The sequence below is a fragment of the Paenibacillus sp. SRL342 genome (assembly GCF_984798905.1).
This window is the reverse complement of the sequence record NZ_OZ481790.1, coordinates 4,496,692-4,612,034: the sequence shown is the minus strand read 5'-3', so window position 1 is coordinate 4,612,034 and position 115,343 is coordinate 4,496,692. Positions and strand designations below refer to the sequence as shown.

Annotated in this window: 122 protein-coding genes, 1 riboswitch and 1 other annotated feature (1 of these 124 running past the window's edge); of the genes, 113 read left to right on the top strand and 9 right to left on the bottom strand. The window is 46.4% G+C overall.

Features of this window, described 5'->3' with window-relative positions; translation table 11 throughout:
• The 4 genes from spoIVB to AC4E8D_RS20275 form a co-directional block, all read left to right on the top strand.
• A protein-coding gene (gene spoIVB / locus AC4E8D_RS20290) for a SpoIVB peptidase (protein ID WP_310341167.1) crosses the window boundary here: on the top strand, positions 1–1,269 show its 3' portion. The gene continues 60 nt to the left of window position 1, outside the view; only the last 1,269 of its 1,329 coding nucleotides appear in the window; its start codon lies off the left edge, out of view; the stop codon is at positions 1,267–1,269.
• A gap of 195 nt (positions 1,270–1,464) precedes the next feature.
• A complete protein-coding gene (spo0A, locus tag AC4E8D_RS20285) occupies positions 1,465–2,274 on the top strand; it encodes a sporulation transcription factor Spo0A (RefSeq protein ID WP_490205158.1) in 810 nt (269 codons plus the stop codon).
• A gap of 664 nt (positions 2,275–2,938) precedes the next feature.
• Positions 2,939–3,148: a CBS domain-containing protein gene (locus tag AC4E8D_RS20280; protein WP_490205157.1), complete on the top strand. Its 210-nt coding sequence runs from the start codon at positions 2,939–2,941 to the stop codon at positions 3,146–3,148.
• Positions 3,149–3,174: 26 nt separating this feature from the next.
• Positions 3,175–3,651, top strand: coding sequence for a GGDEF domain-containing protein (locus tag AC4E8D_RS20275; RefSeq protein WP_490205156.1), 477 nt, complete (start codon positions 3,175–3,177; stop codon positions 3,649–3,651).
• A 185-nt stretch (positions 3,652–3,836) separates the two neighbouring features.
• Here AC4E8D_RS20275 and AC4E8D_RS20270 read toward each other — a convergent pair whose 3' ends face one another.
• The gene (locus AC4E8D_RS20270) at positions 3,837–4,649 is read right to left on the bottom strand and encodes a FlxA-like family protein (RefSeq protein ID WP_490205155.1); all 813 of its coding nucleotides are present in this window, start codon (positions 4,647–4,649) and stop codon (positions 3,837–3,839) included.
• 127 nt (positions 4,650–4,776) lie between these two features.
• Here AC4E8D_RS20270 and AC4E8D_RS20265 point away from each other — a divergent pair, with 127 nt between their 5' ends.
• The 5 genes from AC4E8D_RS20265 to AC4E8D_RS20245 all read left to right on the top strand — a co-directional run bounded on the left by AC4E8D_RS20265 (position 4,777) and on the right by AC4E8D_RS20245 (position 10,240).
• Positions 4,777–5,028, top strand: a complete 252-nt coding sequence (locus AC4E8D_RS20265; RefSeq protein WP_490205154.1) for a hypothetical protein — start codon at positions 4,777–4,779, stop codon at positions 5,026–5,028.
• 174 nt (positions 5,029–5,202) lie between these two features.
• Positions 5,203–7,176 (top strand): AraC family transcriptional regulator, encoded by a 1,974-nt coding sequence (locus AC4E8D_RS20260; protein WP_490205153.1) that lies wholly within the window; start codon positions 5,203–5,205, stop codon positions 7,174–7,176.
• 157 nt (positions 7,177–7,333) lie between these two features.
• Positions 7,334–8,371 carry an NAD(P)/FAD-dependent oxidoreductase gene (locus tag AC4E8D_RS20255; protein ID WP_017687612.1) on the top strand — a complete coding sequence of 346 codons (1,038 nt, stop codon included), beginning with the start codon at positions 7,334–7,336 and terminating at the stop codon, positions 8,369–8,371.
• 207 nt (positions 8,372–8,578) lie between these two features.
• Positions 8,579–9,229, top strand: a complete 651-nt coding sequence (locus AC4E8D_RS20250; RefSeq protein WP_339177605.1) for a hypothetical protein — start codon at positions 8,579–8,581, stop codon at positions 9,227–9,229.
• Positions 9,230–9,763: 534 nt separating this feature from the next.
• Positions 9,764–10,240, top strand: coding sequence for a hypothetical protein (locus AC4E8D_RS20245; RefSeq protein ID WP_017687614.1), 477 nt, complete (start codon positions 9,764–9,766; stop codon positions 10,238–10,240).
• Positions 10,241–10,357: 117 nt separating this feature from the next.
• On the opposite strand, the gene AC4E8D_RS20240 is transcribed toward AC4E8D_RS20245, so the two are convergent.
• Positions 10,358–10,957 carry a thymidine kinase gene (locus tag AC4E8D_RS20240; protein ID WP_062835251.1) on the bottom strand — a complete coding sequence of 200 codons (600 nt, stop codon included), beginning with the start codon at positions 10,955–10,957 and terminating at the stop codon, positions 10,358–10,360.
• Between the two features lie 176 nt (positions 10,958–11,133).
• Here AC4E8D_RS20240 and AC4E8D_RS20235 point away from each other — a divergent pair, with 176 nt between their 5' ends.
• A complete protein-coding gene (locus AC4E8D_RS20235; RefSeq protein ID WP_133385409.1) occupies positions 11,134–11,346 on the top strand; it encodes a hypothetical protein in 213 nt (70 codons plus the stop codon).
• Positions 11,347–11,354: 8 nt separating this feature from the next.
• Here the strand turns inward: AC4E8D_RS20235 and AC4E8D_RS20230 are convergent, their stop codons facing one another.
• Complete coding sequence (locus AC4E8D_RS20230; protein WP_036607883.1) at positions 11,355–11,702, bottom strand: potassium channel family protein; 348 nt, start codon at positions 11,700–11,702, stop codon at positions 11,355–11,357.
• Between the two features lie 63 nt (positions 11,703–11,765).
• Positions 11,766–12,083 carry a DUF2627 domain-containing protein gene (locus tag AC4E8D_RS20225; RefSeq protein WP_278294295.1) on the bottom strand — a complete coding sequence of 106 codons (318 nt, stop codon included), beginning with the start codon at positions 12,081–12,083 and terminating at the stop codon, positions 11,766–11,768.
• A 224-nt stretch (positions 12,084–12,307) separates the two neighbouring features.
• On the opposite strand from AC4E8D_RS20225, the gene lpdA reads away from it, so the two are divergent.
• From lpdA to lipB, 5 genes are all read left to right on the top strand, one after another.
• Positions 12,308–13,732, top strand: a complete 1,425-nt coding sequence (gene lpdA / locus AC4E8D_RS20220) for a dihydrolipoyl dehydrogenase (RefSeq protein WP_490205152.1) — start codon at positions 12,308–12,310, stop codon at positions 13,730–13,732.
• A 139-nt stretch (positions 13,733–13,871) separates the two neighbouring features.
• Entirely contained in the window at positions 13,872–14,900 is a 1,029-nt protein-coding gene (locus AC4E8D_RS20215; protein WP_017687620.1) for a thiamine pyrophosphate-dependent dehydrogenase E1 component subunit alpha, read from the top strand.
• Between the two features lie 2 nt (positions 14,901–14,902).
• A complete protein-coding gene (locus tag AC4E8D_RS20210; RefSeq protein WP_490205151.1) occupies positions 14,903–15,889 on the top strand; it encodes an alpha-ketoacid dehydrogenase subunit beta in 987 nt (328 codons plus the stop codon).
• Positions 15,890–15,936: 47 nt separating this feature from the next.
• Positions 15,937–17,388, top strand: a complete 1,452-nt coding sequence (locus AC4E8D_RS20205; RefSeq protein WP_221822099.1) for a dihydrolipoamide acetyltransferase family protein — start codon at positions 15,937–15,939, stop codon at positions 17,386–17,388.
• 111 nt (positions 17,389–17,499) lie between these two features.
• A complete protein-coding gene (gene lipB / locus AC4E8D_RS20200; protein WP_221822097.1) occupies positions 17,500–18,207 on the top strand; it encodes a lipoyl(octanoyl) transferase LipB in 708 nt (235 codons plus the stop codon).
• A 28-nt stretch (positions 18,208–18,235) separates the two neighbouring features.
• On the opposite strand, the gene prli42 is transcribed toward lipB, so the two are convergent.
• Positions 18,236–18,337, bottom strand: coding sequence for a stressosome-associated protein Prli42 (gene prli42, locus AC4E8D_RS20195; RefSeq protein ID WP_017687624.1), 102 nt, complete (start codon positions 18,335–18,337; stop codon positions 18,236–18,238).
• Positions 18,338–18,603: 266 nt separating this feature from the next.
• On the opposite strand from prli42, the gene AC4E8D_RS20190 reads away from it, so the two are divergent.
• On the top strand, positions 18,604–19,737 hold the full coding sequence (locus tag AC4E8D_RS20190; RefSeq protein ID WP_221822095.1) for a M20/M25/M40 family metallo-hydrolase: 1,134 nt from the start codon (positions 18,604–18,606) through the stop codon (positions 19,735–19,737).
• Between the two features lie 161 nt (positions 19,738–19,898).
• Here the strand turns inward: AC4E8D_RS20190 and AC4E8D_RS20185 are convergent, their stop codons facing one another.
• A complete protein-coding gene (locus AC4E8D_RS20185; RefSeq protein ID WP_091028853.1) occupies positions 19,899–20,033 on the bottom strand; it encodes a Z-ring formation inhibitor MciZ in 135 nt (44 codons plus the stop codon).
• Between the two features lie 310 nt (positions 20,034–20,343).
• Between AC4E8D_RS20185 and AC4E8D_RS20180 the strand changes: the two genes are divergently transcribed.
• From AC4E8D_RS20180 to AC4E8D_RS20000, 37 genes are all read left to right on the top strand, one after another.
• On the top strand, positions 20,344–20,937 hold the full coding sequence (locus AC4E8D_RS20180; protein ID WP_221822092.1) for an NUDIX domain-containing protein: 594 nt from the start codon (positions 20,344–20,346) through the stop codon (positions 20,935–20,937).
• Positions 20,938–20,939: 2 nt separating this feature from the next.
• Entirely contained in the window at positions 20,940–22,160 is a 1,221-nt protein-coding gene (locus tag AC4E8D_RS20175; protein WP_221822090.1) for an endonuclease Q family protein, read from the top strand.
• A 153-nt stretch (positions 22,161–22,313) separates the two neighbouring features.
• Positions 22,314–22,943 carry a stage II sporulation protein M gene (gene spoIIM / locus AC4E8D_RS20170; RefSeq protein ID WP_017687629.1) on the top strand — a complete coding sequence of 210 codons (630 nt, stop codon included), beginning with the start codon at positions 22,314–22,316 and terminating at the stop codon, positions 22,941–22,943.
• Positions 22,944–23,050: 107 nt separating this feature from the next.
• Complete coding sequence (fur, locus tag AC4E8D_RS20165; RefSeq protein WP_036607866.1) at positions 23,051–23,518, top strand: ferric iron uptake transcriptional regulator; 468 nt, start codon at positions 23,051–23,053, stop codon at positions 23,516–23,518.
• Between the two features lie 158 nt (positions 23,519–23,676).
• A complete protein-coding gene (locus AC4E8D_RS20160) occupies positions 23,677–23,919 on the top strand; it encodes a DUF4227 family protein (RefSeq protein ID WP_076215836.1) in 243 nt (80 codons plus the stop codon).
• Positions 23,920–23,994: 75 nt separating this feature from the next.
• On the top strand, positions 23,995–24,885 hold the full coding sequence (locus AC4E8D_RS20155; RefSeq protein ID WP_105599514.1) for a tyrosine recombinase: 891 nt from the start codon (positions 23,995–23,997) through the stop codon (positions 24,883–24,885).
• Between the two features lie 129 nt (positions 24,886–25,014).
• Positions 25,015–25,839 (top strand): purine-nucleoside phosphorylase, encoded by an 825-nt coding sequence (locus AC4E8D_RS20150; protein ID WP_221822088.1) that lies wholly within the window; start codon positions 25,015–25,017, stop codon positions 25,837–25,839.
• A gap of 302 nt (positions 25,840–26,141) precedes the next feature.
• The gene (locus AC4E8D_RS20145; RefSeq protein ID WP_490206497.1) at positions 26,142–27,263 is read left to right on the top strand and encodes a D-alanyl-D-alanine carboxypeptidase family protein; all 1,122 of its coding nucleotides are present in this window, start codon (positions 26,142–26,144) and stop codon (positions 27,261–27,263) included.
• Between the two features lie 144 nt (positions 27,264–27,407).
• Entirely contained in the window at positions 27,408–27,761 is a 354-nt protein-coding gene (gene spoIIAA, locus AC4E8D_RS20140; protein ID WP_017687636.1) for an anti-sigma F factor antagonist, read from the top strand.
• Positions 27,758–28,213 carry an anti-sigma F factor gene (gene spoIIAB, locus AC4E8D_RS20135; RefSeq protein WP_036672324.1) on the top strand — a complete coding sequence of 152 codons (456 nt, stop codon included), beginning with the start codon at positions 27,758–27,760 and terminating at the stop codon, positions 28,211–28,213. Before spoIIAA ends, spoIIAB begins: the two co-directional genes overlap by 4 nt.
• A gap of 14 nt (positions 28,214–28,227) precedes the next feature.
• Positions 28,228–28,983, top strand: coding sequence for an RNA polymerase sporulation sigma factor SigF (sigF, locus tag AC4E8D_RS20130; protein ID WP_036607856.1), 756 nt, complete (start codon positions 28,228–28,230; stop codon positions 28,981–28,983).
• Positions 28,984–29,399: 416 nt separating this feature from the next.
• The gene (locus tag AC4E8D_RS20125) at positions 29,400–30,056 is read left to right on the top strand and encodes a stage V sporulation protein AA (RefSeq protein ID WP_490205150.1); all 657 of its coding nucleotides are present in this window, start codon (positions 29,400–29,402) and stop codon (positions 30,054–30,056) included.
• The gene (locus AC4E8D_RS20120) at positions 30,037–30,465 is read left to right on the top strand and encodes a stage V sporulation protein AB (RefSeq protein ID WP_026080996.1); all 429 of its coding nucleotides are present in this window, start codon (positions 30,037–30,039) and stop codon (positions 30,463–30,465) included. The genes AC4E8D_RS20125 and AC4E8D_RS20120 overlap by 20 nt, the downstream gene beginning before the upstream one ends.
• A 24-nt stretch (positions 30,466–30,489) precedes the next feature.
• Positions 30,490–32,157, top strand: a complete 1,668-nt coding sequence (locus AC4E8D_RS20115) for a spore germination protein (RefSeq protein WP_490205149.1) — start codon at positions 30,490–30,492, stop codon at positions 32,155–32,157.
• 103 nt (positions 32,158–32,260) lie between these two features.
• Positions 32,261–33,592, top strand: coding sequence for a diaminopimelate decarboxylase (gene lysA, locus AC4E8D_RS20110; protein ID WP_221822083.1), 1,332 nt, complete (start codon positions 32,261–32,263; stop codon positions 33,590–33,592).
• A gap of 207 nt (positions 33,593–33,799) precedes the next feature.
• The gene (locus AC4E8D_RS20105; RefSeq protein ID WP_017687646.1) at positions 33,800–34,231 is read left to right on the top strand and encodes a peptidylprolyl isomerase; all 432 of its coding nucleotides are present in this window, start codon (positions 33,800–33,802) and stop codon (positions 34,229–34,231) included.
• Positions 34,232–34,362: 131 nt separating this feature from the next.
• Positions 34,363–35,652: a hypothetical protein gene (locus AC4E8D_RS20100; protein WP_490205148.1), complete on the top strand. Its 1,290-nt coding sequence runs from the start codon at positions 34,363–34,365 to the stop codon at positions 35,650–35,652.
• Between the two features lie 108 nt (positions 35,653–35,760).
• A protein-coding gene (locus tag AC4E8D_RS20095) for an IS3 family transposase (RefSeq protein WP_339306276.1) occupies positions 35,761–37,118 on the top strand; the annotation gives its coding sequence in 2 pieces (ribosomal slippage) (positions 35,761–36,214 and positions 36,214–37,118; 1,359 coding nt in all).
• Between the two features lie 151 nt (positions 37,119–37,269).
• Positions 37,270–37,438, top strand: a riboswitch (FMN riboswitch).
• A gap of 322 nt (positions 37,439–37,760) precedes the next feature.
• Positions 37,761–38,864, top strand: a complete 1,104-nt coding sequence (gene ribD, locus AC4E8D_RS20090; protein WP_036607842.1) for a bifunctional diaminohydroxyphosphoribosylaminopyrimidine deaminase/5-amino-6-(5-phosphoribosylamino)uracil reductase RibD — start codon at positions 37,761–37,763, stop codon at positions 38,862–38,864.
• A 61-nt stretch (positions 38,865–38,925) separates the two neighbouring features.
• A complete protein-coding gene (ribE, locus tag AC4E8D_RS20085) occupies positions 38,926–39,594 on the top strand; it encodes a riboflavin synthase (RefSeq protein WP_221822079.1) in 669 nt (222 codons plus the stop codon).
• A 32-nt stretch (positions 39,595–39,626) separates the two neighbouring features.
• Positions 39,627–40,859, top strand: coding sequence for a bifunctional 3,4-dihydroxy-2-butanone-4-phosphate synthase/GTP cyclohydrolase II (locus AC4E8D_RS20080; RefSeq protein ID WP_076215865.1), 1,233 nt, complete (start codon positions 39,627–39,629; stop codon positions 40,857–40,859).
• 101 nt (positions 40,860–40,960) lie between these two features.
• A complete protein-coding gene (ribH, locus tag AC4E8D_RS20075) occupies positions 40,961–41,428 on the top strand; it encodes a 6,7-dimethyl-8-ribityllumazine synthase (protein WP_076215868.1) in 468 nt (155 codons plus the stop codon).
• A 104-nt stretch (positions 41,429–41,532) separates the two neighbouring features.
• Positions 41,533–42,336: a segregation and condensation protein A gene (locus tag AC4E8D_RS20070; protein ID WP_221822078.1), complete on the top strand. Its 804-nt coding sequence runs from the start codon at positions 41,533–41,535 to the stop codon at positions 42,334–42,336.
• A complete protein-coding gene (gene scpB / locus AC4E8D_RS20065; protein ID WP_221822076.1) occupies positions 42,305–42,961 on the top strand; it encodes an SMC-Scp complex subunit ScpB in 657 nt (218 codons plus the stop codon). The genes AC4E8D_RS20070 and scpB overlap by 32 nt, the downstream gene beginning before the upstream one ends.
• 378 nt (positions 42,962–43,339) lie before the next feature.
• Positions 43,340–44,065 carry a DUF2953 domain-containing protein gene (locus AC4E8D_RS20060; RefSeq protein ID WP_221822075.1) on the top strand — a complete coding sequence of 242 codons (726 nt, stop codon included), beginning with the start codon at positions 43,340–43,342 and terminating at the stop codon, positions 44,063–44,065.
• A 225-nt stretch (positions 44,066–44,290) separates the two neighbouring features.
• On the top strand, positions 44,291–44,767 hold the full coding sequence (ytfJ, locus tag AC4E8D_RS20055) for a GerW family sporulation protein (RefSeq protein WP_221822074.1): 477 nt from the start codon (positions 44,291–44,293) through the stop codon (positions 44,765–44,767).
• Between the two features lie 130 nt (positions 44,768–44,897).
• Positions 44,898–46,097, top strand: a complete 1,200-nt coding sequence (locus AC4E8D_RS20050; protein WP_221822073.1) for a D-alanyl-D-alanine carboxypeptidase family protein — start codon at positions 44,898–44,900, stop codon at positions 46,095–46,097.
• Between the two features lie 31 nt (positions 46,098–46,128).
• Complete coding sequence (locus AC4E8D_RS20045; RefSeq protein ID WP_036672256.1) at positions 46,129–46,755, top strand: nucleoside recognition domain-containing protein; 627 nt, start codon at positions 46,129–46,131, stop codon at positions 46,753–46,755.
• Positions 46,756–46,761: 6 nt separating this feature from the next.
• Positions 46,762–47,295, top strand: a complete 534-nt coding sequence (locus tag AC4E8D_RS20040; protein ID WP_017687658.1) for a spore maturation protein — start codon at positions 46,762–46,764, stop codon at positions 47,293–47,295.
• A gap of 63 nt (positions 47,296–47,358) precedes the next feature.
• Positions 47,359–48,177 carry a S1 family peptidase gene (locus AC4E8D_RS20035; protein ID WP_221822072.1) on the top strand — a complete coding sequence of 273 codons (819 nt, stop codon included), beginning with the start codon at positions 47,359–47,361 and terminating at the stop codon, positions 48,175–48,177.
• 196 nt (positions 48,178–48,373) lie between these two features.
• Positions 48,374–49,123 carry a pseudouridine synthase gene (locus AC4E8D_RS20030; protein WP_036607741.1) on the top strand — a complete coding sequence of 250 codons (750 nt, stop codon included), beginning with the start codon at positions 48,374–48,376 and terminating at the stop codon, positions 49,121–49,123.
• A 134-nt stretch (positions 49,124–49,257) separates the two neighbouring features.
• Positions 49,258–49,785 carry a redoxin family protein gene (locus tag AC4E8D_RS20025; RefSeq protein ID WP_221822071.1) on the top strand — a complete coding sequence of 176 codons (528 nt, stop codon included), beginning with the start codon at positions 49,258–49,260 and terminating at the stop codon, positions 49,783–49,785.
• 14 nt (positions 49,786–49,799) lie between these two features.
• Positions 49,800–51,473: a cytochrome c biogenesis protein ResB gene (gene resB, locus AC4E8D_RS20020; protein ID WP_490205147.1), complete on the top strand. Its 1,674-nt coding sequence runs from the start codon at positions 49,800–49,802 to the stop codon at positions 51,471–51,473.
• On the top strand, positions 51,470–52,732 hold the full coding sequence (gene ccsA, locus AC4E8D_RS20015) for a cytochrome c biogenesis protein CcsA (RefSeq protein ID WP_017687663.1): 1,263 nt from the start codon (positions 51,470–51,472) through the stop codon (positions 52,730–52,732). Before resB ends, ccsA begins: the two co-directional genes overlap by 4 nt.
• Before the next feature lie 139 nt (positions 52,733–52,871).
• Entirely contained in the window at positions 52,872–53,588 is a 717-nt protein-coding gene (locus AC4E8D_RS20010; protein WP_017687664.1) for a response regulator transcription factor, read from the top strand.
• A gap of 55 nt (positions 53,589–53,643) precedes the next feature.
• A complete protein-coding gene (locus tag AC4E8D_RS20005) occupies positions 53,644–55,041 on the top strand; it encodes a HAMP domain-containing histidine kinase (protein WP_017687665.1) in 1,398 nt (465 codons plus the stop codon).
• 194 nt (positions 55,042–55,235) lie between these two features.
• A complete protein-coding gene (locus tag AC4E8D_RS20000) occupies positions 55,236–59,702 on the top strand; it encodes a BclA C-terminal domain-containing protein (RefSeq protein ID WP_490205146.1) in 4,467 nt (1,488 codons plus the stop codon).
• Positions 59,703–60,017: 315 nt separating this feature from the next.
• On the opposite strand, the gene serA is transcribed toward AC4E8D_RS20000, so the two are convergent.
• The gene (gene serA, locus AC4E8D_RS19995) at positions 60,018–61,613 is read right to left on the bottom strand and encodes a phosphoglycerate dehydrogenase (protein WP_047843574.1); all 1,596 of its coding nucleotides are present in this window, start codon (positions 61,611–61,613) and stop codon (positions 60,018–60,020) included.
• 199 nt (positions 61,614–61,812) lie between these two features.
• Positions 61,813–62,043 (bottom strand) — a binding site (T-box leader).
• A 336-nt stretch (positions 62,044–62,379) separates the two neighbouring features.
• Here serA and AC4E8D_RS19990 point away from each other — a divergent pair.
• Genes AC4E8D_RS19990 through AC4E8D_RS19980 form a run of 3 tightly spaced genes read left to right on the top strand, consistent with a single transcriptional unit; the run spans position 62,380 to position 64,249 of the window.
• Positions 62,380–62,973, top strand: a complete 594-nt coding sequence (locus AC4E8D_RS19990; RefSeq protein WP_036607728.1) for a CPBP family intramembrane glutamic endopeptidase — start codon at positions 62,380–62,382, stop codon at positions 62,971–62,973.
• The gene (locus AC4E8D_RS19985; protein ID WP_221820294.1) at positions 62,970–63,422 is read left to right on the top strand and encodes a hypothetical protein; all 453 of its coding nucleotides are present in this window, start codon (positions 62,970–62,972) and stop codon (positions 63,420–63,422) included. The genes AC4E8D_RS19990 and AC4E8D_RS19985 overlap by 4 nt, the downstream gene beginning before the upstream one ends.
• 53 nt (positions 63,423–63,475) lie before the next feature.
• Positions 63,476–64,249 carry a metallophosphoesterase gene (locus AC4E8D_RS19980; RefSeq protein ID WP_490205145.1) on the top strand — a complete coding sequence of 258 codons (774 nt, stop codon included), beginning with the start codon at positions 63,476–63,478 and terminating at the stop codon, positions 64,247–64,249.
• A 45-nt stretch (positions 64,250–64,294) separates the two neighbouring features.
• Here AC4E8D_RS19980 and AC4E8D_RS19975 read toward each other — a convergent pair whose 3' ends face one another.
• A complete protein-coding gene (locus AC4E8D_RS19975) occupies positions 64,295–65,191 on the bottom strand; it encodes a polysaccharide deacetylase family protein (protein WP_490205144.1) in 897 nt (298 codons plus the stop codon).
• A 94-nt stretch (positions 65,192–65,285) separates the two neighbouring features.
• Here AC4E8D_RS19975 and AC4E8D_RS19970 point away from each other — a divergent pair, with 94 nt between their 5' ends.
• From AC4E8D_RS19970 to AC4E8D_RS19700, 55 genes are all read left to right on the top strand, one after another.
• Positions 65,286–65,639, top strand: a complete 354-nt coding sequence (locus tag AC4E8D_RS19970) for a hypothetical protein (protein ID WP_221820297.1) — start codon at positions 65,286–65,288, stop codon at positions 65,637–65,639.
• A gap of 187 nt (positions 65,640–65,826) precedes the next feature.
• On the top strand, positions 65,827–66,441 hold the full coding sequence (locus AC4E8D_RS19965; protein ID WP_339177534.1) for a genetic competence negative regulator: 615 nt from the start codon (positions 65,827–65,829) through the stop codon (positions 66,439–66,441).
• A 43-nt stretch (positions 66,442–66,484) separates the two neighbouring features.
• Complete coding sequence (gene prsW / locus AC4E8D_RS19960) at positions 66,485–67,180, top strand: glutamic-type intramembrane protease PrsW (protein ID WP_237174690.1); 696 nt, start codon at positions 66,485–66,487, stop codon at positions 67,178–67,180.
• A gap of 114 nt (positions 67,181–67,294) precedes the next feature.
• On the top strand, positions 67,295–67,465 hold the full coding sequence (locus tag AC4E8D_RS19955) for a hypothetical protein (protein ID WP_165980215.1): 171 nt from the start codon (positions 67,295–67,297) through the stop codon (positions 67,463–67,465).
• A gap of 121 nt (positions 67,466–67,586) precedes the next feature.
• Entirely contained in the window at positions 67,587–68,933 is a 1,347-nt protein-coding gene (gene ypeB, locus AC4E8D_RS19950) for a germination protein YpeB (protein WP_490205143.1), read from the top strand.
• Positions 68,934–69,081: 148 nt separating this feature from the next.
• On the top strand, positions 69,082–69,735 hold the full coding sequence (locus tag AC4E8D_RS19945; RefSeq protein WP_076209903.1) for a flagellar brake protein: 654 nt from the start codon (positions 69,082–69,084) through the stop codon (positions 69,733–69,735).
• Positions 69,736–69,798: 63 nt separating this feature from the next.
• Positions 69,799–70,023, top strand: a complete 225-nt coding sequence (locus AC4E8D_RS19940) for a hypothetical protein (RefSeq protein WP_490205142.1) — start codon at positions 69,799–69,801, stop codon at positions 70,021–70,023.
• Between the two features lie 103 nt (positions 70,024–70,126).
• The gene (gene cmk, locus AC4E8D_RS19935) at positions 70,127–70,831 is read left to right on the top strand and encodes a (d)CMP kinase (RefSeq protein WP_405117909.1); all 705 of its coding nucleotides are present in this window, start codon (positions 70,127–70,129) and stop codon (positions 70,829–70,831) included.
• On the top strand, positions 70,828–71,415 hold the full coding sequence (locus AC4E8D_RS19930; protein WP_076209906.1) for a lysophospholipid acyltransferase family protein: 588 nt from the start codon (positions 70,828–70,830) through the stop codon (positions 71,413–71,415). The genes cmk and AC4E8D_RS19930 overlap by 4 nt, the downstream gene beginning before the upstream one ends.
• A gap of 142 nt (positions 71,416–71,557) precedes the next feature.
• On the top strand, positions 71,558–72,772 hold the full coding sequence (gene rpsA / locus AC4E8D_RS19925; protein ID WP_036607712.1) for a 30S ribosomal protein S1: 1,215 nt from the start codon (positions 71,558–71,560) through the stop codon (positions 72,770–72,772).
• A 185-nt stretch (positions 72,773–72,957) separates the two neighbouring features.
• A complete protein-coding gene (der, locus tag AC4E8D_RS19920; RefSeq protein ID WP_076209907.1) occupies positions 72,958–74,280 on the top strand; it encodes a ribosome biogenesis GTPase Der in 1,323 nt (440 codons plus the stop codon).
• A gap of 11 nt (positions 74,281–74,291) precedes the next feature.
• Positions 74,292–74,915 (top strand): glycerol-3-phosphate 1-O-acyltransferase PlsY, encoded by a 624-nt coding sequence (gene plsY, locus AC4E8D_RS19915; protein WP_221820302.1) that lies wholly within the window; start codon positions 74,292–74,294, stop codon positions 74,913–74,915.
• Positions 74,908–75,948 carry an NAD(P)H-dependent glycerol-3-phosphate dehydrogenase gene (locus AC4E8D_RS19910; protein WP_221820303.1) on the top strand — a complete coding sequence of 347 codons (1,041 nt, stop codon included), beginning with the start codon at positions 74,908–74,910 and terminating at the stop codon, positions 75,946–75,948. Before plsY ends, AC4E8D_RS19910 begins: the two co-directional genes overlap by 8 nt.
• Positions 75,949–76,051: 103 nt before the next feature.
• Positions 76,052–76,327 carry a stage VI sporulation protein F gene (locus tag AC4E8D_RS19905; RefSeq protein WP_145322508.1) on the top strand — a complete coding sequence of 92 codons (276 nt, stop codon included), beginning with the start codon at positions 76,052–76,054 and terminating at the stop codon, positions 76,325–76,327.
• Positions 76,328–76,500: 173 nt separating this feature from the next.
• The gene (locus AC4E8D_RS19900) at positions 76,501–76,680 is read left to right on the top strand and encodes a DUF2768 family protein (RefSeq protein WP_017687688.1); all 180 of its coding nucleotides are present in this window, start codon (positions 76,501–76,503) and stop codon (positions 76,678–76,680) included.
• A gap of 83 nt (positions 76,681–76,763) precedes the next feature.
• Complete coding sequence (locus tag AC4E8D_RS19895) at positions 76,764–77,381, top strand: hypothetical protein (RefSeq protein ID WP_221820304.1); 618 nt, start codon at positions 76,764–76,766, stop codon at positions 77,379–77,381.
• Between the two features lie 17 nt (positions 77,382–77,398).
• Positions 77,399–77,749, top strand: a complete 351-nt coding sequence (locus tag AC4E8D_RS19890) for a 2Fe-2S iron-sulfur cluster-binding protein (protein WP_017687690.1) — start codon at positions 77,399–77,401, stop codon at positions 77,747–77,749.
• 46 nt (positions 77,750–77,795) lie between these two features.
• Entirely contained in the window at positions 77,796–78,575 is a 780-nt protein-coding gene (locus AC4E8D_RS19885) for a DUF3939 domain-containing protein (RefSeq protein WP_221820305.1), read from the top strand.
• A 453-nt stretch (positions 78,576–79,028) separates the two neighbouring features.
• Positions 79,029–80,507 carry a stage IV sporulation protein A gene (gene spoIVA, locus AC4E8D_RS19880; RefSeq protein WP_036607700.1) on the top strand — a complete coding sequence of 493 codons (1,479 nt, stop codon included), beginning with the start codon at positions 79,029–79,031 and terminating at the stop codon, positions 80,505–80,507.
• A 217-nt stretch (positions 80,508–80,724) separates the two neighbouring features.
• On the top strand, positions 80,725–81,822 hold the full coding sequence (locus tag AC4E8D_RS19875; RefSeq protein WP_490205141.1) for a sugar ABC transporter substrate-binding protein: 1,098 nt from the start codon (positions 80,725–80,727) through the stop codon (positions 81,820–81,822).
• A 114-nt stretch (positions 81,823–81,936) separates the two neighbouring features.
• Positions 81,937–83,454 (top strand): sugar ABC transporter ATP-binding protein, encoded by a 1,518-nt coding sequence (locus AC4E8D_RS19870; RefSeq protein ID WP_221820308.1) that lies wholly within the window; start codon positions 81,937–81,939, stop codon positions 83,452–83,454.
• Complete coding sequence (locus AC4E8D_RS19865) at positions 83,451–84,437, top strand: ABC transporter permease (RefSeq protein ID WP_017687695.1); 987 nt, start codon at positions 83,451–83,453, stop codon at positions 84,435–84,437. The genes AC4E8D_RS19870 and AC4E8D_RS19865 overlap by 4 nt, the downstream gene beginning before the upstream one ends.
• A gap of 217 nt (positions 84,438–84,654) precedes the next feature.
• Positions 84,655–84,927, top strand: coding sequence for an HU family DNA-binding protein (locus AC4E8D_RS19860; RefSeq protein ID WP_024630670.1), 273 nt, complete (start codon positions 84,655–84,657; stop codon positions 84,925–84,927).
• Between the two features lie 169 nt (positions 84,928–85,096).
• Positions 85,097–85,318 (top strand): trp RNA-binding attenuation protein MtrB, encoded by a 222-nt coding sequence (gene mtrB, locus AC4E8D_RS19855; protein WP_017687697.1) that lies wholly within the window; start codon positions 85,097–85,099, stop codon positions 85,316–85,318.
• A 121-nt stretch (positions 85,319–85,439) separates the two neighbouring features.
• Positions 85,440–85,991, top strand: coding sequence for a hypothetical protein (locus AC4E8D_RS19850; RefSeq protein ID WP_076209915.1), 552 nt, complete (start codon positions 85,440–85,442; stop codon positions 85,989–85,991).
• A 101-nt stretch (positions 85,992–86,092) separates the two neighbouring features.
• Positions 86,093–86,956 (top strand): heptaprenyl diphosphate synthase component 1, encoded by an 864-nt coding sequence (locus AC4E8D_RS19845; protein WP_221820310.1) that lies wholly within the window; start codon positions 86,093–86,095, stop codon positions 86,954–86,956.
• A gap of 15 nt (positions 86,957–86,971) precedes the next feature.
• Entirely contained in the window at positions 86,972–87,700 is a 729-nt protein-coding gene (locus tag AC4E8D_RS19840) for a demethylmenaquinone methyltransferase (protein WP_017687700.1), read from the top strand.
• Positions 87,693–88,559, top strand: coding sequence for a UbiA-like polyprenyltransferase (locus AC4E8D_RS19835; protein WP_449003578.1), 867 nt, complete (start codon positions 87,693–87,695; stop codon positions 88,557–88,559). The genes AC4E8D_RS19840 and AC4E8D_RS19835 overlap by 8 nt, the downstream gene beginning before the upstream one ends.
• Entirely contained in the window at positions 88,560–89,180 is a 621-nt protein-coding gene (locus tag AC4E8D_RS19830) for a UbiX family flavin prenyltransferase (protein ID WP_221820317.1), read from the top strand.
• A gap of 343 nt (positions 89,181–89,523) precedes the next feature.
• Complete coding sequence (locus AC4E8D_RS19825; protein WP_017687703.1) at positions 89,524–90,498, top strand: polyprenyl synthetase family protein; 975 nt, start codon at positions 89,524–89,526, stop codon at positions 90,496–90,498.
• A gap of 154 nt (positions 90,499–90,652) precedes the next feature.
• Complete coding sequence (gene ndk / locus AC4E8D_RS19820; protein WP_017687704.1) at positions 90,653–91,096, top strand: nucleoside-diphosphate kinase; 444 nt, start codon at positions 90,653–90,655, stop codon at positions 91,094–91,096.
• Positions 91,097–91,121: 25 nt separating this feature from the next.
• A complete protein-coding gene (locus AC4E8D_RS19815) occupies positions 91,122–91,916 on the top strand; it encodes a CheR family methyltransferase (RefSeq protein WP_047843560.1) in 795 nt (264 codons plus the stop codon).
• 178 nt (positions 91,917–92,094) lie between these two features.
• Entirely contained in the window at positions 92,095–93,264 is a 1,170-nt protein-coding gene (aroC, locus tag AC4E8D_RS19810; protein ID WP_221820319.1) for a chorismate synthase, read from the top strand.
• Position 93,265: 1 nt separating this feature from the next.
• Positions 93,266–94,360, top strand: a complete 1,095-nt coding sequence (gene aroB / locus AC4E8D_RS19805) for a 3-dehydroquinate synthase (RefSeq protein WP_490205140.1) — start codon at positions 93,266–93,268, stop codon at positions 94,358–94,360.
• A gap of 5 nt (positions 94,361–94,365) precedes the next feature.
• Complete coding sequence (gene aroH, locus AC4E8D_RS19800) at positions 94,366–94,743, top strand: chorismate mutase (RefSeq protein ID WP_036607677.1); 378 nt, start codon at positions 94,366–94,368, stop codon at positions 94,741–94,743.
• Positions 94,744–95,474: 731 nt separating this feature from the next.
• Positions 95,475–97,043 carry an anthranilate synthase component I gene (trpE, locus tag AC4E8D_RS19795; protein WP_449003579.1) on the top strand — a complete coding sequence of 523 codons (1,569 nt, stop codon included), beginning with the start codon at positions 95,475–95,477 and terminating at the stop codon, positions 97,041–97,043.
• Positions 97,044–97,111: 68 nt separating this feature from the next.
• Positions 97,112–98,152 carry an anthranilate phosphoribosyltransferase gene (gene trpD / locus AC4E8D_RS19790; protein ID WP_091034830.1) on the top strand — a complete coding sequence of 347 codons (1,041 nt, stop codon included), beginning with the start codon at positions 97,112–97,114 and terminating at the stop codon, positions 98,150–98,152.
• Positions 98,142–98,930 (top strand): indole-3-glycerol phosphate synthase TrpC, encoded by a 789-nt coding sequence (gene trpC / locus AC4E8D_RS19785; protein ID WP_490205139.1) that lies wholly within the window; start codon positions 98,142–98,144, stop codon positions 98,928–98,930. Before trpD ends, trpC begins: the two co-directional genes overlap by 11 nt.
• Positions 98,931–98,965: 35 nt before the next feature.
• On the top strand, positions 98,966–99,667 hold the full coding sequence (locus tag AC4E8D_RS19780) for a phosphoribosylanthranilate isomerase (RefSeq protein ID WP_449003580.1): 702 nt from the start codon (positions 98,966–98,968) through the stop codon (positions 99,665–99,667).
• Positions 99,664–100,863, top strand: a complete 1,200-nt coding sequence (gene trpB, locus AC4E8D_RS19775) for a tryptophan synthase subunit beta (RefSeq protein ID WP_405117901.1) — start codon at positions 99,664–99,666, stop codon at positions 100,861–100,863. Before AC4E8D_RS19780 ends, trpB begins: the two co-directional genes overlap by 4 nt.
• The gene (trpA, locus tag AC4E8D_RS19770; RefSeq protein WP_047843555.1) at positions 100,860–101,666 is read left to right on the top strand and encodes a tryptophan synthase subunit alpha; all 807 of its coding nucleotides are present in this window, start codon (positions 100,860–100,862) and stop codon (positions 101,664–101,666) included. Before trpB ends, trpA begins: the two co-directional genes overlap by 4 nt.
• Before the next feature lie 86 nt (positions 101,667–101,752).
• Positions 101,753–102,853, top strand: a complete 1,101-nt coding sequence (gene hisC / locus AC4E8D_RS19765; protein WP_221820327.1) for a histidinol-phosphate transaminase — start codon at positions 101,753–101,755, stop codon at positions 102,851–102,853.
• 26 nt (positions 102,854–102,879) lie between these two features.
• A complete protein-coding gene (locus AC4E8D_RS19760; RefSeq protein ID WP_017687717.1) occupies positions 102,880–103,974 on the top strand; it encodes a prephenate dehydrogenase in 1,095 nt (364 codons plus the stop codon).
• Between the two features lie 726 nt (positions 103,975–104,700).
• A complete protein-coding gene (locus tag AC4E8D_RS19755) occupies positions 104,701–105,294 on the top strand; it encodes an RNA polymerase sigma factor (protein ID WP_036607662.1) in 594 nt (197 codons plus the stop codon).
• On the top strand, positions 105,291–105,926 hold the full coding sequence (locus AC4E8D_RS19750; RefSeq protein ID WP_076209924.1) for an anti-sigma factor family protein: 636 nt from the start codon (positions 105,291–105,293) through the stop codon (positions 105,924–105,926). Before AC4E8D_RS19755 ends, AC4E8D_RS19750 begins: the two co-directional genes overlap by 4 nt.
• Before the next feature lie 43 nt (positions 105,927–105,969).
• Positions 105,970–106,569, top strand: a complete 600-nt coding sequence (locus AC4E8D_RS19745; protein WP_221820330.1) for a histidine phosphatase family protein — start codon at positions 105,970–105,972, stop codon at positions 106,567–106,569.
• 232 nt (positions 106,570–106,801) lie between these two features.
• Positions 106,802–107,920, top strand: a complete 1,119-nt coding sequence (locus AC4E8D_RS19740) for a hypothetical protein (protein ID WP_221820332.1) — start codon at positions 106,802–106,804, stop codon at positions 107,918–107,920.
• A gap of 44 nt (positions 107,921–107,964) precedes the next feature.
• Positions 107,965–108,471, top strand: coding sequence for a gamma carbonic anhydrase family protein (locus tag AC4E8D_RS19735; protein WP_091028957.1), 507 nt, complete (start codon positions 107,965–107,967; stop codon positions 108,469–108,471).
• Between the two features lie 23 nt (positions 108,472–108,494).
• Entirely contained in the window at positions 108,495–108,674 is a 180-nt protein-coding gene (locus AC4E8D_RS19730) for an IDEAL domain-containing protein (protein ID WP_017687723.1), read from the top strand.
• 167 nt (positions 108,675–108,841) lie between these two features.
• Positions 108,842–109,249, top strand: a complete 408-nt coding sequence (locus tag AC4E8D_RS19725) for a DUF2487 family protein (RefSeq protein WP_490205138.1) — start codon at positions 108,842–108,844, stop codon at positions 109,247–109,249.
• Between the two features lie 192 nt (positions 109,250–109,441).
• Positions 109,442–109,984, top strand: a complete 543-nt coding sequence (locus tag AC4E8D_RS19720) for a QcrA and Rieske domain-containing protein (protein ID WP_017687725.1) — start codon at positions 109,442–109,444, stop codon at positions 109,982–109,984.
• 15 nt (positions 109,985–109,999) lie between these two features.
• Positions 110,000–110,671, top strand: a complete 672-nt coding sequence (gene qcrB, locus AC4E8D_RS19715; RefSeq protein ID WP_017687726.1) for a menaquinol-cytochrome c reductase cytochrome b subunit — start codon at positions 110,000–110,002, stop codon at positions 110,669–110,671.
• Between the two features lie 21 nt (positions 110,672–110,692).
• Positions 110,693–111,577, top strand: coding sequence for a menaquinol-cytochrome c reductase cytochrome b/c subunit (locus AC4E8D_RS19710; protein ID WP_405117832.1), 885 nt, complete (start codon positions 110,693–110,695; stop codon positions 111,575–111,577).
• Positions 111,578–111,688: 111 nt separating this feature from the next.
• The gene (locus AC4E8D_RS19705) at positions 111,689–112,315 is read left to right on the top strand and encodes a DUF1405 domain-containing protein (RefSeq protein ID WP_221820336.1); all 627 of its coding nucleotides are present in this window, start codon (positions 111,689–111,691) and stop codon (positions 112,313–112,315) included.
• 66 nt (positions 112,316–112,381) lie between these two features.
• The gene (locus tag AC4E8D_RS19700; protein ID WP_405117831.1) at positions 112,382–113,251 is read left to right on the top strand and encodes a sporulation protein YpjB; all 870 of its coding nucleotides are present in this window, start codon (positions 112,382–112,384) and stop codon (positions 113,249–113,251) included.
• Between the two features lie 108 nt (positions 113,252–113,359).
• On the opposite strand, the gene AC4E8D_RS19695 is transcribed toward AC4E8D_RS19700, so the two are convergent.
• Positions 113,360–114,229, bottom strand: a complete 870-nt coding sequence (locus AC4E8D_RS19695) for a YitT family protein (protein ID WP_221820340.1) — start codon at positions 114,227–114,229, stop codon at positions 113,360–113,362.
• Positions 114,230–114,400: 171 nt separating this feature from the next.
• Here AC4E8D_RS19695 and AC4E8D_RS19690 point away from each other — a divergent pair, with 171 nt between their 5' ends.
• Together AC4E8D_RS19690 and AC4E8D_RS19685 are read left to right on the top strand one after the other, a co-directional pair.
• Positions 114,401–114,730: a nucleotide pyrophosphohydrolase gene (locus AC4E8D_RS19690; protein WP_017687732.1), complete on the top strand. Its 330-nt coding sequence runs from the start codon at positions 114,401–114,403 to the stop codon at positions 114,728–114,730.
• A gap of 50 nt (positions 114,731–114,780) precedes the next feature.
• Entirely contained in the window at positions 114,781–115,305 is a 525-nt protein-coding gene (locus AC4E8D_RS19685) for a tetratricopeptide repeat protein (protein ID WP_091028965.1), read from the top strand.
• The last annotated feature ends 38 nt before the right edge of the window (positions 115,306–115,343 follow it).

The following is a 115,343-nucleotide window of genomic DNA, read 5'->3' as shown; positions in this document are numbered from 1 at the left end:
ATTAGCCAGGCCATTCAACCTGTGCAAAGTTATGCTTCACTGCCGGATGAATTGCAGGTGTTTGCTGGCAGGCAAGCGGATGTCCGGCTCGCTGTACCTGCTGCTTCAAGCGCCGTTGTAGATCGTCCTGATATCGTTGGTTTGGATGATCAGGCAGCGATGCATGTTACCAGGCAACAACCTTTGCATCTTCACCCTCAACAGACGGGACATGCCAAATTAACGTTGAAGTTGTGGGGTAAAATTCCGGTCAAAACAGTCCATGTGAATGTGATACCGGATTTGCGTGTTGTACCCGGGGGTCAAACGATTGGCGTCAAAGTTAAATCGGCAGGCATTCTGGTGGTAGGTCATCATCTGGTCCATTCTGGGCAGGATGAGCGTGTATCGCCAGGAGAAACGGCAGGCATTAAGCTCGGAGATCTGATTACGCATATGGATGGTAAACGCCTTGATGGCGTGGCAGGTGTCTCTGAAGCCGTTGAACTTGCAGGTAAAAGTAAAAAAGGTATTGATGTTGTGTTAAAACGTGGTAAGGAAACGGTGAAGACACGATTAACTCCGGCGTATGACTCCGAGGATCAAGCGTGGAGGCTTGGGTTGTACATTCGTGATTCTGCAGCCGGTGTTGGCACACTTACCTTCTATGCTCCAGATCAGGGCGTATACGGCGCACTGGGCCATGTGATTACAGACATGAACACACAAACATCTATTGTTGTGGGTAGTGGTCAGATTGTTCAGTCCAATGTGACGTCCATTTCTAAAAGTGAGACCGGTGATCCCGGTGAAAAACGTGCTCATTTCCTCAAGGAAAGCAAAATTTTGGGCAATATTGAACGTAATACGGCTTTTGGCATCTTTGGTAAAATGTCCGTAAATCCTGAGCACAGTCTGTATTCGAAAGGTATTCCCGTCGCTTTTTCTCATGAAGTCAAAGAAGGACCGGCTGAAATACTGACCGTGGTTGACGGTCAACAAGTTGAACGCTTCTCCATTGACATTGTTCATGTGGCAGATCAAACCGAACCAGCAACAAAAGGTCTGGTGCTTCGAATCACGGACCCGAAACTGCTGGATAAGACCGGAGGTATCGTTCAAGGGATGAGTGGCAGCCCCATTGTACAAAATGGTAAGTTGATCGGTGCAGTTACTCATGTATTCGTGAATGATCCGAAATCGGGTTACGGTTGCTTCATTGAATGGATGTTACAAGATGCTGGCGTTATGATGAAGAAGGAAAACGATAAGAACCTCAAGGCTGGCTAAACAGCCCTGAGGTTCTTTTTTGTCGAAAGCAAACATAATATATCGGATAATGAAATAAATTATTTATTATATAGGATCAAGAAAAAAAAATAAAGAAAAATAATTTTCGACAGGAGGAATTTAACTGGCTGTGTCGAAAATTAAACGTGTAAGGAAATGTACGAAACGATGTTTAATTTAAAGGAGGATACCGTTTTGCAAAAAATTGAGGTATTGCTGGCCGATGATAATCGTGAATTTACGAATTTGCTTGCCGAATATATATCTGAGCAGGAAGATATGGAAGTAACCGGTATTGCATACAATGGAGAAGAAGTACTGCAATTGCTGGAGCAAACTCGGGATGTGCCGGATGTATTGATTCTGGATATTATCATGCCTCACCTGGACGGACTGGGTGTGCTTGAGCGCTTGCGCGACCTGAACCTGTCTCCACATCCTAAAGTCATTATGCTTACGGCATTCGGACAAGAGAATATCACACAGCGTGCCGTGCAACTCGGAGCTTCTTATTATATTCTTAAGCCGTTTGACATGGAAGTGCTTGCGAATCGTGTGCGTCAACTGGTGGGAACACAGACGGCGATGTCCACAAGTAGCGGATCATCCATGTTCATGAAATCATCCAATGTTGTGCCAATGGGCAAACACAAAAATCTGGATGCAAATATTACGTCCATCATACATGAAATCGGCGTTCCTGCGCATATTAAAGGATATCAGTATTTGCGCGAAGCCATTACGATGGTGTATAACAATATCGAAATTTTGGGAGCCATCACCAAAACACTGTATCCGGCGATTGCCGAAAAATTCAAAACCACGCCGTCCCGCGTCGAACGTGCCATCCGTCATGCCATTGAAGTGGCATGGACTCGCGGTAACATCGACAGCATCAGCCACTTGTTTGGTTACACGATCAATATCAGCAAGTCGAAACCAACAAATAGCGAGTTCATCGCGATGGTTGCTGACAAGCTGAGAATTGAGCATAAGGTAAGCTGAAAGGGTCAGGAGTAGTGAGTTGGCAAGTATAGTTTGGTTTCATTACATGTTCTAGCCAAATGAATTTTGGCGGCCTATATCTGAACTCGTTCATTTCATAGCGATAAACTTCTGTAATATATTCCAACGAATACCGTCAATTATTGGATTCAAGATATCCAGTAATTGACGGTATTTTTGCATAACGAAATAACACAGAACATGATGATGAAACTTAGTTTTGCATGATTGTTTCTGAACTTTGAGATCAAGCATTAAAGTAAGCTCCCTATAGCAAAATTCAGAAAAGGAAAAATTTCATAAACTTTTACCCTCAGTTAACGCTTTTTCAAGTAGAAAGTGGTACGATGTGACCATTGACAAAGACCTACATATATATTTAAAAAGTTGGATTAGATGCTACGAACAGAGGAGTAGAATAGTATGTTTACGCAAATAGGCCAGATTGCTGAACCAATTCCTGTAGTACAATCTGATACAAAATGTGATATCGTCTATCATCTTTTCAAGTCCAATCCTAGTCTGGAAGGTATAGCTGTTATGGGAGAGCAGGGTGTGTCATTAATGATGCGGCCCCAATTCTTTCAGCAGATAGGCACCCAGTACGGCTATAATCTGTATATGGGACGTCCTGTAGAACTGGTGATGAACACGCAGGCTGGTCGTGGATTATTCGGAACAGATTACAGATGTCAGTGTTCTAGCCATGGACCGAGATGAAGGGGAGATATATGATCTTGTGTTGGTCACGTCAGGGGAAAGTTTCTTTGGAGCTGTGAGTATTCGACGTTTGCTACTCGCTGTTGCTGATGTACGGGCTGAAATGGCGATTTTTATGAACCCGCTGATGGTCTTCCAGGTAATCATATCATAGATGAAAGGCTGTCTCAGGCTCTTCAGATGGACCATTTTAGCGTATTGTACGTTGAGCTCGATCAATTCAAATCCTACAATGATAGCTACGGCTTCAAAATGGGGGATCAGCTTATTCAGGCGACAGCTAACTTGCTTCGCAAGTTATTTGTTCCCCCTGAAGCTTTTCTTGGACATATTGGTGGGGATGATTTTATTACGATCCTGAATCACCATGATTACAAACATATTAGTGAGGAAGTCATCTCAGATTTTGAGGAAATGAAAAAGACGTTTTATAACGAACATGATTGGCATCATCAATATGTTCTGGGGGAAGGACGTTCCGGGCTAAATCGGCCCATTCCTCTTGTGTCGGTATCCATCGCCGTTGTAACCAATAACAAGCGAAAATATGAAAACATAGATCAGATTATTGATGAGGCCACACGCATCAAAAAAGGTTGTAAAGCGATTGCTGGCAGTATCATTTGTGCAAATGATACAACTGGTACTCCGTGTTAAAGATAAGAAATACTCATAGTAACTACAGCTACAAACGTTAAAGATACAAGAAAAACCGCTATTTATCAGGAGTTAGTCACCTGTAATAGCGGTTTATCTATTATGTGATGCGAGTCGATTGTTTTGTTGCGAAAACACGTCAACCTCATTATGTATACATATAAGTATGTTTGAACAAAGGGTACTCAGATTCGAATATCGACGGATGGATATGAAGCAGCAGGAGATGCAAAAGCCGTAGTTTGTGGACCATTTCCTGATTCCTGATCTGTGGTTCCGCCATCTGATGGGTGCTCCTTACTTCCCGTTTTCTTTCCGTCATTAATCTCCTGATCTTCTTCTCCAGATGTTGCAGAGATAGGTGGTTGTACTCCCTTTTTAGGTGCGGGCTGATGGATCTCTTCCAGCAGTTCCCCAATCTTCTGATTGACCTTATTTAACTGGGAGTTGATGTCCTGAACAACCTCTCGCTTTGCCTGAAAGACGGTGCGTTCTGAATTTTCCAGCATCATTGATTTGCCAAGATCGAGATCATTTGCGGGAGGATTGATCTCCAGAACAAGTCGGTCGAAGCGGGTTTCTCCTTCGGTGGTCTGAATGGAGCCCTGCATGCGATCCCGCAAACCGACCAACTTACCCAATTGATCATAAGTCTGACTATGCTTGATCAGGTGATCGAGTGAAGGGGCTTGTGCCTCGTCGGTTGGTTTGGGTTGTTGCTGTTGAGTCTTTTCGGGCTGTCTTAATTTGTTCTTTTCTTGCAATTCTTCAGCTTTAATTTGGGCAATCTGGCTGTCGATCTGGGATATGGAGCTTGTTAAGGATTTAATTCGCTGAGCTTTGGTTTTGGTATCCAACTCGTCATTGGTTTTTACACCTTGCATTTCTTCATTGAGCCGAATCTTCTGCTGCATGAGTCCCTGAATTTCTTTATCCCGATTGGAGACTTGATTCCCGGGAGTGAAACTGCTTTTGGTTGCAGATGAGATTGAATTCATATCCTCTGTTCTCCTTCTCCGCTTTATCATGGTTCTATTTACATATATCGGATGTTAAGAGAAGGATTTGAAGATCAATTGCTTCGTTAGAATGGATTCATTTATGTAGGCCTATTTCGGTGAAGCGTTGAATAAAGAAAAAGAATCTGAGACATGGTTAGCAGATTATGACGCCAGAATTGCAGATGCCAAGAAACGGGTCAGTATGGTTATCGATCCAGAAGCAGAAGTGTCGGTCATGCAGTTCTATGATAATTTGACGCTGAAAGATTTGAACTCCAAACTGGTCTGGAGTTCACTGGATGCCGTTAAGATCAAACAGAGGAATTGGCCGCGTGGTTTACGGAGATCTCTGAACCAAAATAAGAGTAACAAGTAATTGTCGAGATGAAATTCAATTCCACTCTAAATTTCAGTTGATAATGAAAATTATTATCATTTATAATAAAGGTATATTAGGAACCTCTGCTACGCATATGTTATCGGATGTGTGGCAGAATGATGACCTTGTAAGGCCTTTGTTCCGGGTGAGGCTGGGATTGGAGAGTATTCAATGCAATTAGATGAACAGATGAAATGCTGGAATCATGCCGCTATTAAGGTTCTGGATATACGCCGAATCGTTATGGAGGCAGGGGCACAACTGAGTTCCTACACACTTCCGGCCAATGGTTTTATATATACAATACGAGGATCGGCTGTGCTTAAGTTGAATGGACAAACATACAAGGCAGAGCGGTTCTACATGCTTCATGGGGCCAAAGGATCTTCACTGGATATCCAAACCAACGAAGATTTCGAATATATCCTACTCTATTACAGAGCATTCCTTGCCTTCCCCAGTTATCGTAAAAAGTGGTTATTGGCAAAGCCGGAAGTTGCACCGTTCTCTTTGCAATATGGATTTACGCCAAGTAGTCCGCTGGGGTTGTTACGTTACCTTGATGAGCTTGAGGGTGCATGGATTCACTCTGGCAGTCTGGATCTGCTTCATACAAAAAGTTTATTTTACCAATTCATTCATGAAATGATGGTTCAGTTGGCAGATCAGGAGATCAAAACAGAGTTTGCTGACCCGGTGAAACAAACACTTCGTTATATACAGAAGCACTTTAGAGAACAGGTCACGCTTGATTTCCTTGCTGAACAATTCAACTACAGCTCCCGACATTTATCTATGCAATTCAAACGACAGACGGGTTACAGTCCCATTGATTATTTAATTCAGACTCGAATCGCCAAGGCTCGGAATTTGCTTGTACGATCTGATGCAACGCTGAGTGAAATTGCAGCAGAAGTGGGTTATTCGGATGTGTACTATTTTAGTCGTATCTTCAAAAAACATGTGGGGATCTCTCCGATTCAGTATCAACAAAAGATAAGAGAAGAAGCGAGAGCAGAGGATCGTCCATTGGTAATCTCTGAATCGTCCATTGGCCGAAGATGGAAGTCGGGATATATTGATTATGAGAATCATTATCAATATATAGACGGAGGGTCTACACCAATGAAAAGAAGAAAAACAAGTTCCAGTATGATTATGGTTGCATTATTGAGCATAACGATGCTCCTCGCAGCCTGCTCTTCAGGTACAGCGACAACACCAGCAGCTGGCGAAGGAACGGGTGCCAGTTCCAATAACAGCAGTACGGCAGTATCATCAGACACAGGAAGCCAGACGAACAAAGACAATGAAACACGCACGGTCTCGACGGTTAAGGGTGACGTAGTTGTTCCAGCGAATCCAAAACGGGTTGTTGTATTGTATCTCCAGGGGGATGTCGTCGCACTTGGAGTTAAGCCAATCGCTACCTCAGATGTATATGACGGAGCTGCATACAAGAGTGAGCTAGAGGGTGTAAATGCATTGGGTACCTGGTTTGAACCGAATCCTGAAGCTGTCATTGATCTTGATCCGGATCTGATCATTGTTCCTTCAGAAGAGACGTATACGTTATTAAAAGATATTGCACCTACGGTATATATTCCGTATGAGAAATTGACTACAGAAGAGAGACTTCATGATATAGCAAGTATCTTTGGCAAAGAGCAGGAAGCCGAGACGTTAATCACCAATCTCAATAACAAAGTTGAAGAGAGTAAGAAAACTCTTGCAGATGCAGGCATACTGGACAAAACAATCTCCATTGTGGAGGGCGGTTTGAAAGGTATGGTTATTGTAGAGAGCAAACAATTTGGCCGTGGATCTCAGGCGGTATATGAGTACTTGGGAATGAAAGCACCTGAAGTCGTACAGAAAAAAATCGACGTGGTTTCGGACGCGGCAGGCTCCACGATCTCCATGGAAGTCCTTCCTGAATATATCGGAGACTATGTGTTTCGCTCGGTATATGAAGGGGCAGATAATTTGACGGATAATCCAATATGGAGCAGTATCCCTGCCATCAAGGAAGGTCGTCTGATTGAGATTGATTTCGATTTCTTCTATTATTCGGATATCTATTCAATTAATAAACAACTTGATTTTGTCGTTGAAAAGCTGTTGGCGGCTCCAAGAGCGCAATAGTAAAGAGAATGTGTTCATAGAATTTTTGTACAAGAAATGTTTGTTTTTTAGCCATTGTATTTTGATAAGATTACCATTACACTAGGATTTAAGTGATAATGAGAATCGATATCAAATACTCGATGTTCTGGATCGAATTAACGGAGGTATTTTTAATATGAATCAGCAGTTGGAACTTTATGATGTAACCATTATCGGCGGTGGCCCTGCGGGCATGTACTCTGCCTTTTATAGCGGCATGCGGGATATGAAGACCAAGTTGATTGAGGCACGTGACAGATTGGGCGGTCGCATGCTCTTTTATCCGGAGAAAATGATCTGGGATGTCGGGGGTGTGACGCCAATTCTGTGTGAAGATCTGATCAAACAATTGGAAGAACAGGCAAGAACTTTTGAGCCAACCCTCGTATTTGAACAACAGATCGAAGGATTCGAGCGTCAACCTGATGGCACAATTCTGTTAACTTCTGCAACAGGTGAGCAACACTGGACACGGACCGTCATTATGGCAATCGGATATGGCATATATAAAATGGCCAAGTTGGAGCTTGAAGGTGCAGACCGTTACGAAGTTAGCAATCTGCACTATACCGTGCAGGAACTGGAGCCATTCCGTGGTAAACGTGTGCTGATTTCAGGTGGAGGCGACTCTGCTGTGGACTGGGCGAATGAACTGGAAGCCCTGGCAGAGCAAGTTACGGTTGTGCATCGTCGTGACCGTTTTGGCGGGTTGGAGCGTAATGTACTGCGTATGAGAGAATCCTCTGTAGATGTCCGTACACCTTACGCGGTAGAGACACTACATAGTATGAGTGGTGATGTGATTGAACAGGTGACCATCTCACACGTGGACACAGGTGAAACTGAACTGCTTGAAGTCGATGCTGTCATTGTAAACCACGGCATGAAGAGTGACTTTGGTCCAATCCGGGATTGGGGACTTGATCTTGGCGAATGGCATGTCACTACAACGGAGAGATTACAAACCAATATTCCTGGTGTTTTTGCCGCAGGTGATTTTGTAGATTATGGTAGCAAACTGTACCTGATTGCGGGTACTTTCACTGATGCAGCCCTAGCGGTAAACAGTGCGAAGCTTTACATGGACCCTGAAGCGGAGAAAGTGGCTTATGTTTCTTCCCATAACAGCCGCTTTAAGGAGAAAAATAAAGCTCTTGGTGTTGTAGAAGAATAAATGTATACATTTGGATACGAGTAAGATGACTTCGGGTTAATCCCGAAGTCATCTTTTTTTGCATAAAATGGGTAATAAGAAGGCATAATTTCAACAGATACAATGGTTGCCGAATTGAATATACACTACCAAATGTCTATAATAAGCCTGAGAAACTGTAGAATAACAACAAGTTATTGATAACTAGATCAGAGTGGAGTGCAGCGTATGAAAAAGGGATCACAGCCACAACGAGGTTTCGCCTTCATCCAGCGATGGTTCAAACGATCTGATAAAAAAAAGATCAAATGGTCTGAAATATATCTCGCACTTGCTGGTGCCCTTCATCGCTTGTTGGTTGAAGGGCGGCGTGAACGTTCAGCATCCAAACGGCTTCATCAGGACTTGCCAATTAACGTGTTGGGCGAAATGAAGCTAGAGCCAGGGGATATTGTGTACACGCCAAGCTCGGAATCGACATATTATGCCGGGCATATGGGCATTATCGGTCTCGACGGCAAGGTGTATCATGTGCACCCTTATGGGCCTGTTTTTGCTGATTCATTAGAGTGGTATCTCACGCGGTTTTATGAAGGAGATCGTTTCATTGTATTCCGCTCCAGATTGAATGAGGCAGGAATGAAAGCAGCCGGGTGGGTACATGACCATTACAAGCAGGTAAAATTCTACCGTTTGCAGACCAATCTGCGCAGTATTGAGCGTAATTACTGCTCCAAGTTTATATATCAGGCCTATCAGTTCACATCGGGACTGGATCTGTGGAGTCGCAAATTTACCCGAATGAATCAGGGTTATATCTATCCATTTCGAATAGAGCGCTCATCAGAGCTGGACGTTCTGGGAACTTTTTATAAATAAGGCTGGAACCGACTAAAATACTGTTCTTCCGAAAATAAGGAGAGCAGGTTCTGTCGGTTTTTTTTATACGTGTAGAGATTAAAAACAGGAAAAACGCTCAAAACGTCGAATAGATTATGAGATAGGCACGCACAACTTGGAATCGTATACATAAAAAAAGGCGAGATAATTTTTAGCCCACAGCAAAAAAATGACTACGAAGTAGACGAACAAGAAAGAGTGAAGCGAGATGAAATGGCCGGGCTTCTTACAACGATTCCGACCGAACAAAAACGTGGTTAAGCTATCGGACTATATCCCAAAAAAGGAAAGGAGGCACTACTGTTCCATATGCAAGAAAAACGTTAAATCGGTCGTGCATTATGCGGCACCACAGGGAAATGTTTCAGGTGTATGCAGTTCTTGTAAGTCTTTGGCGGATGAACGTGGAATGTTTCCCATTTAATAAGAAGAGATGCGCTCAGGAAATAAGAATTTTTTGATTTATGCGCGTTTTTGTAGTACATTAGCAAATGTATTCGAAGGAGGATTCTAATGTACTCAGGTAGACAAGACGATACTTTATACATCATGACCTACACCTTAAACAGCGGTATCAAGGGTACGGTTCCACTGTCTAATAAGCAGATTATTGAGTGGCTGGATTGCTACAGAAATGAGAAGCGCTTCGTGACCGAAATCGGCAAGGAGTTTTTTGGATTGAATGCAGGATTGGTAGCAGACTTCAAGGTTCAAAATCATTTATCGGATTATCAGCAGACCATTATGCCTACACAGCAGCAGGATAACCTGGAACGCTTGTCCAGTGCTTATAAATCAACCGAGTTATTAATGAAGATTGATTGTAAATGTGGCACGGCTTATGTGACGGAATCCCCATACAAGCGCACAAAATGGTACTGTACAAAGTGTAAAGAGATTGTATTTTTGGATGCCAAAAAAGGAATGGTGGAAACGTCGCGTGGTGACGCTTACTACATGACCAACAAATATTTTGTTTCCCGGGACTAGCGGGAAGTGACTCTGGAAGCATCGCTGCGAAGCGGTGCTTTTTTGTGCGAATGTTTGCTCTATAACAAAAAAAGCCCCAAGGGGCCTTTTTGGAAGATATCTAAGATCTTTTAGGAATTACGATGAGCATTCAACTTTGTGAGGAGGAATGAAGCAGCAACGACAGCGTGGCTCGTAAGCTTCTGAATCGCCAATCATGACAACCGGACCCAAGGTAACGGGCTCCCCATTGACGATACGTTGCGTAAAGGCTGCATCCGGGCTGCCACATACCGCACAGAAAGCCGAGAGTTTCTCAATGTCATCTGCCATGGCAAGCAAACCGCCGACATATCCAAATTCCTTACCACGGTAATCCATATTAAGTCCGTCCACAATGACATGTTTGCCACAATACGCTAACTCCGAGACAAGTTCCATAATGGCACTGCTGAAAAATTGTACTTCATCAAATGCAACAACATCAGCATCTATGGTTTGGTTCAAGATCATTTCTACGGATTCCGGGGTTAATTGCCGGGGAATGGAATGGGCAGGGAGTCGATAACCAATTCGGCTTACGATCTCGTCCTGGGCAAACCGATCATCCTCGGCTGGTTTGTAGGCCACAACCTTTTTACGGCCAAATTGTATTAATTTCTGACAACGGCGAATGAGTTCACCGGATTTTTCACTGAACATGGGTCCAGTAATTACGGTAATACGTCCTGTTTGCACGGTGCTGCTACTCCTCTCACATACGGGATTCAACAAAAAAAGCGACCTTTACAGAGTACCACAAAATCTTTGGAAAGAGCCAGAACTAATCTGCGCAGCTTTGTGTTACTATATGGATTGTTAAGGTATTGGTTACGGCAGCTAATTAACAGGAGTTGTGAAAAGAGGTGTTTAGTATGAGTGAAGCATTAACATCCCTGCAAGCGCAATATGAAAGCCTGAAAGAACAGGGATCTTTGGATGAAGCGGCGCAGGCATTATTTGCAGAACTGTTCGCAGAAGCGGAGAGACTGCAGGCAAGTAACCTTACCTTGCGTAGAACGATCTTGAAGTCTTCTTCCAAAGAATCACGTATGTCTACCAAACTGCGGGATGCATTATACGAATGACCCGGAGATTACTCCGGGTCCTCTTCTGTCTTTAATTTACGAGGGAATAGAATACCTGCTGTAATTCTGGCAATCATGGCAAAGGTGAGCCCAATGCCTGCAAACATGTAGATTACGGTAAAGGCTTTGCTGAATCCGGTGGTTGGCACAAATTCAGGATGGCCCACCGTAGTCAGAGTAACCGCACAGAAGTATAACGCATCGATCCAGTGCAGACCTTCAACACGAGTGTAAAATAAAGTGCCTGACAGCAACGTTGCTGCCGTTAACGCGAACAAAGCCAGAAACTTGGGGTCTTTGAACGCATGGAAAATGCCTTTGAGCAATCGTTGTAACGTGATTAGAAATGATACCATGATGATCCATCCTGTCTATGTAAAGTAGGCGGTGTGTTGTATAAACACACAAAAAGCCCGGACTCATGGAGTCCTTCCGGGCGTCTCTGCTTTTTCGGGTACATTTTTGGACCGGAAACGGGGACCTACATAATTGCGCTTGCGGTCACGGAACAGGATCCAACCTCCCAGAAAACTCATACCTGCGGCAAAAAGGACAAGTCCACCGCCAAAGGAAAGCCACTGGAACCCTGGTGAAATCAGTTCGTTCCCGTGCTCGGCATAATATAGGAACAGGGCATCTTTCATCATCAGAAAACCCTTCATTGCCATTAAACCGGGGATGACCAGAACAACAATTGCCAAAAATCGCGCAAAGACCAATCTTGTATTCATGAGCATTATACCCTTTCTGCCAAAGTCGACATTAAATAAAGGTTACGCTTACAGATCATACCTGATTCCATCATAGCTTGGAATGCATAGGCTGTCCATGTGTGATTGCTTCAAACTTTGAGTTGACCGCTCAAGGAGAGTACAATGGCATATAGAGGGTATAAGCCAAACCATGATTCAAGCCATCATAAATTATATTGAAATTTGATTCATAGAGGAGAGCATGAGAGATGCCAATTACATGTGATGTTGCCATTCTTGGAGGAGGGACCGGTGGATATGTAGCCGCGATCCGGGCTGCACAGCTGGGAAAACAGGTCGTTATCATTGAGAAGGACAAGCTTGGCGGTACCTGTCTGCATCGTGGCTGTATTCCGAGTAAAGCTTTGTTGAAAAGTGCCGAAGTATACGCCGAAATCCAGGAGAGCGAGACGTATGGTATCGAGACAGCTGGAGCTACACTTGTATTTCCCAAAGTACAGGCGCGCAAGGATGCAATTGTCGAACAGCTCCATCAGGGCGTTCAGTATTTGATGAAAAAAAATAAAATCCAGGTTGTACACGCGAAAGGTCGCGTCATCGGACCATCCATCTTCTCACCGCAGAGCGGAGCAGTCGCTGTGGAGTTTGAAGATGGCGAGATGGATACGGTTGTTCCGACCAATCTCATTATTGCCACTGGTTCACGTCCTCGTGTGTTGCCGGGCCTGGAACCGGACGGAAAATTCATAATGAGCAGCGACGAAGCCCTGCGTATGGATGAACTTCCTGCATCTCTCATTATTGTCGGTGGGGGTGTGATTGGACTGGAGTGGGCATCCATGCTGAATGACTTTGGCGTAGATATCACAGTCGTAGAAGCAGCTGCTCACGTGTTGCCTGCCGAGGATGAGGATGTTGCCAGAGAAATGCAGCGATTGCTCGGCAAACGAGGTGTTCGTTTCCTGACAGGTGCCACCGTTCTAACCGAAACATATAACGCGGATCAAGAGGGCATCCAGATTGATGTGCAGCTTGGTGAAGATAAGCAGGAAACGCTGAGAGCGGAGAAAATGCTCGTGTCGGTTGGACGTCAGGCTAATGTCGAAAATATCGGACTCGAAAATACAGATATCAAACTGGAGCGTGGGTTCATCGCTGTGAACAAACAGTTACAGACCGGTGAAGGTCACATCTACGCCATTGGTGACTGCATCGGCGGTTTGCAGCTTGCACATGCCGCAAGTCATGAAGGCATTCTCGCTGTTGATCATCTGGCGGGCGAAACGGTACATGCCGTAGAATCCCACCGTATCCCGCGCTGTGTGTACACACGTCCGGAAGCAGCCAGCATCGGATTCACCGAGCGTGAAGTCAAAGAACGTGGCTATGACATTAAAACAGGGAAGTTCCCATTTTCGGCCATTGGCAAATCGCTTATTCACGGAAGTCGGGATGGATTCGTGAAGGTGATTGCAGATGCCAAGACGAATGATATATTGGGGGTACATATGATTGGCACCCATGTGACGGAATTAATCGCTGAAGCCTCACTGGCTCAGATGCTTGATGCCACACCTTGGGAAGTCGGACAAACCATCCATCCGCACCCTTCTCTGTCGGAAATCATGGGTGAAGCCATGCTGGCGGTCGATGGAAAGGCCATTGGGATGTAAGCCAAACAAGCTTATGAGAAAGGTCCTTTCCTTTTTTGGGTAAAAGGGATTATAATAAGGTTAAGCCAAGTCTTAGTACCAGGTTATAAGATCGGGTAGTAAGTATGGCACAGGCTCTGATTAAAAGGAGGTACCTCATATGAGTTCACAAGGTACTGCAGACGCGGTCCACCGGCATCAACAGCTGGGACTTAGCGATGGTGAAGTATTGGATATGTACAAATACATGCTGCTCGCGCGCAAGTTTGACGAGCGTTGCTTGCTCTTGCAACGGGCTGGCAAAATTAACTTTCACGTATCCGGTGTAGGTCAGGAAGCTGCGCAAGTAGGCGCTGCATTTGGTCTGGATCGGGATCACGATTATTATTTACCTTATTACCGCGATTACGGCTTTGTACTGGCGGTAGGCATGACTCCGCGTGAGTTGATGTTGTCTGCTTTTGCGAAGGCAGAAGATCCGAATAGTGGCGGTCGGCAAATGCCGGGTCACTTCGGTCACAAAAAGCTGCGGATTGTGACGGGTTCCAGCCCGGTTACAACACAGGTTCCGCACGCTGTTGGATTTGCGCTTGCTGCCAAAATGAAGAAGCAAGAATTTGTTTCTTTTGTTACGTTTGGCGAAGGATCAAGCAATCAGGGTGACTTCCACGAGGGCGCCAACTTTGCAGGTGTGCATAAATTGCCTGTCATTATTATGTGTGAGAACAATCAATATGCAATTTCGGTACCGATTCACAAACAGTTGAGCGGCAAAATATCTGATCGAGCACAAGGATACGGGTTCCCCGGACTGCGTGTAGATGGTAACGATGCATTAGAAGTATATGCTGCAGTGAAGGAAGCGCGTCGCCGTGCCATAGCCGGGGAAGGCCCGACACTGATTGAAGCGATGATGTATCGGTTGTCACCTCATTCCACCTCCGATAATGATCTGGCTTACCGGACCAAAGAGGAAGTTGAGGAGAACTGGAAGAAAGATGGCGTTCCTCGCATGAAGAACTACTTGATCGATTGCGGCATCTGGGACGAAGCCCGGGATGCGGACCTGGCTTCCCAGCTTGCGCTGGAAATGAAAGAAGCAACTGAATATGCAGACAACGCGCCATATCCTAAACCTGAGGACACTCTTACGCACGTTTATGCGGACAGCGAAGAAGGGGGACGGTAAGTATGGCAGTGATGGAATATATTGATGCAATCCGTCTCGCGATGAAAGAAGAGATGGAACGGGATGAGAATGTTTTTATCCTTGGTGAAGACGTAGGTCTCAAAGGCGGTGTGTTTACCACTACTAAAGGGCTGCAAGATCAGTTTGGCGAAATGCGAGTGATGGACACACCATTGTCTGAATCCGCTATTGCAGGGGTTGCCATTGGTGCAGCAATGTATGGCATGAAGCCGATTGCCGAGATGCAATATTCGGACTTCATGCTGCCGGCAACCAACCAGATCATTAGTGAAGCGGCCAAGATCCGCTATCGTTCCAACAATGACTGGAGCTGTCCGATTGTTATACGCGCGCCGATTGGTGGCGGAATCTTCGGTGGGTTGTATCACTCCCAATGTCCGGAGTCGATTTTCTTTGGAACACCTGGTCTGAAAATTATAGCTCCCTACTCGGCATACGATGCTAAGGGACTGCTCAAGGCCGCTATTCGCGACCCGGACCCGGTACTCTTTTTTGAAAATAAAAAATGCTACAAACTTATCAAGGAAGATGTGCCTGAAGATGATTACATCGTTCCGATTGGTAAAGCCAACGTACTTCGTGAGGGTGCGGATATTACGGTGATCGGTTACAGTCAGCCGCTGCATTTTGTCATGCAGGCTGCTGAGGAGCTGGAGCGTGAAGAAGGCATTACCGCACACGTTCTGGATCTTCGCACATTGCAACCGTTGGATCGAGAAGCGATTATTGCTTCTGCTCGTCTGACAGGTAAGGTGCTGATCATTCACGAAGATAACAAAACCGGTGGTGTAGGTGCCGAAGTTGCCGCGATTATTAGTGAGGAATGTCTATTTGAACTGGATGCACCGATTCAGCGTCTCTGCGGACCTGACGTTCCGGCCATGCCAATTAGCCCAACATTGGAGAAATTCTACATGCTGAGCAAGGACAAAGCCAAAGCAGCAATGCGTACACTTGCCGAGTTTTAATTTCGTTTTTTGGATCGTTTAAAAGTAAAGTTTGGAGTGATAATCAAATGGCTGAACGTATGAAATGGATCGAGGTCATTATGCCGCAATTGGCGGAATCGCTGGTCTCGGCTACCATAGGCAAATGGTTGAAAAAACCGGGCGACCGTGTGGAACAGTACGAGCCGATCTGTGAAGTAATCACTGATAAAGTTAATGCCGAGATTCCATCCACTGTGGATGGAATTATGGGTGACCTTTTGGTGGAAGAGGGCACAACGATTGCTGTTGGTGAAGCAATCTGCCGCATGCAGGTCGCAGCTTCTGACGAAGAAGCGGCTGAGCAAGTAACACAAGTATCGCAGCAACAGGAGCAAGTGCAGCAACATACGAGCCACACTCCTGTTGCCGCCTCAAATACAGCAGCACATGACCCCAACCAGCCGATGCGCAATCGGTATTCCCCGGCAGTGCAATCCTTGGCAGCAGAGCATGGCTTGAACTTGCAAAGCATCCAAGGCACTGGGGCCGGTGGTCGTATTACCCGCAAAGATGTGCTGGCATTTGTTGCACAGGGAGGTAACGCGGCTGGAACGTCTGCGTCTGCACAAGCATCATCTGCAGCAGTACAGCATACACCTTCTGGTGTGCCGTCTGCTTCTCCATTCAGCGGAGTGAATCGTGGAAATGGAGAAATGGGTTTAACCGCTGGAGAAGCGATCTCAGCGTCCGATGCAGGTGTTCCTGTGAGACATTCAGGCATTCATCTAACCGAAAGTCCGAAAATTCCACAGATCGAAGTAGAGGGTGGTGGCCAAGGAAGATCGGAGTATTTCATCGATGTTACCCCTGTGCGTAATGCCATTGCCCGGAATATGCGTCAAAGCGTATCGGAAATCCCGCATGCATGGACAATGATCGAAGTGGACGTAACAAACCTTGTGATGCTGCGCAATAAACTCAAGGATGAGTTCAAGCGTAAGGAAGGTATCAACCTGACATACCTGTCCTTCATGATGAAGGGAGTCGTTAATGCGATCAAAGACTTCCCAATCATGAACTCGGTATGGGCAGTGGACAAAATTATCGTCAAACGGGACATTAACTTGTCCATGGCGGTAGGAACCGAAGACTCCGTACTTACACCCGTAATCAAACATGCCGATCAGCGAAATATCGCAGGTCTGGCCCGTGAAGTGGATGAGCTGGCTCGCAAAACGCGTGAGGGTACGTTGAAGCTGGACCATATGCAAGGTGGTACGTTCACGGTGAACAACACAGGTTCATTTGGTTCGATCCTGTCCCAGCCAATTATTAACTACCCGCAGGCAGCGATTCTTACATTCGAGTCGATTGTCAAGAAACCTGTGGTTATTAATGATATGATCGCTGTTCGCTCGATGGCTAACCTGTGTCTGTCGCTGGATCACCGAATCCTGGATGGTGTAATTAGCGGACGTTTCTTGCAACGTGTCAAAGAAAACCTTGAAGGATATACCATGGAGACCAAGGTGTATTAAGTAAATAGTTGTCGGGGAAGTGTATGTGCCGGAGGCCGTGCACTTTTCCTGCTGTCTACGGACAGGTGCTCAATTGTACACTGAACCTGAAGCAGAAGGGTGTGGGGAATCATGAGCAAGCCGCTGGATGTTGCATACATACCAATGCTTGATTATGAAGAGGCTTGGAACCGCCAGAAAGCGATTGTGCAGCGATTGGACGAGGGCGAGGGAGCGGAGCAGATGCTGCTTTTACAACACCCGCCTACGTATACGATCGGCTCACAAAATCATCCGGAGCATCTGCTTCTCAGTCCGGAAGAGTTGCGTGAGCAAGGGATTTCCTTGTTTCAAATTGACCGCGGCGGTGATATTACTTATCATGGCCCGGGCCAGTTGGTAGGTTACCCGTTATTGATTCTTGGTCGGGATGAAGACCTGGATCTGCACGGCTATTTACGGAAACTTGAGCAGGTACTTATGGATTATCTCGCAGACCAGGGCATTGAAGCTGGACGCAAAGAAGGTTACACGGGTGTGTGGATTGGCGATATGAAGATTGCTGCAATTGGCATCAAGTTTAATCGTTGCAAACACCGCCGCGGTTTTGTAACCAGTCACGGGTTTGCTTTTAACATCAGCTCAGGCATTCAACATGCAGGTTTTCAGGGGATTGTTCCTTGTGGGATAGAGCAGTATGGCGTTACCTCACTGGAGGATATAACGGGTAAGTCCTATACAGTGGAGCAGGTTGCGCAGGAAATTGTTCCGTACTTTAATCGTATTTTTCCATATAAAATTAATTGGGTCACGGAAAAAGAAGCCCTTCAACGTCTGTAAACAGTTCGTCAAAAGGCTTCAGGGGGTGCTATCCGAACAGCAACGGTTCGAGAGCTATGAAAAGGGTGGACCCGATCATGGCGATCAGCATGAGATAGATGATGATTTTGAACCATTTCTTTTTTTGCATGATGAGAGAACTCCTTTCAACATAAAGTGTGTGTTCAAAAAGACTGGTTTTCAGTACCAAGAAGATGGGATGAAGCTAGAAATGGAGTAGCGGAGCGTAGGGAAAACTACGTGAGCAACGGACATTTCGGCTGAATTCCATATTCGATGCTGATGATGCCGCCAGGCATCCTTCGTAATCAAAAGCGGACTTTTTGAACAACCTCATAAAGTAAACAAGCCATAGTAATTGTATTGTACCGTATCTACGAGAGGGAGGAAAGTCCTATGATTAAACAACAACGTGTTATCGATCAGTTCATGGAACTGGTGCAGATTGATAGTGAAACGAAAAATGAACAGAACATCTCGAAGGTGTTAAAAGAACAGTTTGCAGAGCTTGGTCTTCATGTCTATGAGGATGATACCATGGAGCAAACCGGACATGGCGCAGGAAACCTCGTCATTACCTGGGAAGCCGAAGGAACTGAAGGGGTTGCACCGATCTTTTTCACATGTCATATGGACACCGTGACGCCGGGACAGGGAATCAAGCCTGAACTGGGTGAAGATGGCTGGATCAGCAGCGATGGAACAACGATCCTGGGAGCAGATGACAAAGCAGGGATTGCGGCATTGTTTGAAGCGATTCGTGTGATCCAGGAAAACAACATTCCACATGGTAAAATTCAATTTGTCATTACGGTCGGCGAAGAGTCTGGCCTGGTGGGCGCACGTGCAATGAATCCGAAGGATATCGATGCCGAGTTCGGTTATGCGCTGGATTCTAATGGAGCTGTAGGCACGATCTGTGTTGCTGCACCAGCCAGAGCTGAAATTCAAATGAGCATCTATGGTAAGTCTGCCCATGCGGGCGTGAACCCGGAAGACGGGATCAGCGCCATTCAGGTTGCAGCCAAAGCGATTGCTGCGATGACACTGGGCAGAATTGATGATGAGACGACAGCGAACATCGGTAAATTCCAGGGTGGATCAGCACTCAACGTGGTATGTGACTTTGTACAGCTTGAAGCGGAGGCTCGCAGTATTGTGCAGGAGAAAGTTGAATTGCAGGTTGCACAGATGCGTGACGCGTTGGAAACAACATGTCGCAAATACGGTGCAACAGCTGAATTCAGAAGTGAGATCCTTTACCCTGCATTTGGTTTCCATGATGAACACGAAGTTGTACAGCTTGCGCAGCGTGCCATCCGCAGTATTGGGCTGGAGACAAGTACGTTTGCTTCCGGTGGTGGCAGTGATGCCAATATCTTTAACGGATTCGACATTCCAACAGTGAATCTGGCGGTAGGGTATGAGGATATCCATACAACCAAAGAACGTATTCGTGCCGAAGACATTGTGAAGTTATCCCAAGTGGTAGTGGCTATTATTCAGGAAACGGCAGCTGACAAGAAATAATATACAGCACATGTTACCTCACATGTTGTTAGACAAAAGTCCGAACCCGGTCTATCTGTATCGGATTCGGACTTTTTGTGAATTCATGTTATATTTCAAGGGAGAAGACTCGTTAATTTAGGGTCAAATTGAATCAATGGATGAATGGATCGATGACCCATTCATTTGCGTCCAGCGAGCAGATCGACTAATTTGGCATCCGGGCCCCACTCGCGCAACCATTGCTTGAGTATGAGCTGTACTTGCCGGGCTTGTCCTACCACGTGTACGGATTGAGGCGTCATATAACTGTTCATCGAAAGTCCCCCTGATTCGTTTATATTTGCTGTGAGAGTTCTATACGCTCACCATATGCCCAAAATCAGAGATATATACATTAACCGAATATATAAATTGAGCTAATCCTTTACACAAGAACGGAGAGGACAGAAATAACCAAGAGAAGCGGAGCGTTCGCCTTTATCACCAAATTTTATCTATTAGTTAAAGAAATCAAAAAAATTTGGGGATAACAGCGATCGAAGGGTTGTTCTGTCATTGGAGTGGTTAGTGTAAATATTTTTAGTCCATTTATATATAATCCTACGATATGGAGTTGAAGAACCAATGAAACCAAACCAATCTGCCCAATCCATCCACGCAGCGCAACCTGCCAATCCAAAGCTGGATGAAGTGACCGTATCCACCAAGCCGATCTTCGAGGGAAAAGTGATTTCACTTCAAGTGGATACTGTTAAACTGCCAAACGGCCAGACGGCTACACGTGAGATAATCCGGCACCCTGGAGCGGTAGCTGTACTTGCTCTGAATGGGGATCGCATGCTTGTTGTGGATCAGTATCGTCAGGCAATGGGACGCACCGAAGTGGAGATTCCTGCGGGGAAACTGGACCCGGGAGAAGAGCCGGAGGTGGCCGCAGCACGTGAATTGCGAGAAGAGACGGGATATGTGGCCAAGTCGTTGCGTCATTTGCGTTCGTTCTACACGTCACCGGGGTTCGCAGATGAGATCATTCATCTATACATCGCTGAAGAGTTGGAAGAAGGGGACATGGCGCTGGACGAAGATGAATTCCTTGAAGTTGCCGAAATAACTCTGGAGGAAGCCTACGCTCTCATGGATGAGAATCGGATTAGTGATGCCAAAACGATGATGGCTGTATACGCGTGGGACCTCTACAGAACGACAGGACGGTTCTAGGCATGCAAGACCAGCTGGAAATGTCCACGACGTGGGAGCCCTGTTATACAGACCTGCATATTCACATCGGACGAACCTCTCGCGGTGAGGCCGTTAAAATCAGCGGCAGTCGCGATCTGACATTTGAGAATATTGCTCGGGAAGCATCGGATCGCAAAGGAATTCATTTGCTTGGTGTTATTGATTGTCATTCTCCGGTTGTACAGCTGGATATTGAGCAATTGCTGGAGAGTGGTACCATGTCCGAGATTGAGGGCGGCGGCATTGCCTATCAGGACACCACCATTCTGCTGGGTACAGAGATTGAGCTGCGCGAGCCTGGAATGCGTGAGTTCCATATGCTGGCGTACTTCCGTGATCTGAAAACGATGAAGTCCTTCACGGACTGGATGAAACGTTATATGAAAAATGTGAATCTCAGTTCTCAGCGGGTGTACGTGCCCGCTCTAGAGATGCAAGCCGAGATTAAGGCACGTGGTGGGCTTATTGTACCTGCACATGTGTTTACACCGCATAAAGGCATCTATGGCAGTACGGCACCCCGTATGGGCGATGTATTGGATACTAGTCTCGTGGATGCGGTAGAGCTAGGCTTAAGCTCGGACTCATCCATGGCCAGTTATATTCGGGAATTGGATCATGTTCCGTTCCTGACCAACTCGGATGCCCATTCTCTCGGTAAGATTGGACGGGAGTATAATGAACTGCAAGTGGCTTCCCCTTCTTTTGATGAATTCCGCATGGCACTTCAAGGAGAAGCCGGCAGGAAAATTGCGGCCAATTATGGACTGAATCCAAGGCTGGGCAAATACCACCGTACTTACTGTGCCGCATGTGGCAGCATAATGGACGAGCAGGCGATGTCAGCAGAGCGTTGTCCGCACTGTGGCAGTCTGAAGCTGGTGCAGGGGGTGCTGGATCGCATCCTGGCAATCTCTGATCGAGAGAGTCCTCATGTTCCTGCAAACAGACCAGCCTATCATTATCAGGTGCCACTGGAGTTCATCCCGGGACTTGGCAAAGCCAAACTGCGCCAGCTACTGGACCATTATGGTACAGAAATGAACGTACTTCATCGCACGCGTGAGGAAGAGCTTGCTGCGGTTGTTGGACCTGTGCTGGCTGGCCTGATTGTGGCTGCACGGAACGGACAACTGGAGCTGTCCTCCGGAGGTGGCGGCACGTACGGTAAAGTTGCTGTTCAGCAAAGAGCTACGGAGTGACCCGTGTAATAGTTCAACTCATATAGCTTTTGCTTTACAGAGGTCCAATCTGGACAAGAAGTCATACAGGTGCATTCCGGTTCATAAGAATGACTATGAGGATGTAACTGAGAATCCTTGCAGCATGATACCGGAAAGGGGACTCGTACCTGTATGCGCTCTTCCTACTTTACATTTAAAGGTCAGACTTCGTTATATGTATTCGTGGCCGTCTTGTTTCTGGTCGGCGTCATTTTTGGCGCGCTCATGGTCAACGCATTGTCTCTTGAGCAACGTCAGGATCTGGAGGGTTATCTCGGCAATTTCTTTATGACCGTGCAGCACAGCGCACAAGTGACTGAGACCGGGGCATATTGGGACATTGCCATGCTTCATCTGAAATGGGTGGGTCTGATCTTTATTCTGGGTTTATCCGTTGTTGGACTGCCCGGTATACTGGTTCTGGATTTTTTGAAAGGTGTGCTCATTGGATTCACAGTGGGGTACCTTGTTGGACAGTATTCCTGGAAAGGGCTGCTGTTTGCACTGGTGTCCGTGGCACCTCATAATCTATTTGTCATTCCGATCCTGCTGATCTGCAGTGTAGCGGCGATGACGTTTTCGTTATACATCATTCGTAATCGTGTTTTGATGCAGCGAACACCTGGTCGACAAAGGCCTTTTGCTTCATATATAGTGTTAACTTTGGTTATGGCTGCACTGCTGCTCGGCGTGGCGTCTTTTGAAACATGGGTTACACCTGCGATGATGCGTTGGGTCACGCCAATGCTACTACCGGCCTAACGTGTACCGTATAGTGTAAAATGTTGACTTTAATTACGCACTCCCCCTATAATGAAAAGAGTGGGTTAAGTTGCAGTGTGCAGTGATTTCCTAGGGGGAGGGAGAAAATGGAAGCACGGATTGATAAAATTAAGCAGCAACTACAGTCCCAAGGATATAAATTAACGCCCCAGCGGGAAGCCACCTTAAGAGTACTTCTTGAGAATGAAGAAGATCATCTGAGCGCAGAAGATGTATTCATGCTCGTTAAAGAAAAGGCTCCCGAAATCGGTCTGGCAACCGTGTACCGTACCCTCGAACTGCTGAGTGAGCTGCATGTTGTAGAGAAAATCAACTTCGGCGACGGTGTAGCGCGTTATGATCTGCGCGGAGATACATCCAAGCATCACCATCATCACTTAATCTGTGTTCAATGCGGAAGTATGGATGAAATACGTGAAGACTGGCTTGGACCGCTTGAAGAGCGTTTGGAGCGGGAATTCAACTTTTCGGTAGTAGATCACCGACTGGACTTTCATGGAATTTGTTATCGTTGCAAAGCTAAAAATGAACAGAAACCCAAAGATGAAGAATAACATAGCATATCTTCAAGCTCTCACCGGCGGTTTTGACGGGAGAGCTTTTTTGGCACCGGACATGATCTGGAGTTTCCCCCGAATGGCATAAACCTGTGTTAATGGACATACCCTGATTCAAGGACAATACCGGATTCGAATCAGGAGGGGACGCGCCCATGATTATATCAGTGCGGAGAGGGCTCCGTTTTATTCGATTTATCATAGTTTTTGCCGCATTAGTTTATCTGTTCTATCATGTTCTGGATCTTTTTAATGGCTGGATCTCACCTGTGGATCAGTATCAGATGCCAACTGGCAATGCAATCAAAGTATTTCAGGAAACGGATTGGCCGGGTAATGGAGAAGGACGTCCTACGATGGCAGAGCGTCTCCGTTTGTTCTATTGGTACGGGGAGTAGCTTCGAACAGCCAGGGATGCAAATACGGGAGCAGTCTGCCAGAGCGGCAGATCTGTCAGTTGAGGAGCGTTGTACATGAAACAGACGATACACGCCTATGCCTTATACTTGGAAGATGATAAAGGGATGTCGAGCAGCACGCTTGAATCGTATCTCCGAGACGTGGACAAGTTCATTGAATTTGCTGATAAGGAATATGGCATACGCGAAGCCGATCAGGTCAGACGCACACATGTCGTCCTGTTTGCAGGTCAGCTCAAACAGGCAGGACGTGCCAATGCAACCATTGCCCGCAGCATCGTATCTCTGCGCTCCTACTTTCATTTTTTGATGCGGCGGGGTGATATTATACAGGACCCTACGTTTGATGTGGAAGCTCCCAAGGCGGACAAGACGCCTCCACAGGTGTTAAGTATCCAGGAGATCGAACAACTGCTGACAGCGCCTGATATTCGTTCACCGCAGGGTGTGAGAGATCGAGCGATGCTTGAACTGTTATATGCTACAGGCATTCGGGTCTCGGAATTGATTGCCCTTGACATTCGGGATGTACAGCCAGGCATGCGTTTTATACGATGCGGTGGGGCGGGCAAGGAACGCATCCTTCCCATCGGTGCACCAGCTGCACATTGGGCAAGTGTATATGTGGAGGAATTCCGCAACAAGTTGCTCAAAACCGATTCGGACGAGCAGGCACTATTCGTGAATGTATCTGGTAGACGTTTAACCCGGCAGGGCTTCTGGAAGCTGCTCAAAAAAGCGGCGGTGGACGCAGGAATCTCGGAAGAAATTACGCCGCATACGTTGCGTCATTCCTTTGCAGCACACCTGATTGCCAATGGGGCGGATACACGTGCGGTTCAAGACATGCTGGGTCACGTGGAGCAGCCTGGACAACAATATGGCAATCATGGTCGCAAAACCATGAAAGAAATCTATGAAACCCATCATCCGAGGGCAAGATAGATTTTGACGCATGGCATTCACAAATAAATGCGGAACATTGGGCCGATTTAGGATAAAATAAATTGAATACATCCAAACGCCGTTATACATAAGACGGATCGTTTCAACTCAAGGAGGAACATACATCGCATGACAGCATTAAACCAACAAATGATTTCGGAAGCAGCATCTTATATTCAAAGCAAAAGCTCCATCAAGCCGGAAGTCGGTTTGATTTTGGGTTCGGGTCTTGGTGTACTGGCAGAACTGATTGAAGATGGCGTAAGTATTGCTTATCAGGATATTCCTCATTTTCCAGTGTCCACAGTAGAAGGACATGAAGGTGAACTATTGGTTGGAACCATTAAAGGTCGTCCAGTTGTGATGATGAAAGGCCGCTTCCACATGTACGAAGGATATGGTCCGGAATTGACAGCTTTCCCTGTACGGGTTATGAAAGAACTGGGTGTAAGCAGCCTGCTTGTAACCAATGCTGCGGGCGGCGTGAATACGTCGTATGAAGCTGGAGACTTGATGCTGATCTCTGATCACTTAAATCTCACAGGTAAAAATCCACTGATCGGACCAAATGACGCTGCACTGGGCGTGCGTTTCCCGGATCTGTCCGAAGCATATAGCCGCCGTTTGCGTTCGCTGGCGAAGGATACGGCCGCTTCACAAGGTTTTAACGTACGTGAAGGGGTATACGCAGGTATGCTCGGTCCGAACTATGAGACACCAGCAGAGATCAGAATGCTGCGTACATTGGGCGCAGACGCAGTGGGCATGTCCACTGTATCTGAAGTGATCGTGGCACGCCACGCAGGTCTGGAAGTACTGGGTATTTCCTGTATCAGCAACATGGCTGCCGGAATTCTGGACCAGCCGCTGTCACATGATGAGGTGATGGAAACGACGGAACGTGTTCGTGAGTCGTTCCTGGCGCTGGTATTGGCGGTTATTCCACAAATGTAAGCAAGATTTGAGTAGATAGGGTTACCTCTTTGGATGAGAAATCATCGGGGGTAACCTTTTTTTTGTTGTGATAAACGTACGGTTACTCATTCGTTGAATGCAGTGCGTTTTTTTGCTTTGACCACATTTTCAATAAAAGTTCGGGAAATCATGCTTTACATGGAATAATTTACTGGAAACGGGCCGACAATGATTAGCAGTACATGCATGGAACATGCAGTAAGCAAGTCATTTGAGGAGGTAACCTTGTGAAGAAAAGAATAATGGCATCGTTCATGACCCTTTGTATTCTGCTGTCCCTTATGGCATCAACGGTATTAGCCGAAGAAACACCGAAGGCAGCGGGAGGAACTGATCTGGCCCCGTCGGCACGCTCTGCGATCTTAATGGATGCAGATACGGGAACGGTCATATATGAGAAAAACAGTCATGATCAACTGCCTCCGGCGAGTATTACGAAAATTATGACAATGCTGCTTACGATCGAAGCGATCGACTCGGGCAAGCTGAAGCTGACGGACAAAGTAAGAACGAGCGAATATGCAGCTTCCATGGGCGGTTCGCAGATCTTTCTGGAGCCTGGGGAAGAAATGACGGTCGATGATATGTTAAAAGGGATCGCCATGGCATCAGGCAATGATGCCTCTGTAGCTATGGCCGAGAAGATCGCCGGTTCGGAAGAAGCTTTTGTACAGCTGATGAATGAGCGTGCGAAGGAGCTTGGCATGAAGGATACTCATTTTGCCAACTGTAACGGTCTGCCGGTCGATAATCATTATTCGTCTGCCCATGACATTGCTGTCATGAGCCGTGAACTGCTGAAGCATTCCGGGATTACAAAGTACACTGGTGCATATCAGGATTATCTTCGCAAAGATTCGGAAAAGCCATTTTGGCTAGTGAACACAAACAAGCTGGTTCGTTTTTATCAAGGGGCAGATGGTTTGAAAACAGGTTATACCTCCGAAGCGAAATTCTGCTTGTCTGCAACAGCGTCCAAGGATGGACTGCGTGTCGTTTCCGTGGTACTCGGTGAACCAAATACCAAAACACGGAACAGCGAGGTATCTTCGATGTTTGACTATGCGTTCAGTCAATATACGATGAAGGCGCTCTACAAGGCAGGGGATCTGCTGGGCAGTCTGAAAATTGAAAAAGGTGAAGTTGCCGAGTTGCCTCTGAATGCCACGCAAAATTATAGTGTGCTGATGCGCAAAGGAGCCAAATCCAATGACATCCGGCATGAATTGCTGGTCGCCAAAGAATTGAAAGCTCCGATCAAAGCCGGGCAAAGTATTGGTAAACTGGTGGTCTACCAGGGCAATGACGTGATTAAGGAGTTCGACATTCAGGCTCCGCAGGATGTGAATAAGGCTGGCTGGTGGAAGCTGTTCAAGCGGACAACGTCCAACCTGTTTGACTAAACGGCGATTTCTGCGAGTTGCACGTATCCTTCGAACATATTTTGTAGTTAAATAGGGGTTTTCTTCTAGTTTTGTCGGGGGGCAGGAAAAGCCTTCGGAAGCGTAGAAATCCTTGTTCTAAGACAGGGAGGAGAGTGAGCAAACGTGAACTTGCATGTGGAAATGGAACACCATCGCGGGATTCTGATTGTACGATTATCCGGGGAGCTGGATCACCATACAGCTGACATGGTACGGATGCAAATGGATGAAGCTATCCAGCGGAGACAAAGCGAGCATCTGGTACTCAGCCTGAAAGATCTGCAATTTATGGACAGTTCAGGTCTGGGTGTCATTTTGGGAAGATACAAGCTCATTAAGAATAAAGGTGGCAAGATGGTGGTCTGTGACGTCAATTCGCCAGTGTACCGTTTGCTGGAAATGTCGGGTCTTTTCAAGATTATGCCGATATACGAAAATGAGGGAACTGCTCTCTCAGGTCTGGAGGTCGTCTCATGAATGAAGGAACAGGGACAAATTTCATGAATCTGCAATTCGCGGCCAAGTCAGAGAATGAATCGTTTGCACGGGTAACCGTTGCTGCATTTATCTCCCAGCTTGATCCAACGATGGACGAGCTCAGTGACCTGAAGACGGTCATTTCGGAAGCCGTGACCAACAGTATCATCCACGGATACAACAATAACTCCGAGGGTGTTGTGTCCATCCAGGCCGAGATTCGGGAAGACATGATCACCATTATTGTGGAAGACCGCGGTGAAGGAATCGAAGATCTTGAACTGGCCAAGCAGCCGCTATATACGTCCAAACCCGAACTTGAGCGATCGGGCATGGGCTTCACCATTATGGAAAACTTTATGGATGAATTCGAAGTCAGCAGTGAGCCCGGCAGAGGCACCTCCATCAAGATGAAAAAAAGGATTGAATCCAAGAAAGCATTGTATAATTAGGGGTTGGTGTTCTTATGGATGCTGAAGTGAAACCATCTTCACAGACCTATTTGGACGATGCCGAGGTCAAACGGCTGATTGCGCTCAGTCAGTCGGGTGACCATGTCTCACGGGATACGCTGGTGAACTGCAACATCAGACTCGTCTGGTCCGTCGTACAGCGTTTTATGAACAGGGGATATGATCCGGAAGATCTGTTCCAGATTGGTTGTATCGGTCTGCTCAAGTCAGTGGACAAATTCGATCTCAGTTATGACGTGAAGTTCTCAACCTACGCGGTACCGATGATCATTGGAGAAATCCAGCGATTCCTGCGGGATGACGGTACCCTGAAGGTCAGTCGTTCACTGAAAGAGATGGCGAATAAAGTCCGCAAAAAAAGGGACGAACTGTCCAAACATCTGGATCGTTTACCAACGATTAAGGAAGTTGCCGCAGAGCTGGGGGTAACCCCGGAGGAAGTTGTATTTGCCCAGGAAGCGAACAAACCACCGACCTCCATCCATGAGACGGTATTTGAGAACGACGGTGATCCCATTACGTTAATGGATCAGATTGCCGACGAGTCTCAGGAACGTTGGTTTGACAAGCTGGCCCTGAACGAAGCCATCGGTGGTCTTAGTGAGCGGGAGCGGTTAATTGTTTATCTTCGGTATTACCGGGATCAGACCCAGTCCGAGGTTGCCAGCAGATTGGGAATATCTCAGGTGCAGGTATCACGTCTGGAGAAAAAAATACTGCAATCCATCCGCGACCAGATCGCGCAGTGATGCTGGGATTGCAACAACAATATTGGCGCTTATGCACCAATATACGACAACTAACAACCTTCTATCGCGCATTATGGCGGGGGAGGTTATTTGTTGTTAGAGAAACAAAGCGAATATCCCCACTTTTAATTCCCTTTCTGTCTACTACCCCAGCATATTTATTTCAAACGTTTGGAAGCGGGAGGGCGATGGGTAGCGGAGGGATGGAATCGGTCAAAAGGAGCGAAGCGTTCGCCTTTAGCACCGGATTTCCTCCTTGAAAAGGAGAGTTCAAGAAATCCGGGGATAACAGCGACCAATGACCGATCCATCCCGCAGCACTAGCACAACCTCCCGATCTTTTTCCAACCCGTTTGTAATAAATTTGCACATTCTTCAAATACTAACCTAAATTACGCAGTAAAGGAGTGCTATGGATGTCCCAGACACCCACTCCAATGGTCTATATTCGTCTGCGCAGCCGTATTCGCATCCAGAGGGGCAGAGCAGTCAAGCTTGGAGACATTGCACATGTACTGACCTCATCTGAAGACCAGGAGGGCAGGCTACTGGAGCTTGAACTGCTGCGCCCTGGATCGGAGGATGGCAATCTGATCCTCATTGATATATTGCAGATTATTCCCCGAATTCGGCACATCTTGCCGGAGGTAACTGTGGAACTGATGGGATCAGGTCATACGTTGGTTGAAGTCATCGCGGGAAATGGTCAACCTTCCAAGTCCCTGTTCATTCTGGTTTGGTTGCTGCTGTTCTTTGGATCAGCCTTGACCATCATGAATTTTCATGCCGATGTGAACATGCAGGAAGTACAGATTCGTATTGTGGAGATGCTTACTGGGCATCGGGACGAACATCCCTATCTGTTCCAAGTGGCGTATTCCATTGGCATTGGATTCGGAATGGCCGTATTTTTTAATCATTTGTTCAAGAAAAAGTGGAATGAGGAACCTACCCCGCTAGAAGTGGAGATGTTTCTATACCAGCAAAATGTAGATAAATATGTGGTGATTGAAGAGAGCGAACGGATGCATGAGCAGGAACGCAGGGAGATGAATGCGGATGAGCGTTCTTAATGGAGCAATCAGCATTGTATTGGGTATTGCAGGGGGAATTGCCGTAGGGAGCGGCGTAATTGCGCTCATTCTGGTGCTCGATATGATTCCCAGATTGGCTCAACTTACGCAATCGTATGACAAGACTCACTGGTACGAAGGGGCGCTAATTGGTGGTTCACTGCTCGGGACGGTGGCGGATTTCTGGCACTGGAAAATGCATGGGGTGCTGCTGCTCAGCCCGATTGTTGGTTTGTTCTGTGGCGTGTTCATCGGTCTGCTGGCCGCCGCGCTCACTGAGGTACTCAATGTACTGCCCGTATTAGCCAAACGATTGGGCATGAAACCTTATTTGTTTGGATTACTGCTCGCCATGATTTTGGGCAAAATGACAGGTTCCCTGTTTGATTTTTTCATATATCAGCGGTAACTCGTGGCCATAGGAGGATGGAAGATGGACGAACGAACGGAGCACACAGGCCAGGAAAATAGTGAAGGTATAACGGAAGAGATGTTACACAAGTCTGCTTATGAGATTCAGAAGGAAGAAGAGGAGAAAGCGTACAATAAGAAAAAACAAAATGAGATGTCCGACAGCATTGAGGAATCCGTACAATATTGGCAGGAAAACGATGACATCTCCCCACGCATGAGTGAGAACAAATATACGCTGCAACAGGTACTGGGGCTTGGGGAATCGTTCGACGTGAATTTGAGGGAAATGGTCCTGGGGGGCAAGCACGTTGGATTGCTGATGATCACGGGCTTCGCTAAGGATGAGATTTTGCTTGAAGTATTGAAAAGATTGACCTATCTCACGCCAGGTGACGTGTCCGGACATGCTCTCAAATCCTATTTTGAATGTTACATTCCCCATATTCAGGTAGAAAAAGTCGACAAGATGAGTGCAGTCATCAACAAGGTTCTTACCGGGATGAGCGCAATGTTCGTTGAAGGGGACCGCTCGGTCTTAATTATGGATACCCGGAGTTATCCGGTACGTTCACCCGAAGAACCTTCATTGGAAAGGGTAGTCCGAGGTTCCAGAGACGGCTTTACCGAAACGCTGCTGACCAATGTAACCCTGGTGCGGCGTAGAATACGCGACCCTGGCCTGAAGTTTGAGATCATGCAGGTGGGGCGGAGAACACAAACCGATGTCTGTGTGGTGTATATTGACGATATTGTGGATAAAGTTCAGGTAGATTCCGTTCGTGAAAAAATACAGCGAGTGGATATCGATGGTATTCCCGCAGCCGACAAGCAGCTGGAAGAAGCGATTATCAACAAGGGTTGGAATCCGTTTCCGCTCGTTCGTTATTCGGAACGACCGGATGTTACAGCTTCCCATTTGCTGGAAGGGCGAGTTGTCATTTTTGTAGACACTTCCCCAAGTGTGATGATTTTGCCTACGACCTTCTTCGATCTGTGTGAACATGCGGAGGAAAACAGACAGACGGCATTGATGGGGACGTATTTAAGATGGGTGCGTTTTGCAGGGATTCTCATATCATTGTTTTTGCTACCACTATGGCTTCTCATGGTTATTGACCCTTCGATTAAACCGATGGGACTCGACTTCATTGGTCCGCAGGAAAATGTAAAGCTACCGCTGATTCTACAGTTTCTACTGATCGAACTGGGCGTCGATTTATTACGGATGGCAGCGGTCCATACGCCTACACCTCTGGCATCGGCTATGGGCTTGATCGCGGCAATTCTAGTCGGGGATATCGCCGTCAAAACAGGATATTTTGTCAATGAAGTTGTACTCTATATGGCTATCGCAGCCATCGGTATGTTTGCTACGCCGAGTTACGAGCTGGGTCTCGCCAACAGGTTGGTCAGGTTAGTTCTGCTCATTGCAGTAGCGATATTCAAGGTTCCGGGATTGGTCGTGGGCTGTACATTGCTCATATTGGCGCTTACCGTTCACCGGTCGTACAATTCTTCGTATCTCTGGCCTTTTATACCGTTTAATGCAAAAGCCCTGGGCAATTTTTTATTCCGGCTACCGTTGCTGGAAAATAAAAAACGTCCATCATTTAATAAAACCCGTGATAACACCAAAATGTCCGATGATCCGGACGGGGAACTGCGAAAAAGTAAAAAACACAAATGATCTTCCGAAAAATCCATTCATCTCGCTGTCTAATTTGATATACTGGTGTAAAATCATTGGAATATCAATTGTTCCAGTATATAAAAAGTGAGGAATGCAGATTATGTATTTACATGGTACAAGTAAAATAAATGCGCAAGGACATCTGGAGATTGGCGGAGTTGATGCAACAGATCTGAAAGAACAATTTGGAACTCCCCTGTATGTTGTGGACGAGCAATTGGTTCGCGAGCGTTGCAGAGAGTACATGGATGCATTCCGTGCTTCCGGACTGGGCTTCCAGGTTGCTTACGCAAGTAAAGCATTCTGTGTAATGGCGATGTGTGCCCTTGCAGCAGAAGAAGGACTTTCCCTGGATGTTGTATCTGATGGTGAACTGTTTACTGCACTGCAAGCAGGATTCCCAGCTGAGCGCATTCACTTCCACGGTAACAACAAAACGTTGGAAGAGATCGAAATGGCTCTTGATGCGGAGATCGGATGTTTTGTTGTTGATAACTTCAATGAATTGCATCTGTTGCAGGCTGTAGCAGCGGACAAAAATCGTAAAGTGAACATTTTGCTTCGTGTGACGCCTGGTGTTGAGGCACATACGCATGAATATATTTCCACAGGTCAAACGGATTCGAAATTTGGATTCGATATCGGCAATGGTACAGCATTTGAAGCGATTGACTTGGCTTCCAAGCAGTCCAACCTGGTATTGCTCGGTGTGCATTCCCACATTGGTTCCCAGATCTTCGAAGTTGAAGGCTTCCAGATGGCTGTTCAACGTGTTGCTGAATTTGCAGCAAGTGTATATGAGCGTCTTAATGTTGCTTTCAAAGTGGTTAACCTTGGTGGTGGATTCGGAATCCGTTATATCGATGGAGATACGCCGCTTGAAGTTGCGCAATACGTGAAGGCTATTACAGATGCCGTTAAAAATCATTTTGCTCAAATCGGCTATGCCGTACCTGAGATCTGGGTTGAACCAGGCCGCAGCATCGTGGGTGAAGCGGGAACAACGCTGTATACTGTTGGAACAAGCAAAGACATTCCAGGTGTACGTAAATACGTTGCCGTGGATGGTGGTATGACTGATAACCCACGTCCTGCTTTGTATGAATCCAAGTACGAAGCTGTGCTTGCCAATCGTGCAAATGAGGCTGCTCAGGAAACGGTATCTGTTGCGGGTAAATGCTGCGAGAGTGGCGATATGTTGATCTGGGATCTGGACCTGCCAAAAGTGGAAAGCGGCGATCTGCTCGCTGTAGCTTGCACAGGCGCGTATAACTACTCCATGGCGAGCAACTACAACCGGATTCGTCGTCCGGCCGTTGTATTTGTCAAAGACGGTCAAGGAGATGTCGTGGTACGCCGTGAGACGTATCAAGATATCATCCAGAATGACCTGGTACCTGCACGTATTGGCAAACAGCCAGTGACTCGCTAATTCGTTTAAAAGTTGAAGCAGATGAAAAGGGACCTTCCTTTTTCGTCTGCTTTTTGCGTATTTGAGCTAAATCATGAAAAAAGTTGCCGTTTTTTTTGCGATCCAGACATTTTCGGTGTACACTAAGAAAAGTGCTGTAATGCTTGGCCCAGGGTCATGCGTTTTGGTACCATTAACGATGGTCAATACGAAAGGAGTCATTTACATATGGCGAAACAAGCGAAAATTAAATTGGCAAACGGCGGAGAAGTTTTGATCGATCTGTTCGATCAAGAAGCTCCAAACACAGTAGCAAACTTTGAGAAACTGGCTAACTCCGGTTTCTACAATGGTCTTACATTCCACCGCGTTATTCCGGGCTTTGTAGCTCAAGGCGGATGCCCTAACGGTAGCGGTGCAGGTGGCCCAGGTTACACAATCAACTGTGAAATTAACCCAAACAAACATGAGCGCGGAACACTTGCTATGGCACATGCTGGCCGTAACACAGGTGGAAGCCAGTTCTACATCTGCTACCAACCGCAACCACATTTGGATGGACAACATACTGTATTTGGTAAAGTAACTAAAGGTATGGAGTTCGTGGACGCTTTGGAAGGTAAAGACAAAATGGAAACTGTTGAAGTTGTAGAAGCTTAATACCTTCACCTTAACTGGATCCAATCATGAAGTGCTTCTTTTAAAGAAGCACTTTTTTTATTTTTTTACATACTTGAAATCGATGATTAGAAAGGATGAATAAAACCTTGGATATGGTTACTCAGCTAAGCTTGTTAAAACAAATTTATAGTGAGCGCACGTTGTGGGATGAAGAACTGCAGGCATCGCGACATGTTGTTCCGGATAGTCTGTCCGTAAAGGATCGAGAAGCGCTTGAGACAGACGGGCATGAACCGAATCGATTTGTACGTCCGCAACATGATGAAACGATTACTGAGCTGAAAAAAGTTGCAAATCAATGGACGATCAATGATGCAGCGCAGGCCTTTGTATCCTCTTTGTGGTCAGCACCCATGATTTGGCGCTCGTTGCTTACAAGCAAGCTTATTGCGAGCAGTATGCCAAGTCATGAACATACGCCATATCCATCTTCGAACACTTGTAAGATCTGCGGATTAAGTGTAGATCAAGCAATCGACACGACGCTGCAATGGTATTGGAGGATGACCAATGGAACCCCGTTGGACGGTGATCCTTTTGGAAGCGTGTTGGCACTTCGAGAACTGGCTACCGCGAAGGAGATTCCAATACCCAATGAATACGACCGCTGGACATTCCGTGCGGTGTTAACGGTGCTGCGCGAGTTACCTCCCAAAACACGTTACAGCAAGGCAGCAGTAGCGCTCAAGAAGGAACGTCTTTTGCCTACACAGAAGGAATATGTCTACCGTGATTTGCTTGAGACGTTAGCTCTGATTGGCATACTGGATACGCCGGAGCATCCTGGTATGATCACGGAATTTACCTCTTATATGCAACGTGACGCACGCCCCAATGTGCGGGTTGAAGTGCAGGCCCCTCTGGCGTGGTGGGATTCATCTGTCGGAATTAATGAGAACAACCTGAACAAGATATTTCATGAGTTTGATCTGAATAATATATCTCTTGCGGATAAGCCTGATGAGAGTCCAGCTGTAAAGGACACGATCTTAGGTGCATTGGAGAAGAAGAGAAGTGTTCGCGGAAAAGTGCCAAAGGCATCTCCTGATGCAGGTACCGGGGAGGTACAGTCTGGCGATGTGTATGCTGTTCGGGTCCGGGAAGGTGTATGGGTGACAGTATATTGTCATGAAGTCAGAGACAAACGCGTCATCGTCGAATATCTGGATGGTGTCTTTCCAGAGATGCCGGGAAAAGCAGATTTGCATGGGACGTTTCGACCGAGAGCGAATGGACGCTGGAAATGCTCGGCTATTGGGATTGATTCCACAAGTTGGGTCAGAAGGGTCGCACGAGAGTTCTCGCTTCCGACTTCGCCCCTGCAAGAACCTGACCGCATTCCATTTCATAATGCCAAAGAATTAAAGCATATGGCGAGCTGGTGTTTTCCTGATATGTAGAATGATACGATGGATGTGAGAATGTGCCTCCAAGCAAAAACCGTACCTCCTGAGTGAACTGCACCCCAATTGTTAGACACAACTACCAATTGGAGGTGCAGTTTTTTCATGACTAAATTCAGTTCAGATGAAAAAATACAAGCCGTTATGCGTTATAAAAAGGGATCAGAAAGCTTGAAAAGCATTGCAAAATCAATCGGGCTTCACCATTCTGGCTTTTTAAACTGGATTAGACAATATGAGCATCATGGTGAAAAAGCTTTTAAAAAGGGCTATACATCATATCCTGCGCAGATTAAACTAGACGTACTTCATTATATGAACGAATTTGGGACGTCTGTTAGAGAAACGGCTGCTATATTTAATATTCCTAGCCATAGTACCCTTTTAAGTTGGCAAAAAAGCTTGGAATTACAAGGGATAGACGCCCTTCAACCAAAGAAAAAGGGGCGCTCATCCATGAAAAAAGGATCTAAAGCACAGAAGAATCAAACGCTAGTAGAAGGATCTGTAGAGGCTTTACAAGCAGAGGTAGAGCGTTTGAAAATGGAGAATGCTTATTTAAAAAAGTTGAATGCCTTAGTTCGAAACAAGGAAAAATCACCAAACAAGACAAAGCTCAAGTAGTCTATGAACTAAGGAACGAATTTTCGGTGAAAGCACTTCTAAAGCTAGCAGATATCCCTCGTAGCACGTATTATTACGTGGTAAAAGCGTTTGGTACGGTAGACAAGGATTTAGAGCTAAAAGACATGATACAAGCGATTTATAAGGAGCATGAGGGACGCTATGGTTATCGTCGTATTCGCGACGAGTTAATCAATCGTGGACACCATGTAAATCATAAAAAGGTACAGCGTTTGATGAAAGTATTGGGATTAAAGTGTTTGGTACGTATGAAGAAATATCGTTCGTATAAAGGGACAATTGGCAAGATTGCACCGAACCTATTAGAACGCAATTTCCACGCTGAAAGGCCAAACGAGAAGTGGGTTACGGACATTACAGAATTTAAATTATTCGGAGAAAAACTATATTTATCTCCCATACTTGATCTGTATAACGGAGAAATCATTACATATACGATTGGTTCAAGACCGGTCTACTCGCTTGTTTCCACGATGTTAGATCAAGCATTTTGCAGTTTAACAAATAAAGATAAACTCCTCATTCATTCGGATCAAGGTTGGCACTACCAGATGAGACCGTATCGTCATGCCCTTGAAGAACGTGGCATCACGCAAAGTATGTCCCGTAAAGGTAACTGCTACGATAACGCCGTCATGGAGAATTTCTTTGGCATCATGAAATCCGAATTATTATATTTAAAGGAATTTGAAAGTGTCTCACATTTTAAACAAGAGCTATCCAAATACATCGATTATTACAACAACAAACGCATTAAGGCAAAACTAAAAGGCATGAGTCCGGTACGATACCGGATTCATGCCCAACAAGTTGCCTAAAGATATAATCTGTCTAACTTTACGGGGTCACTTCAGAGAGGAAGCGGTTTTTGTTGTTTCTTAGCTTATTAAAAGTTAGTATGTGACAAAAAGGAACAAAAAACAATTGATTTTTTGGCATTAAAGTGCTAACATCCAAGTAATAACGAAAGCAATCCTTCAGGGCAGGGTGCAATTCCCTACCGGCGGTGATGCAGGAAGTGTAAGGACCTATTTGTCCAGCACTTGATGCAAAGTCCGTGACCTGTCTGCCATTGGCAGATGGCTGATCTGGTGTAATTCCAGAACCGACAGTATAGTCTGGATGGGAGAAGGAGAGGTGCAGACCTAACAGGTTTGCATTCAGCAGGAGTATTGCTGCACGGTCACGATGTGTGATGTCTTGCACTGTGCAGGGAGATCCGGTTACGCCGGACAGTTCCATACATATGCCGCACTTTAAAAGCTCTTTACCTGTAATTGATGTTCATTAAGGTATGTGTCTATTTTCACTTGCCCGAAATGAAGTTTTGGGCAAAGTGTTGGCGTGCTGTATCCATTTAACTCCTGCTGTTGACATTTGTCTCTCATCATCCCCATCGAACTGATTGTTCGACGGGGATTTTTTAATAAACAAGACTTTAAACCGCGGGGTGAACGGATTTGGAAATGATCAATGATGAATTTTATATGGCACTGGCATTGGATATGGCGGAACGAGCACAGGGACAGACGGGGATCAATCCGGTCGTTGGATGTGTAGTTGTGAAAGAAGGTCGTATTGTAGGCCTGGGGAGCCATCTGAAACGTGGAACCGGTCATGCAGAGGTGCATGCACTTAACATGGCAGGCAGTGATGCAGAAGGAAGTACGGTATACGTTACACTTGAGCCTTGTAGTCATTATGGCAAGACGCCACCTTGTAGTGAACGCCTGATTCATGAAAAGGTGAAACGTGTTGTGGTATGTTGTGAAGATCCAAATCCGCAAGTATCCGGCAGAGGCATAAGCATGCTTCGTCAACAAGGCATTGAAGTTGAAGTTGGCGTACTGCGTGAGCGTGGAAGACGCATGAATGAAAAATTCATTAAATTTATTACAACGGGTCTACCTTTTGTGACACTGAAGACAGCTACAACTTTGGATGGGAAAATTGCTACTCGCAGCGGAGACAGCAAGTGGATCTCGAACGAGCCTGCTCGTGAGATTGTGCATGCCCTTCGTCATCGTCACCAGGGAATTATGGTTGGCGTGGACACAGTGATTGCCGATAATCCGGAACTTACAACCCGTTTGCAAGTCGAAGGCATTAGTCCGGTGCGCATTGTGGTGGATTCAAAGTTACGTCTTCCAGTAGGTGCCAAAATGGTTAAGGATGGTCTTGCTCCAACATGGGTGCTAACAACAGACGAAGCCAGTCCTGAAGCTGCTGAACGTTTGGAAGCCTACGGCGTCGAAATTATACGCTGTGGTCCTGGACCACGTGTGGATCTGTTAAACGGACTTAGCAAGTTGGGTGAGCGTGACATTGGTTCAATTTTGCTTGAAGGTGGAGGTACCTTGAATGGAGCCATGCTGGAGGCAAGGTTGGTCGATCGACTGCTGATGTTTATCGCTCCGAAGATTGTAGGCGGTTATGATACACCTGGAAGCTTCCGCTTCGAAGGTGTGGAACGTATGAATCAGGCGATTCAATTGAATCAGTTGGAGATCGAACAAGTTGGAGATAATATCAGCATTGGTGGTATTCCGGTGTGGCCTGAATAAATAAATGGATTTGAAAGTAGAAAGTTAGGTTTTTTATAACTTGAAAAAGGGAGGCGGCAGCATGTTTACCGGTTTGGTGGAAGAAGTCGGTCAGATCCGGCGTATTGGTCGGAAAGGCGAAGCGATGGTCCTGAATATCGGAGCTTCCGCCATCATGGACGATCTGAAGATTGGTGATAGTGTAGCAGTGAACGGCGTGTGCTTAACTGCGACAACGCTCGAAGGTGGAGGTTTTAGCGCCGATGTAATGCCTGAAACCTATCGCCATACCAATCTCAGTCAGCTGCAATCAGGCAGTAAAGTTAATCTGGAGCGGGCCATGCAATCAGGCGGTCGTTTTGGCGGACATATCGTACAGGGCCATGTCGATGGTACTGGAGTGATTGGCAGTATAACACGTGATCAGAATGCAATTGTGTTTGAGATCAAGCCTGATGATCACCAGTTGTTCAAATATTTGATCCCCAAAGGATCGGTTACACTGGATGGCATTAGCTTGACCGTTGTCCATACATCGGATACCGCATTCACGGTTTCCATTATCCCGCATACCATTGGTGAAACTGTACTAAATGTGAAAAAGACAGGGGATACCATTAATATCGAATGCGATATTTTGGGCAAATATGTGGATCATCTGCTCCAGTATGGCAGAGGACATCGGGAGACGGAGGCTGGCAAGCCGCGCAGTATCAGTGAAGATTTTCTCTCCAATCACGGATTTGTATAAATAGAGAACAGAAATTAACTGGAGGTGGACCAATGTCAGAACAATCCATTCTGGACACAATAGAAGAAGCCATATATGATCTCATGCGTGGTAAACCCGTCATTGTTGTGGATGATGAAGATCGGGAGAATGAAGGCGATTTTATCGCTTTGGCCGAAAAGGCGACACCTGAAGTCATTAATTTCATGATTACTGAAGGTAGAGGTCTGGTCTGTGTTCCGATTACACAACAACGTGCGGACGAACTTAACCTGAAACCAATGGTTCAACAAAATACGGATTTCCATGGAACAGCTTTCACCGTTTCTGTGGACCACAAAGATACGACAACAGGTATCTCGGCACATGAACGCTCTATTACTGTGAAAGGTCTGATTGATCCTGAGGCGAAAGCCGGGGACTTCCGTAAGCCTGGTCACATGTTCCCGTTGATTGCAAAAGACGGCGGTGTACTCCGGCGTGCCGGACATACGGAAGCTGCAGTAGATCTTGCTATCATGTGTGGTTCCTACCCTGCTGGCGTTATCTGTGAAGTGATTAAGGAAGATGGCACGATGGCCAGACTTCCGGATCTGCAGGAGATTGCCCGCAAACATGATCTGAAGCTGATCAGTATTCAGGACATGATTCGTTACCGTAACGAAAAAGAACAGCTGGTTCAACGTGAAGTGGCTGTGCGTATGCCAACTGACTTTGGTGAGTTTCAAGCGGTGGCTTATACAAATGCTGTGGACAATAAGGAACACGTGGCTTTGGTCAAAGGAGAAATTGATGGTTCGAAACCTGTGCTTGTACGTGTGCACTCTGAATGTTTGACAGGTGATGTATTCCATTCGCATCGTTGTGACTGTGGTCCGCAGTTTGATGCGGCACTCAAACAGATTCACGAGGAAGGCAATGGCGTACTGTTATATATGAGACAGGAAGGTCGGGGGATTGGGCTGATCAACAAACTCAAAGCCTATAAGCTGCAAGAGGAAGGTATGGATACTGTTGACGCAAACCTGAGTTTGGGTTTTGCTGCTGACTTGCGTGATTACGGAATTGGCGCTCAAATTCTGAAAGACCTTGGGGTTCGTCAGATCAGACTGCTAACTAACAACCCTCGTAAAATTAAAGGTCTTGAAGGATATGGACTTGAAGTCGTAGAGCGTGTCGCGATCCAGATGGAGGAGAACGAGGACAATACGGTGTATCTTCATACCAAGCAAGCCAAGTTGGGGCATATGCTCAAGTTTGATGATATCGAGCAGAACGAAGAGTAAATAATTTTAGATGAATAACGTTCACCATGTAATTTATGGAAGAGATTAATTAGGGATTTCCGTTACTTACATTACATTATACCGTTAGGGAGATGACATGAATGGCACAATTTTTTGAAGGACATTTAGTATCAGAAGGATTAAGATATGGAGTTGTTGTTGGACGTTTCAACGAATTCATCACGAGCAAATTGCTTAGCGCAGCGCTCGATGCATTCAAACGTCACGGCGTGAAGGATGAGGAAGTGGATGTAGCCTGGGTTCCAGGTGCGTTCGAAATCCCTTTAATAGCGCAGAAAATGGCGGAGAGCGGCAAGTATGATGCAGTAATTACCTTGGGAACTGTCATTCGTGGGTCCACTACGCATTACGATTATGTGTGCAACGAGATGGCTAAAGGGGTAGCGGCAATCAACCTGAAAACAGGCGTGCCTACAATCTTTGGACTGGTTACAACAGAAAATATTGAACAAGCGATTGAACGTGCCGGAACCAAGGCGGGTAACAAAGGTTGGGATGCGGCTACGGCGGCAATTGAGATGGCAAACTTGACGAAACAGCTAAAATAGTGCTTATTTAATAGTAGTGCCCTGCTTTGCGCAGACGAACACGGGAAACCGGATTCGGACGGCTTAGCAGGGTTTTGTATTTTTCTGGCGGGAGGATTCGTCTAGTGACGGTAGTTACATACAAACTGGAGACTTTTGAAGGGCCTTTGGATCTGCTGCTTCATCTGATTGATAAGGCTGAAATTCATATCCAGGATATTCCCATCAGCGATATTACCGATCAATACATGGCGTACCTGCATTCGATGCAGGAACTGGAACTGGATATTACGAGTGAATTTCTGGTCATGGCAGCAACATTGCTGTCGATCAAGAGCAAACTTTTATTGCCCAAACCACCGGTCATTGAGGATTTCGAGGATTATGATTATATGGAAGAAGAAGAAGATTATGATCCACGTGCAGAGCTGATTGCACGTCTGATAGAATATCGCAAGTACAAGGGAATTGCACGTCATCTTCATGAACGGGAGTGGGAACGCAGCCTTATATTTTCCAAAGAGCCCGAGGATCTGCGCCCCTATATGCCCGTAGAAGCCCAATCGAACCCGGTTGAGGGTTTACACACCTCTGATCTGATTGCAGCATTCCAGAAGGCGCTACGCAAGGCTGAGAAGCGTACAACTGTAACCCGAATCAAACGGGATGAGATTTCGGTTAAGGACCGGATACGGGATGTCATCGGCGCTTTGGAAAGTATGGGGCCGGGAGGCAGACTGTTATTCTCCAAGTTGATGGATGAGCATATCTATCGCCATGAGATTGTTGTCACTTTTCTGGCGGTGCTGGAACTGATGAAGATGAAGCAGATTGTCTGTTATCAGGAACGGATGTTTGAGGATATCGTTATGGAGTGGAGAGGGGAAACAAAGAATCATGGATTTTCCGAAATTGAAATCGATTATTGAAGGCCTGCTGTTTTTGTCCGGAGAAGAAGGTCTGAGTATCAAACAAATCGCCGAGATCGTCGACCAGCGAGTGGAGCTTGTAACGGACGCGATTGAGGAGATGATTCATGAATTTTCACAGCAGGGACGAGGTGTACAGATTCTCAAGATCGCGGGTGTAGTTCAGTTGGGCACCTTGCCTGAGCATGCTGTGTATTTTGAGAAACTGGCATACTCTCCAGCACGAACATCCTTATCCCAAGCGGCTCTGGAGACGCTGGCTATTGTAGCGTACCGGCAGCCCATTACACGGGTAGAGATTGAGGAAATCCGCGGTGTAAAATCGGAGCGGGCCATTCATACACTTGTGAATAAGGATCTGATTATTGAAGTGGGACGAGCCGAGGCGATCGGACGACCAATTCTGTACGGAACGACCAAGTCATTTCTGGATTATTTCGGATTGGCTTCAATTAAAGACCTACCGGAACCAGGCTTGTTTGAAGATTCGGAAAACCTGGAGGAAGAGACACAACTCTTATTCAACAAACTGGATCTGCAACAACTGGAACCGGAAAGTGCTGATCCGGCGGATGATCTAAGTCATATCGACAGCGAAGATGATAATACGGATTCTTCACTCTAATTTGCAAGCTCATACTAACCGGCACCCATCAGTGGAGTCGGTTTTTTTGTGTATTATTTTTAGATGAATTGAACTAAACATTGTACACAGAACGGAGAGGACAGAAATAATCTGAAGAAACGGAGTGTTCGCCTTTATCCCCGGATTTACCCTTTAGAGAAGGGAATCAAAAAAATCTGGGGATAACAGCGATCGGAAGGTTATTCTGTCATCGGAGTGACCAGTGTAACTAATCTTTAGACCAATTTGTGTATATAAAAGGTTACGGACCGGTTCCAAATAAATATGAAATGGGATTTTTAGGTCAGACGTGAATTTTTTCCTATTCAAAGTGCCATACTAGACGAGAAAAGAATTGAGGGCTTGGAGGTAAGGCCTGTGTGGATTTGGCTTGGAGGAATCGGTTTGTTGTTCGCATTGCTGATTGCCGCAGTCCTCATCTCAAATGTTCATGTACATTTTACATTCAGTAAACATAAAAGTGATGATTACGCCAATATTAATGTTCGTCTTCTCTATGGAATTGTGCGGATTAACTATGAGATCCCGAGTATTGTTTTTCGCAATATGAAGGAAGGTTTTCTGGTCAAGACCGAACAATCCATGAATCATTCGAGAGGGGAGGTCCAGGGAAGCGAGAGGGTCAACAAACGCAAAGTCAAGAAGTGGGCTAAAGATGTGAAAATCATGCTTAGGGCAACGGACGCGCTCAAGCTGTGGTTTAAGCAAACACTCACACGCGTACATATGACTCAACTGTCCTGGGCTACCCACATCGGGGTTGGTGATGCAGCGTATACGGCTGTCCTTACGGGTTGGGTATGGGGAATCAAGTCCATTATCATTGGTTTTCTGACCTATCAGGTTAAGTTTGAAAAGACGCCAATGCTTGAAGTTATACCGGTATGGTCAGATGAGATGGAGTTCCGGACGGAACTTGAATTCCGATTGAAGATCCGGATTACAGCCATTATGGTTGCAGGAATAAGGTTATTAACCCGAGTGTTACAAGTCGAGGGCGGATGGCGGATGTGGTTCAAGCTACTGCGGGAGCAGCGTCGTAAACACAAGGAGAAACAAAAGCTCGAAGGGGCAAAACCGTAACTCTTTGAAGACAGCGATGTGTTATTCGTTCATGTTTTCTCAATTTGGACTGGCAGTTCTGATGGGTACAGTGATGTGTAGAACACTCGTTACACATTTTAGCCCAGATGAGACTGAGAAATCGCAGGATATGGATAAAATGCATTTGTTACATAAGTCCCCTGGAGTTTGGGGATCATATGGTTAGATCAAACCTAGCTTACATTGAAACTGGAGGGAATTCAGATGTCAGATCATCCAATTCAAGGCTTAATGGAAACTGCAATGGAAAATATCAAGGCCATGGTGGATGTCAATACTATCGTTGGCGATGCAGTTGAAACACCTGACGGTACAGTCATTCTGCCGATCAGTAAAGTGGGTTTCGGATTTGCAGCAGGTGGTAGCGATTTTCGCGTGAATGATGAAAAGAACAAGGAGACTGGTTCCACGACAGGAGCGAAGACAGAGCATGCCTCTGTATCTTCACCTTTTGGTGGAGGTAGTGGTGGTGGAGTTTCCATCCGCCCAATCGCATTTCTTGTCGTTGGTAAACAAGGGGTACACATTGTACCACTCGATAACTCCACGCATTTGTTTGAGAAGCTCATTGACTCTACCCCTTATGTTCTTGACCGAATCCAGGGCATGTTCCAACGTAATACAACACAAACGAATACATCAGATGTACCCGTTACACCAGACCCATCAACGTACAGCTGAATCATTTCGTCATGATCCCTCCCGCATCCAAGCGTGAGGGATTTTTGCTGTTTTTGCCCTATGGGACATACTCCAAGTTGTCCGAACATAAGATAGTACAAGATTCCAAGTGACCCGGAGGAATGAATTGATGCGAAAAATAACGAAAGTCATTGCATGCATGCTTATCCCTGTCTTCTTGCTGTCTTCATTAGGGGCAACTCAAGCCCAGGCAACAATTCAAGGTCCGTCTACACATGCGCAAAGCGCTGCTCTCATTGATGTGACATCAGGCCGGATCTTATACAGCAAAGATGGGGATAAGGAACTGCGAATTGCCAGTTTGACCAAAATCATGACAGCGATCGTAGCGATTGAACACAGCAAGCTGGATGAAAAAGTGAAAGTGACGCCCACTGCTTTTGCCAAAGAAGGATCATCTCTCTATCTCAAGTTAGGTGAAGAGATGACACTGGAGAACATGTTGTACGGACTAATGCTCCGTTCAGGCAATGACGCGGCCTCTGCGATCGCAGAACATGTCGGTGGATCGGAAGAAGGCTTTGTCCTGTTAATGAACAAAAAGGCGGAGCAAATTGGTCTGACGCATTCTCATTTTATGAACCCTCATGGACTTGATGCAGAAGGTCACTATTCTACAGCCAATGACTTGGCCCGATTAACGGCATATGCCTTGCACAATCCGGTGTTCAAACGCATCGTAGCCACGGAGGACAAATCCGCACCGAACCCCAATGAAAGCTGGGAATACTCTTGGCACAATAAAAATAAAATGCTGCGGATGTATGAAGGTGCGGATGGAGTGAAGACGGGTTACACAAAGAAAGCTTTCAGATGTTTGGTCAGCTCCGCTACACGTAACGGACAGCAGCTCGCGGCGGTAACGCTGAATGATGGAAACGATTGGAATGATCATGCTCGGATGCTTGATTTCGGGTTTGAGTACTTCCCGTTGGTAGAGGTCGCCAAGCAAGAGCAGCCTGTGCAAAATACAGATGTCGTTACGGGCCGTGGATTCTGGTACCCACTGGCTAAGAGTGAACAAGGCTCATTGACCAAGAAACTGGTACTACACGAAAATCGAGGACAGTCGGAAACGGAAACGGAAACGGAAGGCAAGGAACAATCGACAGATCCTTCGTTCGGATTGGCAGGTCGCATTGATATGCAGCTTGATGGCAAACTTGTTGGCTCAATTCCCGTGTATCGCAAAGGCAGTTATATTCCTCCTGAACCGAAGACAGAAGATGCAACACTGGGTGGAGTCGGTGATGTCTCTTCCTGGGCAGCTGCATGGCGTGCCGTGTTAAGCCATCTATTGTCTCCTTAGCTAAATCGCCATTGAAGGGAGGATATAATCCGTGATTAATTTAATTTGGCTGCTCATGATTTTAATCGGATTTGCTTTTGCAGCCGTCAACGGCAATATCGAAGTGGTCACGCAAGCTGCTTTTGATGGGGCGGCAACGGGAGTCACGGTCTGTTTTGGACTGATTAGTGTGCTAGTGTTCTGGATGGGCATGATGAAAATGGCTGAAGATGCGGGTCTCCTGGCCCGGATTGCCAAGCTGCTCGGTCCGGTTGTTGGCTTCCTGTTCCCCGATGTGCCCAAAAATCATCCGGCGATGGGTTATATTCTCTCTAATATGAGTGCCAATCTGCTGGGGCTAGGAAATGCGGCTACTCCGATGGGAATCAAAGCCATGCAACAGCTGCAGGAGCTTAATCCGGACAAACAAACAGCTTCTCCTGCCATGTGCACCTTACTGGCTCTGAATACGGCTAGTATTACCATTATTCCGACAACGCTGATCGCCATCCGCTTAAACTATCATTCCGCCAATGCTACAGAGATTGTGGGAACAACATTGATGGCTACCATTATCGCTACACTTGCTGCTATAATCGCCGATCGCTGGTATCGGAACAGGGCATTACATAAACCGCCGCGCATACAGAAAAGTGGCAATCCCGGCATGAAAGGATGAGCACCTTTGTTAACCTTCATCAACTGGATCTCCGTCTGGGCCATCCCGGTTATTATCGCGTTTGTTCCATTATATGCGTTTACCAAAAAGGTCCCGGTTTACGAATCCTTTGTTGATGGGGCCAAGGATGGATTCTCTACTGCAATTAGTATTATTCCGCATCTCGTGGGCATGATGGTCGCAATCAGCGTATTTCGTGCCTCGGGTGCACTGGATTTTGTGATTAGTCTGTTCGCTCCACTTGTGTCATGGATGGGTGTTCCAGGGGAAGTGTTGCCACTCGGAATACTGCGTCCTTTAACGGGGACAGGCTCTCTGGCGTTTACAACCGATCTGATCAAAACCCATGGCCCTGACTCCATGATTGGACGTATGGCATCTACGATTCAGGGAAGTACAGACACCACGTTATATGTGCTGACTGTTTATTTTGGAGCTGTAGGCATAAGGAACGGTCGGTATGCACTCAAAGTAGGGTTGTTTTCCGATGTCGTTGGTTTTATTGCTGCCCTCGCCATTTGTTTGCTCGTTTTTGGTTAAAAGATATCTCCTTTCCTTCCGATATATTAGATATGCTAGAATAATAGCGGAGGAGAGTGAGACATGCAGAAGAGTTGGAAACGAATGCTCCGTGTCGGAATGTCAGGCGTGCTTGCTATTGCAATGCTCGCGGGTTCAACGGGGCTGGCGGCGGCTCAATCCGTTCAGACAATACATTTTACAGGTTACTTCGACAAACAGCTGCGTGCACAAATGGCAGTCACAGCGGATTCTTTTCCAGTCGTGAATGTACGTTTGGTCAAGCAGGATGAACCCGATATGGTATATTATGATGTTGGTACCTCAATATTGATCTCAAAGGATGAAGTGCTCACGAATTACCATGTCGTTCAGAGTTTTGCTGAACTGTCTGATGGTGATGAAGGTACACTGACTGTTGCAAGCCCGGGTTCCCTTAGTAAACCTATAAAGGCGAAAATTATTAAGACAGATCCGGTCACAGACATGGCACTGCTAAAGCTGGACAAGGAAATAGATGCCCAACCGGTCACATTTGCTAATGCAAGGGATAACCAGGTTGTCTATACGATTGGATTTCCCAAAAATCCTGCTGGTGATCTTGTCATCCTGGATGAAGATTTTCCTTCAACCTACAATACGATAGCCAAAAGCAGAGTGTTCAGTTCTCAAGCTTCGGACGTTCCAGGTAAAAAGGGAATCGGCAGTATTGTGAAATCCATGGCCCTAGGTAATTCAGGTGGTCCTGTTATGGATCAGAACAACCGGGTCATTGGTATGATGACATTTGTGTACGGTGGACGTACTTATTATATTACTTCCAAAACATTGCAGACTTTCATTAAAGAGAGTACTAAACCTGCCAAAAAACAGGTTGCAGTTGCCGGCAAAGTTTCCAATTAAATGATTTGAGAAAAAGGTCTATCTTTACGCCATCTGTGTTCAACAGGTCGTGTAAAGGCAGGCTTTTTTTGCGTCAACCTCAAAGGGGAAGGTAGCCTAAAATGCATATTCGTGTCGCCAGTTTACAAAATCCTTGGATTATCCTTGTGATTTCCTTGCGTGATGGGTATCATTAGTGTGAGGTGACATGACAAACATGGAAAGATTACAAAAAATTATCGCACAGGCAGGCATTGCATCCCGCCGCAAGAGCGAGGAACTAATCCTGTCCGGCAAAGTAGAAGTTAACGGGGAGGTCGTAACCGAACTGGGTACAAAAGCGAACCCCGAAGAGGATATGATTACAGTTAATGGAAAACCGATCCGCAGTGAGAAAAAAGTGTACTTGATGTTAAACAAGCCAAAAGGCGTAATCACAAGTGCATCTGACCCGGAAGGTCGGAAAATTGTATCCGACTACCTGAAAGGTGTCAAGGAACGTGTATATCCTGTGGGTCGTCTGGATTATGACACAGAGGGCTTATTGATCCTTACCAATGATGGTGAGTTTGCACATTTGCTGACGCATCCGAAGCATCACGTACCCAAAACGTATCATGCAACGGTTAAAGGTGTGCCGCATGGTACAGCTCTGGAGAAATTAAAGACAGGCATTATGCTGGATGACGGCATGACTGCTCCTGCAGAGGTAGAGTACAAAGATGTGGATACAGCGGCCAATGAGTCGGTCATTTCCATTACGATCTATGAAGGACGTAACCGTCAGGTTAGACGTATGTTCGAGGCAATCAACCATCCGGTAACCCGTCTGAAACGGATTTCGTTTGGTGGTATTTTGCTACAAAACCTGAAACGTGGTCTGACTCGTCATCTGACCAAAGAAGAAGTCAACAACCTAATTACCCTCGCACAATCAGAACCAGCCAAAAAAATGAAAAAAAGGTAATGTGAGGACACATAATTTTCATAAAACCGCCGCAGTTTTGTGACGAAATTCGCTATAATTGTTCATAGGATGTTCACAGTTGTCTTAGACCAATAAGATGCGAATGCTACAGTCACTTAAAAGGGGAGCAGCACATGGGGAAATCAAGAAGAACGGTGCAAATCGTCATTTTGTTATTGATCCTGGTGTTGGGCGGATATGCGATTACGACATCGGTATCCGGCTCGAATGGCAAGCCAAAGGAAGGGGACAAGTCTCCTTCTTTTGAACTGCTGGGCCTGGATGGTCAAGTTCATACGTCTGATGAGTACAAAGGAAAAGCGATGGTGATCAATTTCTGGGGCACATGGTGTGAACCTTGTGTTAAAGAAATGCCTGCACTTCAGGCGCAAGCTGACAAATGGAAGGAACAGGGAGTGCAATTTGTCGGGATTAATGTTGGAGAAGACCAGATGACCGTGGATAATTTTGTTCGGCAGGTTGGGGTTACGTTTCCAATCATGCTTGATCGGGAGAAAAACTCGGTTCGTGATTTTGGGATCTCTCCGATGCCAACGACATTCTTTGTATCCGACACGGGCAAAATCTCTACCATTCATATCGGTCAACTTGATTTGGACACACTTGACGCTCAAATTTCGCAACTGGCGAAGCAGCCCTGACAGGAGGTCTATTCGTGTTCCAAAATACCAAATGTGAGTGCGGACACCAGAATCCGGTAGGCACTGTACTATGTGAAGCATGTGGGAAACCGCTGCTGGAGTCTGAAGCTAAATCGGATGAAGTGTTGGAAATGCGTTATGATGGCATGGCGCGCCGTTCACAGCGTAGTAATCCCAACATCATTGACCGCATATGGAACTTTTTTTCTTCCGTTAAAATTGCCGTCTATATGATTGTTTTTACGCTTGTAGGTTCTATGCTTGGTACAATCTATCCGCAAGAAAGTACATTTCTGAATATCGATCCTTCCGTGTACTACAAAGAAACATACGGTCAGTTGGGACATATCTATTATCTGTTGGGTTTATCCCATACATACGAATCCTGGTGGTTTATTCTACTGCTGGTGCTGATTGGGGCATCATTGGTGATATGCAGTCTGGATCGCGTCCTGCCGCTCTACAAAGCACTGAATAAACAAAGAATACGTAAGCATACGCAATTTTTGACAAGACAGCGTCTGGTGTACCAAGGTACCATCGAAGAGGCACCAGAAGACTGGATTAAGAAAGCGGTTACGCCACTGAAAAAGAAAGGATACCGCGTGCACACCCAGGGTGATGCATTACTCGCAGAGAAACAACGATTCAGTCGATGGGGCCCATATGTTATCCATATTGGACTCATTATATTTCTGCTGGCGGTGCTCGCACGAGGGCTTCCAGGTCTGAATCTGGACGAGCATGTCGCTTTTCCTGAAGGTGAGATCAAAAAGATCCCGAATACGTCGATGTATCTCCAAAATGAACAGTTTAATGTTGAATTCTACAGTGAGGAAGAAGTACCTGAGCAATTCCGTAACCTCAATAAAACCGTTCCGAAACTGTTCGAAACAAAAGTTGTTTTGTATGAATGTACAGCAGATTGTTCGGATCTCTCGAAGAAACCTCAGTTAGCTGAGGTGGCCAGACATGATGTACGCGTGAATCATCCATTGAATTATAACGGTCTGAAAGCATATCAGTTTGATTATGATCTAACACCCACCATTCGGTCCGTAACACCTGATCTGGTCAATACAAAGACGGGTGAAGTATACGGGGCACTCAAGATCGATATGGTAGATACCCAAAGAACATTTGAAGCTGGTCCTTATAAGCTTACGGTAAAAGAAAAGTTTATGGACTTTGGATTGGATGAGAATGGTCAGCCCAAATCAAAATCGCCTTCACCTAATGCACCTGCTTTTCTCTTTCTCATCAAGGGACCGGATCTGCCCGAAGAGGGGATACAATATCTGTACTTTGCGAAGCAGATTGATAAACAAAGGTTTCAACAGGATGCGATTAACCAACAGCTGACTGGAGCTGATATTCCTTTACAGCTGGAAGTAGACAGCATGGACAAGGTCGATATTATTCAGTCCGTAAGTTATCTCAATATAAGAGTGGATAAGGCAATGCCTTTTGTGTGGGTAGGAGCCGGTATTGTTATGTTGGGTCTGGTCATGGGTTTTTATTGGCATCATCGCCGCATTTGGATTCGTTTTGATGATAAACAGCTCACCTTGGGTGGACATACCAACAAAAACTGGTTTGGCTTCAGGCGTGAAGTTGCGGCCGTTTTGAAACAGATGAATCTGGAAGTTGAAGAGAAGTCGTTGGATAACGGGGGGAACCAGGCATGAGATTATTGGATTTCAGCAGCGACGCATTTATCGTATCTTTCTTTCTCTATTGTGCTGCATTCTTGTTATATGCTGTCGCGGTCATGGGCAAAAAATGGAGTAATCGTGATCCTCTGGACCATATGAATCGCTGGGGTAAAAGAGCTTTTATCGCTTCGACTGTTGCCTTGGCGGCGCATATCGTATTTTTTGTAACCCGATGGGCTGGGGCAGGTCATATCCCGGTCAGTAACATGTATGAGTTCATGTCTTTTCTGTCCATGATGATCATGGTTGCATTTATTGTTGTATATGCCATATACCGAAAGTCATTACTGGGTTTGTTTGCCTTACCACTTACCATTATTATTATGGCGTACGCCGCTGTATTTCCTCAGGAGGTACAACCATTAATCCCGGCGCTTCAGTCCATTTGGCTGAAAATTCACGTGACATTGGCTGCGCTTGGTGAAGCATTCTTCGCCGTGGGTTTTGCCGCAGGGTTCATGTATTTGCTCCGTACTGTTGATTTCAGTGGTAAAGACAAGTCTTCAAGACGTCAACGAGGATGGGTTGAATTCACCCTGGTTACGATCGTTGTAGTCATCGGATTTATCGGAACGGTATTTGCCTTTCGTACAGCTGGTTACGAGGCGGTTTTTGTACAGAAAACGGTCAGCATTGACACAGAGGTACAGGAAAATAGTACAATAGAGAAAGTGATTTATCGCATGCCTCCGATTTTTGCACCATATAATAGCGAAGTGGAGAGCATGACACCGTTTCTTGGCATGAAAAAACCTTTACTTGAGACGCCTTCCTGGATGAACGGGGTAAATGCCGGGCGCAAGCTGAATACGGTGGTTTGGTCACTTATTGTAGGTCTAATCCTGTATGGAATTGTACGACTTCTTGTGCGCAGACCACTGGGACAAGCGTTACAACCAATGATGGATGGAATCGATGCCGATGATCTGGATGAGATAAGTTATCGCGCGATTGCCATTGGTTTTCCGATATTTACGCTGGGAGCATTAATTTTTGCCATGATCTGGGCTCAGATTGCCTGGAGTCGCTTTTGGGGTTGGGACCCTAAAGAGGTGTGGGCATTGATTACGTGGCTATATTATAGTGTGTATCTGCATTTGCGTTTATCCAGAGGTTGGCAAGGTCAGAAGTCTGCATGGCTTGCAGTTCTTGGCTTCCTGGTCGTCATGTTTACACTAGTTGGGGTGAATTTGATCATTGCCGGATTACATTCTTATGCTGGAGCTGACTAGGACAGACTTGTATTGCAAAGGTTGAGTTTAGAAGCGGGAAACACAAATGTACCTTTTTATTGAAGGGTATTCAAATATTGTTCGCCAGATCGAACATAATAGAAGTGATGAGGAGTTATTGCAAAGGGGCTGGAGAGGCATGGCTGAACATGAGAATCGAATACTGGTCGTGGATGACGAAGAGAGAATCCGCAGGCTTTTGAAAATGTATCTTGAAAAAGAAGGTTATGAAATCGATGAAGCTGAGGATGGGGAAACTGCGCTGCGTAAAGCAACAGCAGGGGACTACGGGCTGATTTTGCTTGATGTGATGTTGCCGGGTATGGATGGTGTTGAAGTGTGTACCCGTCTTCGTCAGGTGAAATCAACGCCGGTTTTGATGCTCACTGCAAAAGGTGAAGAGATTAACCGGGTTCAAGGCTTCGAAGTTGGCGCTGATGATTATGTTGTAAAACCATTCAGCCCGCGTGAAGTGATTTATCGCGTCAAAGCGATTTTGCGTCGATCTTCCGCGACAGCTTATCTCTCCAAGGAGAGCAATTCGAGTAACAACATCGTGTTCCCGCATCTGGTTATTGAGCATGATGCCCACCGGGTAACCGCTGGTGGCGAAGAGATTAGTCTTACACCGAAAGAATATGAATTGCTGCACTACCTGGCAACATCTCCCGACAAAGTTTTCTCCAGAGAAGAATTGCTCAAAGATGTATGGAATTACGAATTCTTTGGCGATCTTCGTACCGTGGATACGCACGTGAAGCGTCTTCGCGAGAAACTTAACAAGGTATCGCCTGAATCGGCGGCCATGATTACGACGGTGTGGGGTGTGGGTTATAAACTGGAAGTACCGAAGTAGTTTTAGTTTCTGGAGATCACTGGTCGGGAAGTTATGGATCACTATTATCTGCCTTGTGGGTTGTGTACTTATAGCGCTGGGTCTTTTTTTGCTGCCCTACATTGATACAAACTTTGCAGAATCCGAATCCAGAGATATTAAGCGGTTGTTCACCTATATCTGTATTATCGGATTCAGTTTAACCACGTTTTTTGCATTGTTTCTATTCACCAAAATAACGCAACCCATGCAGCAATTGATTCAGGCAGCCAATGCGATTCGCAAAGGGAACTACGGAACACGTCTCTCCCTGGTAACGAGTGATGAGATTGGTGAACTTGCCAACACATTTAATCATATGGCTGCCCAACTGGAAGATAATATTCGAAACCTTAACCATGAGAAGGAACATTTGGCGAGTGTGCTTCGCAGCATGACCGATGCGGTGGTTACATTTGATGGTGAAGGTAAAGTTATTCTGACGAATCCGCCTGGAGAAAAGATCATGCAGACATGGTATGATCTCGATTGGGCAAAAATGGACGAAGGACAAGAATCCGAGCAGTCTGACAAGACATCGCGTGATGTACCTGAGCCCCTTCTTCCTTTATTCAGAATGGTGATGGAGCAAGGTGGGGACCAGAACTCCAATGTTCACGTACAGCAAGGTGTCTGGTCTGTTCAGATGGCACCGTTGTATGCTGACAGTGTTGTCAGAGGGGCTGTGGCTGTCTTAAGAGATGTAACAGAAGAAGTGCGTCTGGAGAAGATGCGGCGTGATTTCGTGGCCAACGTATCTCATGAGATACGTACCCCATTATCCATGATGCAAGGCTACAGCGAAGCGCTTCTGGACGGCATGGCAACCTCACCCGAAGAGAGCGAAGAACTGATCCAAGTCATTCATGATGAGTCCTTGCGGATGGGCAGACTGGTTAAAGACTTGCTTGACCTTGCGCGGATGGAAGCTGGACACACGGACATGGTGATGAAGGAAGTTGACCTCGGAGAGCTACTTGAACGTGTATATCGGAAGTTCTCGGTGCGTTCAAAAGAACAGGGAATTCAACTGCAATTTAAGTTCGAACAACCAACTATTGAACTTCAACAGGCAGATGAGGATCGACTTGAGCAAGTATTTACGAATTTGCTGGATAATGCGTTCAGACATACACCTACTGGCAAAAATGTAATGATCTCAGCCGAGAGGGTCACTTATCTTCGTGCTCCATTTGTCAGAGTTTCTGTGAAGGATCAGGGTGTAGGTATCCCTTCATCCGACTTGCCATTTATTTTTGAACGATTCTACAAAGCAGACAAGGCTCGTGTTCGGGGAGAAAGTGTAGGTACGGGGCTTGGTTTAGCGATTGTGAAAAATATTGTTGATGCGCATCAGGGCATGATTACTGTCAATAGTGTGCTTGGCGAAGGAACAGAGTTTATTTTGCAATTTCCTTTGGATTCATCGAAATAGCCTGAATTTCATACAAAAAGTGCGGAAACACCCTCTTAAGGAGGGTGTTTTTTTGTTGAAGACTACCGTTTAATCTTGTTCAACGTGGAACATGAATGGTCTTTTTTTGACTAAAAAGAGTGTCCAAGATAATTTTCCTTCCTATGTTACATAAGCTTGAAAAGCAAGCAAGATAGAGGAGGATTGAGATAAGCATGTCCGATGATCGAAAAAGGGTCAATATTAAAGCTTTTCTGGACGGCAGATCTTTTAGAGCGGGCTCTCCGTTTATTCCAATAACTACAAGAGAACTGGAGGAGTTTGAATCTACACTGCGTTCTTTGGCTGTGGCTATTCCTGCTGCAATCAGTCAGCCGACTTCAGCCAATATAATGTCTTTGCAGAACGCATTACGCCAGTTACTTACTTTTGTGAATCAATCCGGATTTCGTGCGGGGGTAAAGGCAGAATTACAAGCCGTATTGGAATTAACGATTGCAGGTTCAGAGGTTGTCCCTGTTCCTCTTATTAATCTCGCAGGTAACTTGCAGAACTTACTGGATGACTTGTTAAGTGTGACGCTGCTTCTGGAAGTACCACCTGCAGAAAAAGATAAACTTGTGGGATTAATTCGATCGATCTCCATATCGCTAAGCCGGGCGACGACAACTCTTGGAACTGGAGGGATTACCGGACCAGCTGGTCCACAGGGAGTGCCAGGAGTTCCGGGGGTACCCGGTGTCCCGGGAGTCCCTGGGGTGAAAGGGGCTACTGGTACACCTGGAGGAATTGGACCAGTAGGGCCGGTTGGCCCAGTCGGTCCACAGGGAGCACAGGGGCCGGCAGGAGCACCTGGTGTTGGCTTGAACAATATTACTGCATATGATCCTGCACTGGGACCAACTTATGCTCAAGGTCAAGTAGTAAGCTACGATGGCAGTCTTTATGTTGCCAATGTAAACGGTCCCTTGGGTACACCCGGAAGTTCTCCAGACTACACTCTTTTGCTGTCGGGTGGAACGACTGGAGCAACGGGAGCAACCGGAGGTGGTTTGACAGGAGCAGTAGCATTTAATCCAGCGCTCGCCCCGGGTTATCCAGCAGGTCAAGTCATTACGTATAATGGTAGTACTTACATTGCAAGTGTAGCTGGTCCTCTAGGAACACCGGGATCTTCATCGGATTACACATTAATCGCTGCTGCGGGGGCGACTGGTGTAACTGGAGCCACAGGTGCAGGATTAAGTGGCATCGTGCCATTCGATCCCGCATTAGCCCCAACATATCCAGCTGGACAGATCGTCACGTTTGGTGGCAGTACTTACATTACAAATCTCGCTTCGCCAACGGGTACGCCAGGAAGTTCTCCAGATTATACGTTGTTAGCAGGATCGGGAGTTACAGGTGCGACCGGAGCTACGGGCATCGGTCTCAATGGTGCAGTTCCGTTTGACCCTGCAGTAGCTCCAACGTACCCAGCAGGTCAGGTCGTTACCTTCAATGGCAGTACGTATATAACGACTGTGGCTTCTCCTACGGGTACGCCAGGTACTTCGCCAGACTATACATTGCTTGCAGGTGCAGGACCTACAGGAGCCACAGGTGCGTCAGGTGTAACGGGAACAACCGGGGCGGGATTGACAGGCCTAGTGCCATTTGATCCAGCCGTAGCCCCAACGTATCCAGCGGGTCAGGTCGTCACTTTCAATGGTAGTACGTATATTGCAAATGTGGCATCGCCAACCGGAACGCCTGGGACTTCACCGGATTACACGTTGCTTGCTGGAGCAGGAGCAACGGGAGTTACAGGAGTAACTGGAGTTGGAGTAACGGGAAGTACCGGAGCTATAGGAGCGTCTGGTCTTACAGGGTTGACTGGGGCGACGGGAATTACAGGAGCCACGGGTTTAAGCGTAACGGGATCAACAGGAGTAACTGGAGGAACCGGGGCAACTGGAGCGACAGGCGTAGGTTTGAGTGGCATTGTATCATTCGATCCAGCCGTAGCCCCAACGTATCCTGCAGGTCAAGTCGTAACGTTTAACGGTAGTACGTATATTGCAAATGTGGCATCTCCAACCGGAACGCCGGGGACTTCACCGGATTACACGTTGATTGCTGGCGCAGGAGCGACAGGTGTGACCGGTGCAACTGGAGTTGGAGTAACGGGAAGTACTGGTGAAACAGGAGCATCCGGCGTAACAGGAGCGACAGGCGTAGGTTTGAGTGGCATTGTACCATTCGATCCAGCCGTGGCCCCAACGTATCCTGCAGGTCAAGTCGTAACGTTTAACGGTAGTACGTATATTGCAAATGTGGCATCTCCAACCGGAACGCCGGGGACTTCACCGGATTACACGTTGATTGCTGGCGCAGGAGCGACAGGTGTGACCGGTGCAACTGGAGTTGGAGTAACGGGAAGTACTGGTGAAACAGGAGCGACTGGTCTTACAGGGTTAACCGGGGCGACGGGAATTACAGGAGCCACGGGATTAAGCGTAACAGGAGTAACTGGAGGAACTGGGGCAACTGGTGAAACAGGAGCGACTGGTCTTGTAGGGTTGACTGGGGCGACGGGAATTACAGGAGCCACAGGATTAAGCGTAACGGGATCAACAGGAGTGACTGGAGGAACCGGGGCAACTGGTGAAACGGGAGCGACAGGCGTAGGTTTGAGTGGCATTGTACCATTCGATCCAGCCGTAGCCCCAACGTATCCAGCGGGTCAAGTCGTAACGTTCAACGGCAGTACGTATATTGCAAATGTGGCATCGCCAACCGGAACGCCGGGGACTTCACCGGATTACACGTTGCTTGCGGGCGCAGGAGCGACAGGTGTGACCGGTACAACTGGAGTTGGAGTTACAGGAAGTACGGGTGAAACCGGAGCGACTGGTCTTACAGGGTTGACCGGGGAAACTGGAATTACAGGAGCTACAGGATTAAGCGTAACGGGATCAACAGGAGTAACTGGAGGAACCGGGGCAACTGGTGAAACGGGAGCGACAGGCGTAGGTTTGAGTGGCATTGTACCATTCGATCCAGCCGTAGCCCCAACGTATCCAGCGGGTCAAGTAGTAACGTTCAACGGCAGTACGTATATTGCGAATGCGGCATCGCCAACCGGAACGCCGGGGACTTCACCAGATTACACGTTGATCGCTGGAGCAGGAGCGACAGGTGTGACAGGAGCAACCGGCATTGGAGTTACAGGAAGTACTGGTGAAACCGGAGCGACTGGTGTTGCGGGGCTAACCGGGGCAACTGGAATTACAGGAGCCACAGGATTAAGCGTAACGGGATCAACAGGAGTAACTGGAGGAACTGGGGCAACTGGTGAGACAGGAGCGACTGGTGTTACAGGGTTGACTGGGGCGACGGGGATCACAGGAGCCACGGGATTAAGCGTAACAGGTACTACTGGAGCTACAGGTGAAACAGGAGCCACAGGTATAACCGGAGCCACGGGAGTCGGCGTAACGGGAAGCACCGGGGTAACTGGTATCACAGGGGAAACCGGAGCGACAGGTATAACGGGAGCCACAGGAGTCGGCATAACAGGAAGTACTGGAGTAACTGGTGTCACAGGGGAAACCGGAGCAACCGGTGCGACTGGGGGAACAGGAGCCACAGGTATAACCGGAGCCACGGGAGTCGGTGTAACAGGAAGTACCGGAGTAACTGGTGTCACAGGGGAAACCGGAGCAACTGGTGCGACTGGGGGAACCGGAGCGACAGGTACAACCGGAGCCACGGGAGTCGGCGTAACGGGAAGTACCGGAGCAACTGGTGTTACGGGGGAAAGCGGAGCGACAGGTATAACGGGAGCAACGGGAATCGGCGTAACGGGGAGCACCGGGGCAACTGGTGCGACGGGGGAAACCGGAGCCACAGGTATAACCGGAGTAACGGGAGTCGGTGTAACGGGAAGTACCGGAGTAACTGGTGTCACTGGGGAAACCGGAGCCACAGGCATAACCGGAGCCACGGGAGTCGGTGTAACGGGAAGTACCGGAGTAACTGGTGTCACTGGGGAAACCGGAGCCACAGGTATAACCGGAGCCACGGGAGTTGGCATAACGGGAAGTACTGGAGTAACTGGTGTCACTGGGGAAACAGGGGCCACAGGTATAACGGGAGCTACGGGAGTTGGTGTAACGGGAAGTACCGGAGCAACCGGTGCGTCTGGGGGAACAGGAGCCACAGGTATAACGGGAGCCACGGGAGTGGGCGTAACCGGAAGTACAGGAGTTACCGGAGCAACAGGTGCAACTGGAACATCTGTAACATCTAACTCGGCTTTTGCTGAGAACACTAATGGTACGATTGTTGTTATATTGGGTGGTACACTCGTTCCGTTACCGAATAACCAAAATATTGGCACAGGTATAACCGTCAATGGGGCTAATGACACCTTCACACTGACCAATGCAGGTCGTTACTATATCTCATACAAAATAAGTCTGACAGCTGCACTTGCTATCCAATCTCGGGTTTTACTTAACGGTACAGTTATTCCAGCGAGTGTAGTATCTCCAGTACTTTCTCTCAGTCAGCTTCAGTCGGACTTTATGATTACCGTTACCGCTGGTTCAACAATACAGTTACAATTATTCGGGCTCGTTGGCACAGCTATTCTTTCTCCTCCGGGATCTACACTAAACATCATTCAGTTAAGTTAATAGTTCGATAATGTATAAAGACTATTTCTCTAATGGGCAAAAGAAGTTGAACTCATATGAGATTGGTGCATTTGATTGTCGAGAAACCCAGATCAATTTTAGATCTTGGGTTTCTCTTTCTTTCCAGGTAGTAGTGGTCAATCCTATATTAGGTGTTTGGGACGACCGAAAGAGTCAGTTCCGCACGGCCAGAAGTATCACTCACCATTATCAAATTAACTTTAAAATTGAAATGAAGACGCAATTTACTTAGCGACAAAAAAGACGGAACCACGAGGGCCCCGTCTCTCCTTATACATTTAAAAATATGTTTGATTATTCCAGAACAATTTCAACAGCAGTATTGATTTCTGGCAGCGCAGCAAGCTGCACAAGCACATCTTTTGGAACAGCTTTATCTACGGTCAGAATCATGATCGCTGCACCACCAATAATTTTACGTCCAACTTGCATGGAGGCGATGTTGACATCGTTTTGTCCAAGTAGGGTTCCTACACGCCCGATAATACCTGGTTTATCATTATGTGAGATCAAAATTTGATGACTTTCCGGAGCGATATCTACCGGGAATTTGTCCAGACGAACAATACGTTCTCCATAACCTGCAAGCAATGTACCTGCTACACGGCGTTCCTCAGCATCCTGAGTTGTAACCAATGTTACGGTAATCAGGTTAGTAAATCCTTTAGTTGTTGAGGTTTGGCTTACAACCACATTCAGATCACGGATTTTGGCCAGATGCATGGAGTTAACGATGTTGGCTTCCCCACCCAAATGTCTGGCGAGAATCCCTTTCACAATGTAACGTGTGAGAGGAGAAGTATCTACTTCAGAAAGTTCACCAGCATAGTCGATCCGAATCTCTTGCACTGCATTTTGTGTAATCTGTGCTGCAAAACTACCCAACGTTTCACCCAGTTTGAAATACGGCTGCAATTTGTTCATCACGGTTGGTGCAACAGCAGGCATGTTAACTGCGTTCTTGAACGGTTCATTGCGCAGAATATGAAGAACTTGTTCCGATACATCGATAGCCACGTTCTCTTGTGCTTCTACTGTGGATGCACCAAGGTGAGGCGTAACGATAATGCTTGGGTGATTCAGGAACGGGTGATCAGCGGCTGGCGGCTCGCTTTCAAATACGTCAAATGCTGCACCAGCAACAATACCTTGATCAATGGCTTCCACAAGTGCCATCTCGTCAACTACACCACCACGGGCACAGTTGATGATACGCATGCCTTTTTTCATCACTTCGAATTGTGGACGTGAAATCATATGCCGTGTTTCCGGTGTTAATGGCGTGTGAACGGTCATGAAGTCCGCATTGCGAATGATATCATCTACACTAGCAAGTTTCACTTGCAGCTTCTCGGCACGCTCCTCCGTGAGGAACGGGTCGTAAGCAAGAATGTCCATTCCGAATGCTTTGGCGCGCTTTGCAACTTCACTACCGATCCGTCCCATACCCAGTACACCGAGCGTTTTATTTCTTAATTCCACACCCAGGAAGGTTTTACGATCCCACGTACCCTGAATTGTTTTGGCGTAGGCCTGAGGAATGTGTCGTGCCAATGCCATCATCATGGCAAACGTGTGCTCACAGGTTGTGATGGTATTGCCATCAGGTGCATTAATAACGATGATACCGCGCTGTGTAGCAGCTTCCAGATCAATGTTATCTACACCAACACCTGCACGTCCGATCACCTTAAGGTTGGTACCAGCCGTCATAATACGATCTGTAACACGAGTCTGGCTGCGAACCAAGAGGGCATCATAATCACCAATAATGGCAACAAGTTCATCTTCACTAAGACCGGTTTTCTTCTCAACAACAACATCATTTGCATCCACCAGTTGCTGGATTCCCAGATCACTGATTGGGTCCGACACTAACACTTTGTACATGGTTTCTTCCTCCTTAGGTATGTGTATCTATATCGTCAAGGTCTGACCTCAGCGAAGAGGTATTCCTTAAAACCAGGTTGATTCTTCCGCCCAACAACGCGGTGTCGCAACAGAGGGGGAAGGTGAAGCAAATAGAGTGATCCCACAGATATCCTTTAAAATAAATCAAAAAACTCTCAATCCACATACTGCTTGCGCAATAAGGGACGAGAGTTGTCGTGGTACCACCCTAATTCACCGCCGTTTCGCAACGACAGTCTTAGCGGTCAATGAAGACCGAAGAGGATAACGGGTCTAAACCGATTGCACCTACTCCAATTTCAATGCAATAACTCAGGAGCGCTCAAGACCATTTGCCTGCCACCGATTCACACCTACCATCGGCTCTCTGTAAGACGAAGCAACGTCTTTTTTCCATCATCGTGTTTAACGTGACTAATTTTTTCATAATGTATCATGGCTGACATGAGCATGTCAATAGGCTTAAATGTTTTAAAATGTTTTGCAGATGTCTTTAGATTCACACATAAACAGAGTCACCATAAGTAATACAATAGTTAATATACCTTCGACAAGAAGATGGAAAGTAAGCTGTTTGGTGAACTGAATTTTACTGCTTTAATGAAGTAATGGTGCGGACATAAAACCAGGACTAGGGGCAGGCCTTGAACCTAATTGGTTTTTTGGCTATCATTTAGTATACTATCCGATTGGACAACGTAATTGTTATCCATCAAATTTAAACTCAAGAGGACAGACGCATCCGATGAAAAAATTCAAGTTTCCCAAGTTCAAGATTCAAAAGGCTGAGCCACAGCAGCTTACCGAGCGTTTGCTTTTAATCAATCTATACTTTACACAAGGTCTGACACTGATTATCGGAGTTGTGTGGATCTTATTGCAGAAACGAAACTTGTTAGATGTACTCGCATGGCCTGACAATTACCAATTTATATGGTGGGGTCTTGGTCTTGCAGGAATTATGCTTGTTATGGACTTGGTACTGTCGTATGTTATACCTCAGGAAAGCATGGATGACGGTGGAATTAACGAGATGCTGTTCCGTGGGCGTCCGATCTGGCACATTGTATGCATAGCAGCCATTGTTGCAGTGTGTGAGGAATTATTATTCCGTGGAGCCATCCAACATGCCATCGGTCCTTACTGGACAAGTATTTTATTCGCAGTTATCCATATTCGTTATTTGCGCCACTGGATTCCAACAGGCTGGGTGTTTGTCTCAAGTTATGGATTGGGTTGGATTTACTTGCAGTCCGGCACATTATGGGCGCCTATATTATGTCACTTTATTATTGATTTGGTGTCCGGATTAGCGATACGTTTTCGGAGGGGATCATGAATCAGCCATTAAGTAGAATGAAGACATATGGCAGTCAGCGCCATCGTCAATCGGATAAAAAAGAGAAATCCGAGCGTCAGGTGGCTTCTCAAGTAAGCATCGTTGCTGAAACGGCAGCAGCTGCTGAGGTTGGCGGAATCACACCAATTACTTCCGTTTCTTTACCTAGATCACAGCGCAAGCCCTATACAGAAAAGCTGGAAAGTCCAGTACTTCCTCAAAGGGCACCATCACGCTCCAAAAAAACGTCAACATCAACGGAAGAATCGATCCCCGAAGCGGGTTCACTTCCTACACGAACAGAGTTGCATCCTTCACGTCGGTTAAAATTGAGCAAGAGGTTTGTCAATTCACTCATTTTTATTTTTGTCATGTTAACGATTAGTCTGGTTTGGTGGGGGGTTGAAGGGGCACCCGCTCTGAATACGTTCCTTCCCTTGCCGTGGTAATGCTTTTACTCACAGGTTTTATCATTTTGATGGGAGTTTTACTTTTTTTTCATATGTGGCGTGAAGCCCGCGTTCATCAAATAATTGAAGAAGAGGTTGAAGTGCCTCATCTGCCAACATCCTTTGACGGGGCTAAGATTTTGTATGTATCCGACACGCACAAGCGCAAGCTGAACCAGAAGGATCTGGAAAACGTTAAAAACAAGGTGGACTGGGTTCTCATCGGCGGGGATGTTGCGGAAAAAGGAATTTCATGGTCTCTAGTTAGACATAACATGAAAATTTTATCGAACATTGCTCCTTCATTTACGGTGTATGGCAACCATGACAAGAGGGCTGGTACCGCTCAACTTGCGCGAATTCTTCGTGAATCGGACGTTAAACTCCTGCAGGATAATGTGGAATATCTGCAAAGGGGCGATGACAGACTGAGTCTGATCGGCATAGACTACCGTTCCAAACAGGGCGATGTATTACTACAGCAGATCGGTAACCGTTTTTGCAAAATTGCTATCGTTCATGATCCTTTGCAGGCCCTTCGCTTGGAAGAAAATGCAGATCTTATTTTAAGCGGTCATACACATGGCGGACAATTGGTTGTACCATTTTTCGGACCTGTGTTCCTTGGAAAATCGTATCGTCCCGTATCGAATGGGTGGTACTCCCTGAAGCGAAGTCCGGAGGACATTCACCAAGGAGGCAAAATGCTTGTTAGCAGAGGATACGGTACAAATCATCTTCCTCTCCGACTAGGTTGTCCTGCGGAGATGCATATGATCACGTTAAGAGTGCCCGCGGAAAAAGCACTCACAGCGAAACAGCCTTGATCCATTGGATCAAGGCTGTTTTATTTTATTGCACAAGATTACAATTTAACGAGCTTCCAATTCAATTGTACGCGGATCAACAAAGGAATAACCTTTCTTCTCGAGCTTGGTCAGCAATTCATCCAATGCTTCAACCGTCCATGGCAACTCGTGCATCAAAATATTGCTTCCGGGATTTAACTGGTCCAGTACATTTTGGATGACTTTTTCCGGTTTGTCTTTGGTGCTTTTATCCCAATCGAGCGAACCATTAGACCAAGTCATATATAACATGCCATTTTTCTTCACAGCAGCCTTCAGTGCATCATTTCCCGAACCAAAAGGTGGACGGAAGAATTGCGGTTCCACACCAATGGTATCCTTCACTATTTTTTGGACATCTGTAACCTGTTTTGCCGCCTCAGCGTTGGACATTTTTTTGAGATCCTCATGATCCCAGGCATGATTGCCTACAATCTGACCCCGTTCATGTATGAGTTTGAGCAATTCCGGATGGCTTTTCACCCGATATCCATTGACGAAAAATATCGCTTTAGCGTTATGTTTATCTAAAGTGTCGATCAGTGAAGTAATCATTTTTTCTTCTTTGGGCCCATCATCAAATGTTAACAAGACGACCTTGTTTGGGCTCTCTTCATCGTTTGGTTTAATATAATAATTTTCATTCATGTGATACGTCTTTTCCACTTTCTCTTCTGTAGAAACCTTCTCCGAAGATTCAGGTTTTTCTTCAGTCGCAGTTGAATCTTCCGTTGAAGGCTCGGGTACAACAGTTCCGGGTTTTCCTGTTTCAGATGGGTTAGAGTTACCTTGCTCTTCTTGAAGCGTGGTAGTTGATTCGCCCGCTGGTGCGGAATTATCAGATGTTTTTTCTTCCGCTGTCCCACAAGCTGACAGCAGCAAACTTGCAGCAATGATCAATGCGGCTGTATGTCTGAACATGATTTCAACTCACTTTCCTGTATTTATACGGAATGAGATCGCTCACTACCGCAAACACTAAATATGATTTTAACACTTGAAGGAGGTTGGTGTAATGAAGACGTCATCCTTTTTTTGGGGCATTGTCATTGGTGTTGCAGCCAGTTCATGGCTGTCCAAAGGCAGATTGCCCATGATGTCATCGGGTTCATCACGTAACATGATGGATCAGGCAAAACATAAGATGATGGAAATGACTTTCCCGGGTATGGACGGGTTCACAAGCAAGCAAAATCAACATGGTGAATCCCACAAAAATCCGGCAGCAAAGACCGCAAGAGCAATCACACCGCAGGAAAAAGAAGCGAATATGAGTATGCTCAAAGATTTTATTCGCACCAATCCGGATGTGAAGCATGAAGTTGAGCAAATTTTAAGTCAAACAAACACAACAGTACCGGGTTTATAAACCAAAACCTCCAATTAGAATCATCCACAGTCTAGATTGGCTGTGGAATGATTCTTTTTTTGTCGATTTTACTTCGTGCATTTAGAGGTATAAAATGATAACATAACTACATAGATTTATTTTCAGCACATATTGTTTTGTGCTTCATAATCTGTTATAAGACTTGCTTATAAAGGGGAGATCCTGTATGAAAATAGAACGACTAAGTCACGATAAGATACGGATTTTCCTGACCTTTGACGATCTGAGCGAGCGCGGAATACAAAAAGAAGATATGTGGCAGGAAATACCTAAGGTTCATGAACTGTTCACTGAAATGATGGATCAGGCCTATTCCGAACTTGGATTTGATGCCACAGGTCCACTCGCTGTCGAAGTATTCGCACTTCCCGCTCAAGGGATGGTTGTCATTGTCACACGAGGAAAATATGATCCGCAACAATATGGTTCAGGTCATGAAGATGATCTTCCTGAAGAAGTATATGAAATGGAAGTTACACTCGAGCAAAGCGATTCCATCGTTTATGCATTCAAGGACTTTGAAGTGCTCATTGAAGCTGCACATATGTTGCGTCAGCATGTTACGGATGCTGGGAGACTTTATTCTTATAAAGACAAGTGGTTCTTGCATTTGGAGCCAGATGAGGTAGATACCACCAAACATGCGGCATTGATTGCCTTGCTTGCTGAGTTTGGCGAAGGCTCCTCAGTTACTCCGGCAGTTATGGAAGAGTATGGTAAGGTTGTTATTCCTGCACAAGCGATTGATGTTATCTGCACCCACTTCAAACGCCAGGATTAATCTCTAGTTGTAATCGCGTCTTTAGTCAGAGGAGGGAATTTCGGTGCTTTTGTTTTCGGTCTTAGCGGCAGCAGTTGCTCCGGGTCTCGCCTTGTTAACATACTTTTACCTGAAAGACCGTTATGATTATGAGCCACTTCATATGGTATTGCGGGTTTTCCTCATGGGAATTCTGATGGTACTGCCTGTGATGATTATTCAGCGTGGCATGATGATATGGCTCGGGGATAATCCTTATCTTGAGGCCATTATGATCTCAGGTGGTGTGGAGGAATTCGTTAAATGGTTCGTACTTTATCATATCATCTATAATCACACCGAATTTGATGAGCCGTATGACGGGATCTTATATGCAGTCGCTGTTTCACTTGGATTTGCCACTGTTGAGAATGTGTTGTATGCCTTTGCGGGGAATGCATCCGTCTCAGCCATGTTCCTTCGGGCACTGCTCCCTGTTTCAGGGCACGCTATGTTTGCGGTAATCATGGGTTATTATATGGGTAAAGCCAAGTTTATCGGTGGTAAGAAAAAGCGGTGGTATCTGGTTCTTTCTCTGGTATTACCTTTTTTCTGGCATGCATTGTACGATGTCATCATGAACACCATGGTGAATCATTGGTTGTGGTTTATAGCGCCGCTAATGGCGGGCCTGTGGTATGGGGCAATGGGTAAAATCACACGAGCTAATAACCGTTCTCCTTTTCGTTTTGTGAAGCGGGAGGAAGAGGTTAAATTATAAAAATACGGACACACTGGTGGACATAAAGCGCATATTGCGCCTATGGCTCCGGTGTGTTTTTATTTTTACAGATAAACTCCCGGGGAATGACCAACAGAAACGGAGATCGTTGTGATGAGAATTAAAATTAAAATCAGATGCAAACAATGCGGTGAACGATTTACATTACGAGGCAAGAAAGAACGGGGCAGGATTGAGACGGGATTCAAGCAGTGCCTCTGTGATAACAGAGACCAGTTCGAAATTGAAGAAGAGGGCATGGCAACTGGGATTCAGTTGAATTAAAAGGAGGACCCAAAAGGGACTTTAGCAGCCTGCTTGTGTGAGGACTGGAAATCGCATGCATAAGAGATCTTTCTTCGATCCACAATAGAGGTAGTGGTTTAGAAGAAAGGAGACTCTACGGATGTATAAACGTTTAAGTTCAGTTATGTTTCCGATATTTGCGGTTCTGCTGGTCGGTGCGCTCGTGTGGGGTTATCAGGAGAATCAGGAGAAGAATGCAATTCTGATCAAGGCAGAGAACCAATATCAGCGTGCCTTTCACGATTTATCTTTTCATATGGACAAATTGCATTCGGAGATTGGTAACACCTTGGCGGTTCACTCTACATCACAGGGGATGCATCGCAAAGGTTTGATGAATGTATGGCGACTCACCAGTGAAGCGCAGAATGAGATCAACCAACTGCCACTCACCATGCTGCCATTTAACGAGACAGAGGAGTTTCTCTCACGTATTTCCAACTTTGCCTACCGGGCGTCGATGCGTGATTTGACGAACGAACCGCTAAGTGAGAAGGAAATGGGCAACCTGAAGAAGCTGTATCAGAATTCATCCGAGATTACCAAGAATCTGCAGGATGTGCAGCAGAAAGTCTTGACGGACCGATTGCGCTGGATGGATGCAGAGACTGCCATGGCAACACAAGAGCAAACCATGGACAACACGATCGTTGATGGTTTTCGTACTGTGAACAAAAAGGTACAGGAATACCCGGAGCTTGATTGGGGTCCTTCCGTATCCAATATCTATGCAAAACGATCAGTAAAGAAACTGGGCGGTTTGCCGGTGACCAAAGAACAGATCCAGAGCAAGGCTGCAAAATTTTCTGATGCGGATAGTAGCAAAATCCAAGTGCAGGAGAACGGCAAAGGAACAGACTGGGAGTCCTACACTGCCACGATTGATCATGCCAACAATGGCAAACTGATGATGGATTTCACCCGTAATGGCGGAATGCTGATCTCTTACAGTGATACGCGTCCAATCGGAACCAAAAAAGTGTCTCGTCAGAATGCCATGGCTAAAGCAGATCAATTCCTAATGAACAAAGGTTATAAGGATATGAAGGCCGTAAACTACGATGAATATGGTAATCTGGGTAACCTTACTTATGTACGTAAGCAAGGAGACACTTTGATCTATCCTGAGAAAATGTCAGTTCGTGTAGGTTTGGATACAGGTGAAGTAACCGGCTTCCAGGCGAGTGACTTTGTCTACGAACATAATGACAAGCGCAAAATTCCGAAAGCAACTCTTACGGAGCAACAGGCGCGGAAAAAGCTTAACTCGGAGTTCGAAGAAAATTATGTTCGCAAATCCCTGATTGAGAATGATTACAGCAAAGAAGTATTGTGTTATGAATTCGGAGGGAAAATTAACGGTTCTCGTTACCGGATATACATTAATGCAAATACAGGAATGGAAGAAGCGGTTGAAGAGATCAAACCGGTCAATGCAACCTCATAAAAAGGTGGATAATCTGAATTTTAAGCTGAGCGAATAACTGCGGCAGACCACGATGTGGTCTGTTTTTTTCTTGTTCAATGTGAGAAAGGTCATGGTATAATAGTCCTCGTACATACGAAGATAAATACATAAAGTGGCGGTGAACAGCTTGTTTCCTAAAATAAATGAAATTTTATACATCCAGATTGCTTCTGCAGATGAAAAAGAGGAACACAAAGAATACAAATCACGCATTGCAGATATGGATGACACCAGTTTTCTGATTGAGGTCCCGATGCAACAAGGAAGCAGCCGTCTGAAAAGGCTCTTTTTCGGAGAGGAATTGTCGATTTCATATATTACGGAGGATGGAGTCCGGCATTATTTTAATACCTATGTCACGGGATTTGAGGAAGATGTGGTCCGTCTTGTCCGTATCCGCAAACCGCTTCCGAGCGATATATCCAAAATACAACGGCGCAGCTTTCTTCGTGTTCACGCAAATCTCGAACTGGCCATCCAGAGTGAAGATCTGACCCGTGCTGTCGGATTGACTGAAGATATTGGTGGCGGTGGATTGTCCATCTACGGCGAAACAGGGTTTTCAATAGCTGAAGGTCAAAAATTGAAATGTTGGTTGCTGGTTCCCTACCGGAATTCAACCATTGAACATGTGAATTTTGAAGCTGAAGTTGTGCGGATCAAAACTCTGGAAACCGGCAGACAGCTATGCATGCTGAAGTTTGTGCAGATTTCAGATTCGGAGCGCCAAAAAATTATCAAGTTTTGTTTTGAACGGCAACTTGACTATCGCACGAAATAGGAATGTTGTGGCATAAGAAGAGGGAACTGCGGGTACCGTAATGAAAAAAACGGAGGTATTGCCTTGAATCATCGTCATGCAACCCGCAGATATGAACGACTTTATTATGTTTTCTCCAGGCGAATGGAACGAAAGGTTACGATTCTGATTACAGCCCTTCTAATCCTGCTTGTGGTATATCAATTGCTGCTGTTGGTACCAGGCTTCAAAAAGAATTTGACCACCATTGACCGCCTGGAAGGAACGCCAATTGAAGTGCAAACGATGAATGATTACGAACATCGTTGATTTGTCTGTTTTTGCATCCATGTGTAGAGTGTGGTATAATTTTCACGATGCAGGCAATGCCTGTTTTTTTATTGAGGTTTATCGTTTGAGGAGGAATGCCCCGTTGGCAAGCCAGAACACATCAGAGAACGGGAAAATGAACGTTGCAATTGACGGACCTGCCGGTGCCGGGAAAAGCACGGTGGCCCGATTGGTTGCAGAGGCGCTCGCGTATGTATACGTCGATACAGGCGCAATGTACCGTGCGGTAACCTTGCACATGCTTCGGAAAGATATTGCGCCGGAAGAAGTGGTACAGGTACTTCAGGAAGCCCAAAAGCTGGTCATTGATTTACAACCGGATCCCGACGGACAGAAAGTGTTCTGTAATGGGGAAGAAGTAACCTCGGAAATCCGCTCCCGTGAAGTGACGGGAATCGTGTCCCGATATGCGCAAATCGAGGGGCTGCGTACGCAATTAGTGGATACTCAGCGGCAAATGGCTTTGCGCAAGGGCGTCGTCATGGATGGACGCGATATCGGAACGACAGTACTGCCCGATGCGGAAGTGAAAATCTTTATGACTGCCAGTGTCGAAGAGCGTGCGCTTCGCCGCTTCAAAGAACTGGACCCCTCTGATGGACTGACGTTGCAACAGCTGGAGCGAGACATTGCCACCCGTGACAGATTGGATGAGAATCGGGAAATTTCCCCATTGCGTTGTGCTGAGGATGCTATCGTCCTTGATACAACGGAGATGAACATTCATGAAGTGGTTGACAAAATCGTATCTTATTGCACAATGGTCAGAGGAGAGATCGGTCTATGATTTACACATTTTGCAGCACATTACTGCGGATCATTTATACCATTCTTTTCCGCTTGGAGGCCGTTGGACGGGAGAATATTCCGAAAGAAGGCGGCGTACTTTTATGTTCCAATCATATTAGTAACTTCGATCCTCCAACCGTTGGTATCAAAATTCGCCGTCAGGTGCGTTTCATGGCCAAAAGCGAATTGTTTGACATTCCGGTACTCGGCCGAATTATTAAAGCCGTGGGTGCTTTCCCCGTTAAACGTGGAGGTGTCAGCAAGGAATCCATCAAAACCTCACTCAATATTTTGCGTGATGGTCAAGTGCTTGGAATCTTCCCCTCGGGAAGCCGTCACAATGATGGAGGTATCGGCAAAAAAGGGGCAGCGAGTTTTGCTCTCCGCAGTGGCGCTACAGTTATTCCTACTGCTATTATCGGTAACTACAAAGTTTTTCGTAAGATGAAAGTTGTATATGGAGCACCAGTAAGTTTGGACGAGTTCAAGGAAGACCCATCTGGAGAAGCTCTGGAGAAGGCGACTGAAAAGATTATGTCCAAGATTAACGAAATGGTGCAAACGGGCGTGCCAAGCAAGTAATGGCTTCGTCGGTAGCTGAGTGCATGTTTCCATATTTTTGAGGGAGACTAAAGCTTGAGCACTCAGTGATGAAAGTGTTTTGAACTCTGCTACAGGCAGGTTTGAATATAATGGGGTTTTTGAATTGAGGAGGGTATTTGACATGTCGGAAGAAATGAAAAATCAAGAAGCAACCCAAGATGAGTTGGATCAATTCGTTTCCTTGAAAAAAGGAGATACCGTAAAAGGAACCATCGTCAAATTGGAAGATAACCAAGCCTATGTGAGCATTGGATATAAATATGACGGTGTCATTCCAATTCGTGAACTGTCTTCATTACATGTTGACAGCGCGTCTGACGCAGTAGAAGTTGGACAAGAAGTTGAAGCTAAAGTTCTTAGCATCGACGACGAGAAAGAAAAACTCGTTCTGTCCAAACGTGCAATCGACAGCGAAAACGCATGGGATCAATTGCAAAAGCATTTTGAAGACCAAGACGTATTCGAAGTTGTTGTAGGTGATGTTGTTAAAGGCGGTCTGGTAGCAGACGTGGGCGTACGTGGATTTATCCCGGCTTCCATGGTTGAACGCCATTTCGTTGAAGACTTCAGCGACTACAAAGGACGCACACTGCGTGTTAAAGTGAAAGAGATCGACCGTGAGAACAACAAAGTGATCCTTTCCCAAAAAGACGTACTGGAGCAAGAATTCGAAGCAAACAAAGCTACAGTAATGGCTGGTTTGCAAGAAGGTCAAGTAATCGAAGGTACAGTACAACGTTTGACTCAATTCGGTGCATTCGTTGATGTGGGCGGAGTTGACGGTTTGGTTCACGTATCCGAGCTGGCTTGGACACACGTTGAAAAACCATCCGATGTACTGTCTGAAGGTGATAAAGTTAGTGTGAAAGTGCTGAAAGTTGACCCTGAAAAAGGTAAAATCAGCCTGAGCATGAAAGCTGTTCAACCAGGTCCTTGGGAAACAGCAAGCGAAAAATTCAATTCCAGCGATATCGTAACAGGTGTTGTAAAACGTCTGGTAGACTTCGGTGCATTTGTTGAAATCGCTCCTGGTGTTGAAGGACTTGTGCATATCTCGCAAATCTCTCACAAACACATCGGCACTCCTCATGAAGTGCTGAAAGAAGGACAGGAAGTTCAGGTTAAAATCTTGGACATGAACCCTTCTGAGCAACGTGTAAGCTTGAGCATCAAAGAAACAGAAGAAGCTCCAGCTCAACCACAAAAATCAGAAAGACCTTCAAGAAACAATGCTCCGCGTGAAGAAATTAACAATCCAAACGTTTCCTTGAACAATCAAGGTATGAGCACTACGCTTGGCGAACTGTTTGGAGACAAACTCAGCAAATTCAAATAAGTTAACAATGCATGGTTCTAAGTTATATACTGCATATTTTGCTGAATAACAAAAGCAAGATCGGCGAGCCCAAGGCGGGTTCGCCGATTGTTTTTATTGCGAGTAATTTGGCATGAAACGTTAGCCAAGACATATCTTTTTTGCTATGATGAGTATCGTAAGTATGGACAGGAGGAGTGGAATGTATGGCAAGACCCGTTGTGGCAATTGTCGGACGACCGAACGTGGGTAAATCCACCATTTTCAATCGGATCATCGGCGACAGACTGGCCATTGTGGAAGACAAGCCGGGCATTACCCGTGACCGCATATATGGAATCGGTGAATGGAACGGTAAACCATTTAGTATCATTGATACAGGTGGTATCGAAATTGATGGTGAAGATGTAATCTTAAAATCGATTCGGATGCAAGCAGAGCTCGCTATTGAAGAAGCGGATGTTATTGTATTCATGTGTGATGCAAAAGCAGGTATTACGCAATCGGATGAAGAGGTAGCAGAGATGCTCTACCGCTCAGGCAAGCCTATTGTTGTAGCCGTTAACAAAGTGGATAATATCGGACGAAGTGAGCTCATTTATGAGTTTTATGGATTTGGTTTCGGTGATCCTATCGGCGTATCCGGAAGTCACGGTACAGGTGTAGGTGATTTGCTTGATGCAATTGTGGAGAAGCTGCCAGAACTTGAGGAAGAGACTTACGATGAAGATGTCATTCGTGTAGCTCTGATCGGACGTCCTAATGTGGGTAAGTCTTCACTGGTGAACGCTATTCTGGGTGAAGAGCGTGTCATTGTAAGTGACGTGGCTGGAACGACCCGGGATGCAATTGATACACCTTTTGAAAAAGACGGCCAACGTTACGTGCTGATTGATACAGCAGGTATGCGTAAGCGTGGTAAAGTATATGAAACAACTGAGAAATACAGTGTAATGCGTGCGATGCGTGCGATTGAGCGTGCAGATGTTGTTCTGATTGTCATTAATGGTGAAGAAGGCATTATTGAACAGGACAAGCATATTGCAGGATATGCATTCGAAGCGGGTAAAGCGTCATTGTTTGTTGTGAACAAATGGGACGTGGTAGAGAAGCATGACAAGACGATGAAAGAGTTTGAGAGAAAAATTCGGGATCACTTCCTATTTATGACTTATGCTCCGGTCGTATTTTTGTCGGCTCTCACAAAACAACGCTTACAAAAACTGTTGCCGGTTGTGCAACGTGTAGCAGAGCAACACTCGTTACGTGTGCAGACACATCTGCTTAACGATGTGGTGTCTGATGCGGTTGCCATTAATCCTCCGCCAACAGATAAAGGACGGAGAATGAGAATTAACTATGTGACTCAGGTTGCAGTTAAACCACCGACCATGGTTATTTTTGTGAACGATCCTGAGTTGATGCACTTCTCATATGAGCGCTATCTGGAGAATAAAATCCGTGCAGCGTTTGATTTCGAAGGAACACCAATTCGCATATTTACTCGGAAGAAGTCCGACGAAAGTTAGGGGAGAAGTGTGTGATTTTACAAATCGCAGCGATTGTACTGAGTTATCTGCTCGGTTCGATCAGCTTTAGTGTCCTCCTTGCCAAAGCGATACGGGGGATCGATATTCGTCAGCACGGAAGCGGAAACGCGGGAGCTACCAATACATTGCGTATTTTGGGTAGAGGACCGGCAATTGCTGTTCTGTTACTTGACGTACTTAAAGGTGTTGCAGCTGTATGGATTGGAATCTGGCTGAGTGACGGTTCTGCCTGGATTCCTGCACTCAGTGGTATAGCAGCCATTGCAGGACATAACTGGCCGCTTTACTTCCATTTTCGTGGAGGAAAAGGCATTGCCACAGCCATTGGTGTTCTGGTGAGTCTTGCTTTCCTACCTGCGTTATGTGCTGGGGTGATCGCCATTCTGTCTATTGTATTGACACGCTATGTTTCATTGGGGTCTCTGATTTTTGTAGCATTTACACCCATCTTTATCCTGGTATTACCCGGATATTCAATGAATATCTTCTGGGGGAGTCTGATTATTTGTCTGTTTGCGTTCTGGAGACATCGTACCAATATTGCGAAGCTCGCCAAAGGACAGGAAAATAAATTGGGATCGAAAAACCCTGGAGGGGGTAAACGAGTTGTCTAAAAAAGTTGCTGTTCTGGTCGCTGGAAGCTGGGGGACAGCTCTGGCCAGTGTACTCGCCGCCAATCAGTTGGACGTGATGATGTGGACACGTGGTGAAGACCAGGCTAACGAAATCAATAACAAACACACCAATACTCGCTATCTTCCGGATGCGGAGCTTTCACCACGAATTCAAGCAACAACTGATATGGAAGCTGCGGTGGAAGGCGCTATAGCTGTGTTAATTGTTGCGCCTTCATCAGCCATGCGTGCAGTTACGAACCAGCTTAAGGCTTATTACAAGCCTGAGATGTTAGTCATTCATGCAACCAAAGGTTTCGAGACAGAAAGCCTCAAACGGATGTCCACAGTCATTTCAGAAGAGCTTGAATGTGAAGAAGGACGTGTTGTTGTTCTTTCTGGCCCAAGTCATGCGGAAGAAGTGGTGAAGCGTTGTCCAACGACAGTGGTTGTAGCTTCACTGGATAAGTCATCTGCCGAGGCGGCCCAAGCTTTGTTTATGAATGCTTATTTCCGTGTTTACACCAATCGTGACATGCTCGGTGTTGAACTGGCAGGCGCATTCAAAAATATCATTGCTCTTGGTGCAGGCATGTCCGATGGTCTTCAATTCGGTGATAATGCCAAAGCAGCGCTGTTGACCCGTGGTCTGGCGGAAATCACACGTATTGGTGTGGAGATGGGGGCAAATCCTTTAACGTTTTCAGGACTTGCCGGAATCGGGGATCTGGTTGTAACGGCTACAAGTCAGCACAGCCGTAACTGGAGAGCGGGTTCTATGTTGGGTCAGGGACAGAAGCTCGATGATGTCCTGAAGTCAATGGGCATGGTGGTGGAAGGCATTCGAACCACACAGGCAGCCTATTTCATCTCTCAAAAATACGGTGTGCAAATGCCGATTGCAGATCAGTTGTATCACGTTTTATTCCAAGAGAGACAGCCGCGTGATGCGGTTGAAGCCCTGATGGGACGTGACCCGAAGACCGAAATGGAAGTCATGAAGCTTGAAACCTGGGAGCAGTGGCATTCCTGATTGTTATCAGCCTAAACGCATCTTGTGAAATAAGGAGCTTATTCACCTTTTCTGTAGCGGACTCATACTATACACATGAGTATTGCCGGAGGAGGGGAGACGAATGGGTAACAACATTTCCAAAGATGCGCTGAATGCAATCAACAAAAAAACGGGTAAAACGATAACTGAGGGTGCCGTCAAGAAATTGGCAAGCACGGTGAAACCAACGACGATCCAGAATGAAGCTCAGTTGCGCCAATTGATCAAGCAAGTATCCGCCATGGCGAAAGTTCCGGTATCTGAGGATACGGTTAAGGATATTGTGAGTGCGGTCAAGAAAAGCGGATTGAATCCAAACAGTATGGAGTCGTTAATGAAAATGATGATGAAAAAATAATAGATCACACCTGCTTGTGCAGGTGATCCAGTAAGACAAAAAGACGAGTCGGCATCTGCCGGCTTGCTTTTTTGTCTTTTTTTTGGAAAGTTGAGCTGAATTTCATGTTATAATGGTTGCAATTGTCACAGTGTCAGTGATGAATATCGGACTGAAGGGGAGACTGCTGGATTATGAGCGCAATGGACAAGATGTGGCTGTCATTGGTGGCCATCCTCATTATGGGATTATCTGTATTCCTGATTACGTTTGCTCGTGCCAAAACAAAGGGGATTGTACGGGGGATTCTTTCTCTAATTGCATTTTTGATTATGCTGATTGGCTTTTTCGGTGGAATCGCTTCTCTGACCTGATTTCCCATGCCTGAAAGATAACATCCGCATAAGCACATCATAAGAACTGACACAATGAACACGGATGAGGGGAGTGTGAGCCTATGAGGCCGCATGATACGGAGGGTCGGACAGAGCGTTATCCGGAATTACACGCGGCTTTGCTGGAAACGGCCAAAGCTTGGAACACACAGCCGCAGACATGGTTACTTGGAGGAAGTTGTGGGTTGCTGCTTCAAGGGGTGGAGTTGCAACAGGCTCCGAGAGATATTGATATCTATGCGGATGTTGCCGCTGCTAAGGAACTTCACCGTAGCGCTCCGGGGGAAATGCTTGACGAGCCTACAGTGGACAAGACAGGACCGTATGCTTCTCTGCTGAGCCACTATCAGGTGGGTGAATGTGCGCTGGAACTGGTTGGTGGTTTCGAAATATGGGCTCGAAAAAGTTGGTACCGTATCGAGATTGAACATGTACTTGCTCTGCATGCACCAGTAGCACAAGTGGGTTCATATACCCTGCGACTGATGCCGCTTGCGCATGAGCTGTTGTTTAATCTGCTGCGAGGTCGTGAAGATCGTTATGTCCCCATTGCGACACAGATGCGCGAGCAGCCAGATGCACATCAACCTATAATGATGCTGTTAAGTCAACAGAATGTGTGGGCAAGTCGCTTCAGAGCCGAAGTGGAAGAGCTTGTTGGCTTTACATGGCCCCAGTAGGTTGAGGGAGGAAAATGATGGACTATAAAGTTACTTTTTTACCTATGAACAAATCGATAGCGCTCAAACCAGGGGTGACACTTCTGCATGCAGCACGACGTGCTGGAGTCAAGATTACGACCCGATGTGATGGTAAAGCGGCTTGCCTGATGTGCAAAGTGAATGTGGATGAAGAACATCGGGCGGAACTGTATCCACCAACAGATGCAGAAAAGCGCAAGCTGGGTTCTCTGTTGGAAGCAGGTACACGACTGTCCTGTCAGGCCAAGGTGTGTGGATCTCTATCGGTTCATGTTCCAGAGGACCCGCTGAAGGCAGCCATTCGGAAACAACTGGAACGTCAGCAACAGGAAGATGACTGGTTCTGAGCGTTATGAAATGGATTCTCTAATGAGTTATTCAAGGAGGACACGAATGATTAGGAACAAGCCAAAATGTGTGGAAGGAAGTGGACAGCAGCGTCTGAGACATCAGACGGGCAGTCTGCTGTTATTCCTGTTGTTTGCTTTTACAGCAAGTGGTTGTATGTATCCATCCCAGAGCAATTCGGACCCTAAGATAGCGTATCGGGAAAGCGTGAGCCGTATCCAGAGTGCGGTCGAGGCATTCCAGCAAGATGAGGGGATTTTGCCAATCATTAATGCAGATATGGAAACGCCTAAATATGAAAAGTTCAGAGTGGATTTGCCCAAGTTGAAACAACTGGGGTATCTGGATGAAATACCGGAGACTGCTTTTGAAAGTGGTGGGAGCGCTTACTTCCTTATTCAGGACGAAGAAGTGAATCCGACCGTTAAAGTGATGGACCTTCTGACCGTACAGAAAGTAAACGATGTGCAACGAATGGTTAATCAATATAAGTCCGTACATAACAATAAGCTGCCAAGCGGGGAAGAACTGTATCCGGGGTTATATGCTGTGGATATGGAGCTGGCTGCTCAGGCAGGTACTCCTTCCATTACGCTGAATAGTGTATATTCAGGTCAGGCGTTACCTTTTATGATGGATGACGAAGGCAAGGTCTATGTAGATTATGCTTTTGATATTATGCAGGCAGTGGACAAGTCTGACGTGTCTCCAGCAGAGACTGAAGATGTTCGGGATTTGCTGGTGGAACACTCCTACTTCGTACCTGTAAAATCCGTTTTCTACGCATGGCAAAATAATGCGCCGGTTGCCCAGCCAATAAAATAAGCATGATTGCAATTCAAATGGTTTAGCTGTATGACCACCATGCCTCTAATGGTTCAAAAAGAGATATTCCAAATAAGGGATATCTCTTTTTTCTTTGTCAGTATGAGCAATAACCGTCATAAAAGCTTCACGGATCACATAAAGTAGATTGAAATAAAGACGCGCAGTCCGAGATCGGGGGATTCTCCTAATGTCATCACCATAAGATAAAAAAACAAAAATACGCGTCATATTGCCGCATACGGATACATAAGATGATACTAGTCCAATTGCATGTACGAGTTAACGCCGCTCTCGCCGGTTTCATCAGAATGCAACGTTCGGCGGCGGACGACTTCCGGGCACTCACAAAGGCGGCTCTACCGTTGCAGGGATTTCAGTCTTCTGATTGAAAAAACGAAGCGGATGCTCTTTAGCATTTTTCCTTCGGAGTAATTTAGGGAGGGGATTTCATTGGAGAAAGTGGACATTTTTAAGGACATAGCTGAGCGGACCGGAGGGGATATTTATCTCGGGGTTGTCGGCGCAGTCCGGACGGGAAAATCAACATTTATTAAACGATTCATGGAAACCATCGTGTTGCCAAACATCACTAACGAGGCTGACCGTGGTCGAGCGGTGGATGAACTTCCACAGAGTGCAGCAGGTAAAACCATCATGACTACCGAACCAAAATTCGTACCAAATAACGCAGTCCAGATCAAGGTGGCAGAAGGACTTGATGTCAATGTGCGTCTTGTGGATTGTGTAGGTTACGCGGTGGAAGGAGCCAAGGGATACGAGGATGAGAATGGTCCACGCATGATCTCCACGCCTTGGTTCGAGGAACCAATTCCATTCCAGGAAGCCGCCGAGATTGGTACTCGCAAAGTCATTCAGGAGCATTCTACACTGGGTGTTGTGGTAACAACAGACGGCACAATCGCCGAAATTGCCCGCAGTTCCTATGTGGAATCTGAAGAACGGGTCATTGCAGAATTAAAAGAAGTGGGTAAACCGTTTGTCCTGGTCATCAACTCCACTCGTCCTCGCAGTGAAGAAGCCCTGCAATTGCGTAGTGAGCTTGCTGCCAAATACGACATTCCGGTGATGACACTCAGTGCAGCGACCATGACGGAAGATGATGTGACGGGTGTACTTCGTGAAGTGCTCTATGAGTTCCCTGTGCATGAAGTGAATGTAAACTTGCCGAGCTGGGTTATGGTGCTCAACGAGACTCACTGGCTGCGGAGCAACTACGAAAATTCCGTACGGGATACCGTCAAGGATATTCGCAGACTTCGTGACGTGGATCGGGTTGTCGCACAGTTCATGGAATATGAATTCATTGATCGCGCAGGCCTGAGTGGCATGAATATGGGGCAGGGTGTAGCCGAAATTGACCTGTACGCGCCGGATGAACTGTATGATCAGATTCTCGTGGAAGTGGTTGGCATCGAGATTCGCGGTAAGGATCATCTGCTGCAATTGATGCAGGAATTCTCGCATGCGAAGAGAGAATACGACCGCTTCGCAGAAGCGCTGGAGATGGTCAAAACGACTGGATATGGCATTGCTGCTCCATCTCTCGCCGAGATGGCTCTGGATGAACCTGAGCTCATTCGTCAGGGCACCAAATTTGGCGTACGTCTGAAAGCAACGGCACCGTCCATTCACATGATCCGGGTTGATGTGGAATCAGAGTTCGCTCCAATCATCGGTACGGAGAAACAAAGTGAGGAACTGGTGAGATACCTGATGCAGGACTTCGAGAACGACCCGATCAAGGTATGGGATTCAGACATGTTTGGTCGTTCGCTGCACTCCATCGTGCGAGAAGGGATCCAGGGCAAGATTGCCATGATGCCGGATAATGCAAGATACAAATTGCAAGAGACGCTGGGAAGAATCATTAACGAAGGTTCGGGCGGCTTGATCGCCATCATTCTGTAAGACATCAAAAGACCGTAAGGGGGCATCCCCTCGCGGTCTTTTTTACGTGATTTCTTTATTTTGGATGAAATGGATGGGAAGAATAGTGGTTTCAAAAAAACTTAGCGAGTTTTAGCTTTAAATTGCTAAAACCCATTTACATACTAGGGATTAGCCGTTATATTAATATTCAACTATTGTGATCGAGATCACAGAGAGTGGACAGGGGGATACAGAGATGAAAAGAAAAGAGACAAAATGGCTATGGTTGAGTGTGTTATTAGTATTTACATTGGCGTTGTCCGCTTGCGCAATCAAAAAAGAACCGGCAGCCACTCCGGCTTCGGGTGCATCAGATGATACACCAAAAACGGAAGCAGTCACAGGCCCTCTTAGTGGCAAACGGATCGCACTTATTATGGAGTTCAATACAGGTACTTTCTCTCAGCAATATGTACAGGGTGTAAAAGAAGAAATCGAAAAATTCGGTGGAGAACTGACAACGTTTGTTGCCGATAATGACAAAGCAAAGATGGTATCCTTGCTTGATAGCGCTATTAACCAGAAATTCGATGCCATTCTCACGGATCATGGAGATTCCCTGTTAGAGCCAGGCGTGAAGAAGGCAGTAGAACAGAATATTCCAGTGGTCGTGTTTGACGCAGCTATCAGTGTTCCGGGAGCCACAGTCCTGTCGCAGGATGATCAGAAGATGGCTGAGCTGACGCTGGAGCAAATGAAAAAAGATATCAATGGACAAGGAAATATTGTCAAAGTATGGGTAGCTGGGTTCGCACCGATGGAACGCCGTCAGATCGCATACGGTGAATTCATGAAAGCAAATCCGGACATCAAGGAAATAGCGACATTCGGTTCTGCACAGAACCCGGCGCTGGATACTCAAGCCAAAATGGAAGCTATTCTCAAGCAGTATCCAAAAGGTGAGATTACAGCTGTATGGACTGCATGGGATGAGTTCGCCAAAGGTGCAGCACGTGCGATTCAACAAGCTGGACGTGATGAGATCAAAGTGTATGGTATCGATATGAGTGACGAGGACCTGCAAATGATTCAGGACCCGAAAAATCCTTGGGTTGCTTCTGCTGCTGTTGATCCAACGGATATTGGACGCGTCCAGGTACGTTATGCTTATCAAAAACTGAACGGGGACGAGACGGAAGATGCAGTTGTTCTTAACCCGGTCTATGTTCAACGTGAAGCTCTGCCAGATAAACAAATCTCCACTTCGGAGCTGTCAGAGTTCGTTGAAGGTTGGGGTGGCAGCACACAAGGAATCAAGGACTGGATGAGCGAATACGGAATTACTGCTAAATAAGCAGCGTAAGGGAAGCGCGCCGCAAGGCGCGCTTTTTCAAACATAAATGAAGATATGTGTGGTCTGGATGAAAAAAGGGATGCTCCCGGAAGGGAACGATTGGAGGTTAACATCATGAGCACTGCACCGATTCTGCTTCAAATGGAACATATCCACAAGCAGTTTTCAGGTATTCCTGCACTGAAGGATGTGAATTTCTCTGTAAAAGGTGGGGAGATTCATGCGCTGTTGGGTGCCAATGGTGCCGGTAAGAGCACGTTAATGAAAATTCTGTCCGGTGCCTATCCATTGGATCAGGGTACGATTCAGTTGAGTGGACAAGCGTTACATTTAAGTTCTCCTGGAGACGCAAAGGCAAGTGGGATTCACTGTGTCTATCAGGAAGTGGATGCGGCACTGGTGCCACAGCTGACGGCTGCGGAGAACATTATGTTGGATCAGTTGGCTTCATCTGCCGGGGGTTGGTGGAAAAGTCCACGAAAACTGCAACAGCGTGCGGTTGAGGCGTTGAAGCAATTAGGAGCAGACATATCCGTTCACCAAAAAGTGGCCGATCTGACACTTGCAGAAAAACAGATGATACTGTTGGCACGGATTTTGATTCAGGATGCCAAAGTCATCATTTTTGATGAACCGACCGCACCGCTGAGCCAGGAAGAAACGGATGCATTTTTCCGGATTGTACATCTGCTGAAGGAACGGGGCGTAGCCTGCATTTTCATTACCCATCGTCTTGCGGAAGTGACAGGTCACTGTGATCGCGTTACGGTTATGAGAGATGGGCAACATGTATTTACCGGTGAAGCAAAGGGTCTGACGATCAACGATTTGGTTACACAGATGCTGGGCAAACCATTCGAAGAAGAGTTTCCAAAGACGGAAGCGCCCGTAGGGGAGCTACTGTTGGAGGCACGTGGGCTTCGGCGTGGAGTGAAAGTCAAAGGTGTTGACCTCTCTGTACGCCGAGGTGAAGTCCTCGCTGTGGTGGGTCTGGTAGGCGCGGGTAAAACGGAAAGCTCTCGTTTGCTGATTGGTGCAGATCGGCTGGAAGGAGGCGAGATCCGGCTTAACAACCGTAACCTACGCCTGTCTCAGCCTGCGGATGCGGCGGCTCTGGGAATTGTTTCTGTACCGGAGGAGCGACGTAAACAAGGAATCCTGATCCAGGAGAATGTGGAACGGAATTTAAGTCTGCCTTTGCTAAGCCGTCTTAGTACATTAGGTTTTGTAAGCCGCAAGCGGGAACGACTGAATGCTGAGTCATTGGTGAAACAGCTTGGAATTAAAACATCGTCGGTGAAACAGGAAGTGAAATATCTAAGTGGTGGTAATCAGCAGAAGGTAGCCATTGGTAAATGGCTTAATGCGGATGCGGATGTATTTATATTTGATGAGCCAACCAAAGGTGTAGATATAGGGGCAAAAAGTGACATTTTCCGCATCATCAATGAACTGGCTTTGGCGGGCAAGGGTGTCATCTATTTCACCTGTGAACTGGATGAAGGCATGGGAATTGGCGACCGAATCGCTGTCATGTGCGAGGGTGTTATCGTAAAAGAGTTCAAACGAGGCGAGACTAACCAAGAACAGCTGCTATACTATGCAAGCGGTGGACAAGAGGTGCAATCATGAAGGATAAATCACTGGATTTTGCGTTCCGTTACGGGGCGATTATTGTCATCATAGGTGTTATCGCATTTTTCGGCATTAAATTGCCTTATTTCTTTACGTACAGTAACTTGACCGATATTTTGGGCTCGATCTCGATCGTTACGTTTGTAGCGATCGGTGTTACGTTATCTCTCATTGTTGATGGATTTGATCTCTCGGTTGGGGCGACTGTCTCATTAACTACCGTCGTTACGGCTTCATTAATGATCTGGTATCAGCAACCGCTCGCAATCGTCATTATCGTGCCATTGATTATCGGGGCTGTTATTGGTTTACTGAACGCTTTGCTGATCGTAAAATTGCGTATTCCGGATTTGCTTGCAACCCTCGCCACGATGTACATCATCGGAGGTATTCACAAAACGTATGCACAGGGATACACCATTTATAATCACATGCAGTTCCCTGATGGAAGCAAAGCTGCGGGAGAGATGGACCCGACATTCCTGCTAATAGGGCAGGGTAAATGGCTTGGTATGCCGATATCGGTTATCATGCTACTTATTGCGGTAATAGGTGTGCATATCTTTTTGACGTATACGAAATATGGTCGCCAGATGTACATTACAGGTGGTAATGAGGAAGCTGCACGGTTGTCTGGAATCAAGGTGAAAAAGGTGCGTACACTCGCCTATGTAGCCGCTGGAGTGTTTGCAGCAATCGGGGGTATTATCTATGCTTCCAAAGTAGGATCTGGGCAAATTGATGCGGGATCACCGTTGTTAATGGAATCCGTAGCTGCAGTATTTGTCGGTTTCTCTGTGTTTGGTGCGGGTAAACCCAATGTCATCGGAACCTTCATTGGTTCGGTTCTGATTGGTGTACTTGTGAATGGTTTAACGATGATGAACGTACAGTATTTCACACATGATATTGTAAAAGGTGGGGTTCTCGTGCTTGCCCTGGCGGTTACATTTTACGTCTTAAACCGCAACCGGACTTGAAATTGTGGGCTGTCTGTATTAGTATGAAATTTGTTCGGCGTCTGAAATGCCCGTGGTTTCAGACGACATTCTGCCGAAAATGACTGTTGACCGCAGGCGGAGATTTGTGTTCAGCGCTCAAGATGTACGTAGATTTTTTGCGTATGAACGTATATTTCGCTATAAAACGGAAACACAGTATAACATTCAGGACATTGATACAGGAGGTGAAAAACAAATGAACAAATCAGACTTGATTACACACGTATCTGAAGCGACTGAATTGTCCAAGAAAGATGTAACGAAAGCGGTTGATGCCGTATTCGAAGCAATCTCTGAGGCTCTTCAAAGCGGAGATAAAGTACAATTGGTTGGTTTTGGGAACTTCGAAGTTCGCGAGCGCTCTGCACGTAAAGGACGCAACCCGCAAACAGGTGAAGAAATCGAAATTCCTGCGAGCAAAATTCCTGCATTCAAACCAGGTAAAGCGCTCAAAGACGGAATTAAATAAGATTTCTACATATTCCATATGTCGACAAAAAGACCGTGACTTGTTCACGGCCTTTTCTTTTGCCCTTTAACGATGATTCTTGCGGTTCATTCGTATAAGGCGCAGGTTGACAAATGAAACAATCTTTATCATCATTAACGCTATCGAACGAAAGAAGGGGACATGCGTGATGGATCATCCAACCGGCAATGATTATATTGTAATTAAGGCAGAGGAAAATGGTGTCCAGGTGATCGGATTAACCCGAGGTCAGGATACACGTTTTCACCACACCGAGAAATTGGACAAGGGTGAAGTGATGTTTGCCCAATTTACCACCCATACTTCAGCTATTAAAATCCGGGGCAAAGCCACGCTGATTACCAAGCATGGACAGATTGAATCGGAGTAATGTACAGATTGAATATATTCAAATGAAGATTGCAGGCATAGCCTGCTTTTTTTCATTGTACAATGAGGTATGAGCCTTTACCGGACAGACTACACTAACAGGTAAAGGCAGGGAGGCGTATATGAAACCGCGGATGATTGTTACTGCTTCAATGCTGGCAACGGTTGCGGCGGTCTTTCTGCTTGTTGCGATACAAACCTTACATATGCGTACATGGGGCGGGGACAACGTACAGCCTGCCTCTGCATCACATCATCCAGTTCAGCTAACGAATGACAATCTGGTTGATGTGCTAAGTTCCATGCAACTATCAACGCCCATTGCAAGAGTGGAATGGAAACAGTCTATTTTGACGCTGGACCTCAAAGTTAAAGGAACGGGTACAAGTTACACTGAAATCTATGAAAACATGGCAGCTGTGGCGGATCTGGGCTTTCGGAGCCTGGATAACGTGGATCAGGTGCTGCTGCGTGTGATGGCAGAAGATGAATGGATGCATAAACGACATCTGTTACTTGCTGCTGATATTCGGCGTGGAGAGTGGCCTCTGTATGCGATTGAAACATTACGGAACTGGAAAAGTGCGGCCTTTTCAGATGAATTGAAGGACTGGTTTCATTTGATGGAGACCGAACTCTGGAAGAAGCAATTCGAAATGACAAGTCAGGGGTAATAGAATAGCAGGATTCAGTGCGTGCCCGTTCAACATATGCTATAATATATAAGATTGTAGTGCAGAAATAGTTTAACAATGTTAAGGCTCGGAGGCTGAGAATGAATTCATATCGCGTACCCCAACTAGCAAAGAAATATACGGATTACGACATGATTCGACAACATACGGAAATCCCATCATTTCCGGATAGCCGGGCACGTCTGTTGCAGGTATTTGTGGGCCGCACAGACGAAAAGGTGCATCAAGAGTTATATGCTCTTGCAACTTCGCTCGTTCAGTTGGCCATGGATACGCATGATCGAATCGATACCATTTCCGGTGAGCGGAGAGAGCAGGAGATGCGTTCACGCCAGTTGAATGTACTCGCCGGGGATTATTTAAGTAGCCGTTTTTATCAATTGCTTGCCCAAGCGGGCAGAATTGAAATGATTGGCAAACTCAGTGGTGCTGTATCCGGAGTGAACGCACGCAAGATGACGCTGTATGAACGGATGAAGAAGCTTCTCGTTTCGGCTGATGAATACTTGCGTGAAACGGTACAGCTGAGGATGCAGCTGTTTCTTTCATTTACAGGCATGATTCAACATAACGAAGAGTCATTATGGAACAGCCTGCTGACCGAATTCAGCTCCTGCGAAACGATCGTGGAAGAACTGAAGCGGATGAATGACGCAAAACAATATCTTCATTGCTATGCATACTGGCACATATACGAGCACGGTAATGACGATGAACGCAATGTGTTGCGTCAGTCTGAACCGGATGCACGTGCATGGAATGCTATGGTGCTGAAGCATAGGGTTGGCGAGGTTTTGCTGGACAAGCTTCGCGAGTGTACACACCGCATTCAACTGTTGTTGCAAGACGAGGAAGGGCGGATGGGTTTGCATGAGATACATGCAATTCTAGAGCCTTACCTGGCATATTTGCAGCCTTCACATGCGGCAGTAAGGGAAGATTGAGGGGGAGACAGACGAATGGGGAGCGGAGAGACCAAACCGAAAGAAGAATATGTCCATTCGGTTTTTCAGAGTATAGCCGGAAAATATGATGTCATGAATGATATTCTAAGTTTCCGCAGGCATAAGGCTTGGCGTAAATTCACCATGAAAAAGATGAATATGTCCAAAGGCGATACCGGTCTTGATTTGTGCTGCGGCACATGTGACTGGACGCTTGCTATGGCAGAGGCAAGTGAAACGGGGCACATGCACGGACTTGATTTCAGTAGCAACATGCTGGAGGTCGGCCAAACAAAGATCAATGCGGTGCAACGTCAAAAGCAGATTACCCTGACACAGGGAAATGCTATGTCACTTCCTTATGAAGACAATTCATTTGATTATGTGACGATCGGGTTCGGGCTGCGTAATGTCCCTGATCTCAGACAAGTGTTGTCTGAGATGAAACGTGTGGTCAAACCGGGCGGTATGGTTGTGTGTCTGGAATTGTCCAAGCCAACATGGCAGCCGTTCAAAGGTATTTATTATTTTTATTTTGAGAAGGTTTTACCGAATCTTGCCAAAGTGTTTGCTAAAAGTTTTGAGCAGTACAAATGGTTGCCGGACTCACTGGCCATTTTTCCGGGAAGGCAGGAACTGGCAGACATTTTTGCAGAAACTGGATTACAACAAGTGCAGGCCTACCCTCTGACCGGAGGTATAGCGGCACTGCATATTGGAACCAAGGAGAATCAGCATGTTTAGGAAAATTCGCATCTTTTTAGAAATGATCAAGATTGAACACACGCTTTTTGCTTTACCTTTTGCATTTATGGGGGCCATTCTCGGCTCTATGGTAGTGAATGATACCTTCCCAAGCTGGATGCAGATCATGTGGGTATTGCTTGCGATGGTCGGCGCACGTAGTGCGGCTTTTGGTTTGAACCGAATTATTGACCAAGCGATTGATGGCAAAAACCCGCGTACCGCGATGAGAGCCATCCCGGCAGGACTGTTGAAAAATGGGGAAGTTGTTATATTTGTCATTATCTCATTTATATTGTTATTCTGGGCCTCATCCAATCTTAATGTATTATCGATGCAGCTGTTGCCTATTGCTGTGTTTATGTTAGTACTGTATTCGTATACCAAACGATTCACATGGTTATGCCACGTTGTCCTCGGAATGACGATTGGTTTGGCACCACTTGGTGGCTGGGTAGCTGTAACAGGAACGATGGATTGGACAGCGATTGTGCTGTACGTTACGATTGTGTTCTGGACAGCGGGTTTTGATATTATCTATGCATGTCAGGATCTGGATTTCGATCAGGGAGAGGGGCTTCACTCCATACCTTCCCGTTTTGGCTTGGTTAAATCCTTGCAGATCGCCAAGTTCTTCCATGGGATTACTGCAATTGGTTTTCTTGCGTTATTATTGATGACAGATCTGAGCTGGTGGTATGGCGTAGGCATGTTGGTGACGTATGGAATTCTGTTCTACCAACACTATATTGTATCGCCTAATGATATGAGCCGTGTTCAAACGGCGTTTTTTACCATGAACAGTTTGCTTAGTTTAATTGTATTTACGTTCACTCTGATTGATCTGGCGGTGAAATAAATGGTGCAGCAGCCGGACAATAAACGACTGGTTGTCGGAATTACCGGAGCGAGTGGCAGCATATATGGCATTCGATTAATTGAAACACTGCTTGATTTGGAATATAACGTTCATCTGGTCATATCCAATGCAGGGTGGCGTGTACTGAAAGAAGAATTGGACTGGGATGTGACGAATCGGGACGCGGTGCTGGAAGAAAAATTCGGCAACCGTGCCGGTTCTCTGATCTATCATCCTGTGAGTGATATAGGGGCCTCCATTGCAAGTGGTTCTTATCTGGCCGACAGCATGGTTATCATGCCATGTTCTATGGGAACTCTTTCGTCCATCGCGCAGGGATCATCGGATAATCTGATGTCTCGCGCAGCCGATGTTATGATGAAAGAGGGAAGAACATTGATCCTCGTACCACGTGAGACGCCTCTTCATGCAATCCATCTGGAGAACATGCTGAAGCTTTCTCGTCTTGGTGTACGAATGATACCGGCTATGCCTGCTTTTTATTACAAACCTCAGACTATGGATGAGTTGATTCTGTTTTTGGTGGGGAAAGTGCTGGATAGCTTGCGCATCCCACATCAACTGTTTACAAGATGGGGAGAACCGGATGAACGGGGATAACGACTGAGTTCGATACAAGGCTGTTTTTTGCCAACGTGTTGCTCGGTTTATTTGTCCCCCGAATCCCGGGGTATTGGTGAGTGCTGATGGTGAGTCTTCATGAACCACAGTCTTGACCCATGCTCCGGCAACTTCTGTATTTTGTTTCAGAACAAGTCGCAGAGTTTAATTTCCGGGTGTCGGCTATGACATTCGGAGAAGAAAAATACGTTAGATTACCTTATAGCAAAACACAAGCAAGAACGGTAAGCCGGGTTTTTCGTAATGCCTGCAGGCCCGACTTGCTGGAGGGGAAGGTAAGCATGAATTTATGGACTGACAATACGCTGATACGGGTGAACGAATGAAACTATTGGATATTTTCGGGTTGTTAAAAAAGGACATGGATTACATTGAGAAAGAGTTGTATCGCAGTGTTCGAGGAGAACAGAAGCTGCTGAGTGAAACGTCACTTCACTTGCTCAAAGCAGGAGGAAAACGGTTACGGCCCGTTTTTGTGTTACTTGGCGGGAAATTTGGTACATACGACATTGAACGTCTGAAGCTGGTTGCGGTTCCGCTGGAGCTGATTCATTCGGCATCCCTTGTTCACGATGATGTTATTGATAATGCGGAGACGCGCCGAGGCAAACCCACGGTGAAGTCAAAATGGGATAATCGGATTGCCATGTACACTGGAGACTATATCTACGGTAAGGCACTTGAAATGACTGCAGGCTTATCCGATCCAGCTATTCATCGTATCCTTGCCAAAGCCATGGTACAGATGTCCATTGGTGAGATGGAGCAAATTCGCGACTTTTTCAATACGGGACAAAGTGTTCGTAACTATCTGCTGCGGATTCGCCGCAAAACAGCACTTTTGATTGCGGTTAGCTGTCAGTTAGGGGCATTGGCTACACGTGCGCCTGAACATGTATCTTCCCTGCTGTATACGTACGGATACAATGTGGGGATGGCTTTCCAGATTCAAGATGATGTACTTGATCTGGTGGGTACCGAGAAACAACTTGGCAAGCCACCTGGCAGTGACATGAAGCAAGGGAATATCACTCTTCCTGTACTTTATGCCTTGGAAGAATCCGATCTGCGGGAACCTTTGCTTAAGGAGATTTCCCGTGTCCAGCATGAAGAAGGACGGGCAAGTGCATCGGATGCAATTGGAATGATTCGCCAAAGTCAAGGAATTGCTAAAGCAGAAGCCCTTGCTGACCGATATATGAAGAAAGCGCTCGATGCTCTCGATCAGCTACCTAACATCAAGACGACCAAAAACCTGCGTGATATCGCTCATTTTGTGGTTAAACGTACGCATTAAACTTTGTATGACCTTCAACTCTCGGATTGCTCACACCCAAAGATGAACAGAACTGTGATATTCCTCATTGGGAGGATTTGGACATGTATGTTACAATCAGAGGGATTGCGTTTACATAGTGATTAACTTTGAACCGTGAGTGAGGAGTGAGCTGATGGATCGTACATTTTTGATGGTGAAGCCGGATGGTGTGCAGCGTGGATTGATCGGTCGAATTATTAGCCGTCTGGAAGACAAAGGATTTAAGTTGGTGGCAGGCAAATTGGTGCAGATGTCTGAGGATCAGGCAAAACGTCATTATGCTGAACATGAGGGCAAACCGTTTTTCGATGATTTGGTTCGTTTTATCACATCTGGGCCTGTATTTGCCATGGTGTGGGAAGGGGACGATATTGTGGCGCTTGCGCGCATCGTCATCGGAAAAACCAATGTGAAAGAAGCAGCTCCGGGTACCATTCGCGGAGACTTCGCCAGCCACACACCACATAATCTGATTCATGGGGCAGATTCACCAGAAAGTGCTTCCCGTGAAGCAGCAAATTTCTTTGCTTCAGATGAACTGGTGGTATACGACAAGAGTATCGCAGCCTGGTTGTAATTATTAGCCAAAAGGGTGATACACGATGCTGGAGCAAGAACAACTACTAGACCCGGATTACACCGGATTCATTCGTAAAATCAAAGAGAGCACAGGCATTGATCTTGCTCAATACAAGGAAGGCCAGATGAAAAGAAGGCTGACCACACTTCGCAACAAAAACGGGTTTCATACATTTTCTAACTTTTTTGAAGCTATGCAGAAAGATAAATCATTGTTTTACGAGTTCCTTGATCGTATGACGATTAACGTGTCGGAATTCTGGCGTAATCCCAACCGTTGGGAAGTGCTGCGGGACGAGATTCTGCCTGAGCTGTTGGGTTCCAAGCGTCGTGCTAAAGTTTGGAGTGCAGCCTGTTCAACAGGTGAAGAACCTTATACACTCGCCATGATTTTGGACACGATGGGTATTTTGAAGGACAGCTCCATTACGGCAAGTGATCTGGATGAAGGTGCATTGGCCAAAGCCAAGGAAGGGCGTTATATGGAACGCTCGCTTAAGGATGTGCCTAAGGAAACCGCGAACCGTTACTTCAAGCAGGATGGCTTGGTATACCGTATTGATGAGCAACTCAAAAATTCGATCAAGTTCATGAAACAAAATTTGCTGGTGGACCGTTTTGACGATGGGTACGATCTGATTGTGTGCCGGAATGTCATGATCTATTTTACCGAGGAAGCCAAAAACCTGTTGTATCACAAATTTGCAGCAAGTTTGCGTCCAGGCGGTATTTTGTTTGTGGGCAGTACGGAGCAGATTTTCTCCCCGGGACAATATGGTCTGGAGACAGCAGAGACATTTTTCTATCGGAAAAAATAATGATAATGGTTGTTCAGCCGTCTGAAGCACATGTACATGTGTTCAGGCGGTTATTTGTATACCAAGTACAAGAAAGAGCCGACTTTCTTGTCAAAGCCGGTCAGCTATACTATAATAAGCAAAGAAATTATGGGATTTTAGCAATGTGAAGTTTAACAGTTTAAAGGGGGAACGTATTATGAGTTTACGCTATTTAACCGCAGGGGAGACGCACGGACCCCAATTGACCGCTATTATTGAAGGATTGCCAAGTAATTTGACGATTGACTTTGAAGAACTGAATTTCCAGCTTCACCGCCGCCAAAAGGGATATGGCCGTGGACGCCGGATGCAGATCGAGAAGGATCAGGCGAATTTCGTTGGTGGTATCCGTCACGGATATACAACAGGTGCTCCGGTAGCGCTGGTTGTTCAAAATAACGACTGGAAACATTGGCAGAATATTATGAATATTGAGCCGGTTGAAGGCAGTGACGAGGAGAAACGTCGCGTTCACCGTCCTCGTCCCGGACACGCTGATCTGAACGGTGGACTCAAGTATAATCTCAAAGACTTGCGTAACGTACTGGAGCGCTCCAGTGCACGTGAGACAACGGTACGTGTGGCATGTGGTGCCATTGCACGTCAATTCCTGGCTGAATTCGGAATCAAGGTAGCTGGACGTGTACTTCGCATTGGAGAGATCGAAGCTCCGTATCAGGACCTTCCGATTGATGAACTGATCGCGGTGACAGAAGCTTCCTCTGTACGTGTTACGGATGCTGAGACAGAGAAGAAGATGGAAGCCTACATCGACCAGATTAAACAAGAAGGCGATTCCATCGGAGGAATAGTGGAATGTATCGTTGAAGGGGTACCTATTGGTCTCGGTAGTTATGTTCAATACGATCGCAAGCTGGATGCACGAATCGCTCAAGGCGTAATGTCCATTAATGCATTCAAAGGTGTAGAGATTGGTATCGGATTCGAAGCCGGAGTCATTCGGGGATCACAGGTGCATGATGAAATCATGCATACGGACGAGCGCGGCTACCACCGGGCAACCAACCGTCTCGGTGGATTCGAAGGTGGTATGACGAACGGTATGCCAGTCGTTGTACGTGGTGTGATGAAGCCGATCCCAACGTTGTATAAGCCACTGCAAAGTGTTGATATTGATACAAAAGAAGCATTTACGGCTCAGGTTGAGCGCTCGGACGCTTGTGCTGTACCCGCAGCGAGTGTGGTTATGGAGCATGTTGTAGCGTGGGAAATTGCCAAAGCATTCCTGGAGAAATTCGGCGGCGATTCCATGGAAGAGATCCGTGCCAATGTTGCTAGTTATAACACTCAACTGGAGAATTACTAATATGCGTCAGCTGACGGTACAGTTGGAGGAACGCTCATATCCGATTCTGTTTGGTAGCGGCCTATTGGCACAAGCCCCTCAATATTTTGAGCAATATGGCTTGACCAAAAAAAGTCCGTTACTCATCATTACAGATGAAAATGTGGCTCCCAAATACTTGTCAGGTTTGGAGCAAACGCTGCGTACGGCTGGTTATACAGTCGTATCGGCGGTTGTGCCCTCTGGTGAAACATCGAAATCCCTTTCGGTGTACCAGGATATGATGACCGTTGCGATCGAAGGTAAGCTGGATCGGAGTTCTGCGATTCTGGCCCTAGGTGGTGGGGTCGTAGGTGATCTGGCTGGCTTTGTTGCCGCTACATATATGCGTGGAATCAAGTTTGTTCAAGTACCTACAACGATTTTGGCGCATGACAGCAGTGTGGGCGGTAAAGTAGCTGTCAATCATCCGCTGGCCAAAAATATGATCGGTGCGTTCCACCAGCCCGAGCTAGTGCTCTATGATGTGGACACACTTCAATCCTTGCCACCACGAGATGTATCGGCAGGGTTGTCAGAGATGCTGAAGCACGGACTGATCCGTGATGAGGCTTTTGCACATTGGTGTGAGGAACATGCGGAAGAACTGCTTGCGCTTAATCCGGAAGCATTGGGATACGGCTTGGAGCGTGGTTGTAGTATTAAAGCAGAGATTGTATCCAGAGACGAACGGGAAAATGGAGAACGTGCGTTATTGAACCTGGGACATACGATTGGTCATGCCATTGAAGCGATTGCCGGTTATGGAGAATTCCTGCACGGAGAAGCGATCTCGATCGGTATGGCTGGATCAGCATTGCTTGGTGAGAAGCTTGGTGCGCCAGCAGGGCTCTATGAAGATACGGTCCGCATGCTGCGTTCACTTCGCCTTCCAACAACGATGCCTGCGCATCTCGACACGGATGCATTAATGGAAGCGATGATGCATGACAAAAAGTTCCGTGAAGGTCATATGGTGTTTATCATTCCTGATCGGATTGGGGCTGCAAGAATTGTGAAGGACGTACCTGTGTCGGCAGTTCGGGACGTCATTGAAACGCTCAGGAAGGGAGAATGACAGCAATGGTCACACGGGGAATTCGCGGGGCTACAACAGTCACGCAGAACAACGAAGAACAGATTTTGAAGGAAACGGCTGTATTGTTGCAGGAGATCGTGGATCGCAATGAGATCCAACCGGAAGATATCTGCAGTGTGTGGATTACGTTAACTGGGGATCTGGATGCTGCATTCCCGGCAAAAGCTATTCGCCAACTGGATGGCTGGGAACTTGTACCACTAATGTGTGCACTGGAGGTTCCTGTTAAAGGTGCCTTGGCGCAGTGCATTCGTTTCATGGTGCATGTGAACACAAACAAAGCTCAGAATGAAATCAACCATGTGTATCTGAACGGTGCACAGGCATTACGTCCGGATTTGGCAACACCTTCTGGCTCTTAAGTAGTGGGTTGTCAAACCGATCATAATGATGTATAGTGAGAACCAGTTGAGTAGAGTAGAGATTGAGCTGAGAGCAGCTGAGCTAGTGGAGTATATAGCAGAGTCCAGTGGGTGGTAACCGGGGCAACAGAAACCGGTCAACTGATTCACGGTACGTCGTGCTACGGAATAGGTAACAGGAACAGGGAAAACAAACGTGTCATAAGACACCTTTTGTTTTGATATATTTTGGTACAAACACAATCAATGCACTTTCCTATATTTTATGAAATGTTGGAATGAGTAGTTGAAGTGTTATAACTGATATATTTTCCCGAATTGGATGATGTGAGATGCATCAATTCAGTGACCTGTGAATAATCCGACAGCGAAGTATAGGGACTTGTTATTTATGAAGCATCACCCTGTTAAATGCAGCTTATAACCAAACCTCTACCTGATGGTAGAGGTTTTTTTTGTATATTGAATTGTTTCTTCTACACCTATAAGTTCAACTAAACTTTTACACAAAAACGGAGAGGACAGAAATAACGTGAAGAAGCGAAGCGTTCGCCTAAAAGCTTTCTGAAAGAAAGCTACATCGGAAGCATACGCTATCCCCTGATTTTCCCTTTTGAAAGGGAATCAAAAAAATCTGGGGATAACAGCGATCGGAAGGTTGTTCTGTCATTGGAGTGCTCAGTGTAAACCTCTTTAGTTGAACTTACCTAAATCTGAAAGGACGTGATCTAATGATAACGCCAAACGTTAATCAAGTACTGAAAATGTCGAATGAGTATAATCTGATTCCGGTAGTCAAACGGATTTTGGCAGACATGGAGACCCCGATTCGAATATTCCGCCGTTATGCTGACAACGACCGGGCATTCCTGCTGGAAAGTGTAGAGGGTGGTATTCAATGGGCGAGATACTCGTTCATCGGTACAGATCCGTTCCTGATGATTTCGGCCAAGAAAGGCCGGATTGTTGTAGAAGAAGCAGGGAAGACTCGTGAATTGCCAGGCAAACCGATCGAAGAACTGAAAGCACTGCTGCGTAAGTACCGCAGTCCAAAAGATGATGAACTGCCACCATTCACAGGTGGGGCAATTGGTTTCTTCGGATATGATCTGCTGTCCTATTATGAGAAACTTCCAGCTCACGCGCTGGATGACCTGAATATGGATGACATTCGTTTTATGTTCTGTGACCAGATTATCGTGTTTGACCATGTGAAGCAGCAGATGCTGCTCGTTGGTAATGTACACGTCAAGGAAGGTGCAACGGATGACGAGATACGTCAAGCGTATGCAGTGACTTCGGAGAAGCTGGAGCAGGCCGCAGAACGTTTGCAACAGCAAGGACCAGGGGAGAACCTGAATCCGCGTTCCATTCCGGGAGACGTGGAGCTGGGGGACATCCGCTCCAACCTCACGAAAGAGCAGTTTATCGGTAATGTGGAGCAAGCCAAAGATTACATTCGCGCAGGTGATATTTTTCAAGTGGTATTATCCCAGCGTTTCCACATTGATACGGAAGTTTCTCCGCTTCACGTGTATCGTGTGCTTCGGACCCTGAATCCATCACCTTATATGTACTACCTCAAAATGGATGATGAGATTATCGTGGGAACCTCACCAGAAGCGCTAGTCAAGGTGGACGGGAATCGTGTGGAGACACGACCGATTGCAGGTACACGTCCAAGGGGGGCAACAGAAGCGGAAGATCGTGCACTCGCTGCTGATCTGCTCCAGGATGAGAAGGAACGCGCGGAGCATCTGATGCTGGTTGATCTGGGGCGTAACGATCTGGGCCGGGTATCCAGCTTCGGCAGTGTGAAGTGTGACATGTTCATGGAGATTGAACGGTATTCTCACGTTATGCACATGGTATCCAATGTTACGGGCGAGCTAAGAGAAGATAAGGATTTCTTCGATGCATTCCTCTCTTGCTTGCCAGCGGGTACCGTATCCGGTGCACCGAAACTGCGAGCAATGGAGATTATCGCGGAACTGGAGAAAGAGGCACGGGGTGCTTATGCAGGAGCAATCGGATACCTCGGATTCTCGGGTAACATGGACTCCTGTATTACGATTCGTACGATTATTTTCAAAAAAGGAAAAGCTTATGTACAGGCCGGAGCGGGAATCGTATGGGATTCTGTACCTGAGAATGAATATGAGGAAACGGTTAACAAAGCTAAAGCGTTGCTCAAAGCGATTCGAACAGCAGAAGCAATGTTTCCTGCCAAAGAAAAGGACAGCACGTTGAGACTGGCGAATGCAGACTACTTTGTCACACCAGCGGCCGCTAAGAACTGAGAGAGGAGAGACCGGAGATGAACATAAACCCAATAATGAATGAGAACCCTGTAACCCCCATTGCTGAGATTACTCGTGAGGAAGGCATGAAGAATGGCCTGGCGAAGATTTTGGAGGGCAGCCATCTGGAGCAAGCCGAAGCAAGAGATTTGATGTACTCGATTATGAGAGGTGAGGCAACGCCGGCTCAAATCGGAGGTTTGCTGATGGCGCTGCGGATGAAGGGGGAAACGGTGGATGAGATCACCGGTTTTGCTGAAGCCATGCGTGGTCAGGGTGGACGAATTCTAACGGATGGCAGCGGTTTGCTGGACACGTGTGGAACAGGTGGATCGGGTATTCACAAATTCAACATTTCCACAGCATCCGCCATCATTGCTTCGGCCGTTTCGGTTCGGGTCGCCAAACATGGCAACCGTTCAGCTTCAGGTAAAGCGGGTAGTGCAGATGTATTAGAGGCACTCGGTGTAAATATCCATCTGAACGGGGAGCAGGCCAGACAATGTCTGGATGATATCGGAATCTGCTTCTGTTTTGCCCAGGTATATCACCCTTCCATGCGACATGCGGCAGGACCAAGAAAAGAGCTGGGAGTTCGCACCATTTTCAATATGCTCGGACCATTAACCAATCCTGCGGGAGCAGATCGCCAACTACTTGGCCTGTATGATCGTTCCCGGACGCCGATGATTGCTGAAGTACTGAATCGTCTTGGTCTCAAAAGAGCGTTGGTTGTGGCCAGCCATGATGGTCTGGATGAAATTAGCATCTCGGCACCGACTCAGGTATCTGAACTTCGCAATGGTGAAGTGCACACCTATGATATTGATCCACGTGATATGGGCTTGTCTCTGCATCCGCTCGAAGCGGTACTTGGAGGAGATGCGGCACAGAATGCCGAAATTATTAAGAGGATCTTCCAGGGTGAGCAGAGTGCCTATCGTGATGTCGTTCTGTTGAACGCCGGAGCGTGCATCTATGTATCCGGTCTTGCAGATAGCATTGCTGAAGGGGTAACACTTGCCGCAGAAGCGGTAGATTCGGGCAAAGCTGCCGGGAAGCTTGAACAGTTAATTCATACAACGGAGGCGTACAGTCATGTATCTTGATCGAATCGTTGCAACCAAACATAAAGAAGTTGAAGTTCTTGCACAGACATTTCGCATGGATGAAGCTATCCAACAAATCGAACAACTACCCGCAACTCGGGGGTTTGAAAAAGCATTATCAAGCAGACGCAATCGCAAACTCGGCCTTATTGCTGAAGTGAAGAAGGCTTCGCCGTCCAAAGGGTTAATTCGTCCGGATTTTCATCCGGTAGAGATTGCTGCCGCTTATGAGCGAGCGGGTGCTGACTGCATCTCCGTATTAACGGATGTGTCGTATTTTCAAGGCAGCAACGAGTACTTGCAGGCGATTCATCAAGCGGTGAACATTCCGCTATTACGCAAGGATTTTATTATAGATGAACGACAGATTGCCGAGGCCAGATTACTGGGTGCAGATGCAATACTGCTGATTGCCAGCATTCTGACACCTGAACAGATTCGTCAATATCTGGAATTTGCCAAAAGCTTGGGGTTGGATGCCTTGATTGAAGTCCATGATCGAACAGAACTGGAGCAGGTATTGGAGATTCCGCAGGCAACCCTTGTGGGCATCAATAATCGGAATTTGAAAACATTCGAAACCAGTCTGAACACGACACTGGATTTGATGGAATTGATTCCAAGTAGCGTTACCTTGATTAGCGAAAGTGGTATTGACGGACCAGAATCAACAGTACCTCTGATCCAGGCCGGCGTTCACGGTATTCTCGTAGGTGAGCATCTCATGCGCAAGGATGATGTCGAGGCGGCTGTATATGATCTGATGGGACCCAAATGATGAATACTTCCATACACGATGGCACAGGCGACAGTATGTCAGAACTGAGAAACCCGCTGCCAGCGGCCGTAAAAATATGTGGACTTCAGGACGTTGAAGTGCTAAAATCGATGATAAACTTGCCTGTGGATTACATTGGTGTTGTTTTTGCCAAATCACGCCGCCGAATCGAACCCGAGCAGGCTGCTGCATTAAGAACGGTGCTGTTCGAATGGTCTACCTATGATCGGCCGAAGCTTGCGGGTGTATTTGTGAATCCTACGCTCGATGAACTGGAACACATTATGGAGGTTGCTCACCTGGATGTTATTCAACTGCATGGACAGGAGTCTGCGGAATTTTGCCAGCAGGTGAAGCAGCGGTGGAGTGCCAAAGTATTCAAAGTTTTTTCTTTTCCCAAAGATGAAACGGGACCGGAAGCTGATGAAGCAGCCATAAGGGCTCTTGATATTTACGATAAATTCGTGGATGCGATATTGCTTGATACCCATGATCCTCTATATGGAGGGGGCTCCGGGAAAACGTTTGCCTGGGAGCGAATCCCCGCCTATGCTGAATGGGCAAAAAGTCGCGAAATTGCTCTGTTCGTTGCAGGAGGTTTGCAGCCGGACAATGTACAACAACTAATACAGACATATGCACCTTTCGGCGTCGATGTATCCAGCGGAGTTGAGACTAAAGGTGTGAAGGATATTGCCAAAATTACAGCATTCGTAGAAAGGGTGAAGCAGGCATGACACATCAATTGCCGGATCAATACGGGCGTTTCGGTCACTTCGGAGGCCGCTTTGTACCTGAGACACTAATGAACGCACTCATAGAGTTGGAGGAGGCATATAGCCACTTCTCTGAAGATGAGGAATTCAACAAGGAACTGAACTATCTGCTAAGCGAGTATTCTGGACGTGAAACGCCATTGTATCATGCAGAGCAATTGTCACGCCGATTAGGCGGACCGAAAATTTATCTGAAACGTGAAGATCTCAATCATACAGGCGCACACAAAATTAATAACGCCATTGGACAAGGTTTGCTTGCCAAACGGATGGGCAAAAAGAAAGTTATTGCTGAAACGGGTGCAGGTCAACATGGCGTTGCAACGGCAACTGTAGCCGCATTACTTGGACTGGAATGCAAAGTATTTATGGGCGAAGAAGATACAGAGCGTCAACAGTTAAACGTATTTCGGATGAAGCTGCTTGGAGCAGAAGTGATTCCGGTTACGTCTGGAACACGGACACTGAAGGATGCTGGTAATGAAGCACTTCGCTACTGGGTCAGCAATGTGGAGGATACATTCTACGTGCTGGGATCAGTGGTTGGTCCTCATCCATATCCGATGATGGTGCGGAATTTCCAACGTGTGATTGGTGATGAGACCCGTCGTCAGATTCAGGAGATCGAAGGGCGTTTGCCGGATGTAATTGTAGCAGCTGTAGGTGGAGGAAGTAATGCGATCGGTATGTTCTATCCATTTATCGGTGATCAGGATGTGAAGCTTGTTGGTGTTGAAGCCGCAGGCAAAGGGGTCGAAACCGAGTATCACGCTGCAACGATGACCAAAGGTACACATGGTGTATTCCAGGGATCTATGAGTTACCTGTTGCAGGATGAGTATGGGCAGGTTCAGCCAGCACATTCCATCTCGGCCGGACTTGATTATCCGGGTGTTGGTCCGGAGCATTCCTATCTCAAGGATATTGAACGGGCAAAATATGTACCGATCACGGATCAGGAAGCACTGGATGCCCTGCAACTTCTATGTCGGACGGAGGGAATCATTCCTGCTCTGGAGTCTGCACATGCGGTAGCCCAAGTTGTCAAACTGGCGCCTGAACTTACAGCAGATGATATTGTAGTCATTTGTCTGTCGGGACGTGGAGATAAGGATGTTGAATCCATCATGAAATACACGGGAGGTGACTTGGGATGAATCTGATGGACCAGACCTTCCAGCAATTGAAGGAACAGAATCGCACGGCACTTATTCCATTCTTAACCGTGGGAGACCCGGATGTGGATACAACGATTGATATCATCAAGGAGCTTGAACAGGCTGGAGCGGACATTTTGGAACTGGGTGTTCCCTATTCCGATCCGCTTGCAGATGGCCCAGTCATTCAACGCGCTTCCGAACGTGCGCTGAAGAGCCAGATTACCATTCGTACTGTTATGGAAACTGCTGCAAATGCTCGTAAGGCAGGTGTGAAACTGCCGTTTGTACTGTTCACCTATTATAATCCGGTATTGCAGACAGGACTGGATGTATTCTTTGATGAATTGGTCAAACACGATATTAGTGGCATGATCATTCCTGACCTGCCGATTGAGGAAGCGGAAGAGATGCGAGAACGCGCAAATCGTGCTGGTGTGCATCTGGTGCCGCTTGTTGCACCTACATCTAATGCCCGGATTGAGCGGATTGTAACGGGCGCGAGGGGCTTTATCTATTGTGTATCTTCTCTTGGCGTAACCGGAGAGAGAGCTTCTTTCTTTGATGGCGTAGAGAGCTTCATTGAGACGGTGAAAAGTCTGACAGACCTCCCTGTAGCAGTAGGTTTTGGTATCTCCAGTCATGAGCAGGTGGCCCATTTCTCCCGCATCTGCGATGGCGTTGTTGTAGGTAGTGCCATTGTTCGTCAAGTGGAAGATGCGATTCCTCTGCTTGAAAATCCGGATACGCGTGCAGCGGGACTGTTGCAAATTCGCAACTTTGTGGCACAATTAAAGGGATAGAGATGTCCTGAAAGGACATCTTTTGGACACGTGAGGTGCACGCTGATTCGTGTCTAACATTATTTCAATAACAGGAGGCGGTCGGGTTGAAACCGAAATCCCAGATTGTCAATCTGCCTGTGTACCAGCCGGGCAAACCGATTGAAGAAGTGAAACGTGAACTGGGGCTTGAACAAGTCATCAAGCTGGCCTCCAACGAAAACCCGTACGGCAGTTCTCCTGCCGCCCTGGAAGCCATTACGAGAGAAATGACGAATATAAGCATATACCCAGACGGTAGCTCGGTTGAGCTGACGGGAGTTCTTGCCAAGCATCTTGGCGTTGAACGGAACAACTTAATATTTGGTTGTGGTTCCGATGAGATTATTGCTTTGATCACGAGAGCTTTCTTCTTGCCGGGTGACGAGACCATCATGGCAGATCAGACATTTTCTGTATATAAAAGCAATGCAGATATTGAGGGTGCCGTGTCCATCGAAGTGCCTCTGAAAGATGGCACGCATGATCTGAGCGCGATGCTCGCGCAAATTAACGACAAAACCAAAGCAGTATGGGTGTGTAATCCAAATAATCCGACAGGTACGATTATCTCCGAGCAGGAACTTACAGCCTTTATGGACCGTGTGCCTGCTCATGTGATGGTCATACTGGACGAAGCTTATTATGAATTCGTAACCGATGAAGCATATCCGCAAAGTATACCATTGATCGAACGGTATCCGAACTTGGTCATCCTGCGGACATTCTCCAAAATTTACGGTTTGGCTTCGCTTCGGATCGGATATGGTATTGCACGTCCCGAAATTATTGATTTGATTAACCGTGTACGTGAACCGTTTAACACCTCCCGTTTTGGACAAGTTGCGGCAACCGCCGCACTACTGGATCAGGATTTTGTTCAAGAGTGCTCGAAGCGGAATGCAACGGATCGGGATTACCTGCAAAATGAATTTACACGGCTCGGATTGTCGTATTTCCCTTCACAGGGTAATTTCATTATGGTTGACCTGAATATGCCTTCGGCAAATGCGTTCCAATCCTTGCTCAAACAAGGCATTATCGTTCGCTCAGGATTCCACGTATACCCAACTTACATTCGTGTGTCCGTCGGAACATCAGAACAGAACCGTGCATTTGTCACGGCACTGGAGAACACGCTGGCTGAGAAGGCGGTAGCACGCCCTTAATACTGGCGATGAAAGAGTGAGGACCCATGAAACTAAAAATTGCAATGATTGGTGTAGGACTCATCGGCGGTTCACTGGCGCTCTGCTTCAAAGGCAAGCCAGATGTAACCGTGATGGGTTACGCCCACTTGGATGAACTGAAGGACAAGTACATAGCGAGCGGTGTAGTGGATGATGCTACGCTCTCTCTGGAAGAAGCGGTAGAGGATGCCGACTTTATTTTTTTGTGCGTTCCCGTAGGTTTGCTTGAATCCTATTTCGAAAAGCTCTCCAAGCTGCCATTGAAAAAAGGATGTATCATCACGGACGTAGGAAGCACTAAAGCTTCCATTGCCGCTTGTGCCGAGCATGTGCGGTTGACTGACGCTTACTTCATTGGTGGTCATCCCATGGCGGGGTCGGAGCGTGCAGGCGTAGATGCGGCCTCAGCTGTGCTGTTTGAGAATGCATACTATGTCTTAACCCCTTCAGAACATGTACCTGAGGAAGCCTACAGCAGGCTGTCAGAGCTGCTTGCGTATACGCGGGCACAGATCGTGCGTGTGGAGCCCCTGCTGCACGATGACATCGTGGGGGCGATTAGTCATCTGCCACATGTTATTGCTGTTGCGCTGGTGAATCAGGTACGTGAGTATAATGAGTCGAATCCACTGTATAAAATGCTGGCTGCAGGCGGTTTCCGGGATATTACCCGGATTGCGTCCAGTGATGCGATTGTGTGGAGAGATATCTTGCTTAGCAACCGTGACGTACTGCTGGGCTTGCTTAAGGACTGGAATAGCCAGATGACGGCCTTTACGGATATGTTGGAGCATAAGAACGGTGAAGGTATAGAGGAGGCATTCCGTCAGGCCCGCGAGTTCCGCAGTATATTACCAGAACGACGCAAAGGCATGATTTCTCCGTTATTTGATCTGTATACTGATGTCCAGGATGCACCGGGTATGATCGGTAAGATCGCAACTGAGCTTGGGGCGAATGACATCAACTTGAGCAACTTGGAGATTATCGAAAACCGGGTGGATGTGCCGGGCATTATGCGTCTGTCTTTCCGTCAGGAAGAAGATATGGAACGAGCCAAGACGTTATTGGATTCCTTAGGCTATCAAGTGTGGATATAAGACGAGAAAGAGGGCGAAAGCCCTCTTTTTTGTGAGGTTATATTGGAGTATGTTATTTGATTTTCAGTCACGAAAAAAAGGATGTATTATCCTTAATTACCGAAAGATATAATTAATTCAAACAATTTTACTGAAAGTGTTGACAAAATGAAAACGTATACATATAATAAGGGTACAGTATGGTTTCTCTCCACTCCTATCCAATAACTGTATTGCTCCACGTGAGCAATGGCCGCTTATGTAAGCGGTCTTTTTTTTGTCTTAAAAAGTTATGGGAAAGGCATTGATATGTTAATAGTTACATTTAAACTTACATCCTCTATTTACATCTCCCTCCTTAATCTGTTAGGATACCTTAGATCAAAAAAATATCACATTTCTGTAACCTTTTCAGTATGTCGTCCGTCTATATAAGCAAGGCTTGCCAAAAAGGAGCAAAATGAAGTCATGAACGTGAAAATGACCGCATATGAATGACAGGTCGGGTTCTGTGGATACCAATGGATTTGCCAGGATGATGCAGACCGTTGTACAATAAATACTGTTAATGTAGAAACGTTGGGGAAATTGCCATTACATAGGGGAATTTGGCGGGAAGGCCAGTTATGGCGCTGAACGCTGTTTATATGCGGTGAGAACCGCAACTTTTTTGTGCCTGTTCGGTAATACATGGATAGAGTCGAACGGGGAGAAGCACATGGATGGGCGAGGAGGGGTCGCACTCAAATGACGGATTCCCAGTTGATTCGAGAGATCAAGGAAGGTAACCTGGAGTTATATTCCGAGCTGATGAGTCGTTATCAGCGTAAAATACTGGCTTTCGTATATCATATGTTGAAAAGTTCCAATATGGAGCTGCTTGCGGAAGATCTCTGTTCTGAGACTTTCTATAAGGCGTTCCGCAGTCTGCACTCTTTCCGTGAGGTGGATGCCTCATTCTCAACCTGGTTATATACCATTGCGAGAAATACGGTACTGAGTGAGCTTCGCAAACAGCGCAGCGGAAATGTCCCACTTGAAGAGAGCGGGATTGTTCCCGTTGCTCCTTCGGAGAATACACCGGAGTATGCTGTACTACGTAGCGAGCGGGTGATGCTGGTTAGGGATGCGATTAACAATTTGCCAGAGAAGCAACGTTCTGCGATTATACTCCGCGAGTATGATCAACTAGACTACCAAGAGATTGCGAATATTCTTGGGCAGAGCGTCAGTTCTGTGAAATCGCTATTATTCAGAGCAAGATCAAGCGTAAAAACTCAATTGGAACCTTATTTCTTCGAACCGGTGTACGAGCCATATGAAGGGATGAAGAACCGATGAATTGCAATGAAGCCCAGGAACTGTTTGCACTGGTTTGGGACTTGCCGGAAACTCATCCTCAGCGGATTGCATTTCATGCTCATCTCGCTGGTTGTGATGAGTGCTCCGAGCAGTTTGAGGTCTGGGAAGAAGCTCAGATCTTGCTGCACAGCATTCCGGTTCCAGTGACAGAACAACAGGCAGAGAGAGTGAACCGTAACGTGATGGACCGGATCTACGCGGAGTCTCCATGGCTTCTGCCGGAAGAGGTAAAGGTTAATCGTTTCTCTGCTGTGATCCGCAAGCATATGTCTTTGTGGATCGCCGCGTTCCTGGCTATTTTTTTATGCAGCTTTCTGTATATGGCAATGTTTAAGCCAGACGTATCAGAAGCTGAGCAAACCAAGGTTGTTGCTACGGGTATTCTGGAGACAGGGGTTGCCGGAAGCGGACCATCGTCCTCTGGAATGTATCAGTACAACATGACTGGAGCGGACAGAGGAAGTATCATAGAACCTTTTGTTGTGAGCATGGGACCTGCTTATCCACAGTATTGGATGGCCCTCTCTTTACTTGCAATAGGAATGGCGTTATTTTCTCTTGGACGTATGCATCGAACAACGAATAAACGCAAACAAGGTGCGAGTGCATAGGTAATAACCTTTCGTTCGCCGTGTGGAGAAATGAGGGATGTAAGTGCGAATCGGGCTTATTCGTCACGGTCTTACAGACTGGAATGCGGCGGGCCGTATACAGGGTCAGACGGATATTCCTCTGAATGGAGAAGGTCGTGAACAGGCAGAGCGCCTGGGAAGACGTCTGCTGACGGAAGAATACCAATGGGACTATATCATCACAAGTGGATTATCGCGGGCACAGGAAACAGGGGAGATTATCTCCAAGCTGTTGAATGTACCTTTGCTTGAGCCGGACGCACGGTTGAAAGAAAGGGCTTTTGGTCAGATTGAAGGTCTGACTTCAGAAGAACGGGTTGCCCGCTGGGGCAAATCCTGGGAGACATTAGATTTGGGGCAGGAGCAGATAGCGGATATCCAGATTCGTGCACTGGCGTTTCTGGAAGATCTATGGTCTGCCTATCCAGATCAAAACGTACTCATTGTCACTCACGGAGCTTTCTTAGCCAACCTGTTAACAGCCTTGTTTAAAGATCGCTATACAGAACGTATTGGAAACCTGTCACTGACGATCCTGGAAAAGGAACGTGATGACTGGAGTCCGCTGTTATATAATTGCACACGACATCTGTCTTTGGACACAGCGAAACAACCTGAGTAAGCTAACTTGGGTTGTTTTTTTGCGTTTTATGGGGAAATAAGACTTTATATGATTTCAAACCTCTCATTTTTCTTCTGATTGACCAACTTGAGGCATAGTATGTTTTAAAACATAAAAGATTTCCAAAAAGAGGTTTAGATTATGGGAATTCCGTCAACGATGTTTACAAAACCAAACTATTTCAGGCTCCGAATCAGCAGTCGAAGTAGTTAACGGGCGAGGCGATGGACCCATGAATTTAGCGGATATGCTTACTTTTGCCGATATTGGCCAGCTTAATCGAATAGCAGACTATTACCAATGTGAATGCAAGCCCAATTCCAAACATGAACTCATCCAGAGTATTCTCACTACATTGGGCAGCAGACCCTTTTTTGAGCAGCAGGTACGTCAACTGAATCAAGCAGATCAGCGTTTTTTGAACAACTTGTTGTTTGACCCTCGCCAGTATTATGGTATGGAAGAACTCATTGCCATAGCCCGTCAATCGATGGACAAAAAGGAGAGTGAGGCAGGCGCGAGTCCGCGTGATCTCATTGTTCGCTTCAATAAGAGTGGATGGTTGTTCAATGGAACAACGCAGCAGACCAGGTATTTGTATCAGGTACCCCAGGATCTGAAACTAAGATTCAGGGATGTGTTATCCACACATCTGCGAGCAGGGATTACCAAAACAACAGAACCACCCATGTATCGGGATGAGTATCATCTCTTAGCGGATGATCTCAAGTTGTTCCTGCAGTTTGTCCAGCAGCACGAGATTGCCCTTAACGCTGAAGGCATGATGTACCGTCGCTCTCAACAGCAGATTATGGAGCACCTGCACATTAGTGAGGAATTGGTGGGCAAAGGTGGATGGAGATTCGGATATGGCCGTTCCTTCAAGGATTACCCGGATCGTTTCGCACTTCTCTACGACTATGCATTTCACCATCGGCTGGTTCGTGAGGAGCAAGGCACGCTGAAGTTATCACCAGCTGGAGAAGACAAGCTGGGAGCTGAGAAAACAGCCGAAATGATACAGCTATTTAGGTTTTGGTTAAGATTGTATAAAGGTGCTATTCCCAATCTGTCCTCTATTGTGTACTGGACAGGCGAATGTGCCCAAGAATGGTCAACTGCCGAGTCGCTGTTTCGTCAGATCGGTCCATTCATTCAGCCGTTTTATTATGATACGGCCGATGCCATCTATGATAACAGAATTGTTAAAATGATGCTGCATCTTGGCATGGTTCGTATTGGGGAACATGAGGAAGGCCGGACTATACAAATGACAGCTTGGGGCACTCGTCTTGCTGTATCCTGTCGCTCCATCTCAGGAGACATTACACCCATTATGTTTGACAAATGAAGGACAAGTTGCTAAAATCACTCCCAAATTAAGGAGTGATAATAATGATAATTCCATACAAAGGTCTACAACCTCAGTTACACTCTTCGGTATATATGGCTGAAGGTGCAAAACTGATCGGTGATTTGAGAATGGGAGAAGAGTCTTCCGTCTGGTTCAATGCAGTCCTGCGGGCTGATTTGGCTCCTATTATCATTGGAAAGCGCTGTAATATTCAAGATAACGTTGTCGGGCATGTCAATACTGATCAACCTTTGATTGTGGGAGATGATGTTTCAGTAGGACATACAGCGATCATTCATGGGTGTTGTATTGGAACAGGATCATTAATCGGCATGGGAGCCATTCTGCTGAATGGAGCCGACATTGGCGAATATACGCTGATTGGAGCCGGTTCTGTTGTTACTGAGAATAGTAAAATTCCGCCCTATACTCTTGCTTTGGGGACACCTGCCAAAGTGATACGTGAGCTGACTGATGCCGATTTGGAGCGGATGTCCAGAACTTCACTGGGTTATGTTACCAAAGGAAAAGAATATAGGAGCTCTTAAATCCGTTTTGGAGGTGCATCCTATTGGATAAAATGAAAGTTACGTATGAAGTCATGTTGGGGCTGGCAGCTGAGATGGTGTGGGACGAAGCGCTTCGCAAACAGCGCAGCGAGAAACTCTATTTGGAAATCGATAAAGCGTTAGCTACCGGAGACGAAGTAGCTTTCCGGAGTCTGACGGATGAACTGAGGACCATAAACTGATAGGCAAAATAGTTCCTTTCTGAGATAAAAGGGAATGCGCAGAGGCGTATTTCCTTTTTTGATATGTGTAATTCCAAAATGAATGTCTGGATTTATAAGATATGGTCATATATAATATGGGAATAAAATGGATAGAGAGGGGATATAGGGAATTGAAATTCAGTGAGATGACTCAAGACAGCTGGGCTGAACTGCAACTCTATCTGGATACATGCCTTATTCCATACACAGCTCTTAGCGGTGAGCAGTCGCCAGTTGAAGCTACCGAGGCATTGGAGCGGCTGAGAGATTTTCTGGATCTGGTCGAAATTCCTTTCAAAGGGAGAATCATGACTTATCCAGCCTTTCATTATGCTAATTCGGAATTGTCAATGACATTAAATTCCTTGTCCGCACAGCTTAAATCCTCGGGATTCAAATATGTGGTTATTATGTCATCAGATGGTCATTTGAATGGCATGGAAATTCCAGCTGCTGATTTGGTTTTGAGTCGGTCCGTGTTAACTCGTGAGGTCGGAGAAGAGGGGATTGCGAGATTTATAGGGGAGAAAATACGAGAGTTGTGGAAAAAATAGTTTTTGGCGACAAATGTGACAATTTTACAACATTTTTTTAATAACGCTTACAATTGAACCTTAAAAATGTGTGACAAATTCTTGACGGTGTTCTAGGGCTACTATATGATTATGTATGTTCTAGTAAGTCGTGGAATTTATGAAAATGAAAACGTTTGAGAGAGTTGGCTGAAAAAGGGGGTTGGAGACAGTATGAGCAGTGAGCATGACCACCACGAAGCTTCATTGAAATTGCCAAGCCGCATGGAGATGTCACGCAGGCAGTTTTTGACGTACACGCTTGGTGGAGCTACAGCCTACATGGCCGCCGGTGCAATCCTTCCTATGGTCCGTTTTGCGGTGGACCCGATTTTGCAACATAAGGGAGAAGGCACCTCTGTCAAAGTAGCTGAAATCAGCAAAATTACGAATGAGCCTCAAGAATTCACCTTTGAACTTAAACAACAGGATGGTTGGTATCTGAGTAATGCATCGTTAGTGGCGTGGATTCGCAAAGATGAACAGGGTAAAATTTATGCACTCTCACCTATCTGTAAACATCTGGGATGTACAGTAGGCTGGAATAGTGACAAGCAATACCCTGACGAGTATCATTGCCCCTGCCATGGCGCGCACTATGACAAGGAAGGGAAGAATCTTGCCGTAGCCCCCAAACCGCTGGATGAGTACGTAGTCAAGGAAGAGCAGGGTTGGGTATATCTGGGCGACATTGTTCCGAACACCCGAGTGAATTAGGAGGCGTGAACGCAGATGTTTAAAAATGTCTATGACTGGATTGACGAGCGTCTTGACATCACGCCAATCTGGCGGGACGTTGCGGATCATGAAGTTCCAGAGCATGTAAATCCGGCTCATCACTTTTCCGCATTCGTGTACTGCTTTGGTGGATTGACGTTCTTTATTACTGTTATTCAGATTCTGTCAGGCATGTTCCTGACCATGTATTATGTACCTGATATTATCAATGCCTACGCAAGTGTGGAGTATCTGCAGACCAAAGTAGCCTTCGGCCAAATTGTTCGCGGCATGCACCACTGGGGAGCCAGTCTGGTTATCGTAATGATGTTCTTACATACGATGCGTGTGTTCTTTACAGGCTCTTACAAGGCACCGCGAGAAATGAACTGGGTTGTTGGCATGCTGATCTTTTTCGTCATGTTGGGCCTGGGGCTCACAGGGTACTTGCTACCATGGGATAACAAAGCCTATTTTGCAACAAAAGTAACACTGGAGATTGCCAACACGGTTCCTTGGCTGGGACCAATCATCAAAGAATTCCTGCAAGGCGGTACGATTGTTGGTGCACAGACACTAACCCGATTCTTTGCCCTGCACGTATTCTTCCTCCCCGCTGTGCTTCTGGTGCTTCTGGTCGGACACTTTATCATGATCCGCAGACAGGGCATTTCGGGACCACTATAAACTGAGAAGGGAGGAATCGCAATGGCTCACGGACATAAGAAGGATGATGAGGAAAAGGTTATCTTTGTCGGTGATTCACGGGTCCGTAAAGGGGCGGGATTTATTACCCCTCCTGATTACACGGCATATCCCGGCAAATCAGAAGCCTTTATCCCCAACTTCCTGCTGAAAGAATGGATGGTTGGTGTCGTTGTATTGGTGGGGATTCTGGTTCTCACGATCTCAGAACCTGCACCTTTAGGCTATCCGGCCAATCCGAGCGCATCCGTAATTCCTATGCCGGACTGGTACTTCCTTTTTCTGTATCAGTACTTGAAGTATCCATACGCATCTGGCGATTACGTTCTGCTCGGCGTACTGGGGGTCAGCGGAGTCGCTTTTGGAGCTTTGCTGCTGGCACCATTCCTGGATACAGGCAAGGAGCGGCGTTTCTATAAACGCCCAATTGCTTCATCACTGATGATTTTGTCGGTCATTTCTGTATTCTACCTGACAAATGTAGCGTGGACGCACTACGAGCATGAGTTGGAAGCAAGTGGACAGAAGCCTGAACATATTCAACGTGAAGAAGAAGCGCTGGAGAGGCGTGAACAGGGGCTCCCACCCGTTTCCAATGCACCTGGACAGCAAGAAGAAGTTGCGATCGTGGAACAGGATGATCCTGCAATGGAAACGTACAAGAAGGCCGGTTGTATTGGTTGCCATGCGGCTGATATGAAGGGTGCAAGTGGACCTTCACTTCGGGGTGTGGGTGACAAGCACAGCCAGGAAGAGATTCTGACCATCATTAAAGAAGGTTATAACGAGATGCCTCCTCAGTACAATAACGCCATCGCTCAAGGTGTCACGGATGAAGAGATCACTCATCTGACCGAATGGCTTGCGAAACAGAAAGCAGAACAGTAAAATCGAAATAACCAATGAAACCTGATCGTTTATTCGGTCAGGTTTTTTTGAAGTGTTTTTTTGGATAGTACTGTATCGTGCACAATATTGATGAAGGAAGGGGCAGGGAATGTGGCTTTATCGTATTTCTGGAGTAGGGAATTTCTAACCAATCGTTATTTCCTGTGGCTATTATTTTGGTGTAATGCGGTAGGAACGGTATACGGATACATCTGGTACGGAGAGCAAATGAAATTGACGCTGGTTGAGCAGCCGATGTGGCAGATCGTATTTGTGCCAGATAGTCCAACAGCGAGTTTGTTTTTTACTTTATCGTTGTTATGGGTCTTGTACCCACCACGGTCCATCATGATCAAACGGATCGGACATGTGATTCAGGCGCTTGCCGTGGTCACATCTGTGAAATATGGCGTGTGGGCCGTATCCATTATTTTCGCTGGCTGGATGCAAGGTGGTACACAGCACTGGCAAGACTGGATGTTGATTGCTTCGCATAGTGCGATGGCCATTGAAGCTCTAATTTATGTACGCTTTTTCGGCTTCCGCTGGGCTGCCCTTGTCGTTGCAGGTCTCTGGACACTGTTGAACGATACGATGGATTATACATATGATATATACCCTTGGTTACCCGCTTCCCTCTATGATCATGTAGATGGTGTGCGTAATTTCACATTTGGACTGACACTGGTGAGCATTCTGTGCGCGTGGCTGGCCTTAAGACAAGCGAAACGAACCTGATATCCGATCTTGAGCTTGTTCTAACGAACTGTTTCCCGCCATACATTGGTGGTGGGAGGGATGTCCATGAAGAGAACGTTTGGGGTCAAAACTGGTTTATTGGTGGTATCGTTCATGGCTCTGCTGCTTTGGACGAACTTAGCATATCGTGTATCCGCGCAAAGTGAAGCATTGAATTCGAATTCAGATCAGCAAGTGTCCACAAGCAATTCAATTGCACAACTGAACGAGGAAGCAGCCATATTGTATCGTCAGGCGCTCGAGAATAATATTGAAGAAGTGCGAGGAAGCATTCTGCGTATCAGTAAAAGTCTGGAGCATATCTCCTTTGAGGGACAAACAACAGTTGAGGGCATTCACGCCTTGTCCGAAACCATAGTTGAAGTGAAACAAGCCGTTGTGAAGGTGAAAAATGACGATGCTTCTCTTCAGCAGTCCTCTGCCAAACTCAGACTTGCAGCAGATAGTCTCGCGAATCCAACCAAGCCTCTATGGCTTCAGTATTATAAAATCGTGAAAAACGATCTGGACGCTTTATCCGCTGCTACAAATCAAGGGCAAACTGCGGCCGTACTGGCAAACCGCTACACCGTTCTGGAGGAGCATTATGAGACGATTCGTCCTGCCGCACTGATTCGCCGTGAACCGTATGAGATTGCTCAGATGGACGCCTGGTTATCTCATACCAAAGGGCTCACCGCTGCCAAGCAACCTGATCTGGCTCGATTAAAGAGCATGGTGGGCCATGGGGAGGAACTGGTGAATCAGTTGTTTGGTCGCGAGAAGGACGAGAGCGCCTTTGTACCTTTTGTACAGGGGCCCGATCGCAGGGCAGCCGGGCTGCTCATTAGTTCGGTCATTGTGGCGACGTTAAGTTACGCCGGATATCGTAAATATCGTGCACAGCAGCAGGGGATTTTTCCTTTTCGGCGCTAATTGGATATGAAGTTGATCGTGGTATATAAAAAGACCTCTTTCCGCATGACCAGCCACACTAACGGCTCTTCATGTAAAAAGAGGTTTTCATGTACTTTCTGTGTTATATCAGCTTTCTTTGAAACCTTCGCCATGTACATCGTGAACATCGCTGATGATGACAAAAGCTCTCGGGTCAATGGAACGTACAATGGTCTGCAGTCGCCTGAACTCTTGCCTGGAGATCACGCAGTAGGCCATGTGTTTGGCCTGTTTAGAGTACGCGCCAATGGCTGGAATGAGGGTGACGCCACGGTCCATATCCCGTGTAATCTGGTCCGCAATCTCGGGTGCATGGTCACTAATGATCATAAATGCCCGGGCAGAATATGCACCTTCCTGAATAAAGTCGATGACTTTGGAGGCGATGAATACAGCTACGAGCGTATACAGAATTTTTTCTTTGGGGATGTAGATGAGAGAGAGCCCGATAATGACGAAGTCGATGCCCAGTAATACTCGGCCCATACTCCATCCATACTTGCGGTTGAGAATACGGGCAATGATGTCTGAACCGCCCGTTGTTCCACCCCAACGAAATACAATGCCAAGGCCGGCTCCAAGGGTGACACCTGCATATAGGGCTGCGAGCAGGAGGTCATTCTCGGTATGTAATGGTTCAATCCAGCCCAAGTGAATCAACTTCTCAAACAACCATAGAAAAACAGTCAGTGCCCCGATTCCGATACCCGTATAGATCATCTGTCGGCCGCCCAAAATTTTGAGCCCAATCAGAAAGAGGGGAACATTCAGAATTAAGGTTGTAAGTGAAGGTGAGATGCCAAAAGCGTAATTGATCAGCACCGTAACCCCGGTGAGGCCGCCTTCCATAAGCTGGTTGGGGATAATGAAATAGAGGAGCCCAAAGGCATATAAGGCTGTCCCCAGCACGATGGGAAGAACCAGTTTAACTTGAACCCAGGTTTTGGCAGTGCTCATAAGATCCCTCGCTGTAGATAAATTAGAATGAAGAACTAATCATTCCCATCTAGTATACCTGTTTATTGAATCTTTAAAAATGATTTGTCGCTGATGATGGTGGAAGTGAATCTAAATAACTGATATTATTAGGAACAAATACGACATCATTTCAAAGGAGAATCCGTTCTCATGGAGAAAAGCATCGCAGAAATGCAGCGTGAGGTTGATCAGTATATCTCCCAGTTCAAGGAGGGGTATTTCAGTCCTCTGGCCATGTTGGCCCGGATGTCTGAAGAGGTTGGGGAGCTAGCGAGGGAAGTGAATCATGAATTCGGCGAGAAGCCGAAGAAATCTTCCGAAGCAGCCAATTCCATTGAACTTGAGCTTGGAGATATTTTATTTATCACGATTTGTTTTGCGAACTCACTGGGAATTGATCTGGCTGAGGCGCACGATAAAGTCATGCATAAATTTAACACCCGCGATGCCAATCGGTGGACACCCAAAAACACCGATTAGGCGTAGATTACATATGCTGTACCATCACCCGATCGGGGAGGGTCAGCTTAATGATGAAACCGGAAGAATATATGCAGCAGGCTTACCGCTGTATATTGCAAAATGATTTTGAGCAGGCGATTCGTTGGTTCGAGTCAGCCATTCACGCTCATCCAAAACATGCGGAGTTATATTATCGCTGTTCCATTACACACGCCCGCAGCAAGCATCTGGTTCCAGCGCTTGAATATGCGCGCAAGGCGGTTGAACTGTCGCCAGGAACAGAAGAGTATATTTTGCATCTGCAGACGTTGGAAGCAAAAGAATTGACCTCCAGAGCGAAGTTGCTGTTGGAGCAGGCGGGTATTGCAACACAGGAGCGTTACGTGGAAGCGTCTACGCTTCTGCAAGAAGCGGTCAAACTTGATCCGCTCTCAGTGGAGGCTCATGTTATGCTTGCGCTGGCTTACAGTGATTTGAATGAATTTGACTATGCAATTCAGGCGCTGCGTGAGGCAATTTTGCTGGACCCGCAGAATGGGCAACTGCATCAGATGTTACAGGAAATCAAGCAACGTATGAAATCCATTCAATAAAGAATTCATTTTGCAAAGATTTCTTTCGAGTTGAAATG

Bases quoted from the DNA above. Each gene is read 5' to 3' on its own strand.
- AC4E8D_RS20105 (WP_017687646.1), top strand. From the start codon at position 33,800: ATGGCGAAACAAGCGAAAATTAAATTGGCAAACGGCGGAGAAGTTTTG.
- AC4E8D_RS20125 (WP_490205150.1), top strand. From the start codon at position 29,400: ATGTCCCAGACACCCACTCCAATGGTCTATATTCGTCTGCGCAGCCGT.
- AC4E8D_RS20150 (WP_221822088.1), top strand. From the start codon at position 25,015: ATGACAGCATTAAACCAACAAATGATTTCGGAAGCAGCATCTTATATT.
- AC4E8D_RS20180 (WP_221822092.1), top strand. From the start codon at position 20,344: ATGAAACCAAACCAATCTGCCCAATCCATCCACGCAGCGCAACCTGCC.
- AC4E8D_RS20230 (WP_036607883.1), bottom strand. From the start codon at position 11,702: ATGGTATCATTTCTAATCACGTTACAACGATTGCTCAAAGGCATTTTC.
- AC4E8D_RS19980 (WP_490205145.1), top strand. From the start codon at position 63,476: ATGTGGCGTGAAGCCCGCGTTCATCAAATAATTGAAGAAGAGGTTGAA.
- AC4E8D_RS19985 (WP_221820294.1), top strand. From the start codon at position 62,970: ATGAATCAGCCATTAAGTAGAATGAAGACATATGGCAGTCAGCGCCAT.
- ytfJ (WP_221822074.1), top strand. From the start codon at position 44,291: ATGTCAGATCATCCAATTCAAGGCTTAATGGAAACTGCAATGGAAAAT.
- AC4E8D_RS20215 (WP_017687620.1), top strand. From the start codon at position 13,872: ATGAGTTCACAAGGTACTGCAGACGCGGTCCACCGGCATCAACAGCTG.
- aroC (WP_221820319.1), top strand. From the start codon at position 92,095: ATGAGTTTACGCTATTTAACCGCAGGGGAGACGCACGGACCCCAATTG.
- AC4E8D_RS19815 (WP_047843560.1), top strand. From the start codon at position 91,122: ATGCTGGAGCAAGAACAACTACTAGACCCGGATTACACCGGATTCATT.
- AC4E8D_RS20035 (WP_221822072.1), top strand. From the start codon at position 47,359: ATGCAGAAGAGTTGGAAACGAATGCTCCGTGTCGGAATGTCAGGCGTG.
- ribH (WP_076215868.1), top strand. From the start codon at position 40,961: ATGGCACAATTTTTTGAAGGACATTTAGTATCAGAAGGATTAAGATAT.
- AC4E8D_RS20145 (WP_490206497.1), top strand. From the start codon at position 26,142: ATGGCATCAACGGTATTAGCCGAAGAAACACCGAAGGCAGCGGGAGGA.
- trpE (WP_449003579.1), top strand. From the start codon at position 95,475: ATGATAACGCCAAACGTTAATCAAGTACTGAAAATGTCGAATGAGTAT.
- scpB (WP_221822076.1), top strand. From the start codon at position 42,305: ATGGATTTTCCGAAATTGAAATCGATTATTGAAGGCCTGCTGTTTTTG.
- aroH (WP_036607677.1), top strand. From the start codon at position 94,366: ATGGTCACACGGGGAATTCGCGGGGCTACAACAGTCACGCAGAACAAC.
- AC4E8D_RS20120 (WP_026080996.1), top strand. From the start codon at position 30,037: ATGCGGATGAGCGTTCTTAATGGAGCAATCAGCATTGTATTGGGTATT.
- AC4E8D_RS20255 (WP_017687612.1), top strand. From the start codon at position 7,334: ATGAATCAGCAGTTGGAACTTTATGATGTAACCATTATCGGCGGTGGC.
- AC4E8D_RS20050 (WP_221822073.1), top strand. From the start codon at position 44,898: ATGCGAAAAATAACGAAAGTCATTGCATGCATGCTTATCCCTGTCTTC.
- ypeB (WP_490205143.1), top strand. From the start codon at position 67,587: ATGTATAAACGTTTAAGTTCAGTTATGTTTCCGATATTTGCGGTTCTG.
- AC4E8D_RS20000 (WP_490205146.1), top strand. From the start codon at position 55,236: ATGTCCGATGATCGAAAAAGGGTCAATATTAAAGCTTTTCTGGACGGC.
- spoIIAB (WP_036672324.1), top strand. From the start codon at position 27,758: ATGAATGAAGGAACAGGGACAAATTTCATGAATCTGCAATTCGCGGCC.
- AC4E8D_RS19965 (WP_339177534.1), top strand. From the start codon at position 65,827: ATGAAAATAGAACGACTAAGTCACGATAAGATACGGATTTTCCTGACC.
- qcrB (WP_017687726.1), top strand. From the start codon at position 110,000: ATGTTTAAAAATGTCTATGACTGGATTGACGAGCGTCTTGACATCACG.
- AC4E8D_RS19970 (WP_221820297.1), top strand. From the start codon at position 65,286: ATGAAGACGTCATCCTTTTTTTGGGGCATTGTCATTGGTGTTGCAGCC.
- AC4E8D_RS19860 (WP_024630670.1), top strand. From the start codon at position 84,655: ATGAACAAATCAGACTTGATTACACACGTATCTGAAGCGACTGAATTG.
- AC4E8D_RS19840 (WP_017687700.1), top strand. From the start codon at position 86,972: ATGGGGAGCGGAGAGACCAAACCGAAAGAAGAATATGTCCATTCGGTT.
- spoIIM (WP_017687629.1), top strand. From the start codon at position 22,314: ATGCGCTCTTCCTACTTTACATTTAAAGGTCAGACTTCGTTATATGTA.
- AC4E8D_RS19720 (WP_017687725.1), top strand. From the start codon at position 109,442: ATGAGCAGTGAGCATGACCACCACGAAGCTTCATTGAAATTGCCAAGC.
- AC4E8D_RS19845 (WP_221820310.1), top strand. From the start codon at position 86,093: ATGAATTCATATCGCGTACCCCAACTAGCAAAGAAATATACGGATTAC.
- AC4E8D_RS19990 (WP_036607728.1), top strand. From the start codon at position 62,380: ATGAAAAAATTCAAGTTTCCCAAGTTCAAGATTCAAAAGGCTGAGCCA.
- AC4E8D_RS20275 (WP_490205156.1), top strand. From the start codon at position 3,175: ATGGACCATTTTAGCGTATTGTACGTTGAGCTCGATCAATTCAAATCC.
- AC4E8D_RS19710 (WP_405117832.1), top strand. From the start codon at position 110,693: ATGGCTCACGGACATAAGAAGGATGATGAGGAAAAGGTTATCTTTGTC.
- AC4E8D_RS19685 (WP_091028965.1), top strand. From the start codon at position 114,781: ATGATGAAACCGGAAGAATATATGCAGCAGGCTTACCGCTGTATATTG.
- AC4E8D_RS19900 (WP_017687688.1), top strand. From the start codon at position 76,501: ATGAGCGCAATGGACAAGATGTGGCTGTCATTGGTGGCCATCCTCATT.
- ndk (WP_017687704.1), top strand. From the start codon at position 90,653: ATGGATCGTACATTTTTGATGGTGAAGCCGGATGGTGTGCAGCGTGGA.
- AC4E8D_RS19905 (WP_145322508.1), top strand. From the start codon at position 76,052: ATGGGTAACAACATTTCCAAAGATGCGCTGAATGCAATCAACAAAAAA.
- serA (WP_047843574.1), bottom strand. From the start codon at position 61,613: ATGTACAAAGTGTTAGTGTCGGACCCAATCAGTGATCTGGGAATCCAG.
- AC4E8D_RS19835 (WP_449003578.1), top strand. From the start codon at position 87,693: ATGTTTAGGAAAATTCGCATCTTTTTAGAAATGATCAAGATTGAACAC.
- sigF (WP_036607856.1), top strand. From the start codon at position 28,228: ATGGATGCTGAAGTGAAACCATCTTCACAGACCTATTTGGACGATGCC.
- AC4E8D_RS20245 (WP_017687614.1), top strand. From the start codon at position 9,764: ATGTACTCAGGTAGACAAGACGATACTTTATACATCATGACCTACACC.
- AC4E8D_RS20205 (WP_221822099.1), top strand. From the start codon at position 15,937: ATGGCTGAACGTATGAAATGGATCGAGGTCATTATGCCGCAATTGGCG.
- aroB (WP_490205140.1), top strand. From the start codon at position 93,266: ATGCGTCAGCTGACGGTACAGTTGGAGGAACGCTCATATCCGATTCTG.
- AC4E8D_RS20160 (WP_076215836.1), top strand. From the start codon at position 23,677: ATGATTATATCAGTGCGGAGAGGGCTCCGTTTTATTCGATTTATCATA.
- AC4E8D_RS19725 (WP_490205138.1), top strand. From the start codon at position 108,842: ATGACTCAAGACAGCTGGGCTGAACTGCAACTCTATCTGGATACATGC.
- AC4E8D_RS20225 (WP_278294295.1), bottom strand. From the start codon at position 12,083: ATGCTCATGAATACAAGATTGGTCTTTGCGCGATTTTTGGCAATTGTT.
- prli42 (WP_017687624.1), bottom strand. From the start codon at position 18,337: ATGCAAAAAAAGAAATGGTTCAAAATCATCATCTATCTCATGCTGATC.
- AC4E8D_RS20030 (WP_036607741.1), top strand. From the start codon at position 48,374: ATGGAAAGATTACAAAAAATTATCGCACAGGCAGGCATTGCATCCCGC.
- AC4E8D_RS20010 (WP_017687664.1), top strand. From the start codon at position 52,872: ATGGCTGAACATGAGAATCGAATACTGGTCGTGGATGACGAAGAGAGA.
- AC4E8D_RS19850 (WP_076209915.1), top strand. From the start codon at position 85,440: ATGAAACCGCGGATGATTGTTACTGCTTCAATGCTGGCAACGGTTGCG.
- AC4E8D_RS19865 (WP_017687695.1), top strand. From the start codon at position 83,451: ATGAAGGATAAATCACTGGATTTTGCGTTCCGTTACGGGGCGATTATT.
- AC4E8D_RS19700 (WP_405117831.1), top strand. From the start codon at position 112,382: ATGAAGAGAACGTTTGGGGTCAAAACTGGTTTATTGGTGGTATCGTTC.
- trpC (WP_490205139.1), top strand. From the start codon at position 98,142: ATGTATCTTGATCGAATCGTTGCAACCAAACATAAAGAAGTTGAAGTT.
- lpdA (WP_490205152.1), top strand. From the start codon at position 12,308: ATGCCAATTACATGTGATGTTGCCATTCTTGGAGGAGGGACCGGTGGA.
- AC4E8D_RS20260 (WP_490205153.1), top strand. From the start codon at position 5,203: ATGCAATTAGATGAACAGATGAAATGCTGGAATCATGCCGCTATTAAG.
- AC4E8D_RS20210 (WP_490205151.1), top strand. From the start codon at position 14,903: ATGGCAGTGATGGAATATATTGATGCAATCCGTCTCGCGATGAAAGAA.
- lipB (WP_221822097.1), top strand. From the start codon at position 17,500: ATGAGCAAGCCGCTGGATGTTGCATACATACCAATGCTTGATTATGAA.
- fur (WP_036607866.1), top strand. From the start codon at position 23,051: ATGGAAGCACGGATTGATAAAATTAAGCAGCAACTACAGTCCCAAGGA.
- mtrB (WP_017687697.1), top strand. From the start codon at position 85,097: ATGGATCATCCAACCGGCAATGATTATATTGTAATTAAGGCAGAGGAA.
- AC4E8D_RS19930 (WP_076209906.1), top strand. From the start codon at position 70,828: ATGATTTACACATTTTGCAGCACATTACTGCGGATCATTTATACCATT.
- AC4E8D_RS19695 (WP_221820340.1), bottom strand. From the start codon at position 114,229: ATGAGCACTGCCAAAACCTGGGTTCAAGTTAAACTGGTTCTTCCCATC.
- AC4E8D_RS20235 (WP_133385409.1), top strand. From the start codon at position 11,134: ATGAGTGAAGCATTAACATCCCTGCAAGCGCAATATGAAAGCCTGAAA.
- AC4E8D_RS20115 (WP_490205149.1), top strand. From the start codon at position 30,490: ATGGACGAACGAACGGAGCACACAGGCCAGGAAAATAGTGAAGGTATA.
- AC4E8D_RS19870 (WP_221820308.1), top strand. From the start codon at position 81,937: ATGAGCACTGCACCGATTCTGCTTCAAATGGAACATATCCACAAGCAG.
- AC4E8D_RS19750 (WP_076209924.1), top strand. From the start codon at position 105,291: ATGAATTGCAATGAAGCCCAGGAACTGTTTGCACTGGTTTGGGACTTG.
- ribE (WP_221822079.1), top strand. From the start codon at position 38,926: ATGTTTACCGGTTTGGTGGAAGAAGTCGGTCAGATCCGGCGTATTGGT.
- AC4E8D_RS19975 (WP_490205144.1), bottom strand. From the start codon at position 65,191: ATGTTCAGACATACAGCCGCATTGATCATTGCTGCAAGTTTGCTGCTG.
- AC4E8D_RS20250 (WP_339177605.1), top strand. From the start codon at position 8,579: ATGAAAAAGGGATCACAGCCACAACGAGGTTTCGCCTTCATCCAGCGA.
- AC4E8D_RS19735 (WP_091028957.1), top strand. From the start codon at position 107,965: ATGATAATTCCATACAAAGGTCTACAACCTCAGTTACACTCTTCGGTA.
- AC4E8D_RS19690 (WP_017687732.1), top strand. From the start codon at position 114,401: ATGGAGAAAAGCATCGCAGAAATGCAGCGTGAGGTTGATCAGTATATC.
- AC4E8D_RS19780 (WP_449003580.1), top strand. From the start codon at position 98,966: ATGTCAGAACTGAGAAACCCGCTGCCAGCGGCCGTAAAAATATGTGGA.
- AC4E8D_RS19830 (WP_221820317.1), top strand. From the start codon at position 88,560: ATGGTGCAGCAGCCGGACAATAAACGACTGGTTGTCGGAATTACCGGA.
- AC4E8D_RS19890 (WP_017687690.1), top strand. From the start codon at position 77,399: ATGGACTATAAAGTTACTTTTTTACCTATGAACAAATCGATAGCGCTC.
- AC4E8D_RS20190 (WP_221822095.1), top strand. From the start codon at position 18,604: ATGATTAAACAACAACGTGTTATCGATCAGTTCATGGAACTGGTGCAG.
- trpB (WP_405117901.1), top strand. From the start codon at position 99,664: ATGACACATCAATTGCCGGATCAATACGGGCGTTTCGGTCACTTCGGA.
- ccsA (WP_017687663.1), top strand. From the start codon at position 51,470: ATGAGATTATTGGATTTCAGCAGCGACGCATTTATCGTATCTTTCTTT.
- AC4E8D_RS20185 (WP_091028853.1), bottom strand. From the start codon at position 20,033: ATGAACAGTTATATGACGCCTCAATCCGTACACGTGGTAGGACAAGCC.
- der (WP_076209907.1), top strand. From the start codon at position 72,958: ATGGCAAGACCCGTTGTGGCAATTGTCGGACGACCGAACGTGGGTAAA.
- AC4E8D_RS20080 (WP_076215865.1), top strand. From the start codon at position 39,627: ATGTCAGAACAATCCATTCTGGACACAATAGAAGAAGCCATATATGAT.
- AC4E8D_RS20175 (WP_221822090.1), top strand. From the start codon at position 20,940: ATGCAAGACCAGCTGGAAATGTCCACGACGTGGGAGCCCTGTTATACA.
- AC4E8D_RS19825 (WP_017687703.1), top strand. From the start codon at position 89,524: ATGAAACTATTGGATATTTTCGGGTTGTTAAAAAAGGACATGGATTAC.
- AC4E8D_RS19740 (WP_221820332.1), top strand. From the start codon at position 106,802: ATGAATTTAGCGGATATGCTTACTTTTGCCGATATTGGCCAGCTTAAT.
- lysA (WP_221822083.1), top strand. From the start codon at position 32,261: ATGTATTTACATGGTACAAGTAAAATAAATGCGCAAGGACATCTGGAG.
- AC4E8D_RS20155 (WP_105599514.1), top strand. From the start codon at position 23,995: ATGAAACAGACGATACACGCCTATGCCTTATACTTGGAAGATGATAAA.
- AC4E8D_RS19755 (WP_036607662.1), top strand. From the start codon at position 104,701: ATGACGGATTCCCAGTTGATTCGAGAGATCAAGGAAGGTAACCTGGAG.
- trpA (WP_047843555.1), top strand. From the start codon at position 100,860: ATGAATCTGATGGACCAGACCTTCCAGCAATTGAAGGAACAGAATCGC.
- AC4E8D_RS20270 (WP_490205155.1), bottom strand. From the start codon at position 4,649: ATGAATTCAATCTCATCTGCAACCAAAAGCAGTTTCACTCCCGGGAAT.
- rpsA (WP_036607712.1), top strand. From the start codon at position 71,558: ATGTCGGAAGAAATGAAAAATCAAGAAGCAACCCAAGATGAGTTGGAT.
- AC4E8D_RS19760 (WP_017687717.1), top strand. From the start codon at position 102,880: ATGAAACTAAAAATTGCAATGATTGGTGTAGGACTCATCGGCGGTTCA.
- AC4E8D_RS19875 (WP_490205141.1), top strand. From the start codon at position 80,725: ATGAAAAGAAAAGAGACAAAATGGCTATGGTTGAGTGTGTTATTAGTA.
- AC4E8D_RS19955 (WP_165980215.1), top strand. From the start codon at position 67,295: ATGAGAATTAAAATTAAAATCAGATGCAAACAATGCGGTGAACGATTT.
- AC4E8D_RS19885 (WP_221820305.1), top strand. From the start codon at position 77,796: ATGATTAGGAACAAGCCAAAATGTGTGGAAGGAAGTGGACAGCAGCGT.
- AC4E8D_RS20025 (WP_221822071.1), top strand. From the start codon at position 49,258: ATGGGGAAATCAAGAAGAACGGTGCAAATCGTCATTTTGTTATTGATC.
- AC4E8D_RS19895 (WP_221820304.1), top strand. From the start codon at position 76,764: ATGAGGCCGCATGATACGGAGGGTCGGACAGAGCGTTATCCGGAATTA.